General features: G+C 43.3%; 103 protein-coding genes (1 of these 103 running past the window's edge). 68 read left to right on the top strand and 35 right to left on the bottom strand.

What is annotated here, in order from left to right; genetic code table 11:
* The 7 genes from AB9H30_RS13710 to AB9H30_RS13680 form a co-directional block, all read left to right on the top strand.
* Nucleotides 1–537: the end of a monovalent cation/H+ antiporter subunit A gene (locus AB9H30_RS13710; RefSeq protein WP_371195261.1), read on the top strand. The gene continues 2,253 nt to the left of window position 1, outside the view; the window shows 537 of its 2,790 coding nt (coding positions 2,254–2,790); its start codon lies beyond the left edge, outside the window; the stop codon is at nt 535–537.
* Nucleotides 537–902, top strand: a complete 366-nt coding sequence (locus AB9H30_RS13705; protein WP_371195260.1) for a Na+/H+ antiporter subunit C — start codon at nt 537–539, stop codon at nt 900–902. The genes AB9H30_RS13710 and AB9H30_RS13705 overlap by 1 nt, the downstream gene beginning before the upstream one ends.
* Nucleotides 899–2,425, top strand: a complete 1,527-nt coding sequence (locus AB9H30_RS13700; RefSeq protein WP_371195259.1) for a monovalent cation/H+ antiporter subunit D — start codon at nt 899–901, stop codon at nt 2,423–2,425. Before AB9H30_RS13705 ends, AB9H30_RS13700 begins: the two co-directional genes overlap by 4 nt.
* The gene (locus AB9H30_RS13695; protein ID WP_371195258.1) at nt 2,422–2,922 is read left to right on the top strand and encodes a Na+/H+ antiporter subunit E; all 501 of its coding nucleotides are present in this window, start codon (nt 2,422–2,424) and stop codon (nt 2,920–2,922) included. The genes AB9H30_RS13700 and AB9H30_RS13695 overlap by 4 nt, the downstream gene beginning before the upstream one ends.
* Complete coding sequence (locus tag AB9H30_RS13690) at nt 2,916–3,185, top strand: K+/H+ antiporter subunit F (protein ID WP_371195257.1); 270 nt, start codon at nt 2,916–2,918, stop codon at nt 3,183–3,185. Before AB9H30_RS13695 ends, AB9H30_RS13690 begins: the two co-directional genes overlap by 7 nt.
* Before the next feature lie 9 nt (nt 3,186–3,194).
* Nucleotides 3,195–3,590, top strand: coding sequence for a Na+/H+ antiporter subunit G (locus AB9H30_RS13685; protein ID WP_371195256.1), 396 nt, complete (start codon nt 3,195–3,197; stop codon nt 3,588–3,590).
* A gap of 97 nt (nt 3,591–3,687) precedes the next feature.
* The gene (locus AB9H30_RS13680) at nt 3,688–5,097 is read left to right on the top strand and encodes a hypothetical protein (RefSeq protein WP_371195255.1); all 1,410 of its coding nucleotides are present in this window, start codon (nt 3,688–3,690) and stop codon (nt 5,095–5,097) included.
* A gap of 63 nt (nt 5,098–5,160) precedes the next feature.
* Here AB9H30_RS13680 and AB9H30_RS13675 read toward each other — a convergent pair whose 3' ends face one another.
* The 4 genes from AB9H30_RS13675 to lolB all read right to left on the bottom strand — a co-directional run bounded on the left by AB9H30_RS13675 (nt 5,161) and on the right by lolB (nt 8,271).
* Complete coding sequence (locus tag AB9H30_RS13675; protein ID WP_371195254.1) at nt 5,161–5,580, bottom strand: hypothetical protein; 420 nt, start codon at nt 5,578–5,580, stop codon at nt 5,161–5,163.
* Nucleotides 5,581–5,687: 107 nt separating this feature from the next.
* Nucleotides 5,688–6,635: a ribose-phosphate pyrophosphokinase gene (locus AB9H30_RS13670; RefSeq protein ID WP_371195253.1), complete on the bottom strand. Its 948-nt coding sequence runs from the start codon at nt 6,633–6,635 to the stop codon at nt 5,688–5,690.
* Between the two features lie 141 nt (nt 6,636–6,776).
* Nucleotides 6,777–7,643, bottom strand: a complete 867-nt coding sequence (ispE, locus tag AB9H30_RS13665; protein WP_371195252.1) for a 4-(cytidine 5'-diphospho)-2-C-methyl-D-erythritol kinase — start codon at nt 7,641–7,643, stop codon at nt 6,777–6,779.
* Nucleotides 7,636–8,271 carry a lipoprotein insertase outer membrane protein LolB gene (gene lolB / locus AB9H30_RS13660; RefSeq protein WP_371195251.1) on the bottom strand — a complete coding sequence of 212 codons (636 nt, stop codon included), beginning with the start codon at nt 8,269–8,271 and terminating at the stop codon, nt 7,636–7,638. The genes ispE and lolB overlap by 8 nt, the downstream gene beginning before the upstream one ends.
* A gap of 168 nt (nt 8,272–8,439) precedes the next feature.
* Here lolB and hemA point away from each other — a divergent pair, with 168 nt between their 5' ends.
* The 6 genes from hemA (at nt 8,440) to AB9H30_RS13630 (ending at nt 14,437) form a co-directional block, all read left to right on the top strand.
* Nucleotides 8,440–9,714: a glutamyl-tRNA reductase gene (hemA, locus tag AB9H30_RS13655; protein WP_371195269.1), complete on the top strand. Its 1,275-nt coding sequence runs from the start codon at nt 8,440–8,442 to the stop codon at nt 9,712–9,714.
* Nucleotide 9,715: 1 nt separating this feature from the next.
* Entirely contained in the window at nt 9,716–10,801 is a 1,086-nt protein-coding gene (gene prfA / locus AB9H30_RS13650) for a peptide chain release factor 1 (RefSeq protein ID WP_371195250.1), read from the top strand.
* A gap of 9 nt (nt 10,802–10,810) precedes the next feature.
* Nucleotides 10,811–11,677 (top strand): peptide chain release factor N(5)-glutamine methyltransferase, encoded by an 867-nt coding sequence (gene prmC, locus AB9H30_RS13645; protein WP_371195249.1) that lies wholly within the window; start codon nt 10,811–10,813, stop codon nt 11,675–11,677.
* Between the two features lie 155 nt (nt 11,678–11,832).
* Complete coding sequence (locus AB9H30_RS13640; RefSeq protein WP_371195248.1) at nt 11,833–12,207, top strand: SirB2 family protein; 375 nt, start codon at nt 11,833–11,835, stop codon at nt 12,205–12,207.
* 60 nt (nt 12,208–12,267) lie between these two features.
* Complete coding sequence (gene kdsA / locus AB9H30_RS13635; RefSeq protein ID WP_371195247.1) at nt 12,268–13,113, top strand: 3-deoxy-8-phosphooctulonate synthase; 846 nt, start codon at nt 12,268–12,270, stop codon at nt 13,111–13,113.
* Between the two features lie 97 nt (nt 13,114–13,210).
* Complete coding sequence (locus tag AB9H30_RS13630) at nt 13,211–14,437, top strand: adenylate/guanylate cyclase domain-containing protein (RefSeq protein WP_371195246.1); 1,227 nt, start codon at nt 13,211–13,213, stop codon at nt 14,435–14,437.
* Nucleotides 14,438–14,440: 3 nt separating this feature from the next.
* Here the strand turns inward: AB9H30_RS13630 and purB are convergent, their stop codons facing one another.
* From purB to cspD, 5 genes are all read right to left on the bottom strand, one after another.
* Entirely contained in the window at nt 14,441–15,823 is a 1,383-nt protein-coding gene (purB, locus tag AB9H30_RS13625; protein WP_371195245.1) for an adenylosuccinate lyase, read from the bottom strand.
* 56 nt (nt 15,824–15,879) lie between these two features.
* Nucleotides 15,880–16,506, bottom strand: a complete 627-nt coding sequence (gene hflD, locus AB9H30_RS13620) for a high frequency lysogenization protein HflD (RefSeq protein ID WP_371195244.1) — start codon at nt 16,504–16,506, stop codon at nt 15,880–15,882.
* A complete protein-coding gene (gene mnmA / locus AB9H30_RS13615; protein ID WP_371195243.1) occupies nt 16,503–17,654 on the bottom strand; it encodes a tRNA 2-thiouridine(34) synthase MnmA in 1,152 nt (383 codons plus the stop codon). Before mnmA ends, hflD begins: the two co-directional genes overlap by 4 nt.
* 111 nt (nt 17,655–17,765) lie before the next feature.
* Complete coding sequence (locus tag AB9H30_RS13610) at nt 17,766–18,305, bottom strand: pseudouridine synthase (protein ID WP_371195242.1); 540 nt, start codon at nt 18,303–18,305, stop codon at nt 17,766–17,768.
* A 296-nt stretch (nt 18,306–18,601) separates the two neighbouring features.
* A complete protein-coding gene (cspD, locus tag AB9H30_RS13605) occupies nt 18,602–18,823 on the bottom strand; it encodes a cold shock domain-containing protein CspD (protein ID WP_371195241.1) in 222 nt (73 codons plus the stop codon).
* 253 nt (nt 18,824–19,076) lie between these two features.
* Here cspD and clpS point away from each other — a divergent pair, with 253 nt between their 5' ends.
* Nucleotides 19,077–19,400, top strand: coding sequence for an ATP-dependent Clp protease adapter ClpS (clpS, locus tag AB9H30_RS13600; RefSeq protein ID WP_371195240.1), 324 nt, complete (start codon nt 19,077–19,079; stop codon nt 19,398–19,400).
* A gap of 11 nt (nt 19,401–19,411) precedes the next feature.
* A complete protein-coding gene (gene clpA, locus AB9H30_RS13595; protein WP_371195239.1) occupies nt 19,412–21,679 on the top strand; it encodes an ATP-dependent Clp protease ATP-binding subunit ClpA in 2,268 nt (755 codons plus the stop codon).
* Between the two features lie 148 nt (nt 21,680–21,827).
* Here clpA and infA read toward each other — a convergent pair whose 3' ends face one another.
* The 4 genes from infA to trxB form a co-directional block, all read right to left on the bottom strand.
* Entirely contained in the window at nt 21,828–22,046 is a 219-nt protein-coding gene (gene infA, locus AB9H30_RS13590; RefSeq protein WP_006003271.1) for a translation initiation factor IF-1, read from the bottom strand.
* Between the two features lie 180 nt (nt 22,047–22,226).
* Nucleotides 22,227–22,916, bottom strand: coding sequence for an arginyltransferase (locus tag AB9H30_RS13585; RefSeq protein ID WP_371195238.1), 690 nt, complete (start codon nt 22,914–22,916; stop codon nt 22,227–22,229).
* Nucleotides 22,913–23,650, bottom strand: a complete 738-nt coding sequence (aat, locus tag AB9H30_RS13580; protein ID WP_371195237.1) for a leucyl/phenylalanyl-tRNA--protein transferase — start codon at nt 23,648–23,650, stop codon at nt 22,913–22,915. Before aat ends, AB9H30_RS13585 begins: the two co-directional genes overlap by 4 nt.
* 57 nt (nt 23,651–23,707) lie before the next feature.
* Nucleotides 23,708–24,658: a thioredoxin-disulfide reductase gene (trxB, locus tag AB9H30_RS13575; protein WP_371195236.1), complete on the bottom strand. Its 951-nt coding sequence runs from the start codon at nt 24,656–24,658 to the stop codon at nt 23,708–23,710.
* A 232-nt stretch (nt 24,659–24,890) separates the two neighbouring features.
* Here trxB and yfbV point away from each other — a divergent pair, with 232 nt between their 5' ends.
* Entirely contained in the window at nt 24,891–25,337 is a 447-nt protein-coding gene (gene yfbV, locus AB9H30_RS13570) for a terminus macrodomain insulation protein YfbV (RefSeq protein ID WP_371195235.1), read from the top strand.
* Here yfbV and AB9H30_RS13565 read toward each other — a convergent pair.
* Together AB9H30_RS13565 and sppA are read right to left on the bottom strand one after the other, a co-directional pair.
* On the bottom strand, nt 25,334–25,819 hold the full coding sequence (locus AB9H30_RS13565) for a SprT family zinc-dependent metalloprotease (protein ID WP_371195234.1): 486 nt from the start codon (nt 25,817–25,819) through the stop codon (nt 25,334–25,336). The genes yfbV and AB9H30_RS13565 overlap by 4 nt on opposite strands.
* Nucleotides 25,820–25,937: 118 nt before the next feature.
* Nucleotides 25,938–27,803: a signal peptide peptidase SppA gene (gene sppA / locus AB9H30_RS13560; protein WP_371195233.1), complete on the bottom strand. Its 1,866-nt coding sequence runs from the start codon at nt 27,801–27,803 to the stop codon at nt 25,938–25,940.
* 437 nt (nt 27,804–28,240) lie between these two features.
* Here sppA and AB9H30_RS13555 point away from each other — a divergent pair, with 437 nt between their 5' ends.
* The gene (locus AB9H30_RS13555; RefSeq protein ID WP_371195232.1) at nt 28,241–28,795 is read left to right on the top strand and encodes an NAD(P)H nitroreductase; all 555 of its coding nucleotides are present in this window, start codon (nt 28,241–28,243) and stop codon (nt 28,793–28,795) included.
* Between the two features lie 31 nt (nt 28,796–28,826).
* On the opposite strand, the gene AB9H30_RS13550 is transcribed toward AB9H30_RS13555, so the two are convergent.
* The 4 genes from AB9H30_RS13550 to AB9H30_RS13535 form a co-directional block, all read right to left on the bottom strand.
* Complete coding sequence (locus tag AB9H30_RS13550) at nt 28,827–30,008, bottom strand: trans-acting enoyl reductase family protein (RefSeq protein WP_371195231.1); 1,182 nt, start codon at nt 30,006–30,008, stop codon at nt 28,827–28,829.
* Between the two features lie 182 nt (nt 30,009–30,190).
* Nucleotides 30,191–31,138, bottom strand: a complete 948-nt coding sequence (locus AB9H30_RS13545) for a Kelch repeat-containing protein (protein WP_371195230.1) — start codon at nt 31,136–31,138, stop codon at nt 30,191–30,193.
* 203 nt (nt 31,139–31,341) lie between these two features.
* Entirely contained in the window at nt 31,342–32,163 is an 822-nt protein-coding gene (locus AB9H30_RS13540; RefSeq protein WP_371195229.1) for a zinc-dependent peptidase, read from the bottom strand.
* 205 nt (nt 32,164–32,368) lie between these two features.
* Nucleotides 32,369–32,869 carry an outer membrane beta-barrel protein gene (locus AB9H30_RS13535; protein ID WP_371195228.1) on the bottom strand — a complete coding sequence of 167 codons (501 nt, stop codon included), beginning with the start codon at nt 32,867–32,869 and terminating at the stop codon, nt 32,369–32,371.
* Nucleotides 32,870–33,426: 557 nt separating this feature from the next.
* Between AB9H30_RS13535 and AB9H30_RS13530 the strand changes: the two genes are divergently transcribed.
* From AB9H30_RS13530 to AB9H30_RS13510, 5 genes are all read left to right on the top strand, one after another.
* A complete protein-coding gene (locus AB9H30_RS13530) occupies nt 33,427–33,840 on the top strand; it encodes a hypothetical protein (RefSeq protein ID WP_371195227.1) in 414 nt (137 codons plus the stop codon).
* A gap of 69 nt (nt 33,841–33,909) precedes the next feature.
* Nucleotides 33,910–34,608: a YjbF family lipoprotein gene (locus AB9H30_RS13525; RefSeq protein WP_371195226.1), complete on the top strand. Its 699-nt coding sequence runs from the start codon at nt 33,910–33,912 to the stop codon at nt 34,606–34,608.
* Complete coding sequence (locus AB9H30_RS13520; RefSeq protein WP_371195225.1) at nt 34,608–35,342, top strand: capsule biosynthesis GfcC family protein; 735 nt, start codon at nt 34,608–34,610, stop codon at nt 35,340–35,342. The genes AB9H30_RS13525 and AB9H30_RS13520 overlap by 1 nt, the downstream gene beginning before the upstream one ends.
* Nucleotides 35,339–37,444 (top strand): YjbH domain-containing protein, encoded by a 2,106-nt coding sequence (locus tag AB9H30_RS13515; protein ID WP_371195224.1) that lies wholly within the window; start codon nt 35,339–35,341, stop codon nt 37,442–37,444. The genes AB9H30_RS13520 and AB9H30_RS13515 overlap by 4 nt, the downstream gene beginning before the upstream one ends.
* 183 nt (nt 37,445–37,627) lie before the next feature.
* Nucleotides 37,628–39,178 (top strand): CotH kinase family protein, encoded by a 1,551-nt coding sequence (locus AB9H30_RS13510; protein ID WP_371195223.1) that lies wholly within the window; start codon nt 37,628–37,630, stop codon nt 39,176–39,178.
* A gap of 68 nt (nt 39,179–39,246) precedes the next feature.
* Here AB9H30_RS13510 and pyk read toward each other — a convergent pair whose 3' ends face one another.
* Both pyk and AB9H30_RS13500 read right to left on the bottom strand, forming a co-directional pair.
* Complete coding sequence (gene pyk / locus AB9H30_RS13505) at nt 39,247–40,683, bottom strand: pyruvate kinase (RefSeq protein ID WP_371195222.1); 1,437 nt, start codon at nt 40,681–40,683, stop codon at nt 39,247–39,249.
* A gap of 12 nt (nt 40,684–40,695) precedes the next feature.
* Nucleotides 40,696–41,550, bottom strand: coding sequence for a MurR/RpiR family transcriptional regulator (locus AB9H30_RS13500; RefSeq protein WP_371195221.1), 855 nt, complete (start codon nt 41,548–41,550; stop codon nt 40,696–40,698).
* A 353-nt stretch (nt 41,551–41,903) separates the two neighbouring features.
* On the opposite strand from AB9H30_RS13500, the gene zwf reads away from it, so the two are divergent.
* The 5 genes from zwf to AB9H30_RS13475 are packed head-to-tail and all read left to right on the top strand — an operon-like array spanning nt 41,904 to nt 47,545.
* Nucleotides 41,904–43,397 carry a glucose-6-phosphate dehydrogenase gene (zwf, locus tag AB9H30_RS13495; RefSeq protein WP_371195220.1) on the top strand — a complete coding sequence of 498 codons (1,494 nt, stop codon included), beginning with the start codon at nt 41,904–41,906 and terminating at the stop codon, nt 43,395–43,397.
* 3 nt (nt 43,398–43,400) lie between these two features.
* A complete protein-coding gene (gene pgl, locus AB9H30_RS13490) occupies nt 43,401–44,093 on the top strand; it encodes a 6-phosphogluconolactonase (RefSeq protein WP_371195219.1) in 693 nt (230 codons plus the stop codon).
* An 8-nt stretch (nt 44,094–44,101) separates the two neighbouring features.
* The gene (gene edd, locus AB9H30_RS13485) at nt 44,102–45,937 is read left to right on the top strand and encodes a phosphogluconate dehydratase (RefSeq protein ID WP_371195218.1); all 1,836 of its coding nucleotides are present in this window, start codon (nt 44,102–44,104) and stop codon (nt 45,935–45,937) included.
* Nucleotides 45,934–46,911: a glucokinase gene (glk, locus tag AB9H30_RS13480; RefSeq protein WP_371195217.1), complete on the top strand. Its 978-nt coding sequence runs from the start codon at nt 45,934–45,936 to the stop codon at nt 46,909–46,911. Before edd ends, glk begins: the two co-directional genes overlap by 4 nt.
* Nucleotides 46,901–47,545 (top strand): bifunctional 4-hydroxy-2-oxoglutarate aldolase/2-dehydro-3-deoxy-phosphogluconate aldolase, encoded by a 645-nt coding sequence (locus tag AB9H30_RS13475; RefSeq protein ID WP_371195216.1) that lies wholly within the window; start codon nt 46,901–46,903, stop codon nt 47,543–47,545. Before glk ends, AB9H30_RS13475 begins: the two co-directional genes overlap by 11 nt.
* Before the next feature lie 10 nt (nt 47,546–47,555).
* On the opposite strand, the gene AB9H30_RS13470 is transcribed toward AB9H30_RS13475, so the two are convergent.
* On the bottom strand, nt 47,556–48,482 hold the full coding sequence (locus tag AB9H30_RS13470) for a D-hexose-6-phosphate mutarotase (RefSeq protein ID WP_371195215.1): 927 nt from the start codon (nt 48,480–48,482) through the stop codon (nt 47,556–47,558).
* 192 nt (nt 48,483–48,674) lie between these two features.
* Nucleotides 48,675–49,670: a type I glyceraldehyde-3-phosphate dehydrogenase gene (gene gap / locus AB9H30_RS13465; RefSeq protein ID WP_371195214.1), complete on the bottom strand. Its 996-nt coding sequence runs from the start codon at nt 49,668–49,670 to the stop codon at nt 48,675–48,677.
* A 272-nt stretch (nt 49,671–49,942) separates the two neighbouring features.
* Between gap and malQ the strand changes: the two genes are divergently transcribed.
* The 5 genes from malQ to AB9H30_RS13440 all read left to right on the top strand — a co-directional run bounded on the left by malQ (nt 49,943) and on the right by AB9H30_RS13440 (nt 59,590).
* A complete protein-coding gene (gene malQ, locus AB9H30_RS13460; protein WP_371195213.1) occupies nt 49,943–52,135 on the top strand; it encodes a 4-alpha-glucanotransferase in 2,193 nt (730 codons plus the stop codon).
* Nucleotides 52,136–52,163: 28 nt separating this feature from the next.
* A complete protein-coding gene (gene glgB / locus AB9H30_RS13455; protein ID WP_371195212.1) occupies nt 52,164–54,332 on the top strand; it encodes a 1,4-alpha-glucan branching protein GlgB in 2,169 nt (722 codons plus the stop codon).
* 28 nt (nt 54,333–54,360) lie between these two features.
* Complete coding sequence (gene glgX, locus AB9H30_RS13450) at nt 54,361–56,439, top strand: glycogen debranching protein GlgX (RefSeq protein ID WP_371195211.1); 2,079 nt, start codon at nt 54,361–54,363, stop codon at nt 56,437–56,439.
* A 432-nt stretch (nt 56,440–56,871) separates the two neighbouring features.
* Complete coding sequence (locus AB9H30_RS13445; protein WP_371195210.1) at nt 56,872–58,317, top strand: glyceraldehyde-3-phosphate dehydrogenase; 1,446 nt, start codon at nt 56,872–56,874, stop codon at nt 58,315–58,317.
* 538 nt (nt 58,318–58,855) lie between these two features.
* Nucleotides 58,856–59,590, top strand: coding sequence for a hypothetical protein (locus tag AB9H30_RS13440; RefSeq protein WP_371195209.1), 735 nt, complete (start codon nt 58,856–58,858; stop codon nt 59,588–59,590).
* A gap of 215 nt (nt 59,591–59,805) precedes the next feature.
* Here AB9H30_RS13440 and AB9H30_RS13435 read toward each other — a convergent pair whose 3' ends face one another.
* From AB9H30_RS13435 to AB9H30_RS13420, 4 genes are all read right to left on the bottom strand, one after another.
* The gene (locus tag AB9H30_RS13435; RefSeq protein WP_371195208.1) at nt 59,806–60,243 is read right to left on the bottom strand and encodes a PIN domain-containing protein; all 438 of its coding nucleotides are present in this window, start codon (nt 60,241–60,243) and stop codon (nt 59,806–59,808) included.
* Nucleotides 60,240–60,458: an AbrB/MazE/SpoVT family DNA-binding domain-containing protein gene (locus AB9H30_RS13430; RefSeq protein ID WP_371195207.1), complete on the bottom strand. Its 219-nt coding sequence runs from the start codon at nt 60,456–60,458 to the stop codon at nt 60,240–60,242. Before AB9H30_RS13430 ends, AB9H30_RS13435 begins: the two co-directional genes overlap by 4 nt.
* A 187-nt stretch (nt 60,459–60,645) precedes the next feature.
* Nucleotides 60,646–60,936: a type II toxin-antitoxin system RelE/ParE family toxin gene (locus AB9H30_RS13425; RefSeq protein WP_371195206.1), complete on the bottom strand. Its 291-nt coding sequence runs from the start codon at nt 60,934–60,936 to the stop codon at nt 60,646–60,648.
* Nucleotides 60,929–61,150 carry a hypothetical protein gene (locus tag AB9H30_RS13420; RefSeq protein WP_371195205.1) on the bottom strand — a complete coding sequence of 74 codons (222 nt, stop codon included), beginning with the start codon at nt 61,148–61,150 and terminating at the stop codon, nt 60,929–60,931. The genes AB9H30_RS13425 and AB9H30_RS13420 overlap by 8 nt, the downstream gene beginning before the upstream one ends.
* A gap of 450 nt (nt 61,151–61,600) precedes the next feature.
* On the opposite strand from AB9H30_RS13420, the gene AB9H30_RS13415 reads away from it, so the two are divergent.
* Complete coding sequence (locus AB9H30_RS13415; protein ID WP_371195204.1) at nt 61,601–62,155, top strand: hypothetical protein; 555 nt, start codon at nt 61,601–61,603, stop codon at nt 62,153–62,155.
* Nucleotides 62,156–62,199: 44 nt separating this feature from the next.
* Here the strand turns inward: AB9H30_RS13415 and AB9H30_RS13410 are convergent, their stop codons facing one another.
* A complete protein-coding gene (locus AB9H30_RS13410; protein ID WP_371195203.1) occupies nt 62,200–62,397 on the bottom strand; it encodes a hypothetical protein in 198 nt (65 codons plus the stop codon).
* 593 nt (nt 62,398–62,990) lie between these two features.
* Here AB9H30_RS13410 and AB9H30_RS13405 point away from each other — a divergent pair.
* The 13 genes from AB9H30_RS13405 to AB9H30_RS13345 all read left to right on the top strand — a co-directional run bounded on the left by AB9H30_RS13405 (nt 62,991) and on the right by AB9H30_RS13345 (nt 80,719).
* Nucleotides 62,991–64,133 carry a M14-type cytosolic carboxypeptidase gene (locus AB9H30_RS13405; RefSeq protein ID WP_371195202.1) on the top strand — a complete coding sequence of 381 codons (1,143 nt, stop codon included), beginning with the start codon at nt 62,991–62,993 and terminating at the stop codon, nt 64,131–64,133.
* Nucleotides 64,134–64,242: 109 nt separating this feature from the next.
* Nucleotides 64,243–65,877, top strand: a complete 1,635-nt coding sequence (locus AB9H30_RS13400; RefSeq protein WP_371195268.1) for an alanine/glycine:cation symporter family protein — start codon at nt 64,243–64,245, stop codon at nt 65,875–65,877.
* Between the two features lie 110 nt (nt 65,878–65,987).
* Nucleotides 65,988–66,320, top strand: coding sequence for a hypothetical protein (locus AB9H30_RS13395; RefSeq protein ID WP_371195201.1), 333 nt, complete (start codon nt 65,988–65,990; stop codon nt 66,318–66,320).
* A gap of 4 nt (nt 66,321–66,324) precedes the next feature.
* Entirely contained in the window at nt 66,325–66,618 is a 294-nt protein-coding gene (locus AB9H30_RS13390; protein ID WP_371195200.1) for a YeaC family protein, read from the top strand.
* Complete coding sequence (locus AB9H30_RS13385; RefSeq protein WP_371195199.1) at nt 66,608–69,502, top strand: DUF349 domain-containing protein; 2,895 nt, start codon at nt 66,608–66,610, stop codon at nt 69,500–69,502. Before AB9H30_RS13390 ends, AB9H30_RS13385 begins: the two co-directional genes overlap by 11 nt.
* Before the next feature lie 56 nt (nt 69,503–69,558).
* Nucleotides 69,559–70,584: an asparaginase gene (gene ansA, locus AB9H30_RS13380; protein WP_371195198.1), complete on the top strand. Its 1,026-nt coding sequence runs from the start codon at nt 69,559–69,561 to the stop codon at nt 70,582–70,584.
* 66 nt (nt 70,585–70,650) lie between these two features.
* The gene (locus tag AB9H30_RS13375; RefSeq protein ID WP_371195197.1) at nt 70,651–71,541 is read left to right on the top strand and encodes an ABC transporter ATP-binding protein; all 891 of its coding nucleotides are present in this window, start codon (nt 70,651–70,653) and stop codon (nt 71,539–71,541) included.
* A 20-nt stretch (nt 71,542–71,561) separates the two neighbouring features.
* Nucleotides 71,562–75,110 (top strand): ABC transporter permease/M1 family aminopeptidase, encoded by a 3,549-nt coding sequence (locus AB9H30_RS13370; protein ID WP_371195196.1) that lies wholly within the window; start codon nt 71,562–71,564, stop codon nt 75,108–75,110.
* Nucleotides 75,111–75,532: 422 nt separating this feature from the next.
* The gene (locus AB9H30_RS13365; protein WP_371195195.1) at nt 75,533–76,111 is read left to right on the top strand and encodes a DUF2589 domain-containing protein; all 579 of its coding nucleotides are present in this window, start codon (nt 75,533–75,535) and stop codon (nt 76,109–76,111) included.
* Nucleotides 76,112–76,173: 62 nt separating this feature from the next.
* On the top strand, nt 76,174–76,869 hold the full coding sequence (locus AB9H30_RS13360) for a hypothetical protein (RefSeq protein ID WP_371195194.1): 696 nt from the start codon (nt 76,174–76,176) through the stop codon (nt 76,867–76,869).
* Nucleotides 76,870–76,872: 3 nt separating this feature from the next.
* A complete protein-coding gene (locus tag AB9H30_RS13355) occupies nt 76,873–77,442 on the top strand; it encodes a hypothetical protein (protein ID WP_371195193.1) in 570 nt (189 codons plus the stop codon).
* A 208-nt stretch (nt 77,443–77,650) separates the two neighbouring features.
* Nucleotides 77,651–78,139 (top strand): GNAT family N-acetyltransferase, encoded by a 489-nt coding sequence (locus AB9H30_RS13350; RefSeq protein ID WP_371195192.1) that lies wholly within the window; start codon nt 77,651–77,653, stop codon nt 78,137–78,139.
* A 351-nt stretch (nt 78,140–78,490) separates the two neighbouring features.
* Nucleotides 78,491–80,719, top strand: a complete 2,229-nt coding sequence (locus AB9H30_RS13345; protein ID WP_371195191.1) for an NADP-dependent isocitrate dehydrogenase — start codon at nt 78,491–78,493, stop codon at nt 80,717–80,719.
* Between the two features lie 122 nt (nt 80,720–80,841).
* On the opposite strand, the gene AB9H30_RS13340 is transcribed toward AB9H30_RS13345, so the two are convergent.
* A complete protein-coding gene (locus tag AB9H30_RS13340) occupies nt 80,842–81,129 on the bottom strand; it encodes a hypothetical protein (protein ID WP_371195190.1) in 288 nt (95 codons plus the stop codon).
* 260 nt (nt 81,130–81,389) lie between these two features.
* Between AB9H30_RS13340 and AB9H30_RS13335 the strand changes: the two genes are divergently transcribed.
* From AB9H30_RS13335 to AB9H30_RS13305, 7 genes are all read left to right on the top strand, one after another.
* On the top strand, nt 81,390–81,929 hold the full coding sequence (locus AB9H30_RS13335; RefSeq protein ID WP_371195189.1) for a hypothetical protein: 540 nt from the start codon (nt 81,390–81,392) through the stop codon (nt 81,927–81,929).
* 27 nt (nt 81,930–81,956) lie between these two features.
* Complete coding sequence (locus AB9H30_RS13330) at nt 81,957–82,478, top strand: hypothetical protein (protein ID WP_371195188.1); 522 nt, start codon at nt 81,957–81,959, stop codon at nt 82,476–82,478.
* Nucleotides 82,479–82,593: 115 nt separating this feature from the next.
* On the top strand, nt 82,594–84,975 hold the full coding sequence (locus AB9H30_RS13325; protein WP_371195187.1) for an SUMF1/EgtB/PvdO family nonheme iron enzyme: 2,382 nt from the start codon (nt 82,594–82,596) through the stop codon (nt 84,973–84,975).
* Nucleotides 84,959–87,265 carry an FHA domain-containing protein gene (locus AB9H30_RS13320; protein WP_371195186.1) on the top strand — a complete coding sequence of 769 codons (2,307 nt, stop codon included), beginning with the start codon at nt 84,959–84,961 and terminating at the stop codon, nt 87,263–87,265. The genes AB9H30_RS13325 and AB9H30_RS13320 overlap by 17 nt, the downstream gene beginning before the upstream one ends.
* 56 nt (nt 87,266–87,321) lie before the next feature.
* Nucleotides 87,322–88,896 (top strand): hypothetical protein, encoded by a 1,575-nt coding sequence (locus AB9H30_RS13315; RefSeq protein ID WP_371195185.1) that lies wholly within the window; start codon nt 87,322–87,324, stop codon nt 88,894–88,896.
* Complete coding sequence (locus tag AB9H30_RS13310) at nt 88,893–89,471, top strand: hypothetical protein (RefSeq protein WP_371195184.1); 579 nt, start codon at nt 88,893–88,895, stop codon at nt 89,469–89,471. Before AB9H30_RS13315 ends, AB9H30_RS13310 begins: the two co-directional genes overlap by 4 nt.
* Nucleotides 89,472–89,474: 3 nt before the next feature.
* Complete coding sequence (locus AB9H30_RS13305; protein ID WP_371195183.1) at nt 89,475–90,779, top strand: hypothetical protein; 1,305 nt, start codon at nt 89,475–89,477, stop codon at nt 90,777–90,779.
* A gap of 64 nt (nt 90,780–90,843) precedes the next feature.
* On the opposite strand, the gene AB9H30_RS13300 is transcribed toward AB9H30_RS13305, so the two are convergent.
* Nucleotides 90,844–94,011, bottom strand: a complete 3,168-nt coding sequence (locus AB9H30_RS13300; RefSeq protein WP_371195182.1) for an efflux RND transporter permease subunit — start codon at nt 94,009–94,011, stop codon at nt 90,844–90,846.
* Entirely contained in the window at nt 94,008–95,195 is a 1,188-nt protein-coding gene (locus AB9H30_RS13295; protein WP_371195181.1) for an efflux RND transporter periplasmic adaptor subunit, read from the bottom strand. Before AB9H30_RS13295 ends, AB9H30_RS13300 begins: the two co-directional genes overlap by 4 nt.
* Before the next feature lie 386 nt (nt 95,196–95,581).
* Here AB9H30_RS13295 and AB9H30_RS13290 point away from each other — a divergent pair, with 386 nt between their 5' ends.
* From AB9H30_RS13290 to AB9H30_RS13260, 7 genes are all read left to right on the top strand, one after another.
* Complete coding sequence (locus tag AB9H30_RS13290; RefSeq protein ID WP_371195180.1) at nt 95,582–96,130, top strand: hypothetical protein; 549 nt, start codon at nt 95,582–95,584, stop codon at nt 96,128–96,130.
* Between the two features lie 45 nt (nt 96,131–96,175).
* A complete protein-coding gene (locus tag AB9H30_RS13285; RefSeq protein ID WP_371195179.1) occupies nt 96,176–97,048 on the top strand; it encodes a hypothetical protein in 873 nt (290 codons plus the stop codon).
* A gap of 27 nt (nt 97,049–97,075) precedes the next feature.
* Complete coding sequence (locus tag AB9H30_RS13280) at nt 97,076–97,471, top strand: hypothetical protein (RefSeq protein WP_371195178.1); 396 nt, start codon at nt 97,076–97,078, stop codon at nt 97,469–97,471.
* Nucleotides 97,471–97,986 (top strand): hypothetical protein, encoded by a 516-nt coding sequence (locus tag AB9H30_RS13275; RefSeq protein WP_371195177.1) that lies wholly within the window; start codon nt 97,471–97,473, stop codon nt 97,984–97,986. The genes AB9H30_RS13280 and AB9H30_RS13275 overlap by 1 nt, the downstream gene beginning before the upstream one ends.
* Before the next feature lie 11 nt (nt 97,987–97,997).
* Complete coding sequence (locus AB9H30_RS13270) at nt 97,998–98,528, top strand: hypothetical protein (RefSeq protein ID WP_371195176.1); 531 nt, start codon at nt 97,998–98,000, stop codon at nt 98,526–98,528.
* A gap of 67 nt (nt 98,529–98,595) precedes the next feature.
* Entirely contained in the window at nt 98,596–99,483 is an 888-nt protein-coding gene (locus AB9H30_RS13265; RefSeq protein WP_371195175.1) for a hypothetical protein, read from the top strand.
* 57 nt (nt 99,484–99,540) lie between these two features.
* On the top strand, nt 99,541–99,978 hold the full coding sequence (locus AB9H30_RS13260) for a hypothetical protein (protein ID WP_371195174.1): 438 nt from the start codon (nt 99,541–99,543) through the stop codon (nt 99,976–99,978).
* Between the two features lie 8 nt (nt 99,979–99,986).
* Here AB9H30_RS13260 and AB9H30_RS13255 read toward each other — a convergent pair whose 3' ends face one another.
* Nucleotides 99,987–100,694: a heparan-alpha-glucosaminide N-acetyltransferase gene (locus tag AB9H30_RS13255; RefSeq protein ID WP_371195173.1), complete on the bottom strand. Its 708-nt coding sequence runs from the start codon at nt 100,692–100,694 to the stop codon at nt 99,987–99,989.
* A gap of 501 nt (nt 100,695–101,195) precedes the next feature.
* Here AB9H30_RS13255 and AB9H30_RS13250 point away from each other — a divergent pair.
* Nucleotides 101,196–103,277: a hypothetical protein gene (locus AB9H30_RS13250; protein ID WP_371195172.1), complete on the top strand. Its 2,082-nt coding sequence runs from the start codon at nt 101,196–101,198 to the stop codon at nt 103,275–103,277.
* Between the two features lie 57 nt (nt 103,278–103,334).
* Here the strand turns inward: AB9H30_RS13250 and AB9H30_RS13245 are convergent, their stop codons facing one another.
* On the bottom strand, nt 103,335–104,126 hold the full coding sequence (locus AB9H30_RS13245; protein WP_371195171.1) for a hypothetical protein: 792 nt from the start codon (nt 104,124–104,126) through the stop codon (nt 103,335–103,337).
* 342 nt (nt 104,127–104,468) lie between these two features.
* On the opposite strand from AB9H30_RS13245, the gene AB9H30_RS13240 reads away from it, so the two are divergent.
* From AB9H30_RS13240 to AB9H30_RS13230, 3 genes are all read left to right on the top strand, one after another.
* The gene (locus AB9H30_RS13240; RefSeq protein ID WP_371195170.1) at nt 104,469–105,836 is read left to right on the top strand and encodes a ribonuclease J; all 1,368 of its coding nucleotides are present in this window, start codon (nt 104,469–104,471) and stop codon (nt 105,834–105,836) included.
* Between the two features lie 233 nt (nt 105,837–106,069).
* Nucleotides 106,070–110,701, top strand: coding sequence for an EAL domain-containing protein (locus AB9H30_RS13235; RefSeq protein WP_371195169.1), 4,632 nt, complete (start codon nt 106,070–106,072; stop codon nt 110,699–110,701).
* A 173-nt stretch (nt 110,702–110,874) separates the two neighbouring features.
* Nucleotides 110,875–112,560, top strand: a complete 1,686-nt coding sequence (locus tag AB9H30_RS13230; RefSeq protein WP_371195168.1) for an AMP-binding protein — start codon at nt 110,875–110,877, stop codon at nt 112,558–112,560.
* Between the two features lie 2 nt (nt 112,561–112,562).
* Here AB9H30_RS13230 and AB9H30_RS13225 read toward each other — a convergent pair whose 3' ends face one another.
* Both AB9H30_RS13225 and AB9H30_RS13220 read right to left on the bottom strand, forming a co-directional pair.
* On the bottom strand, nt 112,563–112,823 hold the full coding sequence (locus AB9H30_RS13225) for a hypothetical protein (protein ID WP_371195167.1): 261 nt from the start codon (nt 112,821–112,823) through the stop codon (nt 112,563–112,565).
* Nucleotides 112,824–112,885: 62 nt separating this feature from the next.
* Nucleotides 112,886–113,164 (bottom strand): phage integrase N-terminal SAM-like domain-containing protein, encoded by a 279-nt coding sequence (locus tag AB9H30_RS13220; protein ID WP_371195166.1) that lies wholly within the window; start codon nt 113,162–113,164, stop codon nt 112,886–112,888.
* 382 nt (nt 113,165–113,546) lie between these two features.
* Here AB9H30_RS13220 and AB9H30_RS13215 point away from each other — a divergent pair, with 382 nt between their 5' ends.
* The 4 genes from AB9H30_RS13215 (at nt 113,547) to AB9H30_RS13200 (ending at nt 115,240) form a co-directional block, all read left to right on the top strand.
* Entirely contained in the window at nt 113,547–113,783 is a 237-nt protein-coding gene (locus AB9H30_RS13215; RefSeq protein WP_371195165.1) for a hypothetical protein, read from the top strand.
* Nucleotides 113,780–113,977 carry a DUF2283 domain-containing protein gene (locus AB9H30_RS13210; RefSeq protein WP_371195164.1) on the top strand — a complete coding sequence of 66 codons (198 nt, stop codon included), beginning with the start codon at nt 113,780–113,782 and terminating at the stop codon, nt 113,975–113,977. Before AB9H30_RS13215 ends, AB9H30_RS13210 begins: the two co-directional genes overlap by 4 nt.
* A 232-nt stretch (nt 113,978–114,209) precedes the next feature.
* A complete protein-coding gene (locus AB9H30_RS13205; protein ID WP_371195163.1) occupies nt 114,210–114,527 on the top strand; it encodes a hypothetical protein in 318 nt (105 codons plus the stop codon).
* A gap of 269 nt (nt 114,528–114,796) precedes the next feature.
* Nucleotides 114,797–115,240 (top strand): hypothetical protein, encoded by a 444-nt coding sequence (locus AB9H30_RS13200; RefSeq protein ID WP_371195162.1) that lies wholly within the window; start codon nt 114,797–114,799, stop codon nt 115,238–115,240.
* Nucleotides 115,241–115,343 lie beyond the last annotated feature (103 nt).

The raw sequence follows: 115,343 nt of genomic DNA, 5'->3' as shown, positions 1-115,343 counted from the left end.
GGCATCGCTGCACTGGGTATCTTTAAGCTGTTGGCTCGCGTTCGTTTAGCTATGCCTACAGCGAATGAACATGGTGTGCCTTGGTCTGAAGACCGTCATCCCCCAATTTTGGCGATGATTTCACAAAGCCTTTTGCCGCTTGCACTGCTGGTATCATTTTATATTTTCTTGCGTGGGCACAATATGCCAGGCGGCGGCTTTATTGCCGGCTTGATTACTTCTGTGGCACTCATTCAACAGTATATTGCCCATGGCGTGGACTGGGTGAAACCGCGAATAAAAGTCGACTACCAAACGTTGATAGCGCTGGGTGTCTTAATTGCGACCTTAACCGGTATTGGTAGTTGGTTCTTTGGTCGTCCGTTTATGACCACATGGTTCGACTATTTCGACATTCCGTTTATTGGTGAAATAGAGTTGGCAAGTGCCCTAATATTTGATTTAGGGGTATATTTAACGGTGGTAGGTGCAACCTTACTCATATTGGCGAATCTAGGTAAACTTACCTCTGTTCACCGCCCGACTGCGGAGGAATAATGGAAACTGTATACGTAATTTGTGTAGGAGTGTTGACCTTTTGTGGAGTGTTTCTTTGCTTACGAGCACGCACCTTTTCAGTAGTTGTAGGTTTAACGATGTTGTCATATGCGGTTAATTTGTTTTTGTTTTCAAGTGGACGATTGAGTCTCGACGGAGCCGCGATCTTAGGTATGGCCGATAAATACGCCGACCCATTACCCCAAGCTTTAACACTTACTGCCATTGTTATTGGTTTTGCGATGATTGCGTTTGTTGTTATTTTAGCCATTCGAGCACGCGCCGATCTTGGTAACGACTTTGTCGACGGCAGAGACCCTCCCGATACCGATAAACTGGTTAAATCGAATGGAGGTAAAGTATGATGCTTCATCTGGCAATCTTTCCAATATTGATTCCAATGCTGGGTGGATTGATGATGCTCTTGCCACCCTTCGCTGGCCCTACAAGGTATCAATTCAGACGTGCGGCCGCATTAGTATTGGCGCTAGTGCAGTTAATTTGTTCAGTCGTACTCATGCTCACAGTCTTAGAAAATGGTGCAATTATGTATGCGGTTGGCGACTGGCAGCCACCGTTTGGTATTATTTTGTATGCAGACCAACTGTCTGCAATGTTGGTCACACTGGCGAGCTTCTTGGGTCTGGGTGTTACTTTATATTCATTTGCTGGCGAAGACCGCAAGGGTAAATATTTTCACCCGCTTTTACAGTTTCAACTTCTGGGTATTTATGGTGCATTTTTAACCAACGACTTGTTTAACCTATTTGTATTTTTTGAAGTCTTGCTTATTGCTTCTTATACTCTACTCATTCATGGTGGCGGTAAGCAAAGAACCGCGGCGAATGTGCATTATGTAATTTTGAACTTGATTGGTTCGAGCCTGTTTTTGTTTGCACTAGGCACGCTTTATGGGGTTACGGGTACCCTAAATATCGCTGACATGGCCATGCGCATTCCTGAACTTTCACAAAGTGAACAACTGATTGCTCAGGCCGGCGGTTCATTGATGCTTATAGTATTTGGCCTCAAATCAGCGATGTTACCGCTGCATTTTTGGCTGCCGCAAACCTACGCGGCCGCCAGCGCTCCGGTTGCAGCGCTGTTTGCGATAATGACCAAAGTCGGCGTTTACTGTATTTTTCGTGTTTACACCGTGGTATTTGGTGAACAAGCAGGCGAATTGGCAAATATGGTCCAACCGTGGATCTGGCCCTTGGCGATACTTTCGATAATCGTTGGTAGTATTGGCGCGCTAGCCAGTACCAACCTCAGAACGCTAGCGGGTAATTTGGTGATTGTATCGGTGGGCACTTTGCTAATTGCGTTTGCACTAAGAACACCCGAAGCAACGGCAGCTGGCTTTTTCTATCTTATACACAGCACGATAGTAACCGCCGCGCTGTTTTTGATTGCCGATATGCTGGGCGAGCAGCGCGGCAGGGCGCTTGACTATTTTGTGGTAGCACGCAAAGTCAAACAGCAAACCTTACTTGGCATATTGTTTTTTGTAGTTGCTATGGCGATTGCAGGCCTTCCGCCATTTTCAGGCTTTTTAGGTAAATTAGTGATTTTACAATCTGCGACAAGCTTAGATGAAAGAATGTGGGTGTGGTCAATTATTTTATTGTCTAGTCTGGTCACAATTATTGCCTTATCTAGAGCAGGCACAACCATATTTTTCCGTTCTACTCCAAGTCATGACAATGATAACGCGATAGGGGTATCGAAATGGCAATTAGGCGGCGTCTTATTGTTGCTTGGCGCTTCACCTGTCCTTGCCTTATTCGCTGCGAGTATTATTGACTATACCAACAGCGCCGCCGCGCAACTGCATGATATTCAGTATTTAATTGAAATAATGAATTTAGACGGAGAAGCACAATGAGTTTTTTTTCGCGCTTATTTCCTATGCCTCTTCACAGTTTGTTGCTGTTAGTTGTTTGGTTAATGCTCAATACCACCGTCAGTTTGGGGCATATTTTATTGGGCTCAGTACTGGCCATAGTGATCCCTCTGCTATGTGCACCTTTGCGAGTACCTCAGCCGACAATTAAAAAACCACTGAAAGCGGTTAGCTATGTCCTGATCGTATTAAAAGACATTGTTGTGGCGAATGTTGAGGTGGCGCTTTTAGTAGTAGGGCCGATGCGCAGAATTAAGCCAGGTTTTGTGGCTGTGCCGCTTGATTTAACTGAATCTTTACCAATTACTGTATTGGCCAGCACGGTAACAATGACGCCGGGTACGGTGAGTGCAGAGGTATCGAAAGACAATATGTGGCTATATGTTCATGTATTAGATATGCCTGAAAATGAACAAGAGGTCATCGACTTGATAAAGCAGCGCTACGAATCGCGTGTAAAGGAGATTTTTGGATGCTAGAAATATCGACAATATTGGTAGCGGTTATGCTCTGTGTTGCTTTGGTACTCAATCTTTGGCGCCTCATTATAGGGCCGCATGTGGTCGACCGTATTTTGGCCCTCGATACTATGTATATCAACAGTATTGCCCTAATTCTTTTATACGGGATTTTCAGCAAAACGCCCTTATATTTTGAAGCGGCCTTGTTAATTGCCATGCTTGGCTTCGTTAGCAGTGTCGCATTTGGTAAATATTTATTGCGCGGCGATATCATTGAATAGGAGCAAAGTATGACATTTATGGTTGAATTATTAATATCGGTGCTTCTACTATTGGGCGGAATTTTTGTGCTTGTTGGCTCTATAGGGCTGCTGCGTTTACAAGATTTATATGTGCGTTTGCATGCCCCAACAAAAGCCACAACCTTGGGGCTTGGTGGCATTTTAATCGGTTCAATGGTGTATATGTACAACACGCAGGGAGAACTGAGTATAAATGAACTGCTTATCACGCTGTTTTTGGTGATTACAGCGCCAGTAACTGCTCATATTTTGTCAAAGGCAGCCATGCATAATCGCGTTAAAGTCATGGAGCGCACTCGCAATCAGCACCTCATTGAAACTGCCCGAATGCAACTGCCCCCCAAGAGCGAAGATGAAGGTTCAAAGGGCGATATTAAGCCCTGAGCGAATGGAATGTCAGAGTGTTAGCCTAGTTATTTGTATGGGATATGCTCTGGCTTTGACGCCGATTGTTTATGTTGGTCAACTGGGAAGACTTTGAATGCATTTGTCACAGTATCTGTTGTTTGTTGTTACCTTAGTAATATCGTTAATTTCACAATCGTTATCAGCCCAAACACCGGTTGAAGTGCTAAACGCTTATCCAAATTGCGACTACCAAATAATAGAAACGGTGGTCTACACTCATAATGTCGGTTTATCGCGCAATGCGCTGGACCAAGATGATGTTGAAAAAGAAGCCGCGCGTATTATCAGCCGAATGCAATCAAAAGCACAAGATTTGTCAGCGGATGCGATTATTTTAACCGAGCGCAATTTGGATGTGGTTGATTTATTAAAGTATAAATCGATTAATTTCAGTGCACCAAAATACAATACCTTATCTTTTACTGGAGAGCTGATTAAACTGTGCGAGCCAAGCGCGACAGCCTCAAAAGGTTTAACACCCTTTGATTCAAGAGGTAAACCACAAAAAGCCCTTTCATTAGGCACGCTAGGCGGGTGGGAGCAAACAATTGAACTGGATATTTCTGGGCGCAACCAACGTATTGTTACGCTTGTTGAGGACCATTCAGTGAGCCTTGAGCAGGGTGCATTTGGCTTGCAATTACGTATGCCTCTGGCTGAGGTGCATAAACGTTTGGGTACCCCAACCTTAAGTCTGCGTGCCGAGAATGAGTACCTAATTTTAGCATATGGCCGTGAACTGTGGCTGGTATTTAATCAAGGGGTTTTAATCTCTATAAGTTCTTATCAGAGTTGGTTATCTTCCGAATTTGTGAATTTCTTAGCTTTTGATGATCGTTTTGACGATAGGGCTTGGACGGCTGAGGGTGTTTACGAGCAAAATCGAGCTTTACAGCTTACGGCATTGCCACAAGCTATTGTTAACGATCAACTGCTATTTGAAAATCAACATAGTCAGTTAAGGCTTTACTTCGAAGACTTTATAATGGGGAGTGAGTCTGAGATAGCTAAGAAAGTCGTTAATTTTGCTTTGCAAATAAGCCCTTATTCCCAACCGTCCCTAGATGTTCGGGCGATTGCGCCGGAATTGATGCAAGTCATTAATGCGTTTTTGACCAAGCAAAGCACATCCCTAGATATTAATAGTTTAGGACTTGTGCCTAGAGCAAGCGCTTGGCTCTCCCAGAGCAAAGTGTTGCATTGGTATGGAGGGAGTATGATCATCGAAATGATTGGTAGCTCGGTCAACAATATTTATATGTTAGAAAACCCTAGCCTCAATAATGGAAAAGAGGCTGCTTGGCATATTAACGGTATTCGTCAGTACCAGAGTATGGAAGAGACCTTAGGCCAACTTGGGGAAAATGTCTTTCAGTTAGGTGATACCATCGAGATCACCGAATCGCACTATGTTCAGGAACTGATTTTTTATGAACTGACTGACGAACCGGTTTTGATATCATCTAAAATTACAATCTACTAGTGCGATCCACTGCCAACTATTATCTATATTGGATAATACACTTTTGGACGCAAGGTACGGTTGCTACATCACATTATTATTGCCGCCATTGTTGACCTTGGAGTCATCAATTACCTTAACGGTATGCACTGTCAACAGCTCACCAAATTGTGTGGTGGTAGCCATCCCATGCAGAGGCTCAGCAGTGATTTGAATAACTAAACCGTCGCGACGATACTCATTTGCCAATCTGCTTAAAGTGTATTTTTTACCGTTTTGTGCAACAAATCCGTAAAAACCACCTTCGAAATCTTGGTAGCGAATAGTGCCGGTTAGTTGCATAACAGCGTCCTCTTTTTTCTCAATTAGTTGATTGGAAGTTTCTTGAGCCGCTTCTGCGGTTTGCGTTTCTGGACTATTTTGAGCAGACGTACTGTTTCCGCTGCAGCCAAATAAAAACAGAGTGGCAACAGTTATAATCAGGTAATTATGCTTAATGCTCATAGGATTTCCTTAGTAGAGGCGGGTGTTGCCTTGTTAAGGCAACAAAAAAGCCGAGTAAGTTCCCTTACACGGCTTAGTTTATTTGTCAGTGAATATTAAACGTTAAATTAATATTCAAACATTGCTGAGATAGATTCTTCGTTGCTGATCCTGCGAATGGTTTCTGCGAGCATTTCAGACAAGGTCAGTTGCTTCACTTTTTTTACTTTTCGCATTTCGTCACTCAAGGGAATACTGTCGGTGATGATAATTTCATCAATCACTGACTCTTCTAAATTTTGCGCTGCATTACCCGAAAATATTGCGTGTGTTGCATAGGCATAAACACGTTTAGCGCCATGTGCTTTTAGCGCTTCAGCCGCTTTTGCCAGGGTGCCGCCAGTGTCAATCATGTCATCTACAATAATACAGTCACGACCTCTTACATCGCCAATGATATTCATTACCTGAGCAACGTTAGCTTTCGGGCGACGTTTATCGATAATGGCTAAGTCTGTATCGTTCAGTAGCTTTGCGGTTGCTCTTGCACGCACAACACCACCAATATCAGGTGAGACTACAACGGGTTCTTTGAAATCTCGCTGGAACATATCATCAAGCAAAATAGGTGTACCGAATGCGTTGTCTACAGGCACATCAAAGAAGCCTTGAATCTGCTCTGCGTGTAGGTCAACAGTTAAGACTCTATCGACGCCGACGTTCGATAAGAAGTCTGCCACAACCTTAGCGGTGATCGGTACCCTAGCAGAACGTACTCGTCTATCTTGACGTGCATATCCAAAGTAAGGAATAACCGCTGTGATCCGGCCCGCTGAGGCACGTCTAAAGGCGTCGATCATGACAATCAACTCCATTAAATTATCGTTAGTTGGGGCGCACGTAGACTGGATAATAAAAACGTCCGAGCCGCGGACGTTTTCATGAATTTCTACGCAGATTTCGCCGTCACTGAAACGGCCAACGCTGGCGTTTCCAAGTTTAGTATAAAGGCGGTCTGCAACTTTTTGAGCGAGTTCAGGAACTGCATTTCCTGTAAATAGCTTCATATCGGGCACAAGATAGTCCTCAGTGCGAATGGTTTTCAACAACTAGATGATGGCGGATAGCAAGAACAACGCGTATATAGTAAACCAGATAAACAAGAATACACATCATTAAATCGGTATTGCTTGTTATATTCTTCGTTGCTATCAAATTTAATCTGGAATGTAATCTATGAGTGCATCATGTAAAGGTGAGCGATTAACACCCTTTGCCACGAAGCCCCTTACACCCTCCGGTAAATTCTCTAACACTTCCAATGCTTTAGCTTTGTTATCAAAAATAGCAAATACGCTAGCACCGGTTCCGGTCATTCTCGACGGAGCGTAGTGTAGCAACCACTGTAATAATTTTGCAACTTTAGAATGCATTGTGGTGACTAAAGTCTGACAATCATTCGCGGTATTTTCAAAGCAATAGTCATCTATACAAATGCGCGGGGTAGCGCGGGGGAGCTCAGGATGTCCAAACACATCAGCCGTGGACACCTGTACATCAGGCGTAGCGACTAAATAGTATTTTATCGGCAATTCAATAGCCTGCAGTTGCTCACCTACGCCATTGGCGAATGCTGTTTGGCCTTTTACGAAGACCGGTACATCGGCTCCTAGCTGCAAACCTATATTGGCCAGTTGTTCAAGGCTCAAGCCGCATTCCCAAATGATATTTAAGGTGACTAAGACGGTCGCTGCATTTGACGAACCACCGCCGATGCCTCCGCCCATGGGCAGTACTTTACGTAAACTAATTTCAATAGCATGCTGATTCTTTCGAAATGGCAACAGTGCATGCGCCGCTCGATAAATTAGGTTGTCTTTTGTAGCAAGGCCTTCAATGTTGTTTTTCAATACGATTGCAGGCTCTTCTTGACCTAATTGAAAGCCTACTTCATCCCCATAATCTAATATTTGAAAGATACTTTGTAGCGAATGGTAGCCATTATCTAAGCGCCCACAAATATGCAGAAATAAATTCAGTTTGGCAGGACTGGGCAACCAAGTAACCTTGCTATGACTAAACATCCTTTGCTTTCCATTGGTCAATGCGCATGATCAAAGATGTTTGGGTACTGCTTTGGTTTAGGCGAAGAGAAGTGGGCAAAGTATACAAAGTTTCGTTCAGGGTAAACTCTGCATAGGCATTATAGTTTACCTGCCACACTAAGCACTGCTCACAACCTGCGGTCATGGATTTGACTAAGCCATTGTCAAAGTATTCAGATACGAGATCTGCATTTACTTGACCTTTCATCCAATACTTTAAGGACTCGACCGGCACTTCCCAGCCAGTGATCCGATAGATAAGCGCAGAAGGCGAAGGGTCTTGCCAGGTTTGTCCGTCGGCGGTGAGGGTTGCCATCTCACCATCATAAAACAATTTAGCGATTGTCGTACCCACTACTGTGGTTAAGGTCATAGTGAGCTTATCTTGATGTTGTTGCCAAGCGATACTGGCGCTTTTGCGTTCATCTAGGGATATAATCGCTAGCTTGCCACGGACCGACCAATTCTGTAATTGTTCCAATTCCTGTTGGGCGACTTGTTGGGCTGCGCTTTGTGCTTGGCTGACATCATGATGCACGGTTGCGCAGCCTGAAATAAACAGGGTGCTGAGTGCTATAAGTGCATATTTGCTTATCAATATTTTCAAAAGCTTTACCTTTCAATCATTAGGAATCTATCTATTGATGCTAAATTAGCGCAAATGTTACCAGCTTGACAGTCTCAAAACTGAAATACACGCGGTTATCCTTTTAATTAAAGTGGGATTTTACTACAATGCGCTGTCTTTTAGTAAGTGCAAGTGCCGCTAAATTTAATGCCCTTTTATACCATAGGTTTAAACCATCACTCTGCGCCCGTCGCGCTCAGGGAAAGAGTTGCTTTTACGCCAGATAAACTGGTCGAAACCTTGGTGCAATTTCGCGATGCAAGCCAGACCAACGAACTGGTAATCTTGTCGACTTGCAATCGCACTGAACTCTATATCAACACTGAGCATCTTACGAAAGCAGACGCCGTTCAATGGTTAGCTGAGCTGCACAACATTAACTTGGTGGATATCGAGCAGCACCTTTATCAACATGATGAAATGAATGCGGTACAGCATCTTATGCGCGTTGCAGCAGGTCTCGATTCTCTGATCTTGGGTGAGCCGCAGATTCTCGGTCAGGTAAAACAGTCCTTTATGGAAGCAAAGCGCGCGGGCACTATCAATTCGCATTTTGAAAAACTATTTCAAACCACCTTTGCAGTGGCTAAGCAAGTTCGCAGTCAAACCGGGATTGGTGCAAACGCGGTGTCGGTGGCTTATGCCGCTGTTAAATTGACCAAACAAATTTTTTCGGCGATAGACAAAAGCCATATATTATTAGTCGGAGCCGGGGAAACCATCGAACTGGTGGCAAAACATCTTCAGCAGGCAAATGCGAAGTCAATTACGGTTGCTAACCGCACCTTAAAAAATGCGCAACTGCTTGCTGATGGATTAAATGGTCAGGCAATTACCATCAGTCAAATCCCTGCGCATCTAGCACAGGCAGATGTGGTGATCAGCTCAACCGCCAGTGCCTTGCCGCTAATTGGCAAAGGAATGGTGGAGTCAGCACTAAAGTCTCGCAAGCACAAGCCTATGCTTTTACTAGATTTAGCGGTGCCCAGAGATATTGAAAGCGAAGTGGCTGACCTAGACGACGCTTATTTATATACGGTAGACGACTTACAAGATATCATTGATCAAAATCTTGCAAATAGAGAACAGGCCGCTGAGCAGGCCTTAAAATTAATCAAAGAAAAGGTGCATGAATTTGATCAGTGGCAGCAACAGTCACTGCATGTTGATTTAATCAAAACCTATCGCGAGCAAGCTAGGCACTTAAGAGATAGCCTAACTGAAAAGGCAATGCAGCGAATTGCCAGCGGCGAAGATACTCAGACGGTGCTGCAAGAACTCAGCTATAAACTTAGCCAACAAATGATGCACGGACCCACAAAAGCTTTACAAACTGCAATCCAAGAGCAGCACACCCAAAGCTTGAACTTGCTATCAGATGCCTTTAATTTAAATGGCGCATTGCCTACTAAACAGGAATAAAATGAAACAGTCAGTTGTCCATAAACTCGAAACCTTAGTTGAGCGATTTGAAGAAGTTCAGGCATTGCTCGGTGAGCCGAGTGTGATCAGCAATCAAGATAAGTTTCGTACTTTATCAAAAGAGTTTTCTCAGCTTGAAGGTGTGGTGCAAATGTTTGGCGAATTTCAGGCGGCAGAAGGTGATATTGCCTCAGCCTTAGAAATGCTTCAAGAAAATGACCCTGAAATGCGAGAGATGGCTCAAGAGGAGCTGAAAATAGCTAAGCAGCGTACCGAAGAGCTAGAAACTTCACTGCAAATCTTACTGCTTCCCAAAGACCCAAACGACGACAACAGCTGCTTTTTAGAGATTAGAGCAGGGGCTGGTGGTGATGAAGCGGCTATTTTTGCCGGTGATCTATTTCGTATGTACAGCCGCTTTGCTGAAACAAAAGGTTGGCGCGTAGAAGTCATGAGTGCGAATGAGGGTGAGCATGGCGGATACAAAGAAATCATTGCGAATGTCTCCGGTGAGGGCGCTTACGGTGTTTTAAAATTCGAATCGGGAGGCCATCGTGTGCAGCGTGTACCTGAAACCGAATCACAAGGTCGTATACATACATCAGCCTGCACAGTGGCGGTATTGCCCGAGGTACCAGAGTCTGAGGCCATCGAAATCAATGCCGGAGATTTACGGGTCGATACCTATCGAGCCTCAGGTGCAGGCGGGCAGCACGTTAACAAAACCGATTCGGCTATTCGCTTAACGCATTTACCCAGCGGTTTAGTGGTGGAGTGTCAGGACGAACGGTCACAGCATAAAAACCGAGCGAAAGCGATGTCTGTGCTACAGGCAAGGTTGAATCAAATGGAACAAGACAAGCGTTCGGCCGAAGAAGCGAGTACCCGCAAAATATTGGTGGGCAGTGGCGACCGCAGCGAACGTATTCGCACCTATAACTTTCCCCAGGGCAGGGTAAGCGATCACCGTATCAATTTGACTTTATATAAATTAGACGACGTCATTGCAGGTGACCTTGGGGCGCTGTCAGACCCTATCCGACAAGAACACCAAGCCGACTTATTGGCCGCTTTGTCTGACGATTAGGTATTTGTCATGAATGCACCAGCACATAGCGTGGCAGAACTATTGAAGCAGGCTGAGTCACAAATCCGCAGGCAAAAATCGCTCAGTTACAGTGCGCCGGCTTTAGAGGCAAGATTGCTCTTTGAGCATGCAAGTGGCAAAAATCATAGCTGGCAAATTGCCCATGGCGAAGAAACGGTTACAACCGACTTACGCAAAGATTTTTGTAGTTTACTTTCACAAAGATTATCTGGGGTACCTATTGCATTTATCATTGGCACTCAAGATTTTTGGTCGCTTACGCTTGCGGTAAGCGATTGCACCTTGATTCCGAGGCAAGACACGGAAAGCTTGGTAGAGGCGGCTTTAAGCTTAGCACTGCCAGAAACTGCAAAGGTCATTGATCTGGGCACCGGCACTGGCGCAATTGCCTTGGCCCTTGCTAAAGAGCGCCCCAAATGGCAAGTTATAGGTGTCGATTTTGTTCCGGCTGCAGTTGAATTAGCCAAGCAAAATGCGCAGCGTAATCAGTTATCTGTAGCGTTCTTACAGAGCAATTGGCTAGAGGCAGTAAAGCATTTGCAGTTTGATTTGATAGTCAGTAATCCGCCTTACGTCGAGAGCGGCAGTGAATACCTTCAGCAAGGCGATTTGCGCTTTGAACCCGACTCCGCGCTTAGCTCTGGCGAAGATGGCTTGGATGATATCAGGTGCATCATTGAGCAAGCATATGATTGTTTGTTGCCAAATGGTTATCTGGTAATTGAGCATGGCTATACTCAAAGTGAGGCGATTAATGATTTGTTAAGTGCAAAAGGCTTTTTACAAATTACCACAAAAACAGATTACAATGGTCAGCCAAGAGTGACTTTGGCTCAAATGAACAAACGGGCATAGATACTGAACAAATTTAAAACTTAGTGCATATACATGTGTACTAAGTAAGCTTCACTAACAAGAGTTTAGTCAGCAATCTTAAATCAGAAATAATGAAAACACTGCAACAGCGCTAATGTTTGTTGTTCGATAACAATAACGATAATGGATATGCCATGTATATGATCGCAAAACACCTGCATTTAACCGCAGCTATTTTAACTTTTGTTTTCTTTTTAATTCGCTTTGCTTTGCTTATGCGTCAATCGCCGGCGTTGCAGCAAAAGTGGCTAAAAATTCTTCCGCATATCTTTGATACTCTGTTGCTAGTGACCATAGTTTGGTTATGTGTTCAGTTATCTATTTACCCCCTTGTGAATGGCTGGGCGTCTGCTAAATTGACTGGCCTAGTGTTTTATATTCTATCCATCTTTTTGACATTACGTTGGGCAAAAACAACCACATGGCGAATTGTCGGTGCGGTGAGCGTTGTGGTTTGGTTCGTGATGACCGCGCGCTTAGGTCTTGCCGGCCCAGCAATGTTTGCTTAATTCAAAGTGACTCTTATCGGTTTTTGAAATTATTAATTACCCGTATCTAGGACAGCATTTATGAGCGCTATTAAGTATGTAAACATCAACAACATAAGCGTAGGCAACGACAAACCCTTTGTTTTATTTGGCGGAATGAACGTGCTTGAATCGAGAGATTTAGCGATGAGCATCGCCGAAACTTACGTAAAGATCACCGAAAAACTGGGGATCTCGTACGTCTTTAAAGCTTCGTTCGACAAAGCGAATCGTTCATCTCTATATTCCTACCGTGGTCCTGGTATGCAAGAGGGCTTAAAAATATTTGAAGAAATTAAGCGTACGTTCAGCGTTCCGATCATTACCGATGTGCACGAACCTTTTCAAGCAGCACCAGTAGCCGAAGTAGCGGATGTCATTCAGTTGCCGGCCTTTTTAGCCAGACAAACCGATTTGGTTGAAGCTATGGCGAAAACGGGCGCTGTGATTAATGTAAAGAAGCCGCAGTTTTTAGCACCGCATGAAATGCGCCACATTATTAAGAAGTTTGCTGAAGGCGGCAATCAAAAAATCATGCTTTGCGAGCGCGGCAGTTCCTTTGGTTACAACAATTTGGTCGTCGATATGTTGGGCATGGATTTGATGAAGCCAATGGCCCCCGTCATATTTGATGCGACCCATGCTTTACAGCAGCCCGGCGGGCGCGCTGATTCGGCCGATGGCAGACGAAAACAAGCTGCTGAATTAGCCCGAAGCGGCATGGCACTGGGTATTGCTGGATTGTTCATAGAGTCACATCCAGATCCGGATAATGCAAAGTGCGATGGGCCCTGCGCATTGCCTTTGGATAAACTAGAAGGTTATCTAAGGCAAATGAAGCAGCTCGACGATCTCGTCAAGAGCTTTGAAGATCTAAATATCCAGTAGCAGTAGGCATGTTTTTGGCATTACAAACTTTAGAGCAGGTGCATTAAAAGAAGAGTTTTGCTTAAATATCGAAATTCTGACCAACACGGAAGTAAACATGTTTCACCGAGATTTGAACACATTTACCTTTAATAAGAGCGAGCATCTTATGTATTCTCGTCGCTCTATTATGAAGCGTGTTACCTATCTCTTAATCATCATGACGGCGCTGCAAGCCACTAAGCTGTTTTTCCTGCCAGATCCTATGCTCGCTAATTTGGGCTTGCATGTTACCAACACACTTATGCACATGTTTGGCTTTGCGGTATGTGCTTGGGCGCTAAAACGTAATCGTTTTGATTTGAGCAAATGGATACTGCAGTTATGCTTTATCAGTTTTATCACTACGGCTGGTTTCTTATGGCAACAAGATTTAGCACTTCAGTACTTTTATTTGTTGGCGCTTTTTGTGACAGGGTTTATGTTCAGTGAGCGTGAGACCCCTTTCTTTATCATGTTTTGCGCTATCTACATTGCCTTGTTTTTGTTATTTCAACATTTGCATTCAGCAGGCGGTTTAGGCGCTAGCGACTATTCTTTTTTAACGATGGTGAACAGCAGCGTATTAGCGTTATCTTGCTTTGGTTGTGCATGGATCGTTCGTAAAATGACACTATCGAATTGGAAAAAAGCGCAGAATTTTGCTCAGTCTCAATCAAATGTAATCTATAAAGTCTTTCCCGAACGTATTGCTGGCAAGCTTATTTCACTGCATAACAACCGTAAAAGCAGTGCACAGGATCTTATGTATAAGGCGCCGATGACGGTGGTGTTTATTGATATTGTTAACTCCACAAGCTACATGAAAAAGTTTGGTGACCAAGCGGCGATAGATTTGATCAATAGAGTGTTTGCCGAGTTTGATGATGAAATTCGTAAATCGGGGTGTTTGCGTATCAAGACCAATGGCGATCAATACATCTTTGTATGCGAACTGAAAGACGGCAAACATGAAGCCAGAGTCTGTAAAAGTTTAAACTTGATCCGTGAGCTATATTTGATTTTTGGTCGTCTGGCGAAAGATACCACAATGGCGCTGCGGTGCGGCGTATCAACAGGCGAGGTGTCTGCTGGCGTAGTTAATCTTAAAAGCCCCAGCTTTGACGTTTGGGGCCAATCAGTGGTAGTGGCTTCGCGCTTGGAAAAAAGCTGTACACCGATGCATATTCATTGTGACAAACATACTTACGAACTGGCACAGGAGCGATTCTTTTTCTCGGCTCCCGCAGTTTGGAATTTTAAAGGCTTAGGTCAGACAATGACCTATCATATGAATCTGGTTTAAGGCCTACTTTAATTCTTCCAAAAGCGCATCGGTTAACGCTATTGCAGCACCAATATAGCTAGCAGGCGACATGGCTGTTAAAGATGCTTTTGCCTCATTCGGCATATCCAAACCTTCAATAAATACAGCGATTGCTTGGCTATCGACTTTCTTTCCACGAGTGAGCTCTTTGAGCTTCTCATATGGCTTTTCGATACCGTAGCGTCGCATCACCGTTTGAATCGGCTCCGCCATAAGTTCCCAATTGGCATCTAGTTCCTGTGCTAAACTTTGCTCATTCACTTCCAACTTACTGATGCCTTTTAGACTCGCTTGATAGGCAATCACTGAGTAGCCGATGCCGACTCCTAAGTTTCTTAAAACTGTTGAATCGGTCAAATCTCTTTGCCAGCGGCTTACTGGAAGTTTCGCGCTTAAGTGCTGCAAAATAGCATTAGCGATGCCGAGGTTACCCTCTGAGTTTTCGAAATCAATAGGGTTGACTTTGTGCGGCATGGTTGATGAACCGATTTCACCGGCGATGGTCTTTTGTTTGAAATGGCCAAGTGCAATGTAGCCCCAAATGTCCCGGTCAAAATCTATCAAAATAATATTAAATCGAGCGATGGCGTCGTAGAGCTCGGCAATATAATCATGGGGTTCAATTTGTGTGGTGTAGGGGTTATGCACTAGGCCCAAGCCCTCTACGAACTGTCTGGCAAATGTGTGCCAGTCAATATCTGGATAGGCACTTATATGCGCATTATAGTTGCCCACGGCACCGTTTATTTTACCGAGCAATGCGACATTTGCGATTTGTGCCGCCTGTCGAGCCAGTCTTGCTGCAACGTTAGCCATCTCTTTGCCAAGTGTTGTAGGAGATGCCGGTTGTCCGTGAGTGCGTGCCATCATTGGCAGCGTTTTATAGCGTTTTGCTAATTCAGCAATTGCGCCAATCAATTGCTTGGTCTGAGGTAACACAACTTCCTCTAATCCTTGCTTGAGCATTAACGCGTGTGAGAGATTATTAATATCTTCAGAGGTGCAAGCGAAGTGAATAAACTCAGCGATTTTATTTATCTCTTGGTTATCTTCTATCTTTTCTTTTAAAAAGTATTCTACCGCTTTGACATCATGATTAGTCGTACGCTCTATTTCTTTTATACGCGCCGCGTCTGCTAATGAGAATTCGCTAACAATGGCATTGAGTAGCGCATTAGCCTGTTGTGAAAATGCTGGGACTTCTGTAATTTCAGGGTGATTTGCTAGTGCTTGAAGCCATCTTACTTCTACTTCAATTCGGCTTTTAATCAAACCAAACTCACTAAAACTAGCGCGCAACGCTTTGGTTTTTTCGCCATAACGGCCATCAACGGGAGAAAGAGCGGTGAGTGATGATAAATCCATGGTAGTTCCTGTGAAGTCGGTAAAAGATTATGCGTTCAACATAGAATATTTAAGGTCTAGTCCATATATCGCAGTGTTTGCTTAGCGGATGTCACTAGCTTGTTGCGAGAAAATAATATTTGCCTGCGTTGTCCACCAAGTTGACGCCACAATACCGCAGAGCGTATGCCCGCTAACAATAGGGTGCGGACTTTCTTTTGGTTACTCTCGACACTCAGCACTTCTGGCGTGCCGGCAATTTGTATTTTTTGTGCGAGAGGGCTAACAACATCGGAATATATGCTCGCCAAGGAAGACAAAATTTGGATGTTTTCAAAGCCAACATGAGCGGTTTGACGCTGCACATGTGACACTCGCTCACCCAGCTCATTTAAGGCTGCCCTGTTTCGTGAAAGCTTACGCTCAAGACTTAAAATGGATGCAATATAGCGAGTAAGCTCAACGTCTTTGACTTTGCTGCTGTTGTCGAGCTGGTCAATTAAGGTGCTAAAACCGATCCTTAAATTTGTAATAGCGCCATACACCTGCTGGGTATTCTCAGGGTTAGTCACTAAAATACTAGAAATGCTCGCTTCAATCGCCGCTTCGTCTGCTTCTCCTTTGCGCGCAACTGACTGCACCAATTTAGCCGCCTGACAGACACCAGCAAGAGCAAGAAGTTGTTCATTTATTTCGTTTGTCATTGTGCGCTTTCTGCCTGTGAAGAAGATTGAGTATTGTTGACAAAATAAGCATCAATAATGGCGCCGCCAAGACATACATCGTCGGCATAAAATACTGCTGATTGTCCAGGTGTCACGGCTTTTTGTGGGGTGTCAAAAACCACGTGAATTCTATTTTTATCAAGCGGTGTTAAAGTACAGGGAATGTCACTTTGACGATAGCGGGTTTTTACAGTTGCCCTAAAAGGCTGAGTCAAGGGAGTCCGAGAGACCCAGTGAATCTGATCAGCAATCAACCCATCGGAATACAAGCGCGGATGGTCAGCACCTTGTGCAACAATTAATACGTTTCTTTGGATGTCTTTGTCTACCACATACCAAGGTTGTTCGCCGTGATTAGCGGAGCCACCGATGAAAAGACCTTTACGCTGGCCCAAAGTATGGTACATAAGCCCTTCGTGCTTGCCAATAGATTCCCCGTCAACGGTTTCGATGATACCAGGCTGGGCCGGTAGATATTGAGCTAAAAAATCTTTGAATTTGCGCTCGCCAATAAAACAGATACCGGTACTGTCTTTTTTATTGTGTGTAACGAGATCATGCTGCTCGGCAATCTTACGCACTTCAGGTTTATCGATATCACCGATAGGAAAGAGTGTTTTGGCAATATGTTCATGGCTTAATGTATACAAAAAGTAACTTTGATCTTTGTTGGCGTCATGCCCGCGCAGCAACTGCCATTTGCCATTAATTAGCCGCCGCTGGCAATAATGACCGGTTGCAATGAAATCGGCGCCTAAGTCTTCGGCGGCAAATTCTAAAAACGCCTTAAACTTTATTTCCTTATTGCACATGATATCGGGGTTTGGCGTTCGACCTGCTTTGTACTCTGCTAAAAAATATTCAAACACATTGTCCCAGTATTCGGCTGCAAAATTTATTTTATGCAGTTTGATACCAAGCTTATCGGCAACCGCTTGAGCATCCGCTAAGTCTTCCGCCGCTGCACAGTATTCATCATTGTCATCTTCTTCCCAGTTTTTCATGAAAAGACCTTCAACTTGATAGCCCTGCTGTTGCAATAGTAAAGCAGACACAGATGAGTCTACACCGCCAGACATGCCGACAATGACTTTGATGTTGTTTTCAGTACTCGCAGTGATGCTCATGTTTTCTTATACGTATTTTTTAGGTATATGTTCTAGACAAATTAAAACGAGCGCGGAGTATAGCAAAGCTTTCCTTTTTAGGGTACGCCCAGAGGCTAAGTTTGTGAACCTTTAAACCTCTACATAACTGCCGTTTTCAATACCGTCAATAGTCCAACTGCCAATACGATAACGAATCAAACGCAGGGTAGGGTGACCAATATGCGCCGTCATTCTCCGTACTTGTCTATTGCGGCCCTCTTTTAAGGTGATACTCAACCATGTTGTAGGGATAAATTTTCGCTCACGAATGGGCGGGTTACGTGGCCATACATGTGGCTCATGAATGATGTTTACTTTCGCAGGTAGTGTTATTCCATCTTTAAGTTCCACACCCTCAGACAGCGCCTTGAGTGCTTGTGTATTGGGCTCACCCTCAACCTGGACCCAATAAGTTTTGCTCACTTTGTTGTCTGGGTGGGAAAGCTCATGAATCAACTTGCCGTCGTTTGTGAGCACCAATAGTCCCTCACTGTCGTGATCTAGCCTTCCAGCAGCATAGACCTCAGGGATAGGTATAAATTCTTTCAAGGAAATACGATTTTCGGCCTCAGTAAATTGGCATAAAACCATGTGTGGTTTATTAAACAGAATAATTTTTCGTTCAGACATGGTCTTAGTTACCAAAGCTTAGTGATCGCAAGTTGCGACGATAATTTATGTAGGAATGATAACGAATTATGAGGTCTTAATCTTATTATTCTCTGGGGATTGTAAAAAAGGTGAGATGTAATGTTTTGCAAATTACATATAGCAAATCGATATATACTGAATAAAGATTGGTTTTCGGAAAAAACACCAGTGAAGATGCAATAAAGTTTTGCAGATTAGCCTTAACTTAAGCGCACATAAAAAAGCAGGCCGTAACCTACTTTTTTTTGTAATTTAGCGCCGTTGATTAGTGATGATTAACGGCTAGGCTCTTCATCTGCCAGGTCAATATTTTCGGCATGCAGCCCTTTAGGACCTTGTTCAATGTCGAAAGTAACTTGTTGCCCTGCTTTTAGCGACCGATAGCCTTCCATTTGAATTGTAGAATAATGTGCGAATATATCTTCACCACCGTCTTCGGGAACGATAAATCCGAAGCCCTTCGCGTTATTAAACCATTTCACTTTACCCAATGCCATTATACAACTTCCTATTGTAATGCTTGAAAACTTTTGATCCCGACTCCACTATGTATACTACGAATAATAGATTTAACCAATCTTACCAGTGGTGACGGTCATGAAGCGTAAACAAGATTTGGCGCCTCAATATGTTAACTTTAGGGGGTGAGCATTGAAGTTGTCAAGTTTTAAACCCATCCTTTTTAACTAATAGTTAATAAAAGAATGCTTGCGCTAAATTAAACCCAGATTATAGTAATTGAAACTGAAGATGAGTAAACGAAATATTGTGAGTATCGAAGGCGAAAAACTAATTGAGCTGCAAAAGCAAAAAACACAACCGCCGCCGATGTATAAAGTAATGCTAAACAACGACGATTACACGCCGATGGACTTTGTAATAGAGGTATTAACGCGATTCTTTTCGATGGACTTAGAAAAGGCTAATCAGCTAATGTTAACAGTGCATTATCAAGGAAAGGCCGTTTGTGGCATATATACTGCAGAGATAGCAGAAACAAAAGTAATGCAGGTCAACCAATATTCTCGTAAACATCAACACCCGTTGATGTGTACTATGGAACCAGCGCAGTAAAAGGGGAAATTATGCTTAATAAAGATTTAGAACAGACTTTAAACGAAGCCTTTGTATATGCGCGTCAAAATCGTCACGAATTTATGACTGTCGAGCACTTGCTGTTAATGCTGCTCGATAACTCTGCTGCTAACGAGGCACTCAAAGCCTGCGGAGCGAAAGTAGAGGCTCTGCGTGTTGAACTGACTGAGTTTGTCAATGAGACAACACCGCTCATCACAGAAGATGACAGCGCCGAACGTGAAACTCAACCAACGCTGGGTTTTCAGCGGGTATTGCAACGGGCTGTTTTCCATGTACAGTCGTCTGGTAAAGGTGAAGTTTCCGGAGCGAATGTGTTGGTGGCGATCTTTAGCGAGCAAGAGTCGCAAGCGGTCTATATTCTGAAAAAATCAGATGTGACTCGCTTAGATGTGGTCAATTTTATATCGCACGGTGTTAGCAAAGCTGACGAAGACGAAAGCCATTCTGAAGAAGTCAATGAAGAGGCGGGCGAGAATGAAGAAAATCAATCGATGCTTTCTAAGTATGCAAGTAATCTAAATGTTGCCGCAAAAGAGGGCAAAATAGATCCGCTCATTGGCCGCGATAGTGAAGTGGAACGGTCCATTCAGATTTTATGCCGCCGCAGAAAGAACAATCCATTGCTAGTTGGTGAAGCCGGTGTCGGCAAAACAGCCATTGCCGAAGGTCTAGCCTATCGCATCGTTAATAACGATGTACCAGAGGTAATTTCTGATAGCACGATATACTCGCTCGATTTAGGTGCGCTGTTGGCCGGTACGAAATACCGAGGTGATTTTGAAAAACGCCTGAAAGGAATATTGAAAGAGCTTACCAAAGACACCAAAGCAATTTTATTCATTGATGAAATTCATACTATTATCGGGGCTGGTGCGGCGTCGGGCGGGGTGATGGATGCGTCTAACCTGCTCAAGCCAAAATTGAGTAGCGGTGAATTAAGATGTGTTGGTTCGACGACTTATCAAGAATACCAAGGAATTTTCGAAAAAGATCGTGCGCTTGCACGTAGATTCCAAAAAATTGATGTACTTGAGCCAAGTGTTAGCGACACCACTAAAATATTGATGGGCCTAAAATCTCGTTATGAAGAGCATCACAGCGTGCGCTTTACTAACAAAGCGATTCAAGCGGCGGCGGAACTTTCAGCGAAATATATTAACGAGCGTCATCTGCCTGATAAAGCTATTGACGTTATGGATGAGGCTGGCGCAAGTCAGCGCTTGTTGCCCGCATCTAAGCGCAAGAAAACGATCAATGTGTCTGATATTGAGTTAATTATCTCAAAGATTGCAAGGATACCAGAGAAATCGGTATCAGCCTCTGATAAAGATGTACTGAAAAACCTAAGTCGCAATCTTAAGATGGTCGTGTTTGGTCAAGATCAAGCCATTGAGAAGCTATCTGACGCCATACAGCTGTCTCGTTCAGGTTTAGGTAACGAAGCTAAACCCATCGGTAACTTTTTGTTTGCAGGGCCAACCGGTGTTGGTAAAACTGAAGTAACTCAACAGTTAGCGAAAATTATGGGTGTTGAGCTGGTGCGCTTTGATATGTCTGAATATATGGAGCGTCACGCGATAAGTCGTTTAATCGGCGCGCCTCCGGGTTATGTAGGTTTTGATCAGGGCGGACTATTAACCGATGCCGTAATTAAGCACCCCTATTCGGTGGTATTGTTAGATGAAATCGAGAAGGCCCATAGCGACATCTATAACATCCTGCTACAGGTTATGGACCATGGAACATTAACCGATAACAACGGCCGTAAGGTAGATTTCCGTAATGTAGTATTAGTGATGACCACCAACGCAGGTGTGCGAGATACTGTTAAAAAGTCTATTGGCTTTAAACAGCAAGACCACAGTCATGATGCGATGAGTGAGATTAATCGTACCTTTACACCTGAGTTTAGAAATCGCTTAGACAGTATTGTATGGTTTAACCATCTTGATCAAGAAGTTATTCTGCAGGTGGTTGATAAATTTATCATCGAACTTCAGGCGCAGTTGGATGCTAAGGGCGTATCCTTAGAAGTCAGTGAAAAGGCACGGGCTTGGTTAGCTGCTCAAGGCTACGATAAGGCAATGGGCGCAAGACCGATGGCACGTTTAATTCAAGACCAGCTCAAACGTGAATTAGCGTCAGAGCTATTATTTGGTCAATTGAGTAAAGGCGGGGAAGTCAAAGTAGGCTTAAGAAATGACAAGCTCACTTTCAAATATAGCAGTATTGAAGCACAAAAAAGCGAAGCCTAATAGACACACTGAGAAATGAGAAACCCCGCTATAAGCGGGGTTTTTTGTTTGCTGAATTTAGGTTCCGTAGATCATATCAGAGGCTGCTCGTATTTTAGCGGCCACGCAGATTTAAAACAAACTGCCTAAATCAGTCGTCCACTGACGACTATCTTGCGCGATAAATAATACGACCTTTGCTTAAATCATAGGGTGTCATTTCAACAGTGACTTTGTCACCCGTGAGAATACGAATATAGTTTTTACGCATCTTTCCAGATATATGAGCAGTCACAACGTGACCATTTTCAAGTTCTACGCGAAACATGGTATTTGGAAGTGTATCTTGTACGGTACCTTCCATTTCAATGCAGTCTTCTTTTGCCATTTACAGCAGTTACCCCAAATGTTATTGATAAATTTTTGCCGCGCGAACTCTAACCAAAAACCCATAATTAGTAAAGTATTTCCTAACAATAACTATGTGTTTCACTGATTATCAGCGGTTTTCATGTCGAATTTTAACTTTTATGGAATATCAAAGGGAATTTGCAACTAAAAGAGCGCTTCAAGTAAACAGTCGCCAGTGATTCTCGATTAATCTTTGATATGGCGTAAATGCGGTTTTGTAGTTCATTTTTCGACAGTCATCAATCTGATAACCTAAGTAAAGGTGCGGTAAGTCTAGTCTTTTAGCATGTTCAATTTGCTGCATGATCATAAATTTACCAAGGGAGCGTGCACCATGCTCTGGTGAGTAGTAAGTGTAGAGTGCTGAGAGCCCATCGGCTATTTTGTCGGTGACCGCAACAGCTAGCAATTCCCCGCTTGCGCTGCGCGCTTCGATAAATAACGGGTCCTGCCATTGGCACCTAATAAAGTTTCGGTATTGACTATAGCTTGGTGGGTACATGCTGCCATCTGCATGCAGGGCTTCAATGTATTGAGCATAAAGTTGGTAGTAATCATCTCGCTCGTGACCGGTCATTTTTACAAGTAAGTCGCTATTTTTATTGATGATGCGCCTTTGACTTTTGCTTGGCGTAAAGTGCTCGCACAATATTCTAACAGAATTGCATTTTGTGCAGGCCGGGCAGTGGGGGCGATATAGTTGTTCGCCGCTTCTTCGAAACCCTGCATGCATTAACTGATTATACAGTTCAGGCAAATCTTCGCTTGGTGACATACATACCAATAGCTGCTCTTCTTGCGCTGGCAAATAATTGCATGTGAAGCGCTGGGTCACGCCAAACTTCATAGTTCAAACCTTAGCGACTGTTGTCGCCAGCAGTCACTGCTAATTTTTTTGAGAATAGCCTCGCGCCACATTTTTATAAACTGCTTTCTCGGAATTTCTCTACAGCCAAGCGTTGCCAGATGTGGATTCATCATTTGACAGTCGATAAATGTCAGGCCAAAGCTTCGCATATGCACAATTAGCGCCCAAAATGCTGCTTTGCTGGCGTCTGTTTTTAGATGAAACATTGATTCACCACAAAACCCTCCATTGATCGCAATCCCATATAGACCGCCGGCAAGTTCTCCTGCTTCATCCCATACTTCAACGGAGTGCGCCCAGCCCTGCTGATGCAATGATAAGTACGATCCAATCATTTCTTCGGTGATCCAGGTTGTATTTGCATACTCCTGTTGATTGTTGATGATTTTTTGTCTGGGAATATTTGCGCATTGCTGAATGACACTAATGAAATCCATATTCATAGTTACGCTGAAGGTGTTCTTGCGAATACTTTTTTTCAAACTGCGAGAGGCTTGAAAGTCTTGCGTGTAGATAATACCTCTAGGGTCGGGCGACCACCACAATAAGGGCTCGCCTTCACTAAACCATGGAAAGATACCTTGATGGTAAGCATGCACTAAGCGCTGTGGCGACAAATCGCCGCCAAAAGCAAGCAGACCGTTAGGTTCATTTAAGGCTAGCTCAACGGCGGGAAACGTAAGCTCATGATCAAGTCTAAACAACTCTAACATGATACACCCATAAGCTTACGCTTCCTGTTTATAAAAAGGCTGGCGGTAATGATTCAACTATAGCGCGTCGAGGTATTTTTCAGCGTCTAGTGCAGCCATACAGCCTGTGCCTGCCGAGGTAATCGCCTGCCTGTAGACATGGTCGCTTACATCACCGGCAGCAAATACACCCGGTATACTGGTTTGTGTAGCGTTGCCATGCAGGCCACTATTGACCACAATATACCCATCTTTCATTTCAAGTTCACCGGCAAAAATATCGGTGTTTGGGCTATGGCCGATAGCAATGAATACGCCCATTACGTTAATGTCACTTATTTCCTTGGTCGCAGTATCCGAAATTTTGATTCCGGTGACACCCATATCATCACCCATAACCTCTTCTAATGTTTTGTTTAAATGCAGTACAACGTTGCCGTTTTTAGCCTTTTCCATTAAGCGGTCAGCAAGAATCTTTTCACTTCTGAAACTGTCTCTGCGATGCACAACATGAACTTCAGAGGCGATATTCGATAAATATAAAGCTTCTTCAACAGCGGTATTGCCGCCGCCTACCACCGCCACTTTTTGATTGCGATAGAAAAATCCGTCGCATGTTGCGCAGGCACTTACGCCTTTGCCCATAAACTTAGTCTCACTTTCAAGGCCTAAGTACTTTGCTGAGGCTCCTGTTGCGATAATTAAGGCGTCGCAGGTATAGGTGCCATTATCACCTTTTAAGGTGAAAGGGCGCTCCTTGAGATGTGTTTCGTTAATATGGTCAAAAATAATTTCAGTATCGAATTTTTCAGCATGCTTTTGCATTCTGATCATCAAATCAGGACCGGTAAGATCATCCGGATCGCCAGGCCAGTTTTCAACCTCTGTGGTGGTGGTTAACTGCCCGCCCTGTTGAATGCCGGTGAGCAACACCGGGGTAAGATTGGCTCTTGCTGCATATACTGCGGCGCTGTAGCCTGCGGGTCCTGAACCCAATATTAACAGTGGCACGTGTCTGGTGGTTGCCATTTACTTCTCCGAACAAATAATTGATGAACGCAAATATGCGGACGAGTTTGAGCTTTTCAATGATTTTTACAGCTTGGTTTGCTTAGAAACTGCGCTAAAACATCTGCCAATGCGTATATACGCTATTATTCAAGACGATTACTTAGCGATTTAACTGCAGTAATAATTGCTACTAAGAGTAGCATTTATGTTATTCTTTTAGTAGTTTCGATGAAGGATTTGCGAGAGCAATATGTTACATCTTATACCCACTTACATAAAAGACGGCCGTGAATACATGCGCATTTGGCCAATGGAAAAACAGCTTTACACTATGTTTCCCGAATGCCGAATTATCTCAGCCACGAAGTTTGGTATTCAGGTAATGCCGCCTATCGCAATTATGATGGTTGCTCTACAGTTGCATTATCTGGGCGGCGAGTTTTTAGCTCAGGCCTTGACCGTTGGTATTTTCTTTATTTCGTTGCCGCTACAAGGTTTGTTTTGGCTAGGCAATCGTTCAAATCAAGTCTTACCTCCGAGCATGATGGTGTGGTGTCGAGATATTCATTCTAAAATGCAGCAACAGGGTTGTGCCTTAGAGACGCTGCCACCAAAACCTCGGTTTAAAGAGCTAGCAAGACTACTCCGAACTGCTTTTAAGGAACTCGACCGAGCCTTTACTAAAGATCTTTTTTAAGTAACTGCTTGCAAAGCTTGGTGACATGAACGGCATAAGTAGCTTTGTTTACCTTGAACAATACGGTTATGCCGAATAGCGCTTAGCTGCACAGTGGCGCAAGCGCAAGTATAGTCATACATCTTTATCCCAGCCTTTTTCACATCTAGTGTGTGAGTGACTCTAGGGGCCACTCCAAGCAGTTCCTGCATAATATAACGCCATTCTTTTCCATGGGGTTTTACCCGTCCATAGTGCTGATATACGACAAGATGGGCTAACTCATGGGGAATCACATCTGACACAAAGTAGTCTTGATTTTGTGCAAAAAGTTTAGGCTGTAGTTTTATAATATTACGCTGCAAAACTGCCGCGCCCGCAATACGTCCCCGCTGGTTTAATAATATAAGTGGCTTAGATTCGCATTCAAATGGCGTTGCCTCTAGCTTTTTTAGCGAGTTACATAAGGCGCTTTCAGCAAGGGTTTGTAATGTACTTAGCATGTTTGCAGTTTGCCATGTGCGTTGAGCTAGCTCAAGTTCGGATTAAACGACCGCGTCGTGAAATAAAAAGAGAGCTTCAAGCGCTCTCTTTTTAGTTTTAGACTAAAGGTCTGTACAGTTAGTTTACTTGACACTCCAAGCATAAAACATAGCTTGCCATTGGGTCATTTAGCTTTGTGAAGACTTTTAGTTCTTCTTCTATATCCTTCGCTGCTTGCATCAATGGGTGAGTAGGCAAACTGATATTAATACCGCTAAAAATGACTTGAGCGTTTCTAAAAAAGTTTTGCCAAAAAATCTCTTGAGCACTCAGCTTGGGCGCAATGTAGCGAGTATCAAATACATCTAAGCCTGCTAATTGAGCTGCTTTATCAATGGCTTGTTCAACGCTACCCAATTCATCAACCAAACCTAACTCGAGCGCTTGGGTACCAATCCAGACGCGCCCCTGAGCAATTTCATTAGTGGCTTCTTTGCTCATGTTTCGTTCACGAGCGACTAACGAAATAAACCGGTCATAACCGTTCTCAATGCCCATTTGGATAAGATCTTTATAACCCTGGTTCAATTCTCTATCAATTGCAATGCCGTTCAGCTCATTCGCGGATACACCGTCAGAATGAATGCCTAAATAATCAAAGCTATTTTCGAAGGTGACAAACATACCAAAGATGCCAATAGAACCTGTGATAGTGCTTGGCTCAGCAATGATGTAGTCGGTGCTTGCAGAGATCCAATAGCCACCAGATGCAGCATATGTGCTCATAGATGCAACCACAGGTTTACCCGCTTGTTTCAGTAATTCTATTTCATTACGGATTACTTCAGACGCAAATGCACTGCCACCTGGAGAATCAACTTGCAATACAACGGCTTTCACTGAGTCGTCTTCACGTGCCTGTTGCAGAAGTGCTGAAGTGCTGTCGCCACCAATTGTGCCAGCTTTTTGCTTACCATCTAAAATATTGCCCTTCGCAACCACAATAGCCACTTTGTCTTGTTGCGAAATGCCAATCGGCAGCGGTGGATTAATAATATTATTGTAGTTGTTAAAAGTGATCGCATTGTAGGGTTTGTCGCCCGCTCCAGCGCCCAATAAAGCCGTCATTTCACTTCTGAACTCATGGCGTGTACGAAGGCCATCAACCCAGCCATTGTCTAGCGCATACTTTCCTGAGTCGCCATCGACAGCGGCAAATTTGGTCAGTACATCGTTGAAGGTTTCATCAAAATTTTCGGTGCTAAATGGACGTGCACTGGCTACATTTTCTTTGTATTGCGCCCAAAGCTCATTTAACCAAACGCTATTCGCTTCTCTGGCTTCTGGAGACATATCATTACGCGTAAAGGGCTCAACAGCAGATTTGTACTTACCTACCTTAAAAATATGGGGTGTCGCTTTGAGTTTTTCTAAACCTTCTGCAAAATAGTTACCATAGCTACTATATCCCTCTAAGAGCATTCCACCCATTGGATGCATGTAGATAGAATCTGCCTGAGAAGCCAATAAATATTGATTACGGTTATAAGCGTTGCCATAGGCGTAAATGGGCTTACCGCTATCTTTAAAAACTTGTAGGGCTTGAGACACGCGTTTAAGCTTATCAAGACCGCCGCTGCGAAAATTATCTAAGGATAAAATAATGGCTTCGATACGTGAATCATCAGCGGCATTCTCAATGGCCTTTACTAAGTCTCTCAATAATACTTCTGGATTCTCGGGCTGTTCACCAAAAGCTTGTTGAAAAAATTGTTCCGTTGGATCAACGTAAGTCTTTTCAATAACCAAATCGCCGGTAAGATTTAGTACTAAGGCGCTGTTATTCGAGACCGTCATTTCCTCATTATCACTATTTGATACCGCAACAACGATAGCCACTATAATTCCCACAAAAATCAGATTGAAAAATAGCTTCCTACCAAAGTTTAGAGTGCTCCAAATGCCGACAAATATGGCTTTTGTCCAACTTCTTTTTTCTGTCATTGCTGTATTGCCCTTATAAAAATCTAATCATTAGTTTACGGTAGCGTGACTACTATCCACAAAACGAAATTGTAATACTTTGTAACCGACACTGTTTCATTTGCTCGAGGAAACGTCGTTGCTGGTGGCTGTTTTCGATGACTCTAACCACTCGCACAGCAAAGCTGCGATTGCTTGGTGCTCTCGATTGGCGCAAGCTACCAAGAATTCTGCCATTTTTGTTTGGTAATGAACAGCTTTTCGTTTTTTACGTAATAAAAGCTGAAATGGTCTTTGTTTGTTAATGTTGGACGGCAAGCTGTCTGTCATGCTTTACGTTATCTTGTGTGGGATAACCCAGTTATCGGCAAAGAATTTTATTGGATGATACTTGCGTAATTTATACTTGCCACTTAGGCTATTACTTATATGACTCAATGCACCAAAGAGGGCATCAAATGCAGGCATTAGATTTATTACTCAATCGCAGTTCGCAACCCAGATTACAAGCACCTGCGCCAGAAGGTGAGGCCTTAGATAATATCCTTCATAGCGCTTTACGGGCACCTGATCATCGGTCACTTTCTCCTTGGCAGTTTATCGTATGCACTGGAAAGGGCTTAGATAAGTTAGGCGACATATTTGAAGAGGCTGCCATTTGTCGAGGAGCCGAACAAGTTTCAATCGATAGAGCAAGGCAGTTGCCTGCGCGAGCACCAATGGTTATTGTCGCAATTTGCAAGCATAAACCAGATGACCTAGTACCATGGGTTGAGCAGGTTGCATCTACCGCGTGTGCGGTCCAAGCTATGCAAATGGCGGCTGTCGCACAGGGCTTTCAAGGTATCTGGCGAACGGGAAGCTACGCAACCAACGAAACCGTAAAACAAGCATTAGACTGCAAAGATGATGATGAGATATTAGGATTTTTATATCTAGGTACTAGCCCATTGAAAGCAATAAAAAAGCCGACAAAGTCATTAGAAGATTTTGTCAGCTTTTGGGGAGATTAAGCAAGGGCGAATTCCTGCTTATCGTTTACGTTTATGATTCTAGTGTAAATTTAATCCCAGCATGTTTTTGCAAACGAGCAATTAATGCTTCTGGAAATGCGCTGGCAGGTGTGTAAATACCTCCCGGCAATGCTTCCGTTTCATGGGCTAGGCAGATCGCGCTTTCTGTGATCATTTTAGAGGTTGAACCATAACCTGGATCTTTGTCGCCAATTACACTTGCAGCATATGTATTCCCATCGCTTGCTTCGCCAATAAACAATACATCATAAAAGCCGTTCTCACGCTCTTCTTTGCTCGGCCCTTCGCCGGGTTTAGGTCCACCATCGGAGCCCAAGGATTTATCATTGGTAATGTGGTTTGCGATAGCTTCGCCTTTTTCACCGGGCCCAGTCAGCATCATTTCGTCATATTTAAAATCTACGCCATAGGCATAATTGTTGAGCATATTCGAACGATGAACGTTTTTTGTATTTATTGCGGCCATAACAAAAGGTGCTGACCAAGATTTTAAAGCTTCATCATAATAAGGACGGTCACCATTCGGTTGTTCAGCGCCCTTATTCGTATCTGCTAAACAAAGTGGATTACGCAGTACTTTCATGATTTCGGGGTTTGCAAACGCCGCTTTTAGAGTGGCTTTTAAACTTGCAGCAGTGCCGCCAGAAAAAGTCCCCTGCATTTTGCGTACTCGACCTTTTACATAAGAAAGCGGTTTGGATGTTTCGCTGATCACGTGTTTTTGTAAGAAATGAATCCCTAAATCAAAGGGAATAGAGTCGAAACCACAGGAGAAAACAATTTTTGCACCACTTGCTTGGGCTTTAGACTGATACTTTTCAATCATGTCATGCATCCAAGTAGGCTCGCCACACAAATCCACATAACCCACGCCGTTTTCTACGCAGGCTTTTAGCAATTTCTCACCATAAAGTTGATATGGGCCAACGGTAGTTAGCACAACTTTAGTTTGTTTTGTCATTTCGGCAAGAGCATTTTCGTCATCACCATCAGCAACAATCAGTTCAACCGCTTCGCTAACGCCCATCTCTGCACGAACTTCCTGCAGTTTTTGCAAGCTTCTGCCCGCCATCGCCCATTTCACATTACTGTCATTTTTGTATTGATGCTCTAGATATTCGGCCACTAAACGCCCGGTAAATCCTGTTGCACCAAATACTACTAGGTCAAATTTCTTTGCTTCTTGAGACATACATTCACTCCTGTTGTCGACGTGAGGCTATTCCAACTGCCCACATCGCTTGATTGCGTGCCTTTACTATACGACTTTCAAAAGCCGAATATCATTTATTTAAATTTTGCACTTCTATTAGCCAAGCAAATATAACTATTGAAAAAAACGAAGCCACTTACAGGAAACAAGGAATTACAGTGCTATTGAACACTCAGCTTTTGGATGAGTTTAAGCGCCCCGCCTCGGCTTTTTACAGTGCCGCCTATCACGTAAATATCATTACCAACCGCAGTCGCCGCGTTATGGCGACTGGGTAAATAGCCAAAGTCGGCTGCTTGCCAACTTTCAGTTAGATAGTCATAAACAAATACATCGTTTAAGTCATCATAATTTCCAAATGTAAAGATTCGGTCCTCAATGCTTACTAAAGAATGCGCACTGATCCCCTTGGGCAGTGAAGGGAGGGTCTCCCATTGTTGATTACTGATATCAAAACGCTCGAATACTTGCATAGCGCTTTTTTCGTCATATCCACCTACAACATAGATGTAATTATCTTTTACAATTGCTTTCGTTGATTTTGCAGTGGGCATATCTGCTAATTTTGACCATTGCTGACTTTCAATGCTAAACATGAATGTCCAGGGTGTAGCAAGGGTACCTGCGGGTGTTAGAATACTGCCACCTAACACATAAATATTGTTGTCATGAAACACCGCGGTGTTAGTTCTTGTTGGGACTTTCAAGCGCTCTATGAAACTGACCTCATGAGTGCGTGTATTGAATACTTCGACTTGGAACTCACGTCTCGGCCGTTTATTTTTAACACTTAAGCCACCAATAATATAGACTGATTCTCGGCCATCAAACACGGCTGAAAAATAACGTCGAGGAATGATTTTATTACTCAGAATACTCACTTCATTGGTTTGCAAATCGATGATTTCAATGTCGCCACTTAAACCTCGTTGAGATGACCCACCCAAGACATAGATAAACGAACCGTCATTGACAGCAGCAAGTCCAAATTTAGCCTCGCTTAATGACAGAGTTGTCGTATCAATGGAGCTAGATAGAACCGCTGAGTTGTTTGCGCTAGGCGTTAATGAAGGGTGATGTGCACAAGCAGACAGCACTAAAATGCTCATTAAAAGGCATAGGCGTTTAGAGAATGGTAAATGCAATTTGATTTCCTTAAATTTTTTTGCGTCCTTTCATTTCTCAATAAATTACCAGAATACAGCATACTTGTCTTGTTGCTTAGCCTATCTAGATTGATCTGAAATAAAGCATTACCAAGCCGGCAGAATAGGAGTTTCTAATAGCAGTATCTGCGTTGAATCTGTTGGCATCACCAAGATGTGGGATCGACTCTATAGTAAAGTGAAAGCTGATGATAAAGTTTCGGATATTGCTGTTTAAGCTTGTGTGACTTTTCAAAAAAAACTTCACTGGCAACCGCAAAGAACTCTGCGGGATTCGTTGCGCCATAGTAGTCAAATATAGATGGAATGGCGTTTTGCGCTCGACGTTGAAGCTCGTGATACTGCGTAGAGAAGACTTCCGCCCACTGTTCATAGCTCTGATGACTACCTAATATCGGCGCGCCGTTTGAGTAGCCATCCTCTTGATCTAGCTGATGCGCAAATTCATGAATAACGACGTTATGTCCATCTTCTGTTAAGTATGCACCGTCAAGGGTGTCTTGCCAAGACAGCACAATCTTGCCATAACTCCAAGATTCGCCGGCGAGTACAGTATCTTTAGTAGATTGAACGCCAGTTGCGTCAGTTACTTGGTGTTCCTTAACGAAAGCGCGGGGGTAGACAAGAATGGTCTTTAGTTTTGGGTAATAGTCTGTTTTTCGATTTAATAACAGTAAGCAGGCCTGGGCAGCAATAGTAACCTTGATTTCGTCAGTAATACTCAGTCCTTTTAATCCTTTAAACGTTTTTTCAGACAAAAATATTTGAATATGCTGTTTTAACTGAAGTTGCAAATCAGCCGGCATTTTTTTAAAGAAGGGCATTCTTCGCTGTATGATCTTTCGCCATTCTTTTTTAAAAGGAGTTTTTGATATTTGCTTTCGTCTGAATTCTCGCCAATAAGGCGGGCAAAGAATCAACGAAATAAAACACATTGTCACGAGAATCAACAATATATAAGAAAACATAATCGCTACATAAGAGCTTATCAGAAACTAATAAGTGGGAGTGGCTTTCTGCTTTTTCAAGCATGTGCAGTAAGATGGTGTAATGTGTATGGCTGCAGATTGGGTATTAGTGAAGGCAAACATGATTGTATTAAAGGCAATTTTTACCAGTCTTGCTATGTCTGAATAAGCCCAGCGCTACTGAGCGCCGAGCTAAGCTATTCACCTAAAAATAATAGCGTATGGCCGCAGATAGCACATTTGTATCATCATAACGTTCGTATGATCCCTCAACAGCCCATTCATCAGCAATTTTGCCTGACACACCTAACCCAAGTCCAAACTCAGTTTCGCTAGCGCTGCTGCTAAAGCCTCCTTGACTTGCTTGAATGCCTAATCGGGCATAAGAGGGCACAATGAATACCGCGATGGTATCGGATGCATAGTAGTTAAGACGTAAAGCGACAGATTGGAATTCGTCTACTTCTACGTTAGTGCCAAATAATGTGTCGTCTTGAACGCCAATGCCTAAGCGTAACTCCGGCATTAGACTAAACTGTGAATTTTGAGCTCTAAACTCAAAGGCTGCATTAATATTTACAACGCCAAATGATAAATCGTCGGCTGATAAATTAGCGTATGAACCCGCTATGGATGCTTGAGCAATAGCCGCTGTGCTAAAAGCAGTTAATAGTATGGCAGCTAGGCCTTTCGATAAATTGGGCATATAGATTTTTTCCTTAATATAATGTTGACCTTAATAAACACTGATTTTGTCTTTTAAGACACTCAAAAGAGGGCGCTAAGGTAATAAAACTTTTAAGGCTTTGCAATATTAGTGAAACATAATGTCATGTATAGTCCTACTAATAGAGAGCCAAAAGACCTCAAGACCTCATGGCCGAATACGAAAGAGAGTTTGAATATTTAGTCATCATAACAATAGGAAAGCAATGCGGGTTTAACTAGCTTGCATTTGAAATCTTATAATTACATCAATACGTTTTTATGCAAGTTTTGGCTTGATTTTAATCTGGAACTTTCCTTCATTTTGCAGTTTAAAACGTTTCAAAAAACACGAGTGAGCACAGCGGCTAGTGCGCGTCAGGTTCAAGCATAAAAGGCCATAGTTTAACACTATGATGAACACGGAATCGCTTATAACATGAAGTCTTTGTAATATAATAAAAAAATCACCTTGATGTTAAATTAAACATTGTAATAAACAGACCGATAACCTAAAATTACGAATATAGTTTTAAATTACCGTTTAAAGGATAATAAATGAAAAAGTTAATAATTGGACTGGCAGTTGCAGCAGTAATGGCATCTGGTAATGTCCTAGCGCAAGAAAGAACAGGCGGCTCTGGCGCTGGTTCTTCTGCAGCCGGTGGCGTTGATGAAAACGTAATTTTCGCTGTAGCTTCCACGGCAGTTCTATTCGGCGCAGTAGCCGCGAACAGCAGTGGTGTCGCTCCAGCAAGAGACGTTCCACCAATTATTCCGCCTCCGCCTCCGCCTCCACCGCCACTAACGTGTAATGGTGATGACGCCCTAGTCGACGGTGTTTGTATTGGTACAACTGTTACTTCTACAATTACCAACACAATTACTGGTACTGGTACAGGTACAGGTACTGCTACCGCGACTGTGCTAGTGACGGTTCCGGTTACTTTTACCTACGCTCCGTCAAACTAGGCGAAGTAATTTTTTAAAAGCCGCCTGAAGGCGGCTTTTTTGTTCGTCGCCCTGCTAAAGTGAGAAAAGATGAAAGCGCCGAAAAGAGCCATTTGTTTGGCCATTGCTTTTTCTACATTTTTATTTGCTTGCTCCCCAACACAACAAGCCTATCAACAAAATGTAAAATTATACTTTTCTAGCAATAAAGACGTGATTCTGCCTAATGATCGTATTGCTGATTCTTCTGCCGATCTTATTTATGTTAAAAATGGTGAAAGACCGGTCGTTACTATGGCGCTTGCTTTCATTGAAGACGGTCAGTACAAATGGCTATCAAGAGATGACGCAATGATAATTACTGACCATGGACGAATAGCGCGTATGGTCGGTTTTAAAAAAAATTTATTGTACGTAAGTAATATTCATTCTGACCCGATTCAATTTGGTGCGCAGATGCCTCAGCACTCTAGTCAATGGGCGAGAAAAATAGATACAGATCTTGGTGATATCGGGGTGGCGCTTAAATCAGTCATAGACAAAACAGAAGACATCTCAGTAACTATCCAAGGCATTGAATTTTCTACGGTTAAGCTAGAGGAGCATGTTTCATACAATAGTAGCGTGCATGGACAGCAAAGTTGGTCAAATACATTCTGGTTTGAAAGCAACACCGGGCAACTTATCAAATCTTCACAGATGCTTGCGCCCAATATAGACAGGCTCGATATTAGCTATGTGAGTAGAGCTCTGCGCATTATAAGTAAAAGCAACAAGGAGGGCAGTTGATGTTCAGAGCCGTCAGTTTGTTTTTTTTATTGATGTGTTGCAGTTTAAGTAACCCTAGCCATGCTAATGTGCAAGTCGAGATAAATGGCGGTGTATACGTTTTCGAAGGCAATCCCCGATTAGCCGAAGTGCTAGCGCCCTTAGCTCAACAGCAAAATTGGTATTGGCCAAGCGCGCAACTTTTTAATTTAGAACTTTCGTCGGTAGAAAAGCAGCGACATGAATTGCTACAAGACCTAAAAGATGAAGCTACGACTGATGGAGTAGTAAATCCAAATTATCAGATGTTAATTTCTGAAATTAGCAATTGGCGCCTTGCTGACCGAATACAAATTGAAATTGATTTCGAGCTTGCTCGGTTTTCTTTGGCGGCTAACCCAAGGTTCGAAAACGGTAATTATTTATTACACTTGGCGCAAAGACCAAAATACATTTACGTGTTTGGCGCAGTCCAAATACCGGCTACCCTAAGTTCGCCTGACAATCAATGTTTGCATTCAGTAATAAAGGATATGGTTCGTTTAGATATCGCAGATCCTAGTTATGTATACCTTATTCTGCCCACAGGGAAAATTGAAAAGGTGGCTGTGGCTTATTGGAATCGTGGTTGCGTCATTGCTATGCCGGGGTCTTTAGTATACGTGCCAATTAGAGAAAGTCAGTGGTTTAATACAGCTAAGATAATTAATCAAAAAGTCACTGCGTTGGCATTAAATAGAGTGCCATCACAATGAAGAAGAACTTTCGATATCTATTTTTGTTATGTCCTTTGTTGGCTATTAATACATCTATCGCGGAGTCAAGACAGAACGCGGACGGCGGTCGTTCAAACACCTCACAGATGATCCGCGGTGGAGTAGGCCTAATCCAAACGCCTACCGCTCGAATGGCTGAAGAAGGCTCATTTACTGTCAACTATAGCGATATTGATCAATACCGGTTTTGGACGGCAAGTATTCAATTGTTTCCTTGGTTGGAGTCCACTGTTAGATATACAGACGTGCGCACTCGGCTGTATAGCCCATTCCCAGGTTTTAGTGGTGACCAAACGCTGAAAGATAAAGGTATCGATGTTAAGTTTCGGCTAATAAAAGAAAGCTTTTATCTGCCTGAGGTGTCGTTTGGGTTGACTGATATTGGTGGCACAGGCTTTTTTAGCAGTGAATTTATTAATTTTAGTAAAGCCTATGGGCCTTTAGATTTTCATGTGGGTTTCGGCACAGGCTATTTGGGTGCCGGTGGTAATATTTCCAATCCATTTTGCCAGTTACGCGATTCTTTCTGTGACCGTCCAGGTGGTTTCAGTGGCCAAGGTGGCAAGGTAGATTTTGAAGAGTTCTTTAAAGGCTCAGCATCGGTTTTTGGGGGGATTGAATATCAAACGCCTTGGGAAGGTCTAAGCTTAAAATTAGAGTACGAGGGTAATGATTATCTTAATGATCGTGCAGGGGCTTTGCAGCAAGACTCAAATTGGAACTTTGGCGCGGTATATCAGTATAATAATTGGGATTTTAGTCTCAGCTATCAGCGTGGGAATACTCTAGGCTTTAACATATCTTACAACTTCAATTTTCATACCTTGGAGCAGGTGAAAATCGATGAGCCTCCGCGAGATATTCAAAATAGTGTGCCGGCGGTTTCAATGGAAGTGCTAAACCGACAGCGCCTATATACAGACTTGGTCAATGAAGCGAGTTTCTTGGTGAGTGGAACACATCAAAGCGGCGATGAAATGATTTTTTATGGTGCTCAATTAGGATATCGAGACCATGACGAGGCGACCCAACGCGTGGGCAGAATTTTGGCATCTGAGCTGCCTGAGTCAATTAAAAGCTACAAAATTGTTGAGACCGTTGCACACACGCCAATGCTAGAAACTGAAATTGATGCAGCAGAGTTCAGGGCAGCGGCTCGATTAGACCGCTTAGAAACAGACATTGCAAGCACCTACAGGCGCCAAAACCCAAATGCATATAGCCATGAAAATTATTCACCCAATGAAGAGTCTGGTATCTTATTTGGCATTGACGCATTTTGGATACAAACCTTTGGTAACCCAGAGGATTTTTATTTGTATCAGGGTGGCGCGTTTATCAACACAGGTTATGCGTTTAATCCTAATTTCTCCGTTAAAGGTGGCTTGAAAGTCACTTTGGTGGAAAACTTCGATAAGTTCAATTTCCTTGTTGACGGTCAACAGAGCACTTTGCCAAGAGTTCGTACTTTAGTGAGAGAGTACGTGACCAATGGCAATATCAACCTAGAAAATGCATATATGCATTGGTTTGATAAGCTTACCGACAATACCTTTGTTCAAGTGTATGGAGGTTACCTTGAAACCATGTTTGGCGGTGTGGGTACAGAAATTTTATATCGTCCAGTCGACAGTACTTTATCATTTGGCTTAGATCTTAACTACGTCAAACAGCGCGATTTTGACAGTCAAACAGCATTCTTTGACTATGAGGCATTTACTGGGCATGCGACGATGTATTGGCAACCTGATTTTCTGCCCGACATGCAGCTAAAAGTAAGCGCTGGTCAATTTCTAGCAAAAGACCGTGGTGTAAACCTTGATCTTGCAAAGCGTTTCGACAGCGGCATTATTGTGGGGGCTTTTGCGGCTTTTACCAATGTATCAGCTGAGGAATATGGTGAGGGCAGTTTCACTAAAGGCTTCTATATATCAATCCCGTTTGACATGTTCTCGTTTGCACCTTCAAAAGGACGCGGACGTATTCCGTGGATACCCATAGGCCGAGACGGTGGGCAGATGCTTAACCGTCCAATAGCACTAAGAGATTTGACCGAGATACGTTCTCCATTTTATGACTAGATGATATGGTTGATTAAATCTAGTGAAGTGTGTCAGCCTGAAATGAATACGCAGTAAATTCCCAAAAGTCCTTGTGGTTCAGTTTAGCCCCTGACTTGAAGAAGCTTATGACTAAAGGTAACCTACGACTTAAGCGCTGAGCGAATCCCATGCTACAGCAAGGCTCTATGGGCGTTAATATTAATGAATAAGACCTATACATCGTTACTCAAGGCTTGTGGCCTAATCTTGCTGGTATTCGGCACATTTGGCTGCGGTGGCTCATCGTCGAGCACAAAAGCTCCTGCTGCACCCACTTTACCAAACACTCCTCCCGCTCAAGCGGCTAATATTATGCAGTTTGGGTTCTACCAAACGGCTAATCCTAGTTTAAGTGCCAACGTCATACTCGAAATTGAGGGAACCAACATTGTTGGACGAGTGCCAGACAATATTAATGTGAATACACTAGTTGCTAGTTTTTTCCATACTGGCAGTGAGGTTAAAGTTAATAACCTGATTCAAACCAGTGGTCAAACTGCAAACGACTTTACTCAAAAACAACAATATACAGTTACCAGCAGTGATGGCAGCAGTCGTCAATACACCGTTGATTTGACCCGCTTTACTGGTCTTCCCGTTGTTTATTTAAATACCGATGGTAATGTATCTATTACCTCAAAGGACGATTATATCAATGGTCAGATATTGATTACTGGAACAAGAGATTACCTAAGTCTTCCCGCAGTTGACATGGAAATACGTGGCCGAGGAAATTCTACTTGGCAGCATCCAAAAAAGCCTTATCAAATGAAGTTAACAGACAAATCTGAAATATTGGGCATGCCTTCAGATAAAAAGTGGTTGTTCATTGCTGAGTATTCCGACAAGACTATGCTTCGTAATAAAATTGCCTTTGAATTAGGCTATATGAGTAAGTTGTCATGGACACCGAAGAGTGAATTTGCTGAGGTGTATCTCAATGATGATTACATCGGGACTTATCACATTACTGAAAAGGTAGAGGAGGGCGATAGCCGAGTTGTTTTGGCAGACGTTGGCTACTTGTTAGAAATAGATCAGTTGGAGCGTTTGGACAGCGATGATGTTTACTTTAATACTGCTCGATTTTTAATTAACATCAAAGAGCCTGAAGTCAATTGGGCTAGCGCTGAACTAGCTGAGGTGAGCGCGATTATAAATGAATTTGAAAGCGCCTTGTTTGCCAGTAACTTTAAAGACCAAACTTCGGGCTATTCTGCTTATATAGATTTAGACAGCTTTATTGACTGGTATTTGATCAGTGAAATTACCAAAAATGTCGATTCCAGATCATGGTCGAGTATCTACCTTAATGTTATTCCCGGTAAGAAAATCAAAATGGGTCCACTATGGGACTTTGATCTATCTTTTGGCAACGTTGATTATGCTGATAGCCAATATCCAGAAGGCTTTTGGATCAAAGAGCATCAATGGTATCAACGGCTTTTTCAAGACCCCGCGTTTGTGACAAAGGTCCAAGAACGATTTGTATTTTTTAAAGAAAACCAAGCTACCATCATTGGGATGATCGATGAATATGCGAATAGGCTAAAGTGGGCGCAGCAAGAAAACGACAATCGCTGGCAAACCTTAGGTATATATGTGTGGCCGAATCCAGTGGTGTTTGATACACATCAACAAGAGGTTGACTACTTGAAAAATTGGTTAAATGTGAGAATGCAGTGGTTAGAAGAAGCGCTAAACGCTCTGTAGTGGCTTTGCTTAGTCTATAAAAAAGCGTGAGACCTATATCTCACGCTTTTTGTTATTGGCGAATTCGTTCAGGCTATGGTGACGACTTTACAGGCGTTGGTAGCCCCTTCCGTCTCCATGGTGTCGCCATAAGTTAAGATAAACTGATCGCCTATTCCTAATCTGCCGCTATTTTTCAATGCCGTCATTACGTCTTTAGTCATTTCGCCAGGCGCACTTTTTGTTGAATCAAAAAATATGGGGATAACACCTCGATATAGCGCCATGCTATTAAGCGTACGCTGATGTCTAGACAGCGCGAAGATTGGCAATGAAGAGGTGATTCTCGACATCAGCTTAGGGGTTGTGCCACTCTCGGTTAAACCAACTATAGCTTTTATAGAGGACAAGTGATTGGCTGAGTAAACTGCTGACATGGCGACAGTTTCAGTCACGCTATCAAATTTTTCTTCTAGACGATGTTTAGAAACTTTCACACTGGTATGAGTCTCAGCGCCTTCGCAAACTCGCGCCATTGCCAATACCGTTTCAACAGGATATGCACCCGCTGCTGTTTCAGCCGATAGCATCACAGCGTCGGTACCGTCTAAAACCGCATTTGCAACATCCATAACTTCTGCGCGGGTCGGCATCGGACTTTCAATCATCGATTCCATCATTTGCGTGGCGGTAATTACCACTCGATTGAGCTGTCTAGAACGAGCAATAAGTTTCTTTTGCACCCCCACCAATTCAGCATCACCGATTTCAACGCCTAAATCGCCGCGAGCTACCATTACCGCGTCAGAGGCAAGAATGATATCGTCAATTGCTTCGTCGGAAGCAACCGTTTCTGCGCGCTCTACTTTGGCGCATATTTTTGCAAAACATCCAGCTTTTTCAGCCAATTCGCGGGCATAGTGGAGGTCGGCACCAGAGCGAGGAAAGCTAACAGCTAAATAGTCCACTTCCATTGCTGCGGCAGTCACAATATCTTCTTTGTCCTTTGCGGTTAGGGCCTCAGCAGACAGGCCTCCGCCTAAACGGTTGATGCCCTTGTTGTTCGATAGTTTGCCGGCAACGGTAACTTTAGTGTGAACCTTTTTGCCAACTACCGACACGACTCTCAGTTGAATTCTGCCGTCGTCCAGCAATAATATATCATCTGCGTTTACATCGTCAGGCAAAGCTTTGTAGTCGATGCCTACTTGGGTTTCGTCACCATCGAACTTTCCAAGTTCAGCATCTAGGATGAAATCTTGATCATGTTTTAAAATGACGGAGTCATTCTTGAAACGAGACACGCGAATTTTGGGGCCTTGTAAATCGCCTAAAATTGCAACATGAGTATTTAACTTTTTAGCCGCGGCTCGTACTCGCTGAGCTCTGAGAATATGGTCTTCTGCTTGACCATGTGAAAAGTTCATACGTACGACATTTGCACCAGCTTTAATGATTGCTTCAATCATTTCACTGGTATCAGTTGCTGGTCCGAGGGTTGCTAGTATCTTTGTTCTACGTGCCATAGTTGACTTGCCTTAGGTATTTTCTGTTCGATTAAAACGAGATCCGCGCAAAGTATCTTTGACGCGCTTTAAATTTTCGCGAAACTTATTACCGCGTCGCAAAGTAAAACCGGTTGCTAACACATCGATTAAGGTCAGTTGCGCTATACGCGATGCCATAGGCATGTACAGGTCGGTATCCTCTGGTACAGATAACGACAACACATAATTACATGCTTTTGATAAGGGGCTACCAGCGGTTGTAATACCAACTACTGTAGCGTCATTTTCGCGCGCGATGTTGGCTACATCAACAAGTGATTTAGTGCGGCCGGTGTGCGAGATGCAAATGACTACATCGCCTTCTACGCTGTTCATTACGCTCATTCTTTGCATTAATATGTCATCAAAATGCACGACTGGAACATTGAAGCGGAAAAATTTATTGACGGCATCATGAGCAACCGATGCCGACGCTCCTAAGCCAAAAAATGAAATCTTTCGTGCTTGAGTGAGTAAGTCGACCACTCGATTAACCATAGCAGTGTCGACTGATTGTCGAGCGACTTCTAAAGATGCCATAGTAGATTCAAAAATTTTATTCGTGTATTCAACTGGCCCATCAAATTCATCTACGTGGCGATTCACATAAGGCGTGCCGTTAGCTAAGCTTTGGGCTAAGTGTAGTTTGAAATCTGGATAACCTTTTGTATCGAGGCGTCGGCAAAACCTGTTGACAGTAGGCTCGCTGACATTCGACATTTTTGCTAGAGAGGCAATACTTGAATGAATAGCAACTTGGGGATTCGCCAGAATGACTTCAGCGACCTTTTTCTCAGATTTACTGAATTCCAACATGTCTTGTGATATTTTTTCGAGAATATTCATAATGTTTAATTTACTCGCAGTCACGAAGCCTTGGTTTTGTAACAATATTACCGTTAAAAAGTAAATTTGTCATTTTTGTTGTAACTTTTAGACAAAAATAAGCATGCTTACAAGGCTAACACACTTTTAGTAAAGCGAGTAGCAATCCCTTTTGTTTGTAGATTTAATACTTGGGGCTTTGTTTATTATGGATTTGTCGACCTTTTATGTATTTGCATAAAATATTTCGAAGCCGCTTTAACGTAATAATTGCGACGAAAATGCAACAAATTCATTTGTAATTTTACTACATTTATTGTTTACTGTGTGCAACATCAAAAGTGATTGAATTCCAATGCTCATTTGAGGCAATTATGGTATCTGAACTAAAATATGAACCTATTGATTTTGTGTTGTTTGGTACAAAAGGCGACCTTGCAAGACGAAAACTTCTCCCGTCATTATATCAGCTAGAAAAAGCTAAACTTCTGCATGAAGGCACCAAAATTGTTGGCGTGGCCCGTCAAGAGGTAACGCACGAAGAGTACCTAGACTTAGTAAAAGACAATATTGAAAACTTCTCTGGAGACGCGCTTTGCGAAGAAACGTGGACAAAATTTGAAGCACGCCTAGATTACGTGAAAATCGATCTCACCGATGCCCCATCATATTCGGCGCTTTGCGAGCACGTAAACGTTGATCGGACAATGGTATGCTATTTTGCCACTGCACCTTCGTTGTTCGGTAATATTTGCGAAGGTATGGACAGTGCCAAAATTATCGATGAAAGCGTGCGTGTGGTGCTTGAAAAACCTATCGGACAAGATTTGGTGTCTTCAAAAGCAATTAACAACAAAGTTGCTGAATATTTTTCTGAAAAACAAATTTATCGCATAGATCATTATTTAGGCAAAGAAACCGTGCTTAACTTGATAGCGTTGCGCTTTGCAAATTCTATCTTTGCGACTAACTGGGATCATAACTGCATTGATCATGTGCAAATAAGTGTTGCTGAATCCGTTGGTATTGAAGGGCGTTGGGGCTATTTTGATGACGCCGGCCAGATGCGTGATATGGTGCAAAATCACCTCTTGCAGATATTGTCACTGGTCGCGATGGAACCTCCTACTACGCTTGATGCTGACAGTATTCGCGATGAAAAACTAAAAGTACTCAAAGCGCTACGTCCAATTAATGCTTCCAACTTTCATGATAAAACAGTGCGAGGACAATACGCCTCAGGGTTTGTGTCTGGCCATGAAGTGCCTGGTTATTTGGAAGAAGAAGATGCCAACCAAAAAAGCCGCACAGAAACCTTTGTTGCCCTCAAAGTTGAAATCGATAACTGGCGTTGGGCGGGCGTGCCATTCTATTTAAGAACGGGTAAGCGACTGCCAACAAAAGCCAGTGAAATTGTGATTTACTTTAAACGTCAGCCGCACAATTTATTTGGCGCGAGTTTCAGTAAATTACCACCAAACAAACTGGTCATAAGGTTACAACCTGAAGAAGGCGTTGAAGTCACCATCATGAATAAAGTCCCTGGGCTGACAAGCACGGGCTCTATGGACTTACAAAAATCAAAACTAGATTTGAGTTTTTCTGAGGAGTTTGCAGACCAACGCATAGCCGATGCTTATGAAAAACTCCTCCTTGAAGTCATGATAGGTAATCAAGCCTTGTTTGTTAGGCGAGATGAGGTCGAGCAAGCATGGACGTGGGTAGACTCAATTATGCAAGCATGGAAAAGCACTAGCGAAGCTCCTGAGCAATATCAAGCCGGTACGTGGGGACCCGTTTCTTCAATAGGGCTGCTCGCAAAAGAAGGCCGCAGTTGGTACGAAAGTAAAATTAAAAAGAAGGTATGAGCTGTGTCTGTTGAAAATCATGAGTATGCAAATAGTGAAGAATTGGTCAATGCTTTTAGTCAGCAAATTGCAGGTATACTAAAAGATGCTATTGCAGAAAAAGGAACTGCGTCCATTGCAGTAAGCGGGGGATCGACGCCTAAGCCACTTTTTCAAGCGCTATCAAATATTGAATTAGCGTGGGCAAAAGTTAATGTAACCTTAGTTGACGAGCGTTGGGTAAACGCTACTCATGAGGCTAGCAATGAGAAGCTAGTGCGAGAAAACTTGCTGGTAAATAGAGCGGGTGCAGCAAATTTTATCTCAATGACTACCGCCGATGACAACGCAGAGGACGCAGTAGAGGAAATCAGCGCACGCCTCGAACATATGGGCATGCCGATTGATGTGTTGATATTGGGTATGGGCGAAGATGGCCATACCGCATCACTGTTTCCTTGTTCGGAGCAGATTGCTGAAGGCTTAAACCTTAACCGCAAACAGTTAGTGTTGGCGACGCAGCCGACCACAGCACCTCATCAACGGATGTCTTTAAGTTTGGCAAGTATTATTGCAAGTAAACATGTTTTTTTGCACATAAGCGGTGATAAAAAACGCACAGTATTAGAACAAGCATTGTCTCAACATACCGCAATCGAAAAGCCCATTAAAGCGGTTTGTGACAATTGTAACGTTAACTTAATTTGGGCCCCATAGGTGGAAATATGAATCCGATTATTCAGGATGTTACCGATCGAATTATAGAGCGAAGTCAAAAGGCTCGCGCTCAATACCTGTCTAAAATAGACAAGGCCAGAAGACAAGGCCCACATCGCGGCGCACTATCGTGTGGAAACTTAGCCCACGGGTTTGCGGCGTGTGGCAAAGAAGATAAATCAGATCTTCGCAGTATGGTAAAAGCAAATATTGCCATTGTATCGTCTTACAACGATATGCTCAGTGCCCATCAACCTTATGAAAGCTATCCACAAAAGTTAAAAGATGCAATAACAGCTGTTGGCAGCGTAGCTCAATTTGCGGGCGGTGTGCCGGCTATGTGTGACGGCGTGACCCAGGGCAACCCTGGTATGGAATTGAGTCTAATGAGTCGCGACAATATCGCAATGGGCGCTGCCATTGGCTTATCGCATAATATGTTTGACGGCGCACTGATGCTGGGGATCTGCGATAAAATCGTCCCTGGTCTTCTGTTGGGCGGATTGAGCTTTGGCCATTTGCCGACTATTTTTGTGCCGGCAGGACCGATGCCCTCAGGCTTACCAAATAAAGAAAAGGCACGAGTCAGACAAGCATTTGCAGAAGGAAAAGCAGATCGCGAAGCACTTCTTGAAGCCGAATCTCAGTCTTATCACAGTGCGGGCACCTGTACCTTTTATGGCACTGCAAATAGTAATCAACTGGTAGTAGAAATAATGGGACTGCATTTACCAGGCTCATCGTTTGTAAACCCCGGCACTGCATTACGCGATGCACTAACCGATGCCGCGGCGCGCCAGGTTACTCGACTGACTGATTTAGGTGACAACTATACGCCAATTGGTCATGTTGTAGATGCTAAAGCAATGATTAATGGTATCGTTGGTTTGCTCGCTACCGGCGGTTCAACTAACCACACCATGCATTTGGTGGCAGTTGCAAGGGCAGCCGGCGTGATCATTAACTGGGATGATTTTTCTGACATTTCGCGCGCTACCCCTCTTATCACCCGTATTTATCCGAATGGTTCAGCGGATATCAACCACTTTACCGCTGCGGGCGGCATGTCATTGTTGTTCAAACAACTCAGGGACAGCGGTTTGATTCATAATGACGTGACCACAATTTGTGGAAAGGGTCTAGATCAATATACGAAAGAACCAAAATTAAAAGATGGTGAATTAGTGTGGGAAGACGGCCCGGGTGAATCATTCGATACCACTGTGTTTGCCGATATCAAAACCCCATTTAAACCCGATGGTGGCTTATCTGTGCTGCATGGTAATTTAGGCCGAGCGGTAATAAAAACGTCAGCCTTACGAGAGCCGAATTGCCACATGAAAGCACCGGCGGTTGTGTTTGAAGATCAGTATGCGCTTGATGCCGCGTTCCAATCAGGTGAGCTGGACCGTGACTGTATTGTTGTTGTACGTTTTCAAGGGCCTTCGGCGATCGGCATGCCTGAGTTGCACAGACTAACGCCGCCGCTAGGAGTATTACAAGACCGTGGCTTTAAAGTTGCACTGGTGACAGATGGACGCATGTCTGGTGCTTCAGGAAAAGTGCCTGCTGCCATTCACCTCACGCCTGAAGCTTATAAAGGGGGCTTGATAGGCAAAGTGAAAACAGGGGATATCATTGAGATTGATACGACCACTAACGCCATTACCTTACATGTATCTGAGCAGGAGTTAGCCAGCCGAGAGCAAGCCTCAATCGATTTGACGGAAAGTCATCACGGCATGGGGCGTGAATTATTTGCCGGCATGCGCTCTACATTATCGGGTGCAGAGCAGGGTGCGTGTTCGCTATTTTTTGAGCAAAACCCGGAATTGGATGCATGAATAGCCTAGGTCAGAAGTTTGTCGCGGATGTCGGGGGAACCAATATCCGCTTAGGCTTGGTTGAAAATGGTCGGATTTCGACGATCAAAAAATACCTGTGCGTAGACTTTGAGGCCATTGATGATGTGATTTTGCATTTTCAAAAAGAAACGTCAACTAGCCAATTTGTGGCTGGCTGTATTGCGATAGCATGCCCTGTTAACGATGACCTTGTAAAAATGACTAACCATACATGGTCATTTTCGAAAAGAGCCTTACAAGCGCATCTAAAGCTCAATCACCTAGATGTGATAAATGATTACACCGCCATCGCGCACTCACTGCCTCACCTTAATCACAATCAAGTAATACAGATCGGCGAAGGGCATGCTAAAGAGCATGGCAATATCGCGGTGTTTGGTCCGGGCACTGGTTTGGGGGTTGAGCACTTAACGTGGACTCAAAACGGCTGGCATACCCTTGACGGTGAAGGTGGTCATGTAGACTTCGCGCCTACTGATGAAGACGATCTTATCATTTGGCGCTATTTGTTTAAAAAGTTTGGTCGCGCGTCGGCTGAAGAGGCACTATCAGGGCGCGGTATCGTTAATATTTACTGCGCATTTTGCGAGGATGCCGGCATTGTCCCTAAATTCTCTAAACCATCTGATGTAACCTCGGCGGGCTTGGACAACAGCGATCCAATGGCACATAAGGCCATCGCGCATTTCTGCCAGATTATGGGTAGCTTTGCAGGTAATTTGGCGCTGAACTTGTGTACTACTGGCGGCATATTTATTGGCGGTGGTATCACCAGTAAACTTCAGGATTTCTTTTTGCAAAGCCGCTTTCGTGAAAAATTTGAAGCAAAGGGAGGGATGTCAAATTATGTCAATACTATCCCTACTTATCTTATTAATGAGCCCGACCATGGTTTACTGGGCGCGCTCGCGTATTTAATTCAACAAACACAGAGAATACAAGATGATAAATAATTGGCAAAATACGTCTGCAGACATTTTCGATCAAGGGCCTGTAGTACCGGTGCTAGTGATTGAAAATGTGGAAGATGCGCTACCGATTGCTGAAGCCTTACTAAAAGGCGGCATCAATGTACTTGAAGTGACATTAAGAACTGCTTCAGCGATGCAAATCATTGAAAGGATCGCAAAAGAAATGCCAGAAGCTTATATTGGTGCAGGCACAGTCACTAATCGCCAGCAACTTAAAGCGGTTACCGAGGCAGGGGCTAAGTTTGCAATAAGCCCTGGCTTGACTGCTGACTTATTAGCTGCAGGTAAAGAAGGCAGCATACCGCTCATACCGGGTGTCTCGAATATCTCTGACCTAATGAAAGCAAACGACGCTGGATATGATCACTTGAAATTTTTTCCTGCAGAGGCTGCAGGGGGCGTGAAAGCGCTTAAATCCATTGGCGGGCCGTTTCCCAACACCATCTTTTGTCCAACGGGTGGAATTGGACCCGGTAATTATCTAGATTATCTTGCACTACCAAATGTGAAATGTGTGGGCGGCTCTTGGGTGGCGCCTAGCGATGCTATAGAAGACAAGCAGTGGCATATTTTAACTGAGCTTGCTGCTAAAGCCATTGCCGATACAAAATCTTAATTAGTCATGCTTAGCGAAATTGCTGGGTTAGCACATGTTGCTGACCTGGCGATAGTAATATTTCTGGCTCACTCACCGCTTCAATACACAGCATTTTTTTATAGCCTTTAGAACTCATATCTTTCATACCGCGGCTCTTATTTATCCAAGGATTCCAAACTACCGTACCATTGTGTCCAGTCTGCTCAATATTTACCATATCCGCTTGATTTTCGCTTATGCTTATGTTTTGTTTGACCCTGTTGTTTGGCAATGGAGGCAGGCTGTGAACACGGTCGGTTTCGCCGACTATTTGATAAGGTTTAGGACTAAGATTGCCAGCACTATCATCTAATTTATTATAGTAATTTGAGTCAAGGCCATGAATGCTTATTTGCTGAATGTCTGAGATGGCGAAGTAGGAATGAATAGCTTGTGACAAAGCGATGGTCTGCTGGCTATTGTTGTAGGTGCTCAATTTGATTTCGCAAGTGCTACCTATGCTTATGTTCAATATCAGTTCTAATCCTTTTGGTACCTCATGAAGTCCTAATTGGCTAGGTACAAGCGTACAGACAGTGTCGATGATCTTGCCCTCGCTATTGCTAGTTTCTTGAACTTTCAATAGTGTCCAAATTTGGGTTCTTACAAATCCATGACTTGGCGCACCAATTACCCGTTTGTTTGCACCAAACCACGGCCAGCAAATCGGCACGCCTCCACGAATCGGGGTCTCAGAGTCATATATCGCCTTTTCGCTGAGCCACAGCCTGTCGCGTTTATCAACGTTAGGCACATAAGATAGGAGGTGCCCGCCAAATAATGATATGCGTGCGCTTGCAACATGATTGTTTATTAATAAACAAGCTCCAAATCGGGCTTGCTCAAACTCGACGCTAGGGTTTGCGTTGATGATGTCTTTTAGTTCATCAGGCATATGGTTTGCAGGAGATGGCATAATCTATGTGCTCAATAACGCTCAGGGCTATGTTGTTGTTCGTTAGTGTAACCAAGTAAAGCAGTTTCATCTATGTTTATAAGCGATGTTTATAGACAAGCAATTTAGTTCTGGGCACGGCGTAAAATACAAAAAAAGCGCAGGATAAGTGCGCTCTTTTGATGACCAATAGGACTTGGTAACTAAATCTAATTACTCGCTAATATGCGCAACTAAATCTAATACACGATGGGAATAGCCCATTTCGTTGTCATACCATGCTACAAATTTCACAAAGGTATCGGTCAGTGCTATGCCCGCTTTTGCATCGACAATGGATGAATGTTTATCACCAATAAAATCTTGAGAAACAACATCATCTTCTGTGTAGCCTAAAATTCCTTTCAGGGTGGTCTCTGAGGCAAGTTTAAGTGCGGCGCAAATATCAGCATAGCTAGCCGGTTTTTCGAGGTTGACAGTCAAATCCACCACCGAAACATCAGCAGTTGGCACTCGAAACGCCATACCAGTGAGTTTGCCTTGCAGACTTGGAATAACTTTACCTACGGCTTTTGCCGCGCCGGTTGAAGAGGGGATAATGTTTTGTAGTGCGCCACGACCGCCGCGCCAATCTTTGTGCGATGGACCATCCACTGTTTTTTGAGTGGCTGTCGTTGCATGAACGGTCGTCATTAAACCGTCTTTAATACCAAAGTTATCGTTGAGGACTTTGGCCAATGGTGCAAGACAGTTTGTTGTACAAGAGGCGTTTGATACGATTTGTTGACCATTATATTCATGGTGATTGACGCCCATTACGAACATCGGCGTATCATCTTTAGATGGGGCAGACAGCACCACTTTTTTCGCGCCTGCTTGAATGTGCTTCTGAGCAGTTTCCTGGGTTAAAAACAGGCCAGTAGCATCAACAACGACGTCAACACCGACTTTGTCCCAAGCAAGGTCTGCTGGATCGCGCTCTGCACTAACGCGTATCGATTTGCCATTCACTACAAGATCACCATTTACAACTTCGACGGTACCGTCAAAGCGACCATGAGTAGAGTCGTATTTTAACATATAGGCAATGTAATCAACGTCTAACAAATCATTAATAGCAACTACATTAATGTCTGAACGCTGCGCTGCTGCGCGCAATACTAAGCGGCCGATACGACCAAATCCGTTAATTCCAAGATTTATTGCCATAGAAAATCACCTTTTAGACTCAAATGAGCCTGTTGTTTAATTACGAAAATAAAACATGATTTAAACATAAAAGCCTAGGTTAGTCTATAATATGTTGTTAAATTACAGAAATGTAAATAAAGAGTGAAATGGATTTGAGCAAGCTAAATGGATATAGCTTTTCATCGCATAATTGATATGAATCATGCAAACTATCATTCTTTCGTCAACAGAGCTCGGCGAGCAAGTTCTCACCGAATATGTGCACACAAGATTTAGCAGGAACATAGAACATGACCGATCTTATTGAACACCTTGTTGAGCAACGGGGCATAGGCACTGAGTTTATTGACGCTTGGGGTAAACCAGCGGTGATTGCTCGGCAAACTCAAATTAAGCTGTTAGAAACCTTGGGTTATCCTGTAGATAATGAAGAGGCCTTGTTAACGCAACTCGAAAATGAAGCGATTATAGAATGGCAAACACCTCTCAACAGCGTTTATGTATTCAGAGGCAATGACAATTTACAAGTGGTCATGCGCTGCGTTATTTCTGATGCGGCTGCTAACTATAGTTTACGCATTACCACTGAAGAGGGTGTTAAACACAGTATCAAATTTCAAGCCGTAGACGAGACCTTACTCTTAGCTCAAGAGATTGATGGTTTAGAATGGCATCAATACGCAGTTGATCTGCCGCTATCGTTGCCACTTGGATACCATACTATCGAGCTATATCTGGCTAGGAAAAAACTAGCTTCGGCAAGGCTCATCATGGCACCACAGCGTTGCTTTATACCCAAAGCTATCCAAAAAGGTAAAAAATCATGGGGCTTTTCGGTTCAGCTATATTGTCTGCGAAGTGGGCGCAACTGGGGCATGGGCGATTTTACAGATTTAATTTATTTGGCTGAGCATGCGGCGCAGCTAGGCGCTGACTTCATCGGGCTGAATCCTATTCATCAACTATACCCAGCGAATCCGGATGCATGCTCTCCATATGGTCCAAGTTCGCGTCGTTGGTTGAATTATTTATATATCGATGTTGAACAAGTCGATGGCTTTCAATCGAAAGCCGTACGCACTTGGTTTGAAGAGCAAGGTATTGCCGCCAGACTTGCTAAGCTAAGAGCGGAAGAATGGGTGAACTATGCCGCGGTCGCTGAGATTAAACTTACCGCATTGTCAAAAATATTCGCGGAATATCAGGTCGAGCACCTGAGCAAAGCATCGCCACAAAAACGTGAGTTTGACGCTTTTGTCGAAGCGGGTGGAGACAGCCTTAAAGGGCTAGCGATATTTGAGGCGCTGCAGATGTATCTGAAAGAGCAGGGTGAGGAATATTGGGGCTGGCAGGTATTTCCAGAGCAGTTTCGTAACGCCGACTCGCCCGCAGTGAAGCGCTTTGCTAAAAAGCATGCATCCAGTGTGCAGTTTCACATGTTTTTGCAATTTCAGGCGCAACTGCAGTTTGAAAATGCGAGTAAAGCGGCTACCGATGCGGGTATGTCTATCGGATTGTATCGAGATTTGGCGGTAGGTGTCAGTGATGGAAGTGCTGAAATTTGGAGTAATAAAGACTTATATTGTACCGATGTTAGCATTGGTGCGCCGCCTGATGTGTTGGGACCTCTTGGACAAAAGTGGGGGTTGCCTCCGATGGATCCTGAAATGCTGGTTGAGCAAGCTTATCAGCCTATCATCGATTTATTTAGCTCGAATATGAAAGCATCTGGGGCGCTTCGTATTGACCACGTTATGGCGCTTTTACGGCTTTGGTGGGTGCACAATGACGACGATGCAAGTGATGGTGTTTACGTAAATTATCCGGTTGATGCGCTACTGGCCATTTTAGCTTTAGAAAGTCAGCGGCATCGCTCTCTGGTGATTGGAGAAGACTTAGGTACTGTGCCCGAGGCAATCCGTGAAAAACTGCAGGCCAATGGCGTATTTTCGTATCGCGTATTCTTTTTCGAGCAGGCTGAAGATGGTGGATTTTATTCACCGTCTCACTATCCAGAGCAATCAATGGCGACATTGACGACTCACGATATGCCAACACTCAGCGGCTATTGGCACTGCGATGATCTGAATTTAGGCCGTGAGTTAGGTATATATCCTGATCAAGCTGTATTACAAAATCTGTTTGCAGAGCGTCACGAAAATAAACAGCATATACTAAATACCCTGCATGGCCATGGTTCTATTTCTGAGCAAATAAGTAACGACGTTAACCAAGTTGGTATGACCGAAGCACTTAATTTTGGTATGCAAAAGCATATGGCCCAAGGTTCAAGTGCCTTGCTCAGTTTACAGTTAGAAGACTGGTTACAAATGGATAAACCCGTTAATATTCCGGGAACGTTTGCCGAATATCCAAATTGGCGGCGCAAGCTAACGCACAATTTGGACGAAATATTTGGCAATGCTAATTTGCTCGCTTTAGCCGGTGCTTTAACGCAGAACAGACAAAACGAGAGTAAATAATGCGAGTGAATAATACACAAGGGACATTATGAATTTAGAACAGCAAATTTTAGCGGGCAAGTGCCCGCAGCCTTTTTCCGTTTTGGGCCCGCAGGTACAAGTTGATGGCACGGTGTTGATCAAAGTGCTGTTTCCTACTGCCAGAGGCGTGAGTATTTTAAATGCTGATGGCAGTGCTATTATTGCTAAAGCGAAGCCAAATCATAATGGTATTTTTACCGCCAGCCTTCAGCAAGAGCATTTAGTTTTTCCTTATCGAGTCAACATCACATTGGAAGAGGGTGAACACCAATATGTTGATCCCTACCAGTTCACCGCACAGGCTTATCATGCCGTGCACTTTATCGATCATGCACCACAGAATGTTTATCAACAGGCAGGGGCGCAATTAATTACCGCAGATGCAGGCATTGAGGGCGTTCGCTTTGCCGTGTTTGCGCCTAATGCGAGTGCGGTGGCAGTAATTGGTGACTTTAACGCTTGGAACGCGCAGCAGCATCCTTTGCAAAAGACCGATCTTGGATACTGGGTACTTTTCGTGCCGGGTGTTCGAGCAGGCATGAAATACAAATTTGCTATACACGATCAGCATGGCCATAGGTTAGCCGATAAGTCTGACCCGATTGGGTTTCAGCAAGAGCAATATCCTTCACATTCCTCGGTGGTCTATGATCACTCTCAGTATCGCTGGCAAGACAAAAAATGGTTGAATCGTAAAAATCAGCATCCTTACCAGCAAGCGATGAGTATTTATGAAGTGCACTTAGGTTCATGGAAACGGCCTGATGACCCTAATAAAACCTACTTGAGTTATCAGCAGTTGGCGGAAGATTTGGTTGCCTATGTAAAATCCATGTCGTATACCCATATTGAAGTTCTACCGGTTTCTGAGTTCCCATTTGATGGCAGTTGGGGCTATCAGCCAGTTGGCTTGTTTGCGCCCACTAGTCGCTTCGGTGATGCCGATGGTTTTAAATACTTTGTTGATCAGTGTCATCAACAAGGCGTTGGCGTAATTATCGACTGGGTACCTGCGCATTTCCCTGAAGACCCACATGGTTTAGCCAAGTTTGATGGTAGCTGTGTATACGAATATGAGGATCCAAAGAAAGGTTGGCATCCAGACTGGAATTCATACATTTATGATTTTGGTAAAGATACGGTCCGCCAGTTTTTAGTAGGCAATGCCTTGTATTGGTTTGACAAGTTTCATGTGGACGCCATTCGGGTTGATGCCGTGGCGTCAATGTTATATCTAGACTACTCACGGGATCATGGCGAGTGGGTTCCGAATGTAGACGGCAGCAATCATAATTACGAGGCAATTAGCTTATTACAATGGATGAACACAGCCGTTTACGAACAATTTCCTAACGCAATTACCATTGCTGAAGAATCTACTTCGTTTGCTGGGGTTTCAAGGCCTGTATCTGCAGGCGGATTAGGTTTTGGATTTAAATGGAATATGGGTTGGATGAATGACTCTCTAAGCTATATGGAAAAAGACTCCGCTTACCGAAAATTTCATCATGGTGAACTGACCTTTAGCATGGTGTATGCATATGATGAAAATTTTGTGCTGCCGATTTCCCATGACGAAGTGGTGCATGGCAAAGGCAGCATGCTAGATAAAATGCCCGGTGATGAATGGCAAAAATTTGCAAATTTGCGTGCTTTTTATGGATTTATGTTTGGCCATCCGGGCAAAAAGTTACAGTTTATGGGTAATGAATTTGCGCAGCCTGTTGAATGGAATCATGATGCGCAATTGCGTTGGGATGTCCTAAAGCACCCCATGCACGCAGGTGTCCATGCCTTATATGCAGATTTAAACAAGGTATACCAAAGGTACTCTGCGTTGCATATGCTTGATCACGAGCATGGCGGTTTTAAGTGGGGTGACTTGCACAACGCTGAGCAATCCATGGTGTCATTCGTGCGCATGAGTAAAAACGCCGAACAGGTGGTCTTGGTGATCTGTAATTTTACGCCTGTTCCTCACGATAATATGCGTTTTGGTGTACCTAAAAGTGGTAAATATCAGCTTATTTTAAATACTGACGAAAGCCGCTATGGTGGCAGTGATTATGTGACCAAGAAAAGCGCGACCGCTAAGCATCAGCAACATCATGATATGCCCTATAGTTTAAGTATTAATGTACCTCCCTTGGCGACGGTAATGTTGGTATGTAAATGAAATTCCCCCTATTTAAAAGTGATGTGCAATGAGTGAGCAAATTTCGTTTTCTAGTGTAAACCCTTTTCAATTATTACCGGGTTCTGTCCATCCTTTTGGCGCAACGCTTAACGATAAAGGCTGCAATTTTTCAATTTATTGCCCAGATGCTGAAGCAGTATTTGTGTGCCTATTTGATGAAAATGAGCAAGCTATTGCGCAAATTGCCTTACAGGAGCGCATACAGTCTAAGTGGTTTGGTTGCATCTCAAATGTAGAAGCAGGGCAGTTTTATGGTTTAAGGGTTAAGCCCAAACAACATAAAAATCTGATCGATTTTTCCGTCGAAAAGCTCCTCATCGACCCCTACGCCAAATCACTTAGTCGAGCTATTAATTGGGACCCTAATCAATACCAAGGTGACTCCCATGCGATGGTGCCTAAAGGCGTTATCATTGGTCCTGCAAACCAAGAATTTATGCCGCAAACTGTGCCTGCCGCCGAGCGAATAGTTTACGAAGCTCATATAAAGGGTTTAACCAAACTGCATCCTGATGTACCGAACGAGCATCGGGGTACGTATATTGGTGCTATGCATCCTGCGGTGATTTCGCACCTACAGACGCTTGGGGTAACGTCGATTCAGTTTTTACCTTTAATGAGCTTCATGCCGGAGCCTTTTGCCGTCGCGAAGGGCCTAACTAACTATTGGGGCTATAACCCGGTAAATTTCTTCGCTGCAGAGCCTCGCTACGCATGCAAAGATGCCTTAGCTGAATGTAAATTGATGATTCAAACTTACCGTGAAGCAGGGTTCGAAGTGATTTTAGATGTGGTGTTTAACCACACAGCAGAAGCGGGCGCTCATGGCCCAGTCTTGAGTTTCAAGGGACTGTGTGCGAACCATGCATATATAATTGAACAGAATGACGAAACCGATCATGCCGAATTCATCAATTATTCTGGCTGTGGAAATACTATTAAAGTTGCCGACACTTATATGCAATCACTGATATTGGACGCGATGCGCTATTGGGTAAGTGAGATGGGAGTGAGTGGTTTTAGATTTGATCTAGCCGCTACCTTGGGTCGAGAGCAAAATGAATATCGTAGTCATGCAAGTTTGTTCAAAATGATTCAACAAGACCCATTGTTAAAAACAGCTGCACTAATTGCAGAACCTTGGGATATTGGGCCTGGCGGATATCAACTTGGCCATTTTCCAGCTAGCTGGATGGAAGTTAACGATAAGTTCAGGGATTGTGTGCGCGGTTTTTGGCGAGGAGATAAAGCATTAAAAGGCGAGTTTGCAACGCGTTTGATGGGATCTAGGGACGTGTTTCGTAAAAACCTGAGACCGATGCATGCTAGTGTCAACAACGTGACCTATCACGATGGTTACACGCTACATGACCTAGTGAGCTACGAACAAAAGCACAACTTGGCCAACTTAGAAGAAAACCGAGACGGACATAACCATAATGTTAGCCGCAATTACGGGGTCGAGGGCGAAACCGATGATCTGGGCGTCATTGCGCTTCGAGAGCAGCAGAAGCGAAACCTATTCGCCACTCTTATTCTAAGTCAAGGAACGCCGCATGTTTTAGGCGGTGACGAACTAAGCCGCACGCAAAAGGGTAATAATAACGCTTATTGCCAAGACAATGAGTTAAATTATTTCAATTGGAATTTATCCGATAATCAGCAGCAGTTTCTAGCTTTCTGTCGATATGTCATTGCGCTGCGTCAGCAGCACCCATTATTACAACAAATGCACTTCGCCGATGATCAGTTCAGCAATCAAGAAAATATTGCGATTGCTGAGTGGTATCGTCGGGATGGCAGTCACAAACGTGATATCGATTGGGTCAATCATGAGCATCATTGCTTTGCGCTGCACATCGTTGGTACTCAAACATCCATGAAGCAGGCTCAACAGCAGTGGGTGTTTTGTATTAACAGTGCAGATGCACCAAAACAGTTTGAACTCGACGTGCTGGCTCAACCTAATCGTTGGAAGTGCATGCTAGACACCGCCTGTAACGACCAGCAAGATTGCAAGAGCTCACATATTGACGGTTTGTTTGAAATGCCCGCCCACAGCATGCGACTGTTTAAGAGTATTTAAATGGTATGCAGTGGTAAGTGCCAATATGTTTATTGATCGCTACTGAATGTTGGTCTAGTCACTACCCTTGTTGTCTTGGGTTACCAGATATCTGGATTTGCAGAGCTGTATCGATGGCGTGCAGGCAGTGACGAAAACAACATGCGCTGTCGAGACATTGGTCGTAAAAAAGAAAATATATTCTGAAAGTTTGTTTCATTTTATTTGTTTTTCGGATGGTCCTCATTGTGTAAATAGCCCGTTTGCGAAGATAAATAGGCCTTCCATGCTTCAATTTGAAGATTAATTACTAGCTTTTTAGACTTTAATTGCTGATTGTCTTAAAACTGTAAGTTTTCACCAGTTTGGACTTTTAGCGCAGTTTGCATAGAATGCGCGCACACGTGGTTTATCAAACCAGTCTCAACACTCATTAATGCAGGGTCTAATTGAATGAATCAGCAGTTTGAACAGCAACTTCAAAGCAGTTGGCAAGAGCGGCAGGATTACGCTGAACGCATGCAGCCGATCATTGGCAATCTCTATCGCAATCATGCGGTCGAAATAACCGTTTACGGGCGCACACTCCTAAATGCCAGTGCGATAGATGTTATAAAGGCGCACCGCAGCGTTAGATTATTTGAAGGTGAAAAACTAAAACTCCGTGAAAGTTGGCCGGTGCTTGAGGCAATAAGCCAAATGAAACTTTCTCCCTGCGAGGTAGATATCGGTAAATTGGCTTTTGCTTTTCATTACGGTGCTGCCAAAGACCAAACTGACCTAGTTGCTTATCTACGCAGTGTTTTAGTTGACGTTGTCGACCAAAATGATAGTCAGGAGCCAAAGGATGTTGTGCTCTATGGCTTTGGTCGCATCGGACGTTTACTAGCAAGATTGATGATTGAGCGTCAGGGCAAGGCTAATAAATTAAGATTGCGCGCAATTGTGGTTAGAGGTGGGCGAGAAGGCGACCTAGAAAAGCGTGCAAGTCTGCTGCGTCGTGATTCTGTTCACGGGCCGTTTAACGGCAGTATTACCGTTGACACTGAGCGCAATGCAATCAAGGCAAATGGTAGCTATATTCAGGTTATTTACGCAAATCACCCAAGTGAAGTTGACTATACCCAATATGGCATTAACAACGCCATTGTGGTTGACAATACCGGGATGTGGCGAGATGAAGAAGGTCTATCACAGCACCTCAAAGCAAAAGGCGCGGCAAAAGTGCTATTAACCGCTCCTGGTAAAGGTGCAATAAAAAACATTGTTCACGGCGTAAATCATCGAGACATTGTTGACTCCGACATTATTTTGTCAGCGGCAAGCTGCACCACTAACGCTATCACTCCGGTCTTAAAAGCCATTGATGAGGCCTACGGCATCGAGAATGGTCATGTTGAAACTGTGCATTCATTTACTAATGACCAACATTTGATTGATAACTATCACAAAGCCGATCGTCGCGGTAGGGCTGCTCCGCTTAACATGGTCATCACTGAGACGGGTGCGGCAAAAGCCGTTGCTAAAGCCTATCCTCAGCTAGAGGGCAAGCTCACAGGTAATGCCATTAGGGTACCTACACCAAACGTTTCGATGGCGATTTTGAATCTCAATTTAAAAGTTGAGTTAGATAAAGAAACGATCAATCAATTTTTGCAACAAACGTCACTGTTTTCTAAACTTCTTCATCAAATTGACTACACGGCATCTAAAGAAATTGTATCGACCGATTTAGTGGGAGCGAGGGCGGCTGCTATTGTTGACTCTCAAGCAACCATTGTTGCAGGTAATCGCGCCACACTTTACGTATGGTACGACAATGAATTTGGTTATAGCTGTCAAGTCATGCGGGTAGTTCGCGATATGGCTGGGGTGTCTATTCCCTGCATCCCGCTGTAATACCCGTATTTCTCACAGGCAAAAATGAGAACAGGCAGTAATAATCTCAATAAAGATTTATTGCTGCCTTGTTTATCATGTTGTGTAATGTCGATGATTCAAACATTGATTGTTGTCCGACGATGATGATTTTTAATATTTTTACTTGGCAATCAAGTTATAAAAATTTTTACTTAAATGGTAGAAAAGTGCCAAATGCTGACATTTCGTGATCAATATTATTAGCATTACTGAAGAAAGCTGAAGTTTCAAAATCCTCATAGAAGGGCAAAATTTAGCAGTTAAGATATAGTTGTTTTAGGTAAATTAATTTTGTCCAAGCAATGCTTAGAAATTTAGTAGAGCCTATTCAAATGACTGAACTGCGCAAGAGACCTTTCATAACTATTCTCTATAATTTGATCTTCTTTGAGCGATTCTTTATGCTTCAAAAAAATCATTTCGTGCCATTTTTATTTATAAACACTTAAAATCGATCTATGCATTTCTGATGCGAAATAAAAATGACATTTCATTAAGAAAGTAGGTGAGAAAGACTATGAATCCATTGTTAATTATAGCAATCGTTGTTATTTTCTTGCTTATATTGGTCTTAGTCCCTAGTAAGCAGACAAGACACCTAAACAGTATATTCAAAAAACCTATTCAAAAGCTGTCACCTGCATTGGAAGGTCAATATGCTCGGGTGCAAGGTAAAGTAATAGCTTTTAGAACTCATCATTCACCAATATTTAAACAAGCAGCTATTATTCATGAGACGACATTTTTTACATTAAATTCGAGAGAGCAAAGGGACCCAGACTGGCACTCCAAAGAGCACAATTGGAAGTTAGAGCAATCAGAGAAAATCAAAAACGATTTCCTTGTAGAAAATAACGGATGGTATGCTTTGATAAGAACAGATAGCTCCTTTGAATTTCTGAGTAGGAATATAAACGATATCAATCAGTATGATATTGGAGTTATCAGTAGCTTAAATCAAGGCGATATCAAATTTGAAAAAATTGAGTCTAACCTTAAAGAATTCATGAGTATGTTTTATTCAAAGTTAGCAATAAAGGTACTTTTTGACACCCATATTTTGCGGGCAAAAGAGACATATTTGCTTGACGGTGAATTTGTCAGTGTCGTCGGTATCTGTAAACTAGAAGCTGTTGATAAGCATCCCTCGATCAAAAAACATCTTCATCCGGATACTAAAAAAATACTTGTTATTGGTAGTTGTAAAGAGCCTTTATACATCACTGACAATATGAAAATTCTATTCGGTTAGCAATAATTGCCCGATGAAACTTTTGCCTATATGCGCAATACAAACTTTTCACAAAAATTTGGGCAATGTATGATCGCTTATGCCGTGTTGCCAACTGTCAGCACAACAAGGTTCAATGGCGGCTTTAGAGTGCGACAAATCAATATATCAATATGGCGGTTATTCGAGGGCTTTGCCGACACACAACTACAATAACTTTTATGCCAATGCATGCGCTATTGAGGTTCAATAACGCCATCGATTTCTTGTGCTGCTCTATCAAAAGTAAAAAGTTGAGAGATCTTTATATTATTCAGTTCGCCGTATCGAAGAGCCTTATTAAGAATAAGAGTGTCAGGGAAGTTCGCTTGTTTCCTTTTTCCTTTAATTTTTTTGGGTGTTGCGTTAATAAAGTCTTTTAATGCGCGCCAAACTGCTTGAGAATCTTCGAACTTTATATTGCGTTCTGCAAACAAGGCATGGATGACATCAATCACGCTTTTTCTTGGTAAGTTATAGCGCTTGCCGGTAAGTACCCAGATAGTCTCAGATAAAACGACATCAGTAACTAATACTTCAACATCCCCAGTAATTAATTGTCTTGCTTTTGGACTTTGTTGCTCATCGTCATCTAACAGATATCGGAGCAATATATTTGTATCAATCGCAATCATTGATTAATTGCACTTTGAAGTGATTGAGATTCATTAACTGATAGGTCCGCCTCAAGGCCTCTCAACAAACCATTTGCTGCTCCAACTGATTTTTTAACAATGGAGATAACGCCATGCCTATCTACGAAGGTGTCTACTTCATCGCCTTTATCAATCTTCGCAACAGAACAAACCTCAACCGGAAGTGTTATTTGTCTTTTGGTACTTACTTTCATTATTTAACCTTTACTTTTTCTTTGTTAGTAAAGAATAACATAGCTTTACTTTTGAGTGAATCGTAAAGAAAGTAGTTCTGAAGTTCTTTGTGAGTGTCGACTCCAGGGTGCGACAACTCAAAATTCCAATATGACCGGTTATCGAGGGCTTTGCAGTCATTTCATTTATGGAGTGAACCTTGTCTATCTAATAGATCCTTTTAATATCCCGGTAGAAATTTTCATGTGAACCAAGGGCAATTAACTCTAAGATAATTTCCTCATCTTGGTAGCTATACCCTAGCAGAGTTAGCTGCTTAACCATCTTAAATTTATAAACACGCATAAAAGAAAGGTCACCTTTCTTTTGCTCTCCTAACAAAGGTGTTTCAACTAAGGCCCTGATTGCTTTGTCTAAATCAGTTTTTTGGTTTTTATGAAGTTTTTTAACTACTTTCTTAAAGTTCTCAGTTTGTAAAACTGTCGTTATTTTAGCCAAAATTATATGGCTCCAGTTTTCCTGCTTCTTTTTGCGCTTGAGAAATAACGGCTTGTTTAACGAATTCATATGGTAAGTCAGGATTATCCTCCATTATCTCACCAATTTTTGCCCAATGTTCTATTTGTTTAGGTGTTGTCCTGTTGAGCGCCTTACCCATTATTGCGGCTTTTTCTACGAGCTCTTGATCTAACCTAACGCTTGAAGTCGCCATTTTCATCTCCGATTATTATAGCTGGAGAAATGTAGCAAATTGCATCAATAAATGCAATGTGCTACAAAAACATAGTAAAAAGGAATTAGTAATGAAATTTGAACGACTACGCATGAACGGCCGCTTTAGGGTTCGATAAATCAAAATTTGGCAATGACTCCAAATCGAGGGCTATGCCGACGTTTGGACCAGTGAAACGTAACCCAATAGCTCGCAGCGGATGCAAAGGCCAGCCAAGCAAAGGCAAAGCAACCATAAGCGAATTTATTCTTAAAGATAAATTCTTTCAATAAGTTACATAATGACACACTCATAGATAAACAAAGGGCATATACTGAGCTTTGTTTATCTATACCTACGTTCAGTCGTTTTATTTGTGGCATTCAATAAACTTCACTCATGATTGTAAATATGAACATAGTTGTAGCAATGTATCTAAAGGAGAATCACATGACAAAGAATTTGATTGGAAACTACACAAGAAACTGCGGCGCACTTTTTCTATTTACCGCGGCCTTATTACTTCAATTAACAGCATTTCAACTTCAAGCGTTTCAAGATCAAGTCGGTCAACAAGAGCAATCCGCTGCGGTTAATGAGAATGATACTGAAGTCATCGATGTTGTAGGCGAACAACATTTAGTCTTTTATCGTGATAATTTACACGAAGCTGAAGATGCATTTTTTGGTATGTTGAATGAAGTTATTGAAGACGATGATTTTAAGGTGACTTGCAAAACTCAGCTTATACAAGCGTTTAGTCGTTTAAAGGAACGAACTTGTGAAGCAAATTTTGTCTCCAGAATCACCGGTCGAGAGACTCGAGACGGTATTGATTCTGGAAATCAGCCTAGCACCATGAAAATTCGCCGGCAGCTCGATAAAAAACAAAGAGAATATGCAGAAGTTTTAGTTGCAAAAATTAACGAAAATCCAAATATACTTAGAGCCTATCAAGAGCTCGAGCTAGCAAAGCAAAAATACCAAGCCGCAAAAGGAGATTAAGTTCGTCCGTTGTTGTTAATAAACAACAAAGGGGTAAAAGTAGATTAACTTGGTGTTAAACCGGACAATGCTTTTGGTGAATTTGGATTGCCTCGGGATGATGTGCGCCTTTCGCTTAGTCTCAAGCGAAAGGCCAAATTAGGGTAATATCTATCAATCAACTGCTGATGCTTACCATTATTGAGCGCTATTTGAAGCCCCTCGGTAAGGTGCTCTGCGAGTGCTTGTTTTTCTGGATGCACATAAAATACCAGTGATAGCGGATGGTAAATCAGTAAACCAGGCTCGATGATTAATCCTAATCAGGCAAGCTTGCTCTCTACCAATTGATACAACAAAGTGGTTTCTGGGCGATGTCGTTGGTATTTTTTGGGTTGCTGTACCACCAGTACAACTTTTCATCCTTGAATAGTGGTATTCAAGGATGTCAAAAAAGAGGTCAGAAAACGACTGAACAATGAGCTTGATTTGGGGGGTGTAGTATTGCCGTTTTACCTTGAACGTCGACTCAAGGGTGCGACAACTCAAAAATCCGAAAAATTTAATATGACCGGTTTTCGATGCCTGTGCCGACGTTTGGATGATTGAAAAACCAACCCAAACCCATCAAACTTATTATAATGAAAGTTGATGGCCGGCCAATGAACCTATCATATATCAACGCCGTTTTGGTGAAATAGCACTTATTATGTTTCAAGCTTTATTAGCGCCATACAATTGTTTAAAAAATCATCGCTAAGCCCCAATTCTCCACATCAAATTTAATATCTTACTTCTCGCATCGGCAATGCATGTGCTACACTTTTTTTAAAGTGATCTAACAGGCAAAACAATAATGAAAATAAATAGCCAGTTTGACAGCGGGAACATTCATGTTGTTCGCGCAGATTCTCCTAGCGATATTCAGCTTACAATTAATAAAGACAATCAATCAGACTTTTATCAATGGTTTCATTTTAAACTGCATACATCACCGTTTATTAACCATCGCATTCAAATTAACGAACTCGCTAAATCGGCTTATCCTGATGGATGGAAAGATTATCAAGCGGTTGCATCTTACGACCGCAATGAGTGGTTTAGAGTAGATACCACCTTTGATGGCGATAGTATCGTTATTGATTTTACGCCTGAGTACGACAGCATATATTTCGCATACTTTGCGCCCTACAGCTATGAGCGTCACCTGCATTTAATTGCCGATTCGCAAATGTCTTTCGATTGCTCTCATGAGTTGCTTGGTACCACGCTCGACGGACGAGAAATCAACCTCTTGGTTATTGGTGATGACAGTACCGATGAGGGTGTGAAGAAAAATAAGGTTTGGATAACGGCTCGCCAGCACCCAGGTGAAACTATGGCCGAATGGTTAGTTGAAGGTTTACTTGGCCGTTTGCTTGACGAAGAAGATGGCACTGCCAGAGCGCTGTTAGAGCACAATCAATTTTTTGTTGTTCCTAATATGAATCCAGATGGCTCAGTAAGAGGGCATTTGCGCACCAATGCGGTGGGCGCTAACTTAAATCGAGAGTGGGCCAACCCGACTCTTGAGAGAAGCCCGGAAGTGTATCATGTACTCAAAAAGATGGAGCAGACCGGCGTTGATTTGTTTTTGGATGTACATGGAGACGAATCGCTGCCATATAACTTTGTGGCAGGTACTGAAGGCAACCCAAATTACAATCAGCGCATTGCAGATTTAGAAACACTGTTTAAGCAAAGCCTAATGGCGACAACGCCTGAATTTCAAGATACTTACGGTTACGACAAAGACGCCCCAGGGCAATCAAACCTGACCGTAGCGTGCAACGCGGTAGGGCATAAGTTCGATTGCCTATCTTATACCTTAGAGATGCCGTTTAAAGACAACGCCGACTTGCCCGATGCAAGTTTTGGCTGGTCGCCAGTGCGTTGCCAACAGTTAGGTGAAGACCTACTCGTGGCGATTAGAGCCGTTAGCCCAAAACTTAGGGGCTAAATCAGTTTACGACGGCAGATAAGATGTCTGTCGAATGAATGTTTTGTAACGATAAATAATAAAAAAGATAAGGAACACAAACGTGGATGCCATACTCAATTTTTTTAATATGCTGGACGGCTATTTAGGCGGTGCCAAATGGTTCCCTTTCGTGCTGTTAGGCGTTGGTGCATTTTTTACCGTCTATTTAAAATTTCCACAAATACGCTTTTTTAAACATGCGTGGAAAGTGGTCATGGGTAAATTTGATAAAGGCGATGAGCCCGGCGATACCACCCATTTTCAGAGTCTTACTACGGCGCTTTCTGGGACAGTGGGTACCGGTAATATTAGTGGGGTTGCCTTCGCTATATTCTTAGGAGGCCCGGCTGCATTGTTTTGGATGTGGGCAACGGCGTTCTTGGGTATGACGACTAAATTTGTGGAAGTAACGCTATCTCATAAATATCGCGTTAAAACCGACGATGGCACCATGGCCGGCGGTCCAATGTATTACATGGACCGAGGTTTGAACATGAAATGGCTAGCGGTAGCGTTTGCTGTCGCGACCGTAATCAGCTCTTTTGGCACAGGGAATTTGCCGCAAAGTAATGGTATTGCGACAAGCATGGAATCGACCTTTGGATTCCCACCTGCATATGTGGGTGGTGCACTCGCGATTCTGCTTGGACTGGTGATTATTGGCGGTATTAAGCGCATTGCTGCGGTGACTTCTAAAATTGTGCCATTTATGGCGGCGGTTTATCTAATCGGTGCGTTAGCGGTTATATTTGCTAATTTTGGCAACATTGGTCCTGCGTTTGTCGCAGTTATCGGTGATGCATTTAGTGGCTCAGCGGCGGCTGGTGGGTTTTTAGGCGCTTCGTTAGCTTATGCATTTAATCGTGGTGTTAATCGGGGCCTGTTTTCAAACGAAGCGGGTCAGGGTTCTGCGCCTATTGCACACGCTGCAGCTAAAACCAAAGAGCCAGTTTCTGAAGGAATGGTGTCTATCTTAGAACCATTTATCGACACTATTATTATCTGTACCGTTACCGGTTTAGTTATTTTGTCATCGGGCGTTTGGAACCAAAAACATGACAATATTTTTGACCGCACCGACATGATGTTTATCGCCGGAGAGTACGCCGAAAGTGATCAAGATGACGTAAGAGCAATGTATCGCTTTTTAAATGATTATGAAGGGGCTTCGGTTACGCCATTTGAAGGCGAAATAAAAGTGGTGAATGGGGTTGCCATCAGCGGTGGATATACGCTTATTAATGCCCGTTCGTTTGCCGAAGATGTTACTTATTCTGTGGGCTCTCCAGACGACCCATTTACCGGTACGCTTAAAATTTCAGATGGTAAAATAAGTCGACCTAATATTGTGGTTGAGGGTAAATCGTTGGTGCACTCTGCTAATCTAACAGCGATCGCATTTACCAAAGGCTTCTTCGGAGAATTTGGTAAATATATAGTATCGGTAGGCCTATTGCTGTTTGCGTTTTCAACAGCTATCGCTTGGTCGTATTATGGCGATCGGGCAATGACGTATTTGTTGGGTCCTGCTTCGGTAATGCCATATCGCGTTGTTTATGTTGCAGGCTTCTTCTGGGCCGCTATTTCCGATACTACACTAGTATGGGCACTATCGGCGGTGGCAATTGTGGTCATGACCTTACCGAATCTATTTGGTATCATGATGCTGCGAAAAGAGATGAAGCAAGCCGTGAATGAATACTGGGCAAAAGTGAACAAATAAGCGCTCTGATTCATATTACTCATAAAGGTTAACCCTACTGGTTAACCTTTTTTATTATGCTCATTGGGGCATAGATATATTGCGCTACAAATATATAAAGGGAGGCTTTGATGGCCATTACAAAATGTCCAGCATGTTCGAAACCTATTTCTGATAAAGCGAAAACGTGTCAGCACTGTAATCTTGAGTTAGGCGATGCCAGCGCAGAAGACATCGAAAGGAAATTGAGTCATGAGCGCTACCAAAAGCTCAGTCGAATTCAAAACCAGTCGATGTTAGCGATCTTAGTATTTGTGGTCGGCGCCTACTTTGTGTTTATGGGAGACTTCCCAAATACCGAAAAAGGTGTATTAATGTATAACCTGTCGGTAGCAGTCACCGCTATCGGCTTTATTTGGTATGCGATAAACAGAGTCAGAACCACATTAACGAAAAGGAAGTAATCTCGTGCAAGTTGAGCACTTAGTAGCAGCAATGACCCCACAAATTTATGATAATTTGAGGCGTGCGGTTGAAACTGGAAAATGGCCTGATGGTAAAGCACTTAGCGCCGAGCAAAAAGAAAATTCCATGCAGGCAGTGTTGCTTTATCAGGCAAGGTTTGAACAGACCGATCAACACATGACAATTGGTAAAGATGGTGAAATTGTGCAAAAAAGCAGAGCACAACTTCAGCAAGAACTAAAGCAAGCAGCGGCGAATGAAGTGCCAATTGCACGGTTTAAAAAAGATGATATTTAAACGTTTATTCCAACGCGCTCACCAACATCCTGATCCTGAAAAACGCCTAGCGTCAATTAATGGTTTAGATCCTAAGCAAGACAAAGATAAGCAAATCTTGCACGAGCTAGCATTTAACGATGAATCAGCGAAAGTCAGTGTTGCAGCACTCGATGCTCTCTCATCGTTTACTCTATGGATGAAGGCTTACGAGACGCATTTTCATCAAAAAGTGCAGCTTACCGCAAGGGCTCAAGTATTGAAGTTGCTTGAAGATCCCGAGGTAGTTAACGACAAGCTACTTATTGATATTGCCAAGCAAAACAAACATAACGTTTTGCTCAGAGAAATGGTTTTTACGAGTAAGCGCTTGTTCAGTATGGAAGCACTGTGTGTGGAGATGGTGTTAACGATTTGTGCGGATAATGAGGTTCGTCGATTTTACAGCGAAAGAGCAAATAATAAACAGAAGCTCGCGATTATAGATACCTTAGATGAGAAGGCGCTTCGACGTTTCAGAAAATCAGAGAGCGCGGCAGATGTGTCCGCCTACATCGACGATAAGCTAAGTGCTTTAGCGCTTGCCGCGCAAAAACCGAAAAAAGTATTAGCCGCAGCCACACTCATCAACAGCCGTTTGTTGGCAATATCAGACTTGCTCGATTATGAAAGTATTCAGCGGCAAAAGCGGGTGTTAGTCAATGAATTTGACGCATTGAAATCGGAATTTACCGTTTTAAGCGACGAGGATTCTGCGCAACTTACCTCTAAATATTTCACAATAAAAGAGCGTGTGGATAAACGCTTAACACAGTTAGAGCCAGATTATATGGCACATGTTCACTTGAGCGGCGTGACTGACGCGATTAGCGATATACAAAATCGTGCCGCCATCATTTTTCAACAAATTGATATACTCAGCGAAACCGATTCACCTGAGCAGCTTACCAGTCAGGTGGAGTTACTTGACCGCTCAATTGACGATTTGCGATTAGAATTGTCAGATATAAATGCACAGACAAAGAGTGCTGAAGGTCACGGACAAACTACTGCTGCCCATCGCGGTGCGATAATCAAATTAGAAAATGCTTTTAATGAACGCCAAGGTCTATTGCATAACTTGCCTGAGGCGATTGCGCGAAACGCTCAGATTGATGAACTGCTATCAAAAGCCAATTTCCTATTAGAATCTGAGGCTACTGAAAAGGTTCACAGCGCAACAACAAACCCCGAGAATCTTACCGTTGATAACAGCAGTGAACCTAATAAAAGCGCAGATCCGCAAACCTTGGGCGATGTTCTGAAACGTCTCGAAAGCTTAATGACATCAGGCACAAACCCTGCTCGCCTTGCATCAATAAAAGCCATTAAAAAAACGCTCCAAGATAAGCGAAAAGAAACGCTGGAAGCCTCTAAAAATCTAGAAAAGCGCTGCTTTGCAAAGCTTAATGTTTGCCTGAATATGATTGAACAGGGAAAATTTAAAGTCGCAATTTCAACGTTTAATACCGCACAAAAATTATTAGCGCAAGTGGAGCCGAAATCCCCCAGTCTTGCCCGCCGATGTGATGAAGTTCAACAAAAAATTGGTGAGCTAAAAGATTGGCAGTCTTATATTGCAGCACCTAAAAAGCCGGCGCTTATCGCAGCTGCGAATACGCTAGCAGACAATGAGGAAATGGATATTGCTGAACGGGCAAAACTAGTCAAACAATATCGCGCCGAGTTTGTCACGCTGGGTCGCCTGCATACTGATGATGACGATGCATTAAATAAAGAGTTTGACACTGCGATTGAAAAAGCATTTGCACCATGTCGTGCGTATTACGCGCAGTTAGACAGCATTCGCGAACAAAATTTGCAAAAAGGCAAGCAAGTATTAGACGCGCTTGAAGCCCTGCGTGAAGTTGCTGACCCCGTCACGCTTGCCAAGCATTTAACGTCAATCTCTCAGCAGTATCGTAAGCTAGGAGATATAGATAAGCAGGCTCGAAGTCAACTGCATAAAGACTACCAGCAAAAGCTTAAGCCTTTGCAGGAAAGGGTCAGCGCCTATTATCAAGACAATGCGATGGCTAAGCAAAAGTTGATTGATAAAGCACTCAAACTGAATGAGGGTGAAGACATTGAAAGTGCTGCAAGTGTTGCCAAAGGTCTTCAATCAGAATGGAAGGCTTTAGGCTTTGCTGGCGCTAAACAAGATCAGGAGCTTTGGCAAAGGTTTAGAGAGGCAAATGATGCGATTTTTAAACGCTTACAAGACACTATTGCTGAACAAAAACATGCTGCACATGTTCAAGTACAAGCGATTAAAGCGCAATTAGACGCCTTAAGTTCAGCGATTACGCAGTCGCAACAGCTGAGTGACTTGAATGAAGTTGATCGCATCGTTGACCAAATTAAGGTGGCAATTGAGCAACTGCCGCGCCCTCAGCAACAGGCACAATCAAATAAGCTTGCGGCTCATCAAGCCACGCTTGCTCATAAAATAAAAAGCTTTGAAAATAATAAACAAAATGCAGTGCTCGAAAACGTGTTTGATATTTTAGCAAAACATGATGGTAAGCTCAGTGCAGAGCAACTTGCTGCCTTGCCATCGCAGTTTAAGCAAGCCTTTGAGCCCTCTTTTGTAAATGACAATGCGCCCAGTGTTTTAGTTGGTATGTCACGTCAGCAACTGAACATGGCCGCCGATATTTTGCTGGCCGATGGCAAGGGCTATGCTGATTCTGTGCAAAAGAAAGATGTCCAACTGAAACTTATGGCGGCAAAGCTGGAGGGACAAATTATGCCAGATGCAGATGCTATTTTAGTGCAATGGATTGGCGTGGGTAAGTTGGCTGACGGCGACGTTGATTTATTAGCCAAATTTAAAAGTCTTTATACGACTGCGAGTAAGCGTTGAGCTAGGTATTTTGCCAACATAGCGTGTCGTTACCAACTGCACAAAGGGAAAGCGCAATGGTGAAGCCCGAAAAGAAACGTATTTACATCGCCTATACTGGGGGCACAATTGGTATGCGAGCCTCAGCCAAAGGCTTTGTGCCAGTTGCAGGGTTTTTAACTGAAACCTTGGCGAATTTACCTGAGTTTCACCGCGCAGAGATGCCCGAATTCACTCTCCATGAATACGATGCGCTTATCGACTCCAGTGATATGGTGCCGGCAGATTGGCAACTGATTGCGAACGATATTCAAGCTAACTATCAAAATTACGATGGTTTTATTATTTTGCATGGCACAGACACCATGGCGTATACGGCCTCAGCACTGTCTTTTATGTTTGAGAATTTAGCCAAACCGGTCATTATTACCGGTTCTCAAATTCCGCTTGCGCAGCTTCGCTCTGACGGCCAAGCTAACCTACTAAACGCTCTGTATATTGCTGCAAACTATGCCATTGGTGAAGTTACGCTGTTTTTTAATAACAGTTTATTCCGCGGCAATCGAGCCCGAAAAGTGAATGCAGATGGTTTTCATGCCTTTGATTCGCCAAACTATCCTTCATTGCTAGACGCCGGGATCCATATTCAGTCTCATGTAGAAATTGTTCCTGTTCCAACACATTGTGAGGACTTAATTGTTGCCGATATTCAAAGCCAAGCGGTAGGCATGCTGACATTGTATCCGGGGATGAGCGCTGAATTGCTTGCTAATGTGTTACAGCAGCCGGTTAAAGCGCTGATCCTGTTAACATATGGGGTAGGCAATGCGCCTTCAAACCCGGCTTTATTAAATCAGCTTAAACTCGCCCGAGAAAAAGAGATTTTAGTGGTCAATTGTACGCAATGTATGCGCGGAAAAGTGGATATGAGCGGTTATGCAAATGGCAAATTGGTGCAGGCAACCGAGGTGGTTTCTGGAAGGGATATGACGCCAGAATCGGCTCTCGCCAAGCTGCACTATGTGCTGAGTCAAACTCACCTAAGCTTCGAGCAACAGCAAGCGTTAATGAATCAAAACCTTCGCGGTGAAATGACGCTTTAGTTAAATGTAGCAAAACTGATAAGCGCTGGACGCTTAGAAATTTTTTCGAGTATCAAGGAAAACAGCATGCTAAAAATCAGTCAAGTGTCCAAGACCTATGCCAATGGAGTGCATGCCCTAAACAATGTAAGTTTGAACATTGAAAAAGGCCTCTTTGGCCTACTTGGACCAAACGGTGCGGGCAAGTCTAGTTTAATGCGCTCTATTGCTACCCTACAGCAGCCTGATACCGGCACTATTACCTTTGACGGCATCGATGTTATCCATCAACCAAATGAGCTTAGGCAGCGTTTAGGCTACCTACCACAAGATTTTGGCGTTTATCCGCGGATTAGCGCATATGACTTACTCAATCACTTAGCGATTTTGAAAGGAATCGAAAATAAAGCTGAGCGCAAAGAAACGGTTGACGGACTGTTGGCTCATACCAACCTGTTTGAGCAGAGAAAATTATCGGTAAGCGGTTTTTCTGGGGGAATGCGACAACGCTTTGGGATTGCCCAAGCTTTGCTTGGAAACCCCGACTTGCTGATTGTAGATGAGCCAACCGCAGGTCTCGATCCAGAGGAGCGAAATCGTTTTCATAATTTACTAGTCAGCCTGGGTCGCGATAAGGTCATTATTTTGTCTACGCATATTGTTGATGATGTCTCGGAATTGTGCGAGGACATGGCGGTGCTGGGTAGCGGTAAAATTTTATTGCAGGGCAATCCCATTTCGGTCACCCAAAGCCTACAAGGTAAAATTTGGCGTAAAACAGTACAGGCTTATGAGCTCAATGAAATTGCAGATGATCTAAGCGTGCTGTCTACAAAATTATTTGCCGGCAGAACCGTGGTGCATGTGGTTTCGGATGAGCAACCTGAAGGCTTTGAGGCAGCCCCAGCGACTTTGGAAGATGTCTATTTTAACACTTTAGCGCAAACCCGCCTCAGTGCTTCAGCTAGTGTTGTGTAGGGGGTATGATGCTTTTCCAGATGACCCAGTTTGAATGGCGATATTTTACGAAGCAACCTTCGTTTATTGTGACCTGTTTAGTGTTTTTTCTCCTACCATTTTTGTCAGTGACCATTGAGCAAGTGCAGATTGGGGGATCATCTAATGTCAATATAAATAGCCCTTATGCGATCGCGCAAACCATGCTGATATTTGGCGTATTTGGCATGTTTTTAGTAGTCAATTTTGTTGCCAACACCGCCATGCGTAACAATGTCAGTGGTATGAGCGAAATTATCGTCACCAAACCGCTATCAGCGTTTAGCTACCAGTTAGGGCGGTTTTTAGGTGCATATTTGGTTTGTTTAACGGTATTTGCCATGATCCCATTAGCGCTGATAATTGCGTCTTTCATGCCATGGTTAGACCAAACGAGAGTCGGTGCATTTTCTTTCAGTGCGTATCTAGTGCCATATTTTGTATTTTCAGCAAGCACTTTGTTTGTGCTAGCGAGCATGTTTTATGCGGTCGCTTTAAAATTTAAAAGTATGATGGCGGTGTATTTAGTCGCGCTAGCGATTTTTATGTTTTACGTAATATCAGGGCAGGTGCTGTCAGCACCAAATCAGCGAGAGTGGGTGGCATTGTTAGATCCATTTGCGCTGCGAACCTACGGTGACATTACCCGTTATTGGACACCCGCAGAGCGTAACACTCAGATTGTTGGCTTACACGCTACGGTATTAATCAATCGTGGTATGTGGTTGTTAAGCGCTTTATTGATGTTATTTGCTTTTGGGCGACTGTTTTCGCCCTTAAGCCTGTTTGTTCAGTCAAGTTCAGAAAAGAAACTGGGGCCATCTAAGAAAGATATACCTTTGCAAAACGCTATTGATGCCAAGTATTCAAATCAGCGTCCTTCGTCTCAGTTCAAGATGCGATTACGCTTTGAATTTTTACAAGTATTTGGATCCCCTGCGTTTGCATTTTTGATGCTGTTTTGCAGTTTTTCGCTGATCTCTATATTGATCGATCCAAGCGGTTTATACGGTGCGCCTAATTGGCCGCTCACGCAATACATGGTTGAAATGATAGAGGGTGCCTTCGGCCTAGCATTAATCATAATTATTACCTACTACAGCGCTGAGGTTGTCTGGCGAGAACGTTCCGTTGGCATGGGCGATATTGTCGACAGTTTACCGGTAAGTAATTTTACATTTTGGTTTTCTAAATTACTTGCGGTGTGCCTGCTCATTATTTCGGTGCTGTTTGCCGGCATGTTAGCCACATTGATTAATCAATTGCTAAGAGGTTTCAGCCATATTGATATGACGCAATACCTCATATCGCTTTTGTACTTTCAGGCTTTACCATGGATGTATTTGGCAGTACTCGCGTTTTTAATTCAGGTGCTAAGCCCGAATAAATATATAGGAATGTTGATATTTGTCGCATATTTCTTTATCTCCTTAACCTTTGGGCAACTGGGTCTTGAGCATAATATGTTGAACTTTGGTCGAGCCCCGATCATGCAATACTCAGATATGAACGGCTATGGCTGGGCACTTACTACTCAGCACTATTATATGCTGTATTGGGGATCGCTGGCGCTAGTGTTGAGCGCATTAAGTTTTGCACTGTGGCAGCGCGGACCTGAAACAAGCCTTAGGGGCAGAGCTGCACTGTTGGTCTATCAACTAGGCAGTGGCGGCAGGATGCTAGTGATTGTTGGAACATTATTATTTGTAGCTTACGGCACAATCATTTACTACAACACGTCCATCACCAATCAGTTTATGACAGATACTCAGCGCATGGACTTGCAGGCACAATACGAAAAGGCGTATGCGCAGTTTGAAGATAGCGACGTGCCAATGATTACTGCTGTAGAAGTCGATGTGGCGATCTTTCCGAGCCAGCGGCGCATCGAAACTATTGCAAGCGTAAGTATGGTCAACCGAAGCTCAGCACCTATTTCCCGTTTTTTAATTAATCTGCCTCAGTATTCATCTGACATTCGGTTTGATATTCCTGGCGCCCAACTCACAGATTTAAACGAAGAGTTTGATACCGCTTGGTTAGAGTTTGAAAATCCCTTGGCACCCGCTGCGCATGTGAGTGGACAGATTTCATTGGTGCGTCAGCACTTTGGCTTCAAAGATGCGGGCGAAGACTTTACATTGGTTAAAAATGGCACCTTTATCAATAATTTTGAATTATTTCCAAGCTTTGGGGTTGATCAACGCAAGTATCTGACAGAGCCCCATCAGCGAAGAAAGCGCGACTTAGATCCACCACGCAGAGCATACCCTCTAGAAGACACTAGCAAATATACGCAGAGTTTTTTTGGCCCGACAGTTGGATTAATTGATTTCGCCGCGACCATTTCAACAAGTGAAGATCAAATTGCCATCGCGCCTGGTTATTTAGCGAAGTATTGGAGCGACGCGGGGCGCAATTTCTTTCGCTATGAAATGGATGCACCGATGATTAATTTCTTCAATATCATGTCGGCCGACCTTGAGGTTAAGTCTGCTCGGCACAAGGGCGTGGATATTACGGTTTATTATCATCGTACTCATGATTGGAACGTCGATAGAATGATTGAATCGGTACAAGACTCAATAGATTTGTTCACCGACGTTTTTGGTCCATATCAGCACAAACAAATGCGTATTATAGAATTTCCAGGCTACCGGGAGTTTGCGCAGAGTTTTGCTAACACCGTGCCGTATTCAGAGCGCATAGGCTTTATAAGCGACCTGCGTAACCCTGAAAATATTGACCCTGTATATTATGTTACCGCCCATGAAGTTGCACATCAGTGGTTTGGGCATCAGTTAAATGCGGCAAATGTAGAGGGCAGTGCGATACTCAGTGAATCGCTTTCGCAATATGCTGCGTTGTTAGTGATGCAAAAGAAGTACGGTGAAGCCAAAATCCGTAAATTCTTAACGTACGAATTAGATAGTTATTTGCGCGGCCGCACGCTAGAAGCTATCGAAGAAATGCCGCTAATGCGCTCGCAAGACCAGCAATATATCCATTACCGCAAAGGTGCAGTAGTGATGATGGCAATTGCCGATCGAATAGGCTATGAGGCAGTCAATGCGGTGCTTGCAAATCTCATCCAAGAATTTAAGTTCTCCACAGGTATACAGCCTAGTACATTGAACTTGCTGGCTGCTTTAAAAGCGCAATCTGCAGTTGAGCATCATAGATTTATTGACCAGCAGTTTACGCAAATCAGCCTGTATGACTTGCGGCTCAATTCGGTTGATATGACAAAATCAGAGCAGGGTCGGTTTAGCGTGGAGTTAGATGTTTATGCAGCACAATTTGTGGCTGACGGCAAAGGCGAGGAAACAGAACAGGTATTTTCTGATTATGTTGATATTGTGTTGTTTGCCAATGACCCCGATGATTTTACTGCCGAAACAGTCATCATTTATCAGCAGAAGCATTTGCTAAAGCAAGGTCAGAATACATTGATGATAGAGGTCGAGGCCGAACCAAAATATGCCGGTGTTGACCCCTTTGTTCGTTACATCGACCGTGAAACAAGAGATAACATAAAAGCGATAGACTAGGGCGTGTTGATCTTTGCTTTATGCTCTTGTGGCAACGTTACGCACTGCCAGTTTTATGCTCCGTTTATATGCATAATATGAATATCGATAGTTCTATTGAGTATAAGTTTGAAATTTGTCAGTCGATCTTAGTCTAATGATTTGTTTTGCAATGACAATCGAAGCTGTTATAACTGATGCACGTGCTGGACAAACCTAAACCCTCTTCTGCGATGTTTCCATCGCTGTGTCTAACAAGTGATACCTTGTTTGTTTGAGCTTAAAACTCATGCTAGAGCCATACTGATTTATTCAGTGCTGCGCAAGTGTAGAATTCTATAATTTTATATTAGCGCCTTCCTTTTTTGCACAGCAAAAAGGGGTCTAATCTAATGCAGTAACCTAAACTTGCAGTCTTGGGTATAAACCACAAGGAGATTGTAATGGCTATAGGAGACGAACTATCGAGTATTGACTTTAAGTCGATGATTGGAGGTCCTTTAGATGCTGTTGTCCGTGCGCAAGCACAATCCGCTCAAACCTCAGTTGATTTTATAAAATCAGTAGGCTTTGACGAAGACAGCGGTGAGCCGACAATGGTCACTTTCAGTTATATGAAAGCCATTGAAATAAAAGACGCGGACGGCAATGTCACCAGCGTTGAACCTCAAAAATATGACCTTACCGTACCGATATTAACGATGCTACCAATCCCGTTTATTCGTGTTGAAGAAACTACCATTAGCTTTAACGCTAAAATAAACTCCGTGCAAGAATCCACTACCACCTCATCAACAAGCTTAAATACGAGCTTATCAGCAAAAGGTGGTTGGGGCCCTGTATCGGTTAAGCTTAGCGCAAGTTTTGCTCGTAAAAGTGCTAAGTCGGCATCATCTAAGATTGAGAGAACCTACAGCTTATCTGTAAATGTGCGGGCCGTTCAAGACGAGCTTCCAGCAGGCACAGAAAAGCTACTGGGGATCCTAGAAAGCGCAATCACAGAAGTAAGATCAGGCGCTTAACTATATAGGAGTGGGGCGATTTCGCCCCTTATATTGCTCAATCAATAAAAGGGAGTTAGCAAATGTCTGAGTTAAGTGAAGTGTTAGGTGCATTAATGGTCAACCTAGTCCATGCAAGGCGAATGGCCGACGAAGAAACAGCTGCAGTCGCTGAATATTATAAAGACAACCCATTGTTAGAAGGCATGAGTTTACCTAGAGTAAGAGTGCCAGAGTTAACGATAGATATGCCGCTGACTTTTGATAAACATACTCCAGCAAAAGACGCGCAATTAAATACCCCAAGCGTTATTCACAAATCATTGATGGATCAATTTAAAGCCAGTATTGCAGACGAGGAAATCACTACCGATACCAAAAAATTTCAAGCGGTTTTTGACAAAGAAGCAAGGTTAGCCTTACAACAAATCTCTGATAATAGAAAAAACGGGGACACGCGAGTAACCAAGGAAGCGGTGCTAAGAGGGGTCGATAACGCCTTTGCTAAAGCCTTGAAAAAAAGCGCAGCCAATAAAGAAATTCCTTTTGAAAATTCTAACAGCGTTAACAAAGCCATTCGGCACCGTGTTGCTCAAGTAGCTTTAAAAACACAGGCTAACCCCATTTCTTTAGAGGCCAGCGCAACGACTAGTGCGGTCAAAGAAAATTCTACGGCGGCAAACAGCGTTCGTTTGCACATTACGCTGCGCGAAGAGGGTTTAGAATGGGCTACCAGTGCCGAAGACGGCAAGCTAACGCATCGACTTCAGCCTGAGTAAGCTATGCGCTCTATTGCCAAAGAAAAAATCATTCATCAACTGTTGCAGTTAAGCACATTAACCGACCGATATATGCAGCTCGACGTGGCTTATCCCGATAAGGCTTTAGCTTGGTTACTTGAAACCGAAAAACAATTAGAATCACTGAGGTTACCGGTAGTGTCAAAGTTATCAGTGCTCAGAGGGTTATTAATTGCGATTGACGATGGCTATCAAGACCCTAGCATAAGCGATGTCTCTCGAGGTAAGCGTAAGGCAAAACGTGCACTGGCGGCTTATATTATTAGCCAAGCTGAGCAGGTGCTAAGAGAAGAAGTTGATTTTATTGATCATCAATTTGCGGAATTAATTGATAAGCTATCGCAACTTTTAGCCATCAGCTTTGCTCAACAAGAGCTTCCAGCCACACCACAAATAACGATGCCGTATGTCGATAAAGTGTGGAGTCTAATGTCACAAAATCAAGAAACGAAAAGCATGTTTAGATACATTCAAGCTCGCGTTGGCGAAACAGACCGTAGATACCTTTTACAAGCGCTCTTGGTGAATATGCTCTCGCATAACAGTAATTGAGCCTGGCATTTGTAAGCGTATTGATTGTCCTATGCATTGTGTGTTAAAAGACCACGGCGGCAACGTAATTATGTTTGACCAACATCAATAAACAACAGATCAACCATGTCAAAAAAGATGGTTTGTGGGCAATGGGCTACAACATTAGAAAATGTTTAAGCGAAATTGCCTACATGCTTGCTTAATGGCCAAGACAAGAAAGAACTAAATGGACATTCAAAACATTGAAACACAGCACTTATCGGAAATTTTAGTTCTTAACGAAATTTCAGTGGCGGTATTAAGTCCCTTAAATCGAGAAAAATTGTTGCATCTCATCTCGCAATCCCAATTAGCAAAGGTAGTACTAATTGAAAATAAAGTGGTCGCATTTTTATTAGCGTTTGGTGCGAAAGCAGATTATCAAAGTATAAATTATCAATGGTTTAATGCTCGCTACGAAGCATTTCTGTATATCGATAGGATTGTTGTTTCCCAAGCTTATCGAGGCAAAGGTATCGCTACTGAAATGTATAATTATTTAGTGGCTTACGCAGTCTCAGCATCATTACCGAGACTGGTTGCAGAAATCGATATTCAGCCTCCAAATAATGCCTCTTTGAAATTTCATCAGCGTTTTGAGTTTGTCGAAGTGGAGCAGTTGATTCACAGTGAAAATAAAATAGTGTCTTTACAAAGCCGTTCGATTGGTGGCTAAGCATCTCACTCAATGTAGAGTGCTGTGGTTTTTTTGAATATGATCAAAGCACTCTGCCATGCTCAGTCTAGATGGCTTTTGGTTTTAAGCGAGCAGCAAAATTAATCGTATGCTTAATCAATACTGATTGAAAAATTGCTTTGGTAAAGCGTGATAAAATAAATCTTAATATACGACTGATGCCTAAGCCCTAATTCCCACAAAGTTTGTTATAATCCGAAAATCAAATAGTAAATGTTTACGCTTACAATGACTTTAATACAGTAAATTAAAGCGAACAAAATCAATGTCTGTTGAATAGATCTCCCATAGCGTTTATTCTTCTGCCACTAACTAAAGGAATCCACATAAATGTCAGAAAAGAAACAAACGATTATTTATACCCATACCGACGAAGCACCATTACTTGCTACCGCATCATTGTTACCGATAGTCCGCAGATTTACTGCCGCTGCTGATATCAATGTAGAGCTAAGTGACATTTCAGTTGCCGCAAGAGTATTGGCTGAGTTTCCAGAGTTTTTGAAAGAAGAGCAACGTGTACCAGATAACCTAGCTGAGCTTGGTCGCCTGACGCAAGAGCCTAATACGAATATCATTAAGCTGCCAAATATCAGTGCTTCGGTACAGCAGCTAAAAGCCTGCATAAAAGAGTTACAGAGCAAAGGCTACGCGATCCCTAATTTTCCTGATGATCCTAAAACTGATGAAGAAAAAGAGATTCGTCAACGCTATGGCAAAAGCTTAGGCAGTTCGGTTAATCCGGTTTTGCGTGAAGGTAACTCTGATAGGCGCGCGCCCAAAGCGGTAAAGAACTTTGCTCGCAAACACCCGCATTCAATGGGTGAATGGAAGCAGTGGTCTCGTACCCATGTTTCGCACATGCACAAAGGTGATTTTTATGAAGGTGAGCAGTCAATTACCCTGAATAAAGCTTGCTCGGTGCGCATGGAGTTGCTAAAAGATGATGGCAGCATCAATGTCTTAAAGCCTGAAATCGCTTTACAAGAGCGCGAAGTTATTGATCTTATGTTCATGAGCAAAGATGCACTATGTGAGTTTTACGAGCAAGAGATGGAAGATTGCCGTGAGTCTGGTATTTTATTTTCCCTGCACGTTAAAGCCACAATGATGAAGGTATCTCACCCGATTGTGTTTGGTCATGCAGTTAAAATTTACTACAAAGAAGCGTTTAAAAAGCACGGCGCTTTGTTCGAAGAGCTAGGCATTAATGTTAATAACGGTATGGCGAGTCTTTACGAAAAAATCGCAGAGCTACCGGCTTCGCAGCGCGAAGAAATCGAACGCGATTTGCACGCTTGCCAAGAAAATCGTCCGCGTCTTGCGATGGTGGATTCCTCTAAAGGGATTACAAACTTCCATTCACCAAGCGATGTTATTGTCGATGCATCAATGCCGGCAATGATTCGTTCAGGCGGAAAGATGTGGGGTGCTGACGGCAAGCCTTACGATTGTAAAGCGGTAATGCCTGAGTCAACATTTGCTCGTATTTATCAAGAAATGATTAACTTTTGTAAGTGGCATGGTAATTTTGACCCAGCGACAATGGGAACTGTCCCTAACGTTGGTCTAATGGCACAAAAAGCCGAAGAATACGGCTCGCACGATAAAACATTTGAATCTCCAGCTGCCGGCATTGCGCGTATAGTAGATGTGAATAGCGGTGAAGTACTGCTTGAACAACGTGTCGAAAAAGGCGATATCTGGCGTATGTGTCAAACCAAAGACTTACCTATTCAAGACTGGGTAAAACTGGCAGTGCGCAGAGCGCGTGATTCTAAAACGCCCGTTGTATTTTGGTTAGACCCATACAGACCCCATGAAAACGAACTGATCAAAAAGGTCAGAATGTATCTTAAAGATCACGATACAAGTGGCCTTGATATACAAATTATGTCGCAAGTTCGTGCTATGCGTTACACCCTTGAGCGAGTTGCACGAGGTCTAGACACCATCTCCGCTACAGGCAACATTCTAAGAGATTACCTCACTGATTTGTTTCCGATTTTAGAGCTGGGTACCAGTGCCAAAATGCTTTCTGTTGTGCCGCTAATGAAAGGTGGTGGTTTGTTTGAAACTGGCGCGGGTGGTTCTGCTCCAAAACATGTGCAGCAACTACTCGAAGAAAACCACTTACGTTGGGACTCGTTAGGTGAGTTCTTGGCTTTAGCGGTATCTATCGAAGACTTAGGCCAGAAGCACAGTAACCCTAAAGCTAAGATCTTAGCCGATACATTAGACGCCGCGACAGGTCGCTTACTTGACAACGACAAATCACCTTCGCGCAAAGTTGGCGAAATAGATAACCGTGGAAGCCACTTCTACCTGAGTCTATATTGGGCTGAAGAATTAGCTAAGCAAACTGAAGACTCTGAGTTGTCGGCTCACTTTGCGCCACTGTTTAAACAATTGAGTGATAACGAGCAAGCAATTGTTAAAGAGCTAAGCGAAGTGCAGGGAAGGGCGGTAGATGTTGGTGGATATTATCTGCTTGATTCTGCAGCAACCGCAAAGGTGATGCGCCCAAGTACAACATTCAATACTATATTAGATGCTTAGCACTTTATAAAAAGATACAACGCAAAGCCCCAACACCAAATGGTTTTGGGGCTTTTTTATGACAGGAGTTTCTTGCTAGTGCGGTTGTCAGTTACATGGTTTATCGACGATTAGATTATTGGTTAACGCCTCACCATTTTCCAGACGTAGCCACCACCCTCTAGCTCAATGGTATTTTCGTTAACGATTTTGCCTGAGATATTCCGCCAATTGCCGTCTGTGAAAATTTGCTGTCCTACGAAATCACCATCTTTGTTGGAGGTGAAGCGCAACATTACCTGCCCGGGCGAGTAGTTGGGACTATTTGTCACAACGGCAATGCCTTCAGCACCTTCTATTTTGAAGCCATATTGATATTCCTCGCTAAACCAGTAACCATCTAAAAAGTTAACTTTTTGCGCAAAAGTCACGCTAGCGCCCAGGTTAAAAGTGCAGAGGATAAATACAACAAGGATATTTCGTAAGGTAGTCATAATCTTATTTGTTTGAAGAAGCACATTTTTTAAACAATATTATAGACTGATGATTCGTTCAATAAATATTAGAACTTTTGCGCGTCAGTGTCTTTTACGATCAGGTTATGCTCGATGTACCGACCTAGAATTTAAAAAAGCACGCAAATGGTTTCATACCCTCAGTTAGGCACTTATAACTGAAGGTGAAAAGCATTTTGAGCAAATTCCTAAATGCAACAGGCGATACCAATACCCAAGCAATGACTGAGGTCGCACTTGGCTTGTCTATGGCGTTTTTCTCTTTGCTGATCCTTGCCTTGCTATCGATTAGCGCAGGAAAGGACATGGATATCTATTCTGAAGTACCTGTGCACACCATGGCTAAGCAAGCTGATGCAAATAAGGCTCTTGAGTCAATATTAGCCCAGAGTCGCTTGTCATTGTCTCAAGCGGACAATCAACAAGATGAACAGGATACTAGTGTAGATAGTCAAAACGCAGCGAGTTTAGTAACCTTTATTTTTCACTACAAAGGCCAATATTACGATGCAAGTTTGCAGCCTCAGGCACTTCAAAACGTCAACCCAGATAAAGCCACTGTAGTCGCCGTTGTGCCTGACCTATCTTTTGCTGAGGTAATGCAAGTGCACAAAGATTTTCAAGATAAAGACATACAAATTACCGCTATGGATGACAACTGGCAAAAAGCATTTTCTGAACGTGTTGATAAGCTCGCTCTAGTAAGTGGCAGTTGATTGTAAAAATTAAAGCAGGCCATCACGATGAAAGCAATGACTCCATCAAAACAGCAACAGGGCAAACCTAAGGGTATAAACTCTCGCCTTAAAGAGACATTAAAATATCGAAGCTATGGTTTATTGTTGTGCATGTTACTTGTTTGCTTTGCTATGTTGTTTGCGCTCAATAAGCTTATTGAGTATTCCAATAAGCTTGCGCAAAGCAATCAAGTAGCACCAAACGCGATTGCATTTGAAGCAGAGCGCTTTATTACAAAGGCTGAGGCGCAAACTATTCAAGCTCGTTTATCTGAACTTAAAATGCACAACGCTTTGCGCTTCACCAAAGCCCAAACCATTTCATCAACGTGGCCACAGAATGAATCTACTCAAGCTGGGAATACTCAACAAAAAGAAACTCAGCAGAACAAGCTGATACATCCCGCTACAACGAGCGCTTTAGAGCCAATTCCTGCTCGGCTCAACGATGACATCGATCAAAAAATTGCCCAGTGGGAAACTCAATTTAACGCGAAAATAAACATTAGGGATTTGTCAGCAGGCTAGGCAAGTTATTTGCATATAGGTTTTGATGTGCGCAATACTGCGTCAAAGGCCTGACAGCACCGCTAAAAACGCTTTGTTGTTATATTGGTTAAATAAGCAAAGTAACTCGTATTTGATGACGACAAAAACCCCTCACATTCCGGGCTTTATTATTGATGCTGTGCTCAGCAGGCACGAGCATGCTGATGTGTTTCGAGTAAGCTCGAAAGATGTGGCGGAGCCGATGGCATTAAAACTTGCGAAAACGGCGCTAGGGGCAAAGTATGTTTTCAAAGAAATTTCGTACTTAACCAGGTTTGCGGGTACCGGGGGTATTGCGCAATGTATAGATTCTGGCGCAGTGAGTAATATGCCCTATTTGTGCATGCCGCTGTATGTTCAAACACTGCATCAACACTTACATAATATCGGCGGTCCGCTGCGGCCAAGCGATGCACTGCTCGTTTTTAAGCAAGTCACTGCTGCTGTCAGCAGTATGCACAAACAAGGTTTTTTGCACTGTGATTTACACCCTCAAAATATCATTCAAGATGCTGATTCACTTTGGCAGATTATTGATTTTGCGGCCGTACTCGATATCAAGCAAGAAGGCTTTTTAAGCGCTGATAGGGAGCGGTTGGGCACGGCGCTGTATACCAGCCCAGAGCAGCGTGAGGGGCTTATGCAGCTTACAGCTGCCAGCGATATATATGCCTTAAGCAGCATTGCTTGTGCAGCGTTAAGTGGCGAACTGCATCAAAATCTGTTGAGCGCAGAGCAATTAGAGGCCTTAGCGAACCCCACGTCACCTGAAATACAGCTTAGTGTTAATGCCCTTATTCATAGTGCCCATGAGCGATGGCTGAGCGCCGCGGTAATTGTGCAAAACCCGGCACTGGATTCAGTCTTACGAAAAGGTCTCGCAAACGAACCTAGCGCTCGCTATGCATCCGCAGTTCAATGGTATCAAGCATTAGAGCAGGCCTGTTTGGGTGCAGACGCTACCAGTCATGAAAGTGATGATGTTGACCTTGCAAATGCCACCATGCTGTTTACGCAAAATGCACAATTGAGTGAAGAAATCATCCAAATAAAACAATCCCTCATTGAGGTATTACTGCTCAAAGGTAAGGTGGATGATGCCGCAGCTGTCACACTTATCGAGCGCCATCAATTACGCGATAAGATTTCATCGCCAGAACTTGTATTGCAAGGCTTAGCTACTGAGGCTGAAGCATTCTTAAGAAGTGACAAACAAAATGCGGCATTCCTAAACTGGGCACAAAATTTACATGCTTATGCACTTACCTATGGCAATCGCCTAACGCGACAAACGGCAAAAAAGTTAGTGGAGCAGGGCCTGATGCAAGGGGCTGGAGACAAGGCCCGTCTGCAGAGCTGCTTATCCGAACATTTTAAGGTGCAGTCTTGGTTGGCCGCCAACAAGCTAAGCGCATTTGCTGTTGCCAGCATAGTAGCGCTACTGATATTTGTGTGGTATCCCGATAACCCACTTATTTATGAGCAAGCTGAATCTGCGCTGACCCAGCCAGCATCTCAGCCACAAACATCCAGCGTGGTCGATAGTGCTCAGCCTAGCAGGAATGAGGACCTTCAGAGCAAAGAAGTAATGGTCGCCACTGCGCAGCAAGAAAGCAGGCGGACTTATGTGCAGCCTAGTAAGAGTTTTGTGCAAGCCGATACTCGTTTAGCTGATTCATTAACCGAAGTTGTGCCGCAAACGAATCCCCAATTACAACTAGGAGTGCCGTCACTATCGCAGAAAAAAATAGATCGTTTAGATGCACAAGGCAATCTTGTATACACACTTAGCGACCCTAAAACCAATAATGTCTATGAACTTACTTTTAACTTGATTAATACCGCCACTCAAACACACAATCCTATTGCAAAAGAGCAAGGTATCAAGCCTGCTTCATTTTACGTTATGTCAGAAGAAGTAAGTCAAGGTATATGGCTTGCGTGCGTAAATGCAGGAAAATGCCGGCAGGCTAAAACCATTAGCACTAGCGCAGAGCGGCGCGCAATGCTAGGCAACGATCATCCGGTGGTGAATGTGAATTGGTATGACATCACAGAGGACTTTATTCCTTACCTTAATGATGCCTTAGATGCAGAGTTTGCGTTGCCAACAATGGCTCAGTGGTTAGCGTTTGCGTTTAGTGAAGAAGGAACGCCGCTGGGCGTAAAGAATATACATTGTCAAAATTGCCAAAGCACCCGTCGTCAGTTTGAAAATAGTACAATGCCCGTTAATGGTCTTGCTGCCGGTCCATTTGGCCTGCGACATGTTTATGGAAACGCACAAGAATGGTTGCAAGACTGCTGGCAAGACGTCAAACTTGGGCTGCAAAGATGCGATCAGGCACCGGCAGTTGGCGGTGCTTGGATGGACACTCAACAACACATAGAGCAACAGCCATTATCACGGCTGCTGAAAACAGCGCGCTCCATGACTACAGGATTTCGATTAGTTAAACGTGAAACAAGCGATTAGCACTTTTTTTAGTTTTCAAAAACGTAGCTTAAAGCTGATTTGGCTATGCGCGCTGTGTGTGATGGCGCCCAGTGCGCTGGCTAAAAATTGGCAAATTATGCTCATTCCAGATGGTCATAGCTCACCAGCTGTTCTTAGCAGTGAGAATATAAACGCTGTCATTCGTGATGGGATCAGCACCAAACTTATTCAAGAGCTTGATCAAATTGTGGCGAGCGACCGGGTATTTGCTAATTGCGATATTAATTTATGTGGTAAAAACAGCGTTCAAGAGGTGCTAACAGAAGTTGCTCAACAAGCCCCAGACGTTGAGTTAGTTTTATTTTACGGGCTATTCAAACATGCCAATGATACATCTTTGCGCGTCAGCTTAATTGACCCTCTGTCATTTCAAAATTATGAATCTTTTGAGTTAAAGGTATTGTCGGGTAATGATGGTAATGAGGTCAGGCAGCAAAGCGGCAATGGCGCCAGTGGTATTGACCAAGGACAACTAAAAAGCCTTGCAACGGATCTTGGTCAAGTCATTAGCCAACGCCTGCAGAGCGTAGTTCAGCGAAACGATTTTGCCCTGATATTGAAAGGCTTTACGCTTGACGAAGTCGCGCCATTTTCGACGTTTGTATTGACCGCTACTACCGGCACTAAGTTGACCCTCACCAAAAGCCAAAAGCAAAGTGGCCGGCTGTCCGCGTATTTTCCTGTTATGGAAACGCACTTTTCAGTATCGTCATCGCTGACGCAGTCACAATTTAACCAGCTATTGATCGCGTTTTTTGATGAGCGGAACATTGATATCGTTAATGAGTATCAGCGCCAAAGCAATGAGTTTGTGGTGTCGCGTTTAGGTAATCCTTATACGCCGTCGTTGATATCAAGTTTGCTGTTGTTTCTCGCCGCTGCATTGCTTTTGGTGTTGCTAGTTAAACGGCAAATGTTTCACTATAAATTAGAGAATTATGCGCAGCTTAAGTCAGTCGATAAATGGTTGGCGGTATATGAGCAGGCTCGTTCGCCTTGGTTTGCTTTACAAAAGAAGTGGGGAAATCAATACAGCTACTGGCAGAGGTTACAGCGCGAATCAAATGAGCTTGAAAAACAGGCGAAGCTGTTTTTTGAAGCAGGCGATGTGACCACCGCCAAATTGTTTATTAGTAAGGCTCTTAACTTAAATAGCGACGCAGCGCTTGCCAAAAGCTTAATTGATAAAATTGCCACACAGGAATCCAGCCAAAAAGCCTTCAGTGAAAAAGAGCAATGGGTGCGCAATAAAGTCGCAAAAGCTATGAATAATTATCGCAACAACCAGCCTATTAAAGCTTTACGTCAAGCATATCAAGCACTGCATGAAAGCGCATTGGAGAAAAAACTCAAACGCCAACATAAAGCCATTAAGCGCTTGGTGCAAAAGATTAACGTTGATTTTGTGCAAACCCATCATTATCTAGAGCTCACTGATTTAAACACTAGCGATACCTGTGTCATCAGCTCACTGAGTCAGCTGGAGCTAGGTCGATACCAAGGTGCTGAGGCACCCATGCCAAGCACGCATATAATTAATGCTGGCATTCGCTTTTATATCAATCATAAAGCACTCTCGAGAGTAGGAAAACAGTGTAAAGTGCTCATGCGAGGTGATGGCTTTTTTCTAGAAGATTCTGGTAGTACCAACGGTACTTTTTTAAAAGGCAGCAAAGCCAAGACAGACTATTTAGATGGCAAGCAACTTATTAAACATACGGAGACTGCGCTCACTAATGGCGATACTATTTACCTAGGTGCAAACTCAGAATTAAGTGCAGTGAAGCTAGAGGTGGCTATTGATAAGAGCAGCAGCCTGTTACAAATCAATATTAGCAAGCAGTTACAGCACACCCTGGATATGGCTGAGTTAGCGAGAGCATGGCCTGACTATATGCAAACTATGCGCGCTTCGTTGGTGTTATGCCAAGCCGATTTTGTGCTGGCCCTAGACCTAAAAACCGATAAGCTTCGTATTTTGAGCTTAGATGACTTGCAACAGAAGAAAAAACATGTGGGCTTGGCGCGGATATGGCTGGGTCAAACCGCTAGTTTAGCCCCTTTAGTGAATGAAACTACAACAGACGAAGAAGCACTATGGTGCAACGACGAAAGGCTTTATGGCATTGTTCCGTTGGTATTGCCATGCGAGCTTAAATACAAACAGCAGCATGTATTAATTGACGAATATTTACAAGACGGTCCGCGGCGGCGTCGCAACAACGCTGACACTTTTCAACTTCAATCTCGAGATGCTGAGGATGCCTAAGCTGCGCATTAACGTTATTGGGGTATCATGCCGCATCTCCTTAGGCGCCGTGCATCATGGACGTTAGTAGAGAGAGTGCTGTTTTTGCGGTAGATGTCAGCGATACCCTAAAAGCCGACTTTGCCTTACTAAGAGAAACGCCTTTTTATCATGCACTAGGTCAGCATCAACAAAAATTCACAGACAAGAGTGTGGACAAATTCGCCCGGCACATTGTTTGTCGCAATTATGCCAGCCTGTGTTTTGAACTAAGCCATCTATGTTGGGCCATCATTAACACTGGCAGTGCTAAATCAATATTCGAATATTTTTATATTGAAGAGGCGATAACAGCGAAAAGTATGCGCCGTTATTTTGAGCTACTTGGCGAAGATGCCTGTCATCTGAGCAAAGCCTCAATAACGATGCAGGCAAGCCCTGATGAGGATCCGCACAACACCAATTTAGTGATTCAGATACACCAGCATGCATTTACTATTCATCCGAGCCGCGCCAATTTATTGGGCGTTTGTATGGAGTGGTTAGTGACAATCCTGCCGAATGTCTTTGAGCGATTATTTGACGAGCTAAACGGTAATGGTTTTAACGCTATTCAAAATATGGCGTCGATTCTGCAAAAAAATATTTATGATTATTTAGCCGATCATTTACCGGCGGCAAAGGCGCAGCAAAAGTTTCATTTTTTAAGCAAGTGGCTAGTCGAGCATAATGTCCCACATTTTTCAGATCAGCACATGTTGCAAATATGGCAGTCGATGGGCAAACGCGACGGGGCAGAGCGTTTTACTACGGTGGTTAAGGATGTTTTTCAATTTCAGGAGGCCATCGCCAAAGCAGAGCATGGACAGGCGATAAGCTTTTCTGAAGATTTCGATCAGCTCTACGCTAATGAGCATGTGTTTGAATCAGTAGAAACCTTTTTTGCAGAACAGATTGACCTACACGCGCTTTACGATACCCCCAAGCTTATTAGCAAACAGCAGGCTGAGCGTTTGCAACTGATTGGTGAATACCCGACTCAGAGCGTTATCTTTCCCCTCACAGTTTTACGCTATAACGTGCTTGGTTCGCTGCAGGCAAAAGCGATTCAAGCGCAGCGAAACAAAAGCCTATACAAAGATAAGCTCGAACTACCAGAGGACAATCAATATGCAGATCAGATCCAAAAGTTTAGTGGGCAGATTGCCTTAAACGAAATTACCTTTTACGCAGTGCTGCATGTCTTATTGCAAAAACAGCCGGAGCAAGCACTGAGCCTATTAGCGGCGAATCAGCGCGCGATGAACCAGTTTGTTGATGAACTCAGGCACTCAGGAGCGTTCATCTCAATAGCTGAGAATACTGATAGCAATAGCGTCAGTCAGATATTATTGCAGCATCCGCCCTTATTAAGGGCCTGCAAAGCTGCTTATCAGCAAAACAATCGACAGGGCTTTACCCCGCAGTCACTCATTGAAAATACACAAATATATACCGATAGAACCTTGGCGCTGCTGCAGTTATCCGATATTCTTCGGCGTCTATTCGCAAATAATTCGGGTGTGCTTAGTATAAATGAAGCATTATTTGAAAAATATCGGTCTGATGGTTTCATATTCTCTAGAGAGTTATTAGAGAGGATGTTGCCATGAGTGCACAAAAAGCCCCAGTAGATGAACAAGTTTTTATTGCGCTACAGGCTTACGAACAACTGAAGCGTGATGCTTTGCGCGCTAATAGTATATCGAGCGACGGGCCTGCTAAATTTCAGCGGTTGAGCTTCAATGATATTGTTAATTGTGTCAAAGCACCAAGTACATCGACTGCCAAAGATGCCTTAATTTTGATAAACAAAAGCATTGACTACCGCCGCAAATATAGATTTGTCTTGATGCAAATATCAATGTTACAGAGCCCTAAGCAAATTGCCGCTAGCACCGAACCGGCATTGTTAAAGAGAGCTAACGAGCAATTTACCTTGCAGGTATCTCTGCATAAAAACGCCATTGAACAAAATGAAGCGACGGTTAACATGCGCATGCTACAAACAGACTTAGAAAGCACTGGTATTGGTGTTGCGTTTTTACATTGCGAGACTGAACAGCGTATTGAAGTGTTGGAACTGCATGCCACAGGTCAGGGAGACTTTGCGACAACGCTGGATGCGCAAGAATCTCGCATATCAGCGCTTACTCATGTTAATTCGCATATCTATGTGACCTTTTAAGCCATGTCAGATGCTGTCCATGTTTTTGTTGCCACCACCGCAGGCTTAGTTGCAATAAGAGGGATTCAGCATCGTAATGGAGGCTCATTAGCATCGTTTGTGACGATTGCCGGTGGCTCGAGAGTGGCTGGCATGACGCCGCAATATCGGCAATTTGTGAATCGGGATACCAGCCCGTTGCCCGGATATTTTGAACACGACAGTTATCATATGGTAATTGATAGAGATATTGATCAAGGTGAAAGCTGGCAGTTAGCTTGCGCCATTGCGCATTTATTATATGCCAATAGTAAGCTCGGTAGCGGTCAGGTAGAAGCCGGTGATACCGTGATCATTGCTACTGGAGAAGTAGAAACCGGAAGCGCCAATGTGCGGCTGATAAGTCATTTGGCACAAAAGTGTATGAGTGCCCAAAAACACATCTTAAGATGGCAAGCTAAGCATTGCCAGCTTAGTTTTATAGTGCCTGAAGAAAACTATAAACAGCCCTTGCCTGATATTCCTTTTGCGCTTAGCCCAGTGTCATCTATCAGTGAAGTAGAAGAGCGCCTAGTGCAGCAAGGTTTAATTGGGCAAAACGTGATCATAGATGCGGTCGTGCAAAATAATAATACGGCAATGATGCAAGGGGCGCTTATGTTAAAGGGCGCCTTACAGCAATTTGGACAGCGTATTCCCAATATCTCTCGCTTGCCAAAACCAGCCCTGAGAGCTGCACCCTTTTATCATTGGGTAAAAAATCGAAACGTCATGGGTGGCGCAATTGGCTTAATTGCGTTATTTATAGTGATGTGGTTTGCGTTCAGCCTCGTAAATAGTTGGTTACAAAGCCCGGCTATCGTCTACGACTATGAAGTAAAAACCTTTGATAGCTGCAATGCTAGAGAAACACAGCAGCGCCTCTTGCCCGATGCTTCAGTAAGCAAGCTTGAGCCTCTTGCGCTAACTGAAGTCTGTTCGATGCAGGTCAGTTTTGAATATTTTGAAGTGCCGCCACAAACCCTGTGGTTAGTGTCAGATTCGTATGCGCGCATGACATTGCCGTTAAAAGACGATAGCCAAGAGGATTATCGAACTTGGCCTATTCCCATTCCGAGCTGGCAAGAAGAAAGCCGTGAGTATATTTTAATGGTCTTTGAAAATACTCCTGACGCCAGCGATGAAGACAGCCTCGATGCATTTTTGCTGCAGCTATATAGTAAGCAAGATCCTGACAACCCACAGCCTTTAAACCTTGGCTCACTGCAGGAGTGGGCGAGTAAACAGAGCCTATCAGTTAGGTTTATCTCACAAAAGCTCGAAAAGTAAAATTTAACGGTGCAATTTATTTGCCGTTAAGTGCGTATTTAGTCTTTGAGTTTCTCTAACAGCGTTAGCTTGCGATACCTAATTTAACTCTGATAGCACTTGGCATGCTGCGTAAATCTTCTCTTATAATCACAAGTGCCGGTATTAAGAACAAAATAATCACGCTGGCAAATACAATGCCTGTTGCCAAGCTCACGGCCATTGGAATTAAAAACTGCGCCTGTGTGCTCTTTTCAAACAGCATTGGCGTTAAGCCCAATGCGGTGGTAGCCGTTGTTAAAAAGATGGCTCTAAAGCGCAGCCTTGCTGCTTCGACAATTGCCTTGCTATGCTCTAAACCTTCGGTCACAAGCTTGTTATATCTGTCTAGCAGCACGAGTGAATCATTTACCACCACGCCACTTAAAGCCACAATGCCAAAAATAGAAATAAATGACAAATTGTACCCTAGCATAAAGTGGCCAACCATCGCGCCAGCTGCTCCAAACGGGACACCTGCCAATATAATTAAAGGTTGAGAATAGCTCTTTAACTGTGACGCTATCATGGCAAAAATAATCAGTATGGCGACCAGTGTTAGCCTGCCCAATGACGACAAGTCATTTGACTGTTCGCGCCCAGCACCTGCTTGGCGTATTTGTAAACCTGGGAACTGCGCTCTTAGCTCGGGCACGGTATTTTCTAAAATAGCGGTGTTTGCCAAGGTTGGCGTGGTAATAGCTTCATCTACCTGAGCCGAAACCGAGACTATCTGCAGACCATCGATACGATTTATCGCCGACAAGCTGCGCGACTCGGTAACGCGAGCAACACTTGAAAGTGGCGCTTCGCTGCCATCATCAAGGCGTATACGCGCGTCAAACAAGTTGGTGGTAGAGCTGCGTTCGCTTTTTGGGTAACGCACCATAACCTTTAGTTCTTCGCGGCCCCGCTGAATGCGCTGCACTTCTTCACCAAAAAAGTTGCGGCGCAGCTGCCGCGCAATATCGGCAGGAGTTAACCCTGCGGCTTCGCCAGTGGGGGTCAATTCTATGTCGAGCTGTCGTTTTCCAATGCTGTTAGAGTCTTGTATTTCAAACACACCGTCGATTAATCCATAGCTAGTTCGCAAGGCGTTAACGGCCTGCTCAAGTATCTCGCTGTTTTGATGTGCTAGTTCAAACTCAAGGTCCGCTTGGCCACCAAAAAAGTCAGACATATAAGATAAGCGTTCTACCCCTGGAATTTCCCCTACCTCATCTCGCCATAGTCTTTCTAGTTCTTTTGCTGATTGGGTCCTTGGGGGCTCTGGACCTAAAGTAATTTGTATTGAAGCAACATGGCTCGCGATACTCATGCTGCTGCCGCCGCCAGGTCCACCGCCTGAGCGTGTTTGTCCGCCAATGGTGACATTGATTGATTCAAAGGCTATGCCGTCAAGGCGAGCGTTTACAACATTTGCGGCATCAATCATTCTATTTGCCGCTGCTTGCGTAGACTCAAACGGCGTACCGATAGGGAATTCAACGGTCGCGCGAATAGAGTTGGCCTCTAGTGCAGGAAAGAATACGAATCTTACGGCGCCGGTGGCCACTAAAGCGCCAGCTAAAAAGAGTAAGCCTATACCGCCTACAACTGTGATGTAGCGAAAGCGCACCGCGCGGGCTACCGCTGGCGCTAAAATATTTGTGCGAAAGGCATCAATTTTTACTGCGACTGCATCTTGCATTTTATCAAGCGGCCATCTACTCCATTTCTCGCCGCTAGCAAGGTGCGACGGCAGTATTAAAAATACTTCAACAAGTGACATGGTGAGGACTAAAATAACAACTATTGGCACAACGCCTAAAATTTGGCCAAACGTGCCGGTGGCAAATAAAAGCGGTGCAAAAGCGGCCATTGTGGTTAACACCCCCACCATCACCGGACCAAATACGTTTTTCACCCCATCCATGGCGGCAGTTAGTCCGGTTTTACCGTTCTCTTGTTCGCTAATAATGCTCTCACCTACCACCACTGCATCGTCCACTACTATTCCCAGCACGATAATAAGGGCAAATAGCGATATCATATTAATGTTTACGTCAAAGGCATCAAAGAACAAAAATGCGCCAAAAAAGGATATGGGCACACCCATTGCCACCCATAAGGCCAAACGCAGATCGAGCATCACAACTAAGAATAAAAATACTAAGGCAAACCCCAGTAAGCCATTGCGCAGCAATAGACCCACGCGCTCTTCCAAGGTCTCAGTTTGGTCATTCCAAACCGACACATCTATGCCAAATGGCGGAGTATAGCTCTCTAAAAAGGTTTTAATTTCAGCGGCAATAGCCAACACGTCTTCGGCTTCCGATTTTTGAACGTTTACCAAAACGCTGTCTTGACCGTTAAACTGGCTAATAAGATCCACATCAACAAACCCGTCGCGCACTGTCGCCACATCAGCTAAGCGCAGCACGCTACCGTCGGGTTCGGCGCGCAGTACAATATCTTCAAAAGCATCGCCAGAGCTGCGCTTCGTGTTGGTGCGAAGGAGAATGTCACCGCCCTGAGTTTGCAGTTGTCCCGACGACAAGTTAATTGATGATCTGCGAATAGTATCGGCAACCTCGGTCATGGTGAGGTCGTATTGGCGAAGCGTGTCTTCGCTTATTTCAATTGCTATTTCGTAGTCTTTTGCACCAATTAACGAGACCAGCGATACGCCCGGTAACGCCAATAATTCTTGCTCAACTAATTCTGCACCACGTCTTAACTGACGTTCGCCCAACTGTGAACTAACGACAATTGTTAGCACGTCAGACAGCGTGTCGGCGCGGACTATTTTAGGCTCTTCAGCGTCTTGCGGAGGGAAGTCGATAAGTTGCTGCACAGCCGCTTCTGCGTCGTCGCGTACTTTGTCTGGGTCGACAAAATCTTTTAATTCAAGCGTGACTGAGCCGAGGTTTTCAGATGCACGAGATATGACTCTGTCTACGCCGTCTATGCCAAATACCGCTTCTTCTACTCTGCGAGTAATACCTTCTTCGACCTCTGTTGGGGTAGCGCCGGGATAGGCAACGGTGATGCTCACGGTGCCATTGTCGATAGTAGGGAACACTTGTGCGGTCAAGCCTAATACAGACAGCAAGCCGCCGACTAATAATATGACCATCAGCAGGTTAGCTGCTACTGGGTTTTGTGCAAAGTAGGCAATGAGTCCTTGGTGTTTATTTACACTGGGGTTTTGCTCACCACTTAGGCCAATCATTGTGCCGTCTCACTTGCTAGGATAAGGACATTGGTGCGTGACGATGGCGAAACCTCAGCGTTAGTTTGTGGGAGTCTGATAGCCATGCCTTCGCGCGCACCCGGCACTGAGCCGATCACAATACCGTCGGCGTAATCAAAGGCTTCGACAATATATTGGTCACCATTTCTTCCTATAACCTTGGCAGAAACACTGTGCAATGCACTATCCTTCGCTATCCACAGGGTTTGTCCTACTTGGATTGCACTATCGGGCAACATAAAGATATTGTTTATTGTTGAGCTGTTTAACAAAACGGTAACAAAGGTGCCTGGCTTGATTGGCTGGCGGGTGTCAAAATTAATAAATACTTGTGAAAATTGTGTGCGAGAATTTCGTTCAGCGGCAACTCTATCAATACGCCCTTCAAATGTTGCGCCGTCGGCGTTAATAGTTACTGCGCGGCCTTGTACGGGCATCAACTGCGCGAGTTCTTGGGGCGCTAGTGAAATAACAATTTCAACCGCGTCTAAGGCGTACGCGCGCCCAAAAGACTGCCCGGCGGTTAATATTTGACCTTCGTCAGCGCTACTTTCTACCACCGCTCCGGCAAATGGCAAAGAAAACGCGCTACGCTCCAAGTTTACCTGAGCGATGTCCCGTCTTGCTGTGGCAGCCTGCAATTGGGCTTTAGCTTGTGCTATTTGCGGTACCTTAGCAATAAGGGCCGGTACCTCTTTTCCTGGGTGCAGGCGTTTGTAGCTGTTAATATCAACAGATGCCTCGGCTTGACTTAACTCCAATGCTGCTTGCGCTGAGGTTACATCGGCCTGCACTTGGTTGAGTGCAAGCGCAAAGTCTGTTTTATCAAGCCTTACTAAGGTTTCACCTGCCGTAAACCGCCCACCATTTCGCAAAGCATTAGAGGTTGCAACCACGCGACCAGATACTTGCGAGGCTAAATCAACGTAGCTTCGCACGGTCACAGAGCCCGTAGATTTGATAGCAATCTCTCCTGAGCTAGCTATTGGTTTCATGACATCTACTAAGACCGCTTGGCTCATAGGTTGAGGTGAAGCGCTTCTAGCTGAATTTGTTTCGGGGCTTGGCTCTCTAGAATAGACAAACGCAATAACCATTAATAAAATGACACCTGTCACCTGAAGCAGGCCTGCTATCGGTTTTTTGCGTTTTGCTTGGGTCATGTTTGATTCTCTACGTTAATAATTATGCGCATTAAGTTGAACGTGTGTCGCTAGCGATATAATTGTGATTGAAATTGGCAAATATAGCTGTTTGCAAAGCTAGGTCACAATTGGCAAACATCTGCCCGCAGGCAAGGAAAGCAGTAACCCCGACATTTCGCAGGTTAGAGCAAGCCCAATCCCTATGCAATAGGCATTGGGTTTCTTAATGTTTTTTTAATGTTAAGCACAAAAATTAAAACTATAGCCAATCCGTAAAATGCAAATATTCAAAAACATATAAAAAGTTTACACACAGCATAAAAAAATCTGCTAATGGTTTCATAGCCTCCAATATCACGTAAACAAACGCCTGACTGAAAAGATACTGAGTAACAGGCGACGATATGATGGGGAAAGCTATGTTCATTGTGAAAAACGTCAAAAATTTAGTGTTATTGCTGAGTGCTTTGGTCATGACTGCCGGTTGCAGTATGACTACCGCACAAGCGCCTGCACAAGTCGAAGAGGCGATAGCAGAGGGACAAAGGCTCAGCAGTAAGTGCGTTACGCAGGTGTTTGAGCGCGAACATGCGGTTCGCACATCTATCAGTGCTGCGCAGTTTATGGCGCTTGCTAATCAAGCCAGTGCTTGTTTAGGCGACATTACTTTTTATCCTGCTCATCCCGACAATGAAACCGCAATGCGTCTTAATGCACTGGCGGTAGTCAACTATTTGAAAAGCGGCGATATTGCTCAGGCAAAAAGCTCGTTCACTCATTTCACTCGTCGTTTTGCCCAGCAAGATCTGGTATTTGCTGACTACACTTCATTTTTAGATACAGCGACGGCTTTACTGGAGCCTAACTTAAGCTCTAGACAACTGGCCATGCTTAACATCAACCCGACTTTGCGCAGCGAATTAAATCGCACGCGCGAGTGGTCTCTTAATTAGTTGCGTAAAAATAGTCGCGTAAAAATAGTCGGATAAGGAATGATAATGAAATTTACTAAAACGCTCACGCCACATTTACTTGCTTTAGCGGTTTTTTCTGCCTGCATGGGATCTTCCTCTGCACTGGCCAGTGATATTCAATGGCAGCCAGTATCTGCAGAATCTTTGATTGAGTTGCCCGCCAACCTTATCGAAAAGCGTATTCAGCAAGATTTTAATATGTCGCCCATGGCTACCCAATTGCTCTCATTAGAGCAGTCAATTGCTCAGCAAAGTTCACAAATAAAGGCTGTTCAAGAAATGGTAAGCAATGTCGAAAGCGATGAAATGATTGATGAAAAAGTCAGCTTAGTGCAGCTCAAGTCTGACTTTTTAGATGATATGCAAACAGGACATTTGCTGCGTCAAGATTCGCTCAATCAAAAAATCGATGTGTACCAAAACGTCTTAAAAAAAATGTATCAAGCATCTAATCGTCAGCAAAACGAGGGTAAATTTGTATTAAAACAGCAGCAAGAGGCCGCTCGATTACGTATGGAAAAAGTCATGGCGCAGGTCGACGAAACCATGTCGACACAGGGCTATACTGAACAAAGCCCTTATGCTGATGAGTTTGCTAAAAACCTCGCTAAAATTGAAAAGCTTAAAACCGCCATTAGTACCCACCAAGCCAGCATGGCGGCAACAGTGGATGGGATGGAAGTATCAAGTGAAGAGTATATTAGGCAACTGCTCATCCAAGCATCTTCAGAGCAGTCTCTGCTCGATCAGGAGGGCTTGATGCTTAGCTATATGTCAAAGCTAGTGGCTTTAGATGCCCAGGCGCTTGAGTATGCGATAAGCGACCAGCAAGACCAACAAAGTGCATTGGCTCAGCCGATGACTACGCCGGCCTCTTCAGTCGATCTATTTTTATAAGCGTTTAAAAAGCTAGGAGTAAATAATATGAAATCTCTTATGATGATATCCATTGGCACATTGTTGTTTGCCATAACCGCGCCCTCAATAGCCCAAGACAACATACTGTCCTTGAGTAATTTAGAGCGTGAACGAGCGGCGTTGATAAACGATATGCTCAATCCTAAATTTGATTTTGAAGAACGCCTAGTGCGCATAAACAAACGTCAACGTCAGCTTACCGACATGGAACGAATGGTCATTAGAGATGAACGCCTGCTAGCTTCAGAGCATCGAACAGTAAAGCAAGCCTTTGATAATTACGAACTAACCTTTTTAGTGCATGCGGGTGCAGAAGAGCAAAAAACCGCATCATCGCAATGGTTAGAAAAGGTGCAGTTTAGTTCAGCGTCTGTTATGCGCGCGTCGCCGAGCTACAGATAATGAACAGCTTAGCGCTGTCATCTAAAAGCATGCGCAACGGCGCGCAGTTAGCCTATTGGGCTGGCGGCTCACTTATTATCTTGCTGGCGCTACTAAGTTTTTTTACGCAAATGACACTTGCAGATTTACTTAGTCATATAGAGCGTCTGTTTGGTGTGACGTTTGTCGTGTGTTTTTCTGCTTTGGTTGCGGTAGCGCTATGGTCGGTTCATAAGATCTACCTTAGGCACAATACTGGCCTTTGGTCAGAAGTAGGCTTGCAGGCTGCCAATGGGATATCAACATTAGCGCTCACCTTTACCTTATTGGGAATTAGTCTCGGCATAGGCAGTTTAGCTAATCAGCCACTCACGCCAGATACCGTTCAGGCAATTATTGGTCAGCTTACCGCCCAGTTTTCAATGGCATTTATGACCACGGTGGTTGGACTGCCAACAGCGACTCTATTTAGAGCCATTATTAGTATTCAGTGCGTGAAGCAGCAGGCCCAAGCCGAACTGCAAGCACAGCAGTAGGAGCAAATTGTATGAAAACCCTATTTTTTATTATTAGCGCGGTCGGTTTAGTGTACTTAATGGTTTCGTCGATGGATCTAGAAAGCTTTTCATTTAGTCCAGAACAAACTGTCACGTCAGTCAATGCAATAAAAGAAGATCAAGCTGATCTTGCCACACAAGACATACGCAAAGTCATCGAAGATGTTAAGGCGCTCTCGGATGCACAACTCGTCTTGCAGCAGGAAATGAGTACTGTCAACACCCTTAACTCCGAACTCAAAGAGGCGTTTGCACTATTGGATAAAAAACTGTCGGGTTCGAATCAAGTAAAGCAAGGCGCATCGGTAAACAATAATCGGCTTACTACATCGTCGCCACTGAACGAACCAGCAGCAATGCTTGAAGCGGCCCCTGCGCTCAATGCGGCAATAAACAGTTCTGCAACAACAGTAGACACCGAACAGCAAAAACGCTTGCGTCAGCAGGCAGTATTGCGAGACCTCGCGCAAAAGCGTCAAATTGCTGCTATTGGTGCGCTGCAAACTGGCTCAAGCTACTAAGCATGTGAGTTGCGCTATTTGATATGAGTGATGAAACGCAGCTTTATACACTTTCTATGTACGATGAATGAGTAATCAATGCATGCTAAGTACGCGCACAAATCCAAGCAAGCCTAACAAGCATCAAAGCCGCTGGGCACTGGCTAGTCTGCTGATGCTGTTAGCAGTATTCGCCTTCGACCAATTGATTAATGCTAGGCCTAGTGAGCGAACCTTGGATGAGGAAGTATCACCGCAGATGTCAAATTCTGCAGATGTGATACCGCTGCAGTTTACAGATGTAGCATTACCGCCGGTGCCGCCGGCTGCGTCTCAAAGCAAAGCAAAACTGAGTGCAGAAACACCATTTAATAAAGCGCCGGCAGAACTGCCAAAAGCAGAACATATAATTGCAAACACAGCGAGTGCCTCAGCTTCAATAGCCGGTTCAAATCTTAGCAATAATAAGACATTTACGCCGCTAAAAGAGGTAAATGAAACTCAAGTGCAGCATACGATGAGCGAGCTGTCTGGTGCACAATTGCAAATCGCAATGCCCTCATCTGCACCTGCCAGAGAGCATGTGCTCAACTATTTATATGAGTGTGCGGGAGTAGGGCTTGCGGCTTTGCATCAGCAGGCTGACGGTAACAGCTTAATGCCGTTGACTAAGATTCCGGCGCACGCTAGCGGCATATTACGCAGTATTTCAGGTCAAATGAGTCAGTTTGAACGCAAGCTTCAGGCAGCATATGCACCAACAAAAAGTTTAGTGAGAGTGTATCCTATTGCGTTTGATTGGGCATTATCCAAAGAAATTGCCCGTAATTTGCAGGGCAAAAAACTCACCCACTTTTTTGCAGAATACCATCTCCATCAACATAGTTTGTCGCTTACAAATATCAGGCTTAACAACACAGAGATTGCTCAAACATGGCTTTTATTTGATGGCTATGCGCAGGGTTGCAGTTTATAATTTTGCCTGTGCTCGCTTAGCCACTCTTGGCTATTTATAAATGTTTTTGGAACACATATGGCGTTGAGAAAAAATATGGTTATGCGTAACGCTTTCGTTCACAGTGCGTGTTTGCTTGTGCGAGCGCGAAATAAGTCAATGGCACTGCTATGCTCATTGCTATGTGCGACGCTGATGCTCTCGGCGGCTAAAGCAACGGTGGTTGATGCAGGTTTTGTCGTGGTGTACGACAACTTCTCGCCTCAACAAGTCAATCAAATCATGGTCTATGCAACAAGATTTAAAGGTTATGAGCAATACGAAGTGCTTTATCAGCGTAGCCTCGATACGCAAATTCACTATCAATCTGAGATTGACCCAAAGTTACTTAGTTTTAATTTTGAGCAAACCTTTGCAGATTTAAAATGGGACGTTATTGCTCAGCAGCAGGGTAATCAATATCAGTTTACCTTTGTGCGCGTGCAGCCAAAGCCGCTGCCTTTTGGGGTCTGGTAGCTCGTGGTTTAGAGCATCAACGATATGAGATATAGCGAGCCGATGAGTATAGGCTGATGCAGAAGATAAATGAGCAAACCATGTTGACCAGGCAGAGCCGCGTATTTGCTGTAACGATGTTGCGTTAAGTGCTGCATCGGGTCTGCTTTAAACCACGCATTATGCCCAAGGGCAATGCCAAAAAACACCATTCCTAACCACGGAACAATAGCCACATAATCGTTGGTGTAAAGTGGTAAATCGGTAAATAATAGATGAAAGGGCCACCGAGAAATAAACCAACCACTGGCACCTAAGAGCATAAAGCCAGTGCCAATGACAAAGCTTGTACGCGGCATTTTAACGAAGGGCAGGCAAAGCACGCTTGCTAAGGCTAGAAAATGCAGCACGCCAAAAAATATCCAGTTCTCTCTAATAAAGATAAACGTGACGATCGAGATTATTAATGCGCTTGCAGTGATCTTTGCCAGACGCTTCATAAAATTGGGGTAGTCAATGTTGTGTTGATGTGCAAATGTTAAGGATATACCCAACGCTAAAAAGAATAGCGTGATGATCACCCATCGAAATTGCTGCCAGCCGAATCCATCAGGGGTATCCCAACTCACCCAGCCAAACAGTTTTAAATCGTATAAAAAATGAAATATTACCATCAGCACAATGGCGAAGGTGCGCATGAGGTCTAGCGTAAAGTTACGTGTATGAGATAAGCTCATTTAATCAGGTGCCACTGCAGAATCACTTATTACCTCAAGTTAACGTGCGTAATTGTCATAAGTATAAACGGCTATTTGCATTTTGGGCTTGAAAATTTCGCATCTGATGATTTTTATCAAAAACACCCCTTCGCTGAAACGCACTATGCAAAAGACCCTGCATATCAAAAAAGGAGACATTCGACCCGCATGACTAAATGAGCCTAATGCTCCAGAGTGTCGGTAATTTCGTTATTTTGAGTTGTCGCAAACAAAGGGCACAAGACGTTTACCTCGCAAACCCGCAGGCTAAGTAGTGAGGGTAATATTTATGTTGGCATCCAAGCAAACTGAAAAGCCAAGGAATTCCTGATACCTTTCTTTTTTTATACTTGCTGACGTGCATACAATAGGTCTTTACCAGTTGTGTAGTCCGTTAAAAACACGTATGTTTAAAACGTCTCTAATTTCTGTATAAAAAACATGCTGATAAGTCTTTTTGAAGAAATGCGCCGCCGGCGAATGTTTCCAGTCTTAGCTTCATACGCTGTAACCGGCTGGGTTATCGTGCAGGTGCTGAGTATTATTCCCCAAGCGATTGGCTTGCCTGACTGGATCTTGACCTTAGCATCAGTGCTGTATATCGCTTTTTTTCCGGTTGTACTCTTTGTTTCTTGGTACTTTGATATCACCACAGAAGGTTTTAAGCTAACTCCTGCAAAAGGACAAGATACCCCAGCTGAGATCGGTAGGAAGTACTGGACAGTGTTTTCGGGAATGCTAGTCATATCAATTGCCTTAGGGTTTTATGGCTTTGAAATGGCAATGAACAAAGTTAGCGATAATCCAAGCTTAGCAGAAGGCTTAAGCCCTAGCATTGCTGTGTTGCCGTTTACTGATGCCAGCGCGGCCTCCGACCAGATGTATTTAGGCTTAGGGATTCAAGAGGAAATAACAAACAAATTATCCACTTTTGCAGGCATCAAGGTCGCTTCAACCTATTCCGCCACCACCTATGCGGCCAAATATTCCGATACCAAAGAAATTGCCAGGAAATTAAACGTGGCTAATTTACTGACCGGCAGCGTGAGGGTGAACGGCAACAGACTAAAAGTACGAGTCGAGTTTATCAATGCATTAACTTCGGCAGTGATTTGGACGCAGTCTTTCACCAGAGAGATGGTTGATATTTTCGCCATTGAAGAAGAAATCAGTCGTACAGTGGTAAATTTATTGCAGGATAAAGGCTTAGGTGAAGGTGACGTTCTTATGCCAAGCAAAACCCAAAGTAGCTTAGCGTTGCGGCTGTATTTGCAAGCACGAGAAAATTTGCGCTTAAGAAACACTGAGAGCATTTTAAAGGCTAGGGAGTTATTTGAGCAGTCATTGGCAATAGATTCTGAGTATGCAAATGCGCGTTTGGGTTTGGCGCAAACCTACCTGCTGATGGCGAAAGGGCACTCCAGTTTGGGCTCATTAGATCCGGAGGTTGCCAGTAGAATTGCGATCGAAAATGTCAGTGTGATTTTGCCGCGCTATCCAGAGCTTTCTCAAGCGCATGCCACTATGGGCAGAGCTATTGCTTTTGCATCAAGACACGAAGAGGCGATTGAATATTTTGATAAAGCAATTGCACTTAACCCTAGCTACGCAGAAGCATATGTATGGAGATACCTTTCCTTAGATGCATTACAAAAAAGTACCTTAGCCTATGAAAGTCTGGTTAAGGCGTATGAGCTAGACCCAGCATATTTGTTGGTATCGTATAATTATGCACGCGAGCAATACTTGTTTGGTAATATCGAGAAAGCAAAAACCCTATACACTGAAATACTGGATGTACACCCAGAATCTCCGTTATCTCATCGTGGTTTTGCGGAAATTGCTTTTTCACAAGGCGATTTATATGAAACAGCCATTCAATGGGAGCTAGCGCTGCAGAAGTCTCCGAAAAGCGAAGGTTATCGAGAGGCTTTGATTAATGTCATGTTTCAGGTAGGCGCTTATGAGCAAGCCCAAACCTTTATTACAAATAGCGATTATGACGTAAATGTTTTAATAGCGAAGGAAAACTTTACACAAGTTCACAAAACAATGGAGGATACGCTTGCCCTGTATTCAGATGACAAGTGGTACCTTTACGAAGCAGCGTGGTATCAGTATCTATACGGAGAGCCACAGAAAGGTGCTGAGCTTTTGCTAAAAGCCGAGCCACTATTTGCTGAACAAGAGATATTCTTGCAGCCGCTTTGTAACCCTGCCATGGAATTGGCTTATGCTCACCGCATCATGAATGATGAAGAAAACGTTGAGAAGTATCTGAGTGGTTGTGAGCAACTGCTCAATAATGTGACAGAGGCTGGGAAACAAAGCGAAGCTTATTTCTATTTAAATGCCAGAATTTCAGCCATGAGAATGAACTCTCCTGCAGCGGTTCAGGCTTTAAACGACGCCTATGACAATGGTTGGTTAGAACATTGGACTAAGTATGACCCTTTACTAAATAGCATTCGCAATCAGCCTGAGGTGCAAGATGTTTTCGATGAAATTGACAGTGACTTAGCCAAGTTCAAAGCGCAAATTATTTCACATTTTTCAAAATAAAAACAAAAAAAGAGAAGCCGATGTTGGCTTCTCTTTTGCATATTTAAACGCCTGTGATTACATTGAACGCTTGCGCAATCTCAATAATCCGAGCATCGCTAGACTGAATAAACCAAACACATATGGCGTGCTTACCAAAGTTAAGTCAAAGCGCTGAGTCTCAAACTCAAATTGGCGACCAATCTCATCCCATTGATAAAATGTTTCACCGTTGATACCAACACTAAGGTTGGGGTCAAACTTACCAAACACAGTATCTGTTGGTGCGGTGTAAATGGTAATTAAAGCCACTGTATAATCACCCGGCCTCAAATCAAGAGGAAATGTAGTGTCTAAAAACACGTCGACATGACTGTTAGGCACCGTAGAAAAACTGCTAGCATCAAACCGACGGACTTCATCACCAAGCAATGCCCTTGTAAACCCATTGGCATCAACAAAAAAAGTGGTTTCTTCAAAAATACCCCATTGGTAACTCGCGGTAACGCCTAAGTCAGCGCCGTAGAAGTCACCAAATCCTTGAAGTGTAAACGGGTCTTTAAGGTTAAAATTGTATTCACAAACTTGTGGGTCGCACCGTTGGTCGCTAGGTACAGTGACATTGTTGCGATTGCTAAATGGTATGGCCTGAGAGGTTAAGGGGCTAGCACCTTGCGAATTTATTCTTACGGGTAAGTCCACATCTTGTATTAGGCTGGGTGTGCCTACCGGTGCTAAATATCGCGTTTCACCGCCGCCGCCCAGACCGCCTGAAGCACCGCCTCGGATAATTAATTTTGCATTGGCAAAAGATGAAAGAAAAAACAGATTAACCACAATGGCAAAAGCCAATAAGTTGAACGTTTTCATTGATTATCCAAAGTTACTTGAGGGTTGTTTTATTATGCATGCAATTACTATACCTTGGTCTAAGTGTATGAAATGATGAAAGTATTACTTTGGCAAAGGCCGGTACTGTAAAAAAACCTGACAGAATTTAAGAACTTAGCGACGCAAAAAGACTATATGATTCACGCAGCCCGCTAGATAATATTCAAAAATGAAATTCCGGTCTTGCGCTTTATTATTGATAATTACCAAAGTGGATAGATCGTAGCGATGAGCAAAGCAGTAACAATAAGCTTAGCGCGCATTTGAGCAAAACGCAGTTGTTCAAATTGTATACATGCATTAAGAGACTGAACAGGATATATGGACACAAGCATACCTAACTCCCAACAGCTGTGGTTTCTGCCTCTTGGCGGCACCGGTGAAATTGGCATGAACATGAACCTGTATGGGCACAGTCATTCTTGGTTGATGGTGGATTGCGGCGCCACGTTTCAATCTCCCTTAGATCCAAAAGATGACGATAATCCGAGAGCGAAAACCTACAGCGTGGTTGCGCCTGACGCCAGTTTTATTGAAGCCAGAAAAGACAGTTTGTGCGGCATAGTCTTAACTCATGCTCACGAGGACCATATTGGCGCGGTCACTGCTATATGGCCAAGTCTAGGCTGCCCAATATATACCACACCATTTACCGCAGAAGTGCTTCGCAGAAAGTTTTACCAAAAAGGTATGTACGAAAACTTACCTATTGTTGAAGTTGCACAAAACACTACCCTGGACATCGGCCCATTTACGGTTAGCTGGCTGGATATTACGCATTCACTCCCTGAGCCGCAGGCGATTAAAATTACTACCGCCTTGGGCACGATTTTTCATACAGCTGACTGGAAAATTGACCGTCAGCCTGTGCTGGGTAAACCGTTTAACAAACAACTATTCACCGATATGCAAAAAGAGAAAGTATTGGCGATGGTGTGCGACTCTACGAATTCCCTTAAACCTGGGTATTCGGTGTCAGAAAAAGCCTGTGAAAAAGGTTTGGGAAATATTATTAGTCGGGCCAGGGGAAGGGTGGTCGTCAGCTGTTTTGCGAGCAACGTCGCTAGGCTGATCACTTTAGTTACCATCGCCAATCAATCAGGTCGTTATGCGGCGCTATTTGGACGTTCGCTTGAAAATATGGTTAGCGTTGCGAGGCGTTGTGGCTATTGGCCAGACGAGCTAAAGCTGACTCATCGACGTCACATTGGTTACTTACCGGCTCACGAAATTATGATTATTGCCACTGGTAGTCAAGGCGAGCCTCGCGCAGCTTTAAACAAATTAGCTAATAATGAGCATAGAGACTGTGATTTGGAGGAAGGCGATTGCGTCATTTTTAGCAGTATTGTGATACCTGGCAATGAAAAGCCCATTGAAAAAATCATTAGCCGTTTAAAAGAACGTAAGATTGCAGTGTTTCAGTCAGAGCACACAAGCGAAATCATTCATGCTTCCGGGCATCCCAATCAGGGCGATTTGTCAGATATGTATGAATACGTGCAGCCGAAAGTGGCAATTCCGGTGCACGGTGAACAAAAGCATATGATTGCCAATGCCGAAGTCGCAAAATTACAAGGGGTACAAAAACAATTAGTGGGTAAAAATGGCGATCTTTTTATGCTCAAACCCAGTGTGGCGATAAAACGCAAATTCGTTTCTACAGGTCGCATCGCGCTTGAAAAGTAGTAAGCGTTTAGGCAACAATAAGCGAGCAAGCTTCTCCTTTTTTAAGTTAAGTAGTCAATAAATTTGCGGCGAACGAGTGCTAATGGCTGTTTTTACTGGGGTTTTATTGGTCTGAAAGGCCTATTCTTGTATAGAAAAGGCTTTGTGATTGTGTTAAAACTGTAAAATAGCCTGTTGCGTAAGGGAGTACGCTGTCTTTCAGCGAATATTGCATACTTTGTGGTGCTGCCTTTATGCCCGTGACAACGTTTAGTATCCTATCCAAACATATATCCTTAATGGGCCTTGCGCTTGCTTTCTTATTTACGTGCTCATTGAGTTTCGCAGCAGACTACTCCCCCCAAATATTATCACCGCGTTTATCTTATCTCGATACTAATGTAGGCCTATCTCAAGACACCGTCGAAACTCTGCTTATCGATAGTGAAGGCTTTTTATGGATTGGCACTGACGAAGGCCTTGACAGATTTGATGGCCAAAATACCCTCCAAGTGCCCGGCACGGCGGGCTTATTGAATAATAATCCTGTTTTCCACTTATTCGAATATGACGAGCGATACATCATATTATCTACGGGGCATTCTGGCATCGTAAAATTTGACAAGTATAGCGGCGAAACAGAGGTGCTGTTAGCGCGTGGTTATCGATTTGACAATAATTGGCCACAGTATTCTGACGTGATAATCAAAGAAGGCAACGGCGCGATAGTAGTTGCCTTAAATGAAGAAATTTACCGGCTGGATTTGACCACCAATGAGCCTGAGTTATTGCTCTCATTGAGTGATGAACAAATTCAGCAGGGTGAGAGCATTCGTGCATTGTATATATACAGCGGCACCTATTTTATTGGTACTACGGCAAACCTTTGGGCATTCGATCCAATTAGTAAGATGTTGCATCGATTAAACCATACAGATAACGAGAGCGCCAATGCTCGGAATGTGAAAAACCTGTTTTCGCCGAACGGTGGCAAACTTTGGGTGGGCACTGTAGAGGGTTTGTATGAGATTGACTTGCCTGAGTTGATGGGCCATATCTATACCAACTGGGCTGCTCCAGCCATAAAAGTGATTGATCCAGCGCGTAACATTTGGGCAATCGAGTACGTGTCTTCAGAGAATATTTATGTCGGTACCGACATTGGTTTATTCAAGGGATCGGTTGAAAGTGGCGAATTGGAATATTTGTTTGCACTCAATAAACAATATGAGGTGCTGTCACATCCAGATGTGATGGACATTGAAGTAGATGGTATTGGAAATATTTGGATGGGTACTTTCAACAGTGGCGCAATTCACTGGTCTCCCAGCAGTCTGTTGTTCAAAAACGTCTATGCTGCAAGCTACAACGAAGCATCACTTCAATTGAGTAATAATGTGGTGACAAGCGTGCATCAGCATAGTTCTGATTCGCTCTGGCTAGGCACAAACAACGGTTTAAACCATTATCATGTTGAAACTGGTTTAATAGAGCAATTTTTGGTCAATGACATCGGTAATCCAAGCTACAGTGAATCGGATATTTTGCAAATCGATGCGGCATCAGCAGATAGTTTATGGGTTCTAAATGGCAATGGCCTCTCTGAATTTAATATTGAAAGCGGTGCAGTGCTGTCGAATACTCGCTTTGGTGAAGAAATTGACCTTTTGTTTTCTAGCGATGTATTTAGTTTTTTTGCGCAAAATAGAGAGCTTATTTGGATAAGCAATCCGCAAGGTATTTTTAAAATAAACCTAAGAGAGCAAAAAGTCGCTGATATTAAATTTGACGATGAACAAGGGCAAAACGCGAATAGTTTCATGGTCTTATTGGGAATGGATATTCGCAGCAATCAAATGCTGGTTTCAAAAAATGCGGCAGTATGGGGTATTAACCCTGAAAATTTATCATCCCGTTTATTGCATAGCGCGATGAACCAAGGCGCAAATATTTCTACCAGAGCAAGTAGCTGGTTAAGAGATACAAACAACAATGTTTGGGTGTCGTATTTAGGCATTGGATTATTCAAACTCAATGGTACTGACTTCTCTCAGGCCAAATTTTACAATCGCAGTAATCGTTTACCCACCAACATCGTCTATGGACTTGCTTTAGATGCACAGGGCGATATTTGGTTTTCATCTCACTCGGGCATCCACGCATTTAATCCTGAGCAAGAAACGGTGCAAAGTTTTGGCTTTGTGAACGGCTTGTCTTCGTCTGAATTTAATGAAGGCGCAAGTGAAGTGCTTGCTGACGGCAGGCTTATCTATGCTGGAAATCTTGGTTTTACCGCATTCAACCCTATGCAATTAAAGTCTCATTATACCAACAAATTGGGCGCTCCTATTATCACCGAAATCGCGCTTGCTTCTCGTACTTTGCAGTTGCCTTTTACTAATTTAGATGGGCAAAGCATTGTACTTGAGCCCGACGACATGGGTTTAACCTTAAAATACAGCATGCTCAATTTTGAACAGTCACACTCAAATCGTTATCAATACCGAATTATCGATGGCGGTCGGGTTACAAGGTATCCGTCGGTAACATCCAGCGAAATCTTAATACCAGCCTTAGCACCAGGCGATTATGTTATTGAAATTCTCAACGCGAATTTTGATGACGTGGATGCGGCAAAAGCATCTATTTACCTGAAAGTGAAGTATCCAGCACATGTGTCACCCGGTGCAATATTGTTTTATATCGTCGTGTTTTTGCTGCTCACGTCTATTTATATGTGGCGACGTCACAAGACTCAGAGGGTAATTTTTGAAGCGAATCGCAAAGTGGCTGAGTACAACAGCCGTCTTACCTCTGCCCTTAGAGCCAGTAATGCAGATATTTGGGAATGGCAAAGCGACATAAACACCCTGTCGGGAACGCGTTTAATCGCTGAATTGGGTCTTATTTATGAGTCTATTGACTTTCATGAATATGCTGAGCTGATCGTCCCTCAAGACCGCCAGAATTATCTGAAAAGTTGGGAACGCTTCACACTCAGCGGTACAGAAAATCAATTGGATGTGACATATCGCATAAAAGGCGCGCAAGGCCAAACGCTTTGGTATCGAGATGTGGGTAGTTTGAAGTTTTTGCAAAACGGTGAAAAAGCGGTAAGTGGAACTTATACCAACTTAACTGAAACGCTTGCAGCAAAAGAAAAGTTAAAAGTATTTGGTGAGGCGTTTAATCACACGCGTGACTGGGTACTGATTATTGACAAGAACTCAAAACCTATCGCGGCTAACCCATCCTTCATGCAAGCATTTGGTATCGATTCGCGCCGACCACTGTCAAGACAGATAAAACGAATCAATAAGGAATATGAGTCAGAGTTAGCCTTACTGTTAAATCAAATGAGCAGCTTAAAAGCATCAGAAAGATGGAAAACCGAAGCGAATGTGATTATTAAGAAAAATCCGATGACCTTATTGGCCGACATTAAAGCCATTCCACAGCACGATAATCAACTTGAGATAGACTATTACTTGTGCATCTTTACTGATATTACCGATCAGATACTGGCGCAAAAAGAACTGCAAAAACTCGCAAGCTATGATGTGTTGACAGGTTTAATTAACCGAACATTGCTAATAGAGCGCATCAAACAGGCGATTCACTATTCAAAGCGTCATCTCGATAAATTAGCGGTACTGTTTATTGACCTCGATCGATTTAAACCGATAAATGACAGCTTTGGGCATGATTCAGGAGACAAGGTCCTGATTGAAATCGGTAATCGCCTAAGTGCTAAATTTAGAGGGCAAGATAGTGTAGCTCGCATAGGCGGCGACGAATTTGTCGTTGTACTCAATGAAATAAAAGACAAAGAAGCATTAGCAAGCATGACGCAAGAAATTTTAAAGTTAATTGCGAAACCGATTTCACTTGGCTTTCAAAACGTCAATGTTTCTGCAAGTATTGGCATAGCGATATACCCTGACCATGCTGCCGATGCCGAAAATTTAGTGCGCAATGCCGACATTGCGATGTATTCGGCAAAATCGAAAGGTAGAAATAATGCGGAGTATTTTATCAATGCGATGAACGATCAGGCGCATGCCAATATGCTCTTAGAAAATCGTATTAAAGCGGCAGTTGAAAAACGTGAATATATTAATTTTTACCAGCCGATCGTGGACCTGAGCACAGGTAAAACTGCGGGCTTTGAACTGTTGCTCAGATGGTTTGATGAGGGTAAAGCGATTTCCCCAAATGTGTTTATTCCGCTGGCAGAGCAAATTGGCTGTATTTTAGAAATGACCGATATTGCGATTGAGCGCGCACTCGAAGATATGGCGCAATGGCAACACAAAGGTTTTGATGGTTACGTTGCGATTAACTTATCGGCGAAGCATTTTAATCAAACGTTTAAGCCATCTACTATTCTTGGGTTACTAAATAAGCATAATTTACCAGCAAGTTGCTTACGTTTTGAAATAACTGAAAACCTGCTCATGGAAAACAGTGAAATAAGTATTCAATATATGAATGACTTGAGAGGTTTAGGATTTAAAATTTCATTGGATGATTTTGGAACCGGTTACTCATCTTTGCGATACTTAAAAGACTTTCCCATAGATGTGCTCAAGCTTGACAAGTCTTTTGTTGATGATGTCACCGAAGACGGTTCGACGCAGTCTATTATTTATTCAACGCTGGTGATGGCTGAATTGCTTGATTTAGACACTGTTGCCGAAGGAATTGAGACCGAAGAGCAACTTGCATATTTCAAAGGAAGCAAATGCAAATTGGTGCAGGGATTTTACTTTTCGAAGCCCATTGGATTTGAAAAAACCTTCGGCATGCTCGATAAAATATGGTTTGACCCAACATTGAATGTGCCCAAAAACGTCTTTGATATGAAGCTTAAAAACAAAAAGTAAGGGGTTTTTAGGATGCTTTTTGTCGAAGGTTTTGAAGGTTTTACCTGCGCTGTTTTGGGTTAACACAGAAAAAACTGCGAAACTATAATGAAAAATCAGTTGTTAATCTTGACCAATGTTGCATTATTATCAACATGTGAATTTAATGTAAAATTTAAGATTTTGGAATGGATATGCCTTTAGACAATGTAGATGCCGTTAACTCGGACGTAATAATCTCTCCGCTCACCATGCTTTATAAGTGGGAAACCGAGCAACCAAACCAACATTATATGACGCAACCTATCACTGGTGGCCAAGCTCGTACTTACACATGGGGGCAAACCGCTGCTGAAGCGCGCAAGGTTGCCGCAAAGCTGCAAAGCTTAGGATATGCGCCTGGAACTCGTATTGGAATATTAGCCAAGAATACCGCAGAGTGGATAATTACCGACCTTGGCATCATGATGGCAGGTTACGTATCGGTGCCTATTTTCGCCACGGCTGGCACCGACACGATTTCTTATGTACTAGAGCATTCAGAGTGCCCACTGCTGTTTATCGGCAAGTTAGATGGCACCAGCGCAGTAAAAGAAGTGATCAAAGCCAAGCCTGACTTAGTTACTGTGAATTTTCCTTATCCTAATTTACCGGGCGCGCATGCTTGGGAAGAGTTTACAAATATTGAGCCCATGACTAGCAGTCCAGTTCCAGACATGAACGAAGTTATGACGATCATTTATACATCCGGCAGCACTGGGCAGCCAAAAGGTGTAGTGCATACTTATCAAACGGTTTGTTGGGCCGCTCAAAATTCTTTGAATGCGCTGACTGTAACGAGTCAAGATCGCATAATGAGCTACTTACCGCTTGCTCATATTACCGAGCGTGTATTAGTGGAATTAGCGAGTTTCTATTCGGGTATGACATTGGCATTTGTCGAGTCTCTAGAAACATTTGCTCAAGATGTAAAAACCTGTCAACCAACATTGTTTATCTCGGTGCCTAGACTTTGGACAAAATTCCAAATGGGTGTGTTAGCGCAGATTCCGCAAAAGAAACTGAATTTCTTATTAAGCATTCCATTTGTTGGTAAAAAAGTGGCTGCGAAGATACGCGACGGCTTAGGATTGGGCTCGGCAAGACTTTGGGCTTCAGGTTCAGCGCCGCTTGCTCCGGCTACTATCGAGTGGTTTAGCAAAATAGGCATTCATATTTCAGAAGGTTGGGGGATGACTGAAAACTGTGCATACGGAACAAGCAGTGTGCCTTTTAGAGCCGACAAAATTGGCTGTATCGGACGCGCCTATGACGGGGTTGAAATCCGTATTTCTGAACACGGAGAAATTCAAGTCAATTCGCCGTGCAATATGATTGCTTATTACAAAGACGATGAGAAAACCAACGAAGTGTTTACAAGCGACGGTTGGTTATGCACCGGTGACAAAGGCGAAATTGATGCTGATGGTTACGTGCGCATTACCGGTAGATTAAAAGATATTTTTAAAACAGAAAAAGGCAAATACGTCGCGCCTGCGCCGATTGAATCCAAAATCATGGAAAATGCGATTGTTGAACAGGTATGTGTAACCGGCACTAACCTACCGCAGCCTATTGCCTTGCTCGTGTTATCTGAAGACGCGCGTAAGCAAAATAAAGATGAAATAAGTGAATCACTGACAGAGACCTTAAAAGCCTTGAATGCAAGCTTAGAAAGTCATCAGCGTTTAGACAGAATTGTGGTCTTTGCCCAAGAATGGTCAATTGAAAATGAGCTGCTTACACCCACGCTTAAAGTAAAGCGCCATGTTATTGAAGAGCGTTTTAAAGATGTCATATTAGGCACTTACGATCAAAAAATAATCTGGCATAGCGCTTAAGATTATTCGGCTTTACCATCAAAAAACGGACCATGTGTCCGTTTTTTATTGCCTGCTCGATAAAAGACAAGCAATGCTAGCTGCAGACCAACAAAGAATAAATCTTTATCCCGATAAAATAATACAGGCCTTCGGCAGTCATCGTGATCAAAGTTAGAAATAGCAATGAGCTCAATTTCTTTGACGCGCAATTTAAGTAGCTCTGTTTTGTTGCAAGCAACCGCCATATAGCAATGAAACATAAGTTGATATTGGGGTGCCATTAGTTCAATGATTGAAAGTGCTTCTTTGTGAAAGCACAGTCGCCGCTCTATTTCTCACCGCATCAGGTAGGAACATTAACATCCCTTGCGAGGATGTACTTATGCATAAACACAATGGCGCACAATGCCAAGTTCTGTGTAGATGAGGTCACTTCTCGATTGACGGCAAGGTGTGTCACAAATTGTGTGACCTCCTGTTCGTCGAGGTCTTTAGGGTGACGTTTCTTGTTAAACAAAATAAAACGCTTTATCCATAACAGATAGGTTTTTTCGGTTTGTATTGAATAATGCTTTGTTCTCATGACATGACGAATGCTTTCTAAAAATGGTGAATTAGCCACTGTTGACTCCTTTTTGTATGGTGTGGTTACTGAAAATGTTTAGTAAACCGCATTTTACAAAAGTGACAACAGACCTATAGGCCAGTTTATGCCTGCACTTAAGGCTAGATTAGACCGTGTGGTTACGATGCACGCATAGTATCCACACTGATTTAGTTGCTACTTTAGTCTAGCTTATTGTTTTTGTTGTATTTCTTACAAAGCGACGAGCGGGGTTACTATGCATGCATATTAAGCGCATAAAAAATTGTAGAAATTATCACCGGTAAAATAGTAAGCTATTAAAAATAATGAATTATAAAGGCTATGTGAAATGAGGCTATCTCGTTGTTAAAATGCGGTCTGCATAATATTAAAGCGTTAGGCAGCTACAAGGAAGTATATGAAATTTACTAAGTACTTTGAGGCAACAAGAGCTCGGCCTGACAGAGCTTCAATCCGACTCGAGTGGATAGAGTTTGTTGTAAGTTATGCTCCCCATGGCTTTGTGCAATCGGACGGCCGAATTAGAAAATGGGCCCAAATAGCGGATGCTGAAAATAAGTATTTAAGGGTAGTCTTGCTTGAAGATGGTGAGACAGTACATAATGCTTTCTTTGATAGGAGATTTAAACCATGAAGATGAGCTATTTCGACGATTCAGACACGCTATACATTGAGTTTAAGTCTACTGATATCGTTGATACCAAAGATTTAGACGAAAACACTACACTTGACCTCGATTCAAATGGTGATGTTGTAGCCATAACTTTAGAGCACGCCAGTAATAGAACTGATATTGGCCAGATAACACTTAGTGGAATCGCAGCCTAATAAAGTATTGAACACGGACGGAGTAATTCAGGTGGCTGTTTTGCAAAAAGCCTCAAAACAGCCACCAGAATTACTCCGCCGGTCAATACGGCGTTATAAGCACTCTAAAGAATAATGGACGCTCAGACTAAAAAGGAATTACGAGGCTTAAAAATGGTTGCCTTTGGAATGCCGATAATGTTGTTTATCGGAGTTGTTTTTTTTTGGTGGTCATATCTGGTGGGCAAAGAAGTTGTCAAATCCAGTCATAAAAATTCTTGGGTCTGGTGAAGCGACAGCGACCATTTGTGGTATCTCTATTGATAAGCCTCAGAGTTTGACAATTTCTTTTGATGAAATTACTACGAATAAAACCTCTGGTTCACATCCATTAGGTTTAGAAATTTTTGTTGTTAAAACAGCAGAGGAGTCTTATATTTTGCAGTTAGGACAAGACTCTCGCGATAGACACTTGTTTTGGATTTATCCTGAAAGTGGTCAATTAAATACAATAGTTGGGGGCTTTATAAAATCCGAATATCTGGAAGAGTACTATGCTAGGTGCAAATGAAGGTGCTTATAACAAATCAATCAATTCGCTTCGCTGGGACGGCCCTCCGCTCCGCCCATTATTGAAGTGTTGAGGATGTAGAAAAAACTAAGTAACAAAATGGGTTTAGAAAGTTCTACAATTAACGCACAAAAAATGCGCATGCACGTGAATTTCAGATAGGAAAAAGCATTGAACTTTAAAAATAATCAACACAGAACGCCGTCTTATTTTTACGTTTTGTTTTTTCTACAGTCTCGTTAGCTACCCATCAAACTGAAAGGAAATTTATGAAATTCAAGGTTTTAATCACTATTGTTTTAATGTTAAACGCTTTAAATTCTTTTGCTTATCAGAAAGAAATAGACAAATTTTTTAAACTCTATGAAATGGGAAAAGTTACAGAGGCTGTAGATTCAATATATTCTACTAACAAATGGATGACTCAGAAAACAGATGATATCCAAAATGTTAAAACTCAATTGCAGAACTTACAGGCTTTAGTCGGTGAGTATCATGGAAAAGAAGAGTTAGGTTCTGAGGAATTGAAGGAAAGGCTTATTTACGTCTCATACTTGGCAATGTTTGAACGACAACCAATTCGACTAGAGTTTGTATTTTATCGTCCACAAGAAGATTGGATAATATATTCATTTTCATTTGATGACACCATAGATGACGAGTTAGAAGACTTTTCAAGGAAAAAAATAATTGGGTGGATGGAAGGCAGTTAACAAAAAGTTGAAGGCGGATAAAAACAAGATCGGTTTTCGCCGCTTAATCGGGTGTTGGTGTAATTCATGAGACTACTGTTGATTTGCACCCTAAAGGCACCAC

It is taken from the genome of Glaciecola sp. SC05 (assembly GCF_041380235.1).
In the GTDB taxonomy this organism is placed as follows: Bacteria; Pseudomonadota; Gammaproteobacteria; order Enterobacterales; family Alteromonadaceae; genus Glaciecola.
This window is presented reverse-complemented; position numbering and strand designations above follow the sequence as displayed.

Coding starts and splice junctions, on each gene's coding strand:
- AB9H30_RS13705 (WP_371195260.1), top strand. CDS start 537: ATGGAAACTGTATACGTAATTTGTGTAGGAGTGTTGACCTTTTGTGGA.
- AB9H30_RS13700 (WP_371195259.1), top strand. CDS start 899: ATGATGCTTCATCTGGCAATCTTTCCAATATTGATTCCAATGCTGGGT.
- AB9H30_RS13695 (WP_371195258.1), top strand. CDS start 2,422: ATGAGTTTTTTTTCGCGCTTATTTCCTATGCCTCTTCACAGTTTGTTG.
- AB9H30_RS13690 (WP_371195257.1), top strand. CDS start 2,916: ATGCTAGAAATATCGACAATATTGGTAGCGGTTATGCTCTGTGTTGCT.
- AB9H30_RS13685 (WP_371195256.1), top strand. CDS start 3,195: ATGACATTTATGGTTGAATTATTAATATCGGTGCTTCTACTATTGGGC.
- AB9H30_RS13680 (WP_371195255.1), top strand. CDS start 3,688: ATGCATTTGTCACAGTATCTGTTGTTTGTTGTTACCTTAGTAATATCG.
- AB9H30_RS13675 (WP_371195254.1), bottom strand. CDS start 5,580: ATGAGCATTAAGCATAATTACCTGATTATAACTGTTGCCACTCTGTTT.
- ispE (WP_371195252.1), bottom strand. CDS start 7,643: ATGTTTAGTCATAGCAAGGTTACTTGGTTGCCCAGTCCTGCCAAACTG.
- hemA (WP_371195269.1), top strand. CDS start 8,440: ATGCCCTTTTATACCATAGGTTTAAACCATCACTCTGCGCCCGTCGCG.
- prfA (WP_371195250.1), top strand. CDS start 9,716: ATGAAACAGTCAGTTGTCCATAAACTCGAAACCTTAGTTGAGCGATTT.
- prmC (WP_371195249.1), top strand. CDS start 10,811: ATGAATGCACCAGCACATAGCGTGGCAGAACTATTGAAGCAGGCTGAG.
- AB9H30_RS13640 (WP_371195248.1), top strand. CDS start 11,833: ATGTATATGATCGCAAAACACCTGCATTTAACCGCAGCTATTTTAACT.
- kdsA (WP_371195247.1), top strand. CDS start 12,268: ATGAGCGCTATTAAGTATGTAAACATCAACAACATAAGCGTAGGCAAC.
- AB9H30_RS13630 (WP_371195246.1), top strand. CDS start 13,211: ATGTTTCACCGAGATTTGAACACATTTACCTTTAATAAGAGCGAGCAT.
- purB (WP_371195245.1), bottom strand. CDS start 15,823: ATGGATTTATCATCACTCACCGCTCTTTCTCCCGTTGATGGCCGTTAT.
- hflD (WP_371195244.1), bottom strand. CDS start 16,506: ATGACAAACGAAATAAATGAACAACTTCTTGCTCTTGCTGGTGTCTGT.
- mnmA (WP_371195243.1), bottom strand. CDS start 17,654: ATGAGCATCACTGCGAGTACTGAAAACAACATCAAAGTCATTGTCGGC.
- AB9H30_RS13610 (WP_371195242.1), bottom strand. CDS start 18,305: ATGTCTGAACGAAAAATTATTCTGTTTAATAAACCACACATGGTTTTA.
- cspD (WP_371195241.1), bottom strand. CDS start 18,823: ATGGCATTGGGTAAAGTGAAATGGTTTAATAACGCGAAGGGCTTCGGA.
- clpS (WP_371195240.1), top strand. CDS start 19,077: ATGAGTAAACGAAATATTGTGAGTATCGAAGGCGAAAAACTAATTGAG.
- clpA (WP_371195239.1), top strand. CDS start 19,412: ATGCTTAATAAAGATTTAGAACAGACTTTAAACGAAGCCTTTGTATAT.
- infA (WP_006003271.1), bottom strand. CDS start 22,046: ATGGCAAAAGAAGACTGCATTGAAATGGAAGGTACCGTACAAGATACA.
- AB9H30_RS13585 (WP_371195238.1), bottom strand. CDS start 22,916: ATGAAGTTTGGCGTGACCCAGCGCTTCACATGCAATTATTTGCCAGCG.
- aat (WP_371195237.1), bottom strand. CDS start 23,650: ATGTTAGAGTTGTTTAGACTTGATCATGAGCTTACGTTTCCCGCCGTT.
- trxB (WP_371195236.1), bottom strand. CDS start 24,658: ATGGCAACCACCAGACACGTGCCACTGTTAATATTGGGTTCAGGACCC.
- yfbV (WP_371195235.1), top strand. CDS start 24,891: ATGTTACATCTTATACCCACTTACATAAAAGACGGCCGTGAATACATG.
- AB9H30_RS13565 (WP_371195234.1), bottom strand. CDS start 25,819: ATGCTAAGTACATTACAAACCCTTGCTGAAAGCGCCTTATGTAACTCG.
- sppA (WP_371195233.1), bottom strand. CDS start 27,803: ATGACAGAAAAAAGAAGTTGGACAAAAGCCATATTTGTCGGCATTTGG.
- AB9H30_RS13555 (WP_371195232.1), top strand. CDS start 28,241: ATGCAGGCATTAGATTTATTACTCAATCGCAGTTCGCAACCCAGATTA.
- AB9H30_RS13550 (WP_371195231.1), bottom strand. CDS start 30,008: ATGTCTCAAGAAGCAAAGAAATTTGACCTAGTAGTATTTGGTGCAACA.
- AB9H30_RS13545 (WP_371195230.1), bottom strand. CDS start 31,138: ATGAGCATTTTAGTGCTGTCTGCTTGTGCACATCACCCTTCATTAACG.
- AB9H30_RS13540 (WP_371195229.1), bottom strand. CDS start 32,163: ATGTTTTCTTATATATTGTTGATTCTCGTGACAATGTGTTTTATTTCG.
- AB9H30_RS13535 (WP_371195228.1), bottom strand. CDS start 32,869: ATGCCCAATTTATCGAAAGGCCTAGCTGCCATACTATTAACTGCTTTT.
- AB9H30_RS13530 (WP_371195227.1), top strand. CDS start 33,427: ATGAAAAAGTTAATAATTGGACTGGCAGTTGCAGCAGTAATGGCATCT.
- AB9H30_RS13525 (WP_371195226.1), top strand. CDS start 33,910: ATGAAAGCGCCGAAAAGAGCCATTTGTTTGGCCATTGCTTTTTCTACA.
- AB9H30_RS13520 (WP_371195225.1), top strand. CDS start 34,608: ATGTTCAGAGCCGTCAGTTTGTTTTTTTTATTGATGTGTTGCAGTTTA.
- AB9H30_RS13515 (WP_371195224.1), top strand. CDS start 35,339: ATGAAGAAGAACTTTCGATATCTATTTTTGTTATGTCCTTTGTTGGCT.
- AB9H30_RS13510 (WP_371195223.1), top strand. CDS start 37,628: ATGAATAAGACCTATACATCGTTACTCAAGGCTTGTGGCCTAATCTTG.
- pyk (WP_371195222.1), bottom strand. CDS start 40,683: ATGGCACGTAGAACAAAGATACTAGCAACCCTCGGACCAGCAACTGAT.
- AB9H30_RS13500 (WP_371195221.1), bottom strand. CDS start 41,550: ATGAATATTCTCGAAAAAATATCACAAGACATGTTGGAATTCAGTAAA.
- zwf (WP_371195220.1), top strand. CDS start 41,904: ATGGTATCTGAACTAAAATATGAACCTATTGATTTTGTGTTGTTTGGT.
- edd (WP_371195218.1), top strand. CDS start 44,102: ATGAATCCGATTATTCAGGATGTTACCGATCGAATTATAGAGCGAAGT.
- glk (WP_371195217.1), top strand. CDS start 45,934: ATGAATAGCCTAGGTCAGAAGTTTGTCGCGGATGTCGGGGGAACCAAT.
- AB9H30_RS13475 (WP_371195216.1), top strand. CDS start 46,901: ATGATAAATAATTGGCAAAATACGTCTGCAGACATTTTCGATCAAGGG.
- AB9H30_RS13470 (WP_371195215.1), bottom strand. CDS start 48,482: ATGCCATCTCCTGCAAACCATATGCCTGATGAACTAAAAGACATCATC.
- gap (WP_371195214.1), bottom strand. CDS start 49,670: ATGGCAATAAATCTTGGAATTAACGGATTTGGTCGTATCGGCCGCTTA.
- malQ (WP_371195213.1), top strand. CDS start 49,943: ATGACCGATCTTATTGAACACCTTGTTGAGCAACGGGGCATAGGCACT.
- glgB (WP_371195212.1), top strand. CDS start 52,164: ATGAATTTAGAACAGCAAATTTTAGCGGGCAAGTGCCCGCAGCCTTTT.
- glgX (WP_371195211.1), top strand. CDS start 54,361: ATGAGTGAGCAAATTTCGTTTTCTAGTGTAAACCCTTTTCAATTATTA.
- AB9H30_RS13445 (WP_371195210.1), top strand. CDS start 56,872: ATGAATCAGCAGTTTGAACAGCAACTTCAAAGCAGTTGGCAAGAGCGG.
- AB9H30_RS13440 (WP_371195209.1), top strand. CDS start 58,856: ATGAATCCATTGTTAATTATAGCAATCGTTGTTATTTTCTTGCTTATA.
- AB9H30_RS13435 (WP_371195208.1), bottom strand. CDS start 60,243: ATGATTGCGATTGATACAAATATATTGCTCCGATATCTGTTAGATGAC.
- AB9H30_RS13430 (WP_371195207.1), bottom strand. CDS start 60,458: ATGAAAGTAAGTACCAAAAGACAAATAACACTTCCGGTTGAGGTTTGT.
- AB9H30_RS13420 (WP_371195205.1), bottom strand. CDS start 61,150: ATGGCGACTTCAAGCGTTAGGTTAGATCAAGAGCTCGTAGAAAAAGCC.
- AB9H30_RS13415 (WP_371195204.1), top strand. CDS start 61,601: ATGACAAAGAATTTGATTGGAAACTACACAAGAAACTGCGGCGCACTT.
- AB9H30_RS13405 (WP_371195202.1), top strand. CDS start 62,991: ATGAAAATAAATAGCCAGTTTGACAGCGGGAACATTCATGTTGTTCGC.
- AB9H30_RS13400 (WP_371195268.1), top strand. CDS start 64,243: ATGCTGGACGGCTATTTAGGCGGTGCCAAATGGTTCCCTTTCGTGCTG.
- AB9H30_RS13395 (WP_371195201.1), top strand. CDS start 65,988: ATGGCCATTACAAAATGTCCAGCATGTTCGAAACCTATTTCTGATAAA.
- AB9H30_RS13385 (WP_371195199.1), top strand. CDS start 66,608: ATGATATTTAAACGTTTATTCCAACGCGCTCACCAACATCCTGATCCT.
- ansA (WP_371195198.1), top strand. CDS start 69,559: ATGGTGAAGCCCGAAAAGAAACGTATTTACATCGCCTATACTGGGGGC.
- AB9H30_RS13375 (WP_371195197.1), top strand. CDS start 70,651: ATGCTAAAAATCAGTCAAGTGTCCAAGACCTATGCCAATGGAGTGCAT.
- AB9H30_RS13370 (WP_371195196.1), top strand. CDS start 71,562: ATGACCCAGTTTGAATGGCGATATTTTACGAAGCAACCTTCGTTTATT.
- AB9H30_RS13365 (WP_371195195.1), top strand. CDS start 75,533: ATGGCTATAGGAGACGAACTATCGAGTATTGACTTTAAGTCGATGATT.
- AB9H30_RS13360 (WP_371195194.1), top strand. CDS start 76,174: ATGTCTGAGTTAAGTGAAGTGTTAGGTGCATTAATGGTCAACCTAGTC.
- AB9H30_RS13355 (WP_371195193.1), top strand. CDS start 76,873: ATGCGCTCTATTGCCAAAGAAAAAATCATTCATCAACTGTTGCAGTTA.
- AB9H30_RS13350 (WP_371195192.1), top strand. CDS start 77,651: ATGGACATTCAAAACATTGAAACACAGCACTTATCGGAAATTTTAGTT.
- AB9H30_RS13345 (WP_371195191.1), top strand. CDS start 78,491: ATGTCAGAAAAGAAACAAACGATTATTTATACCCATACCGACGAAGCA.
- AB9H30_RS13330 (WP_371195188.1), top strand. CDS start 81,957: ATGAAAGCAATGACTCCATCAAAACAGCAACAGGGCAAACCTAAGGGT.
- AB9H30_RS13325 (WP_371195187.1), top strand. CDS start 82,594: ATGACGACAAAAACCCCTCACATTCCGGGCTTTATTATTGATGCTGTG.
- AB9H30_RS13315 (WP_371195185.1), top strand. CDS start 87,322: ATGGACGTTAGTAGAGAGAGTGCTGTTTTTGCGGTAGATGTCAGCGAT.
- AB9H30_RS13310 (WP_371195184.1), top strand. CDS start 88,893: ATGAGTGCACAAAAAGCCCCAGTAGATGAACAAGTTTTTATTGCGCTA.
- AB9H30_RS13305 (WP_371195183.1), top strand. CDS start 89,475: ATGTCAGATGCTGTCCATGTTTTTGTTGCCACCACCGCAGGCTTAGTT.
- AB9H30_RS13300 (WP_371195182.1), bottom strand. CDS start 94,011: ATGATTGGCCTAAGTGGTGAGCAAAACCCCAGTGTAAATAAACACCAA.
- AB9H30_RS13295 (WP_371195181.1), bottom strand. CDS start 95,195: ATGACCCAAGCAAAACGCAAAAAACCGATAGCAGGCCTGCTTCAGGTG.
- AB9H30_RS13290 (WP_371195180.1), top strand. CDS start 95,582: ATGATGGGGAAAGCTATGTTCATTGTGAAAAACGTCAAAAATTTAGTG.
- AB9H30_RS13285 (WP_371195179.1), top strand. CDS start 96,176: ATGAAATTTACTAAAACGCTCACGCCACATTTACTTGCTTTAGCGGTT.
- AB9H30_RS13280 (WP_371195178.1), top strand. CDS start 97,076: ATGAAATCTCTTATGATGATATCCATTGGCACATTGTTGTTTGCCATA.
- AB9H30_RS13275 (WP_371195177.1), top strand. CDS start 97,471: ATGAACAGCTTAGCGCTGTCATCTAAAAGCATGCGCAACGGCGCGCAG.
- AB9H30_RS13270 (WP_371195176.1), top strand. CDS start 97,998: ATGAAAACCCTATTTTTTATTATTAGCGCGGTCGGTTTAGTGTACTTA.
- AB9H30_RS13265 (WP_371195175.1), top strand. CDS start 98,596: ATGAGTAATCAATGCATGCTAAGTACGCGCACAAATCCAAGCAAGCCT.
- AB9H30_RS13260 (WP_371195174.1), top strand. CDS start 99,541: ATGGCGTTGAGAAAAAATATGGTTATGCGTAACGCTTTCGTTCACAGT.
- AB9H30_RS13255 (WP_371195173.1), bottom strand. CDS start 100,694: ATGAGCTTATCTCATACACGTAACTTTACGCTAGACCTCATGCGCACC.
- AB9H30_RS13250 (WP_371195172.1), top strand. CDS start 101,196: ATGTTTCCAGTCTTAGCTTCATACGCTGTAACCGGCTGGGTTATCGTG.
- AB9H30_RS13245 (WP_371195171.1), bottom strand. CDS start 104,126: ATGAAAACGTTCAACTTATTGGCTTTTGCCATTGTGGTTAATCTGTTT.
- AB9H30_RS13240 (WP_371195170.1), top strand. CDS start 104,469: ATGGACACAAGCATACCTAACTCCCAACAGCTGTGGTTTCTGCCTCTT.
- AB9H30_RS13235 (WP_371195169.1), top strand. CDS start 106,070: ATGCCCGTGACAACGTTTAGTATCCTATCCAAACATATATCCTTAATG.
- AB9H30_RS13230 (WP_371195168.1), top strand. CDS start 110,875: ATGCCTTTAGACAATGTAGATGCCGTTAACTCGGACGTAATAATCTCT.
- AB9H30_RS13225 (WP_371195167.1), bottom strand. CDS start 112,823: ATGGCACCCCAATATCAACTTATGTTTCATTGCTATATGGCGGTTGCT.
- AB9H30_RS13215 (WP_371195165.1), top strand. CDS start 113,547: ATGAAATTTACTAAGTACTTTGAGGCAACAAGAGCTCGGCCTGACAGA.
- AB9H30_RS13210 (WP_371195164.1), top strand. CDS start 113,780: ATGAAGATGAGCTATTTCGACGATTCAGACACGCTATACATTGAGTTT.
- AB9H30_RS13200 (WP_371195162.1), top strand. CDS start 114,797: ATGAAATTCAAGGTTTTAATCACTATTGTTTTAATGTTAAACGCTTTA.